At 70.2% G+C, this 115343-nt stretch carries 103 protein-coding genes, 2 tRNA genes and 4 pseudogenes (2 of these 109 only partly in view); 46 read left to right on the forward strand and 63 right to left on the reverse strand.

From position 1 onward, the window contains the following. Both FY549_RS15535 and FY549_RS15540 read left to right on the forward strand, forming a co-directional pair. Positions 1-1391 carry the 3' portion of an alkyl/aryl-sulfatase gene (locus FY549_RS15535; protein ID WP_159463229.1) on the forward strand. It extends 523 nt beyond the left edge of the window, so only the last 1391 of its 1914 coding nucleotides appear in the window; the start codon falls outside the window, past its left edge; the stop codon is at positions 1389-1391. A gap of 112 nt (positions 1392-1503) precedes the next feature. After that, entirely contained in the window at positions 1504-1776 is a 273-nt protein-coding gene (locus tag FY549_RS15540) for a hypothetical protein (RefSeq protein WP_149085777.1), read from the forward strand. Between the two features lie 38 nt (positions 1777-1814). Here the strand turns inward: FY549_RS15540 and FY549_RS15545 are convergent, their stop codons facing one another. The 4 genes from FY549_RS15545 to FY549_RS15560 are packed head-to-tail and all read right to left on the reverse strand — an operon-like array spanning position 1815 to position 5125. Then, a complete protein-coding gene (locus FY549_RS15545) occupies positions 1815-2111 on the reverse strand; it encodes a hypothetical protein (RefSeq protein WP_149085778.1) in 297 nt (98 codons plus the stop codon). Positions 2112-2151: 40 nt separating this feature from the next. Next, a complete protein-coding gene (locus tag FY549_RS15550) occupies positions 2152-3090 on the reverse strand; it encodes a type II secretion system F family protein (RefSeq protein ID WP_149085779.1) in 939 nt (312 codons plus the stop codon). Next, positions 3087-3944, reverse strand: a complete 858-nt coding sequence (locus FY549_RS15555) for a type II secretion system F family protein (RefSeq protein ID WP_149085780.1) — start codon at positions 3942-3944, stop codon at positions 3087-3089. Before FY549_RS15555 ends, FY549_RS15550 begins: the two co-directional genes overlap by 4 nt. After that, positions 3941-5125: a CpaF family protein gene (locus tag FY549_RS15560; protein WP_149085781.1), complete on the reverse strand. Its 1185-nt coding sequence runs from the start codon at positions 5123-5125 to the stop codon at positions 3941-3943. Before FY549_RS15560 ends, FY549_RS15555 begins: the two co-directional genes overlap by 4 nt. 137 nt (positions 5126-5262) lie before the next feature. Between FY549_RS15560 and FY549_RS15565 the strand changes: the two genes are divergently transcribed. The 5 genes from FY549_RS15565 to FY549_RS15585 all read left to right on the forward strand — a co-directional run bounded on the left by FY549_RS15565 (position 5263) and on the right by FY549_RS15585 (position 8450). Continuing rightward, positions 5263-6060, forward strand: coding sequence for a glycosyltransferase family A protein (locus FY549_RS15565; RefSeq protein WP_149085782.1), 798 nt, complete (start codon positions 5263-5265; stop codon positions 6058-6060). Beyond that, a complete protein-coding gene (locus FY549_RS15570) occupies positions 6057-6905 on the forward strand; it encodes an endonuclease/exonuclease/phosphatase family protein (RefSeq protein WP_149085783.1) in 849 nt (282 codons plus the stop codon). Before FY549_RS15565 ends, FY549_RS15570 begins: the two co-directional genes overlap by 4 nt. Next, positions 6902-7516, forward strand: a complete 615-nt coding sequence (locus FY549_RS15575) for a hypothetical protein (RefSeq protein WP_149085784.1) — start codon at positions 6902-6904, stop codon at positions 7514-7516. Before FY549_RS15570 ends, FY549_RS15575 begins: the two co-directional genes overlap by 4 nt. Positions 7517-7525: 9 nt before the next feature. After that, positions 7526-7607, forward strand: a tRNA-Leu gene (locus FY549_RS15580). Positions 7608-7685: 78 nt separating this feature from the next. After that, complete coding sequence (locus tag FY549_RS15585; protein ID WP_149085785.1) at positions 7686-8450, forward strand: DedA family protein; 765 nt, start codon at positions 7686-7688, stop codon at positions 8448-8450. Positions 8451-8462: 12 nt separating this feature from the next. Here FY549_RS15585 and FY549_RS15590 read toward each other — a convergent pair whose 3' ends face one another. Beyond that, positions 8463-9275: a Ku protein gene (locus FY549_RS15590; protein ID WP_149085786.1), complete on the reverse strand. Its 813-nt coding sequence runs from the start codon at positions 9273-9275 to the stop codon at positions 8463-8465. Between the two features lie 57 nt (positions 9276-9332). Between FY549_RS15590 and ligD the strand changes: the two are divergent. After that, positions 9333-11319 (forward strand): annotated as a pseudogene (ligD, locus tag FY549_RS15595) (non-homologous end-joining DNA ligase). Between the two features lie 12 nt (positions 11320-11331). Here the strand turns inward: ligD and FY549_RS15600 are convergent. From FY549_RS15600 to murI, 4 genes are all read right to left on the reverse strand, one after another. Then, entirely contained in the window at positions 11332-12252 is a 921-nt protein-coding gene (locus tag FY549_RS15600; protein WP_149085787.1) for a cation diffusion facilitator family transporter, read from the reverse strand. Between the two features lie 98 nt (positions 12253-12350). Further along, positions 12351-12944 carry an RdgB/HAM1 family non-canonical purine NTP pyrophosphatase gene (rdgB, locus tag FY549_RS15605; RefSeq protein WP_149085788.1) on the reverse strand — a complete coding sequence of 198 codons (594 nt, stop codon included), beginning with the start codon at positions 12942-12944 and terminating at the stop codon, positions 12351-12353. A 2-nt stretch (positions 12945-12946) separates the two neighbouring features. Beyond that, entirely contained in the window at positions 12947-13684 is a 738-nt protein-coding gene (rph, locus tag FY549_RS15610; protein ID WP_149085789.1) for a ribonuclease PH, read from the reverse strand. Between the two features lie 33 nt (positions 13685-13717). Continuing rightward, positions 13718-14554 carry a glutamate racemase gene (gene murI / locus FY549_RS15615; RefSeq protein WP_149085790.1) on the reverse strand — a complete coding sequence of 279 codons (837 nt, stop codon included), beginning with the start codon at positions 14552-14554 and terminating at the stop codon, positions 13718-13720. Between the two features lie 63 nt (positions 14555-14617). On the opposite strand from murI, the gene FY549_RS15620 reads away from it, so the two are divergent. Next, positions 14618-15943 (forward strand): nicotinate phosphoribosyltransferase, encoded by a 1326-nt coding sequence (locus FY549_RS15620; RefSeq protein WP_149085791.1) that lies wholly within the window; start codon positions 14618-14620, stop codon positions 15941-15943. A 19-nt stretch (positions 15944-15962) separates the two neighbouring features. Here the strand turns inward: FY549_RS15620 and FY549_RS15625 are convergent, their stop codons facing one another. From FY549_RS15625 to FY549_RS16965, 3 genes are read right to left on the reverse strand one after another with little or no spacing between them, the layout of a single operon-like run. Next, a complete protein-coding gene (locus FY549_RS15625) occupies positions 15963-16229 on the reverse strand; it encodes a DUF3039 domain-containing protein (RefSeq protein WP_060923586.1) in 267 nt (88 codons plus the stop codon). A 41-nt stretch (positions 16230-16270) separates the two neighbouring features. After that, positions 16271-17836 (reverse strand): hypothetical protein, encoded by a 1566-nt coding sequence (locus tag FY549_RS15630; RefSeq protein WP_149085792.1) that lies wholly within the window; start codon positions 17834-17836, stop codon positions 16271-16273. Next, on the reverse strand, positions 17812-19878 hold the full coding sequence (locus FY549_RS16965) for an ABC transporter ATP-binding protein (RefSeq protein ID WP_374114500.1): 2067 nt from the start codon (positions 19876-19878) through the stop codon (positions 17812-17814). The genes FY549_RS15630 and FY549_RS16965 overlap by 25 nt, the downstream gene beginning before the upstream one ends. Positions 19879-20127: 249 nt before the next feature. Between FY549_RS16965 and FY549_RS15640 the strand changes: the two genes are divergently transcribed. The 4 genes from FY549_RS15640 to FY549_RS15655 all read left to right on the forward strand — a co-directional run bounded on the left by FY549_RS15640 (position 20128) and on the right by FY549_RS15655 (position 23797). Next, positions 20128-20820 (forward strand): NTP transferase domain-containing protein, encoded by a 693-nt coding sequence (locus FY549_RS15640; protein WP_101844760.1) that lies wholly within the window; start codon positions 20128-20130, stop codon positions 20818-20820. Positions 20821-20900: 80 nt separating this feature from the next. Continuing rightward, positions 20901-21887 (forward strand): hypothetical protein, encoded by a 987-nt coding sequence (locus tag FY549_RS15645; protein ID WP_200838763.1) that lies wholly within the window; start codon positions 20901-20903, stop codon positions 21885-21887. Positions 21888-21974: 87 nt separating this feature from the next. Next, a complete protein-coding gene (locus tag FY549_RS15650) occupies positions 21975-23564 on the forward strand; it encodes an acyl-CoA carboxylase subunit beta (RefSeq protein ID WP_200838764.1) in 1590 nt (529 codons plus the stop codon). Continuing rightward, on the forward strand, positions 23561-23797 hold the full coding sequence (locus tag FY549_RS15655) for an acyl-CoA carboxylase subunit epsilon (protein WP_149085794.1): 237 nt from the start codon (positions 23561-23563) through the stop codon (positions 23795-23797). Before FY549_RS15650 ends, FY549_RS15655 begins: the two co-directional genes overlap by 4 nt. Positions 23798-23995: 198 nt before the next feature. Here the strand turns inward: FY549_RS15655 and FY549_RS15660 are convergent, their stop codons facing one another. Genes FY549_RS15660 through FY549_RS15675 form a run of 4 tightly spaced genes read right to left on the reverse strand, consistent with a single transcriptional unit; the run spans position 23996 to position 28187 of the window. Then, the gene (locus tag FY549_RS15660) at positions 23996-25018 is read right to left on the reverse strand and encodes a hypothetical protein (protein WP_149085795.1); all 1023 of its coding nucleotides are present in this window, start codon (positions 25016-25018) and stop codon (positions 23996-23998) included. Then, positions 25015-26250 (reverse strand): ATP-binding protein, encoded by a 1236-nt coding sequence (locus tag FY549_RS15665; RefSeq protein ID WP_149085796.1) that lies wholly within the window; start codon positions 26248-26250, stop codon positions 25015-25017. The genes FY549_RS15660 and FY549_RS15665 overlap by 4 nt, the downstream gene beginning before the upstream one ends. After that, complete coding sequence (locus FY549_RS15670; protein WP_149085797.1) at positions 26240-26899, reverse strand: response regulator; 660 nt, start codon at positions 26897-26899, stop codon at positions 26240-26242. Before FY549_RS15670 ends, FY549_RS15665 begins: the two co-directional genes overlap by 11 nt. Positions 26900-26942: 43 nt before the next feature. Next, a complete protein-coding gene (locus tag FY549_RS15675) occupies positions 26943-28187 on the reverse strand; it encodes a class I SAM-dependent RNA methyltransferase (RefSeq protein ID WP_149085798.1) in 1245 nt (414 codons plus the stop codon). Positions 28188-28210: 23 nt separating this feature from the next. On the opposite strand from FY549_RS15675, the gene FY549_RS15680 reads away from it, so the two are divergent. Continuing rightward, entirely contained in the window at positions 28211-28846 is a 636-nt protein-coding gene (locus FY549_RS15680; RefSeq protein ID WP_149085799.1) for a Maf family protein, read from the forward strand. Positions 28847-28924: 78 nt separating this feature from the next. After that, entirely contained in the window at positions 28925-30691 is a 1767-nt protein-coding gene (locus FY549_RS15685; protein WP_149085800.1) for an acetyl/propionyl/methylcrotonyl-CoA carboxylase subunit alpha, read from the forward strand. 82 nt (positions 30692-30773) lie between these two features. On the opposite strand, the gene FY549_RS15690 is transcribed toward FY549_RS15685, so the two are convergent. Beyond that, positions 30774-32222 carry an NAD(P)H-quinone dehydrogenase gene (locus FY549_RS15690; protein WP_187614885.1) on the reverse strand — a complete coding sequence of 483 codons (1449 nt, stop codon included), beginning with the start codon at positions 32220-32222 and terminating at the stop codon, positions 30774-30776. Positions 32223-32270: 48 nt separating this feature from the next. On the opposite strand from FY549_RS15690, the gene FY549_RS15695 reads away from it, so the two are divergent. Genes FY549_RS15695 through FY549_RS15705 form a run of 3 tightly spaced genes read left to right on the forward strand, consistent with a single transcriptional unit; the run spans position 32271 to position 35037 of the window. Further along, the gene (locus FY549_RS15695; RefSeq protein ID WP_149085802.1) at positions 32271-33104 is read left to right on the forward strand and encodes a purine-nucleoside phosphorylase; all 834 of its coding nucleotides are present in this window, start codon (positions 32271-32273) and stop codon (positions 33102-33104) included. Beyond that, the gene (locus FY549_RS15700) at positions 33101-34771 is read left to right on the forward strand and encodes a phospho-sugar mutase (protein ID WP_149085803.1); all 1671 of its coding nucleotides are present in this window, start codon (positions 33101-33103) and stop codon (positions 34769-34771) included. Before FY549_RS15695 ends, FY549_RS15700 begins: the two co-directional genes overlap by 4 nt. Before the next feature lie 2 nt (positions 34772-34773). Continuing rightward, positions 34774-35037 (forward strand): HPr family phosphocarrier protein, encoded by a 264-nt coding sequence (locus FY549_RS15705; protein WP_149085804.1) that lies wholly within the window; start codon positions 34774-34776, stop codon positions 35035-35037. A 3-nt stretch (positions 35038-35040) separates the two neighbouring features. On the opposite strand, the gene FY549_RS15710 is transcribed toward FY549_RS15705, so the two are convergent. Then, on the reverse strand, positions 35041-36963 hold the full coding sequence (locus FY549_RS15710; protein WP_149085805.1) for a BglG family transcription antiterminator: 1923 nt from the start codon (positions 36961-36963) through the stop codon (positions 35041-35043). A gap of 163 nt (positions 36964-37126) precedes the next feature. On the opposite strand from FY549_RS15710, the gene FY549_RS15715 reads away from it, so the two are divergent. From FY549_RS15715 to FY549_RS15745, 7 genes and pseudogenes are all read left to right on the forward strand, one after another. Further along, positions 37127-37444, forward strand: coding sequence for a PTS sugar transporter subunit IIB (locus FY549_RS15715; protein ID WP_149085806.1), 318 nt, complete (start codon positions 37127-37129; stop codon positions 37442-37444). Further along, the gene (locus FY549_RS15720) at positions 37441-37722 is read left to right on the forward strand and encodes an HPr family phosphocarrier protein (RefSeq protein ID WP_062636567.1); all 282 of its coding nucleotides are present in this window, start codon (positions 37441-37443) and stop codon (positions 37720-37722) included. Before FY549_RS15715 ends, FY549_RS15720 begins: the two co-directional genes overlap by 4 nt. Further along, a pseudogene (gene ptsP / locus FY549_RS15725) lies at positions 37719-39368 on the forward strand (phosphoenolpyruvate--protein phosphotransferase); the annotation flags it as partial. The gene FY549_RS15720 and the pseudogene ptsP, both read left to right, overlap by 4 nt. A 31-nt stretch (positions 39369-39399) precedes the next feature. Next, positions 39400-41025 carry a PTS mannitol transporter subunit IICB gene (locus tag FY549_RS15730; protein ID WP_149085807.1) on the forward strand — a complete coding sequence of 542 codons (1626 nt, stop codon included), beginning with the start codon at positions 39400-39402 and terminating at the stop codon, positions 41023-41025. After that, positions 41022-41456: a PTS sugar transporter subunit IIA gene (locus FY549_RS15735; RefSeq protein WP_149085808.1), complete on the forward strand. Its 435-nt coding sequence runs from the start codon at positions 41022-41024 to the stop codon at positions 41454-41456. The genes FY549_RS15730 and FY549_RS15735 overlap by 4 nt, the downstream gene beginning before the upstream one ends. Further along, the gene (locus FY549_RS15740; RefSeq protein WP_149085809.1) at positions 41453-42607 is read left to right on the forward strand and encodes a mannitol-1-phosphate 5-dehydrogenase; all 1155 of its coding nucleotides are present in this window, start codon (positions 41453-41455) and stop codon (positions 42605-42607) included. The genes FY549_RS15735 and FY549_RS15740 overlap by 4 nt, the downstream gene beginning before the upstream one ends. Positions 42608-42642: 35 nt before the next feature. Further along, positions 42643-43386 carry an alpha/beta hydrolase gene (locus tag FY549_RS15745; RefSeq protein ID WP_149085810.1) on the forward strand — a complete coding sequence of 248 codons (744 nt, stop codon included), beginning with the start codon at positions 42643-42645 and terminating at the stop codon, positions 43384-43386. Here the strand turns inward: FY549_RS15745 and FY549_RS15750 are convergent. The 9 genes and pseudogenes from FY549_RS15750 to FY549_RS15790 all read right to left on the reverse strand — a co-directional run bounded on the left by FY549_RS15750 (position 43383) and on the right by FY549_RS15790 (position 53785). Next, complete coding sequence (locus tag FY549_RS15750) at positions 43383-44252, reverse strand: carbohydrate kinase family protein (protein WP_149085811.1); 870 nt, start codon at positions 44250-44252, stop codon at positions 43383-43385. The two genes, FY549_RS15745 and FY549_RS15750, sit on opposite strands and share 4 nt — an antisense overlap. 64 nt (positions 44253-44316) lie before the next feature. Then, positions 44317-45432, reverse strand: a complete 1116-nt coding sequence (locus FY549_RS15755) for an adenosine deaminase (protein WP_149085812.1) — start codon at positions 45430-45432, stop codon at positions 44317-44319. Between the two features lie 47 nt (positions 45433-45479). Further along, positions 45480-46772 (reverse strand): thymidine phosphorylase, encoded by a 1293-nt coding sequence (locus FY549_RS15760; protein ID WP_149085813.1) that lies wholly within the window; start codon positions 46770-46772, stop codon positions 45480-45482. Then, complete coding sequence (locus FY549_RS15765; RefSeq protein ID WP_136051707.1) at positions 46769-47167, reverse strand: cytidine deaminase; 399 nt, start codon at positions 47165-47167, stop codon at positions 46769-46771. The genes FY549_RS15760 and FY549_RS15765 overlap by 4 nt, the downstream gene beginning before the upstream one ends. Positions 47168-47195: 28 nt before the next feature. Further along, positions 47196-48479, reverse strand: coding sequence for an ABC transporter permease (locus FY549_RS15770; RefSeq protein WP_374114502.1), 1284 nt, complete (start codon positions 48477-48479; stop codon positions 47196-47198). Beyond that, entirely contained in the window at positions 48479-49786 is a 1308-nt protein-coding gene (locus FY549_RS15775) for an ABC transporter permease (RefSeq protein ID WP_149085815.1), read from the reverse strand. Before FY549_RS15775 ends, FY549_RS15770 begins: the two co-directional genes overlap by 1 nt. Then, entirely contained in the window at positions 49783-51297 is a 1515-nt protein-coding gene (locus FY549_RS15780) for an ABC transporter ATP-binding protein (RefSeq protein WP_149085816.1), read from the reverse strand. The genes FY549_RS15775 and FY549_RS15780 overlap by 4 nt, the downstream gene beginning before the upstream one ends. A 105-nt stretch (positions 51298-51402) precedes the next feature. Continuing rightward, positions 51403-52521, reverse strand: coding sequence for a BMP family protein (locus FY549_RS15785; protein ID WP_149085817.1), 1119 nt, complete (start codon positions 52519-52521; stop codon positions 51403-51405). 147 nt (positions 52522-52668) lie between these two features. Then, positions 52669-53785 (reverse strand): annotated as a pseudogene (locus tag FY549_RS15790) (mannose-1-phosphate guanylyltransferase). A 35-nt stretch (positions 53786-53820) separates the two neighbouring features. Here FY549_RS15790 and FY549_RS15795 point away from each other — a divergent pair. The 7 genes from FY549_RS15795 (at position 53821) to FY549_RS15825 (ending at position 60888) form a co-directional block, all read left to right on the forward strand. Then, entirely contained in the window at positions 53821-55077 is a 1257-nt protein-coding gene (locus FY549_RS15795; RefSeq protein WP_149085818.1) for an FG-GAP-like repeat-containing protein, read from the forward strand. A gap of 153 nt (positions 55078-55230) precedes the next feature. Further along, the gene (sdhC, locus tag FY549_RS15800) at positions 55231-55665 is read left to right on the forward strand and encodes a succinate dehydrogenase, cytochrome b556 subunit (protein WP_149085819.1); all 435 of its coding nucleotides are present in this window, start codon (positions 55231-55233) and stop codon (positions 55663-55665) included. Further along, positions 55665-56105, forward strand: coding sequence for a succinate dehydrogenase hydrophobic membrane anchor subunit (locus tag FY549_RS15805; RefSeq protein ID WP_149085820.1), 441 nt, complete (start codon positions 55665-55667; stop codon positions 56103-56105). Before sdhC ends, FY549_RS15805 begins: the two co-directional genes overlap by 1 nt. A gap of 19 nt (positions 56106-56124) precedes the next feature. Next, complete coding sequence (gene sdhA / locus FY549_RS15810) at positions 56125-57951, forward strand: succinate dehydrogenase flavoprotein subunit (protein ID WP_149085821.1); 1827 nt, start codon at positions 56125-56127, stop codon at positions 57949-57951. 2 nt (positions 57952-57953) lie between these two features. Continuing rightward, complete coding sequence (locus FY549_RS15815) at positions 57954-58721, forward strand: succinate dehydrogenase iron-sulfur subunit (protein WP_025105655.1); 768 nt, start codon at positions 57954-57956, stop codon at positions 58719-58721. A 112-nt stretch (positions 58722-58833) separates the two neighbouring features. Next, the gene (locus FY549_RS15820) at positions 58834-60039 is read left to right on the forward strand and encodes a YihY/virulence factor BrkB family protein (protein ID WP_149085822.1); all 1206 of its coding nucleotides are present in this window, start codon (positions 58834-58836) and stop codon (positions 60037-60039) included. A gap of 9 nt (positions 60040-60048) precedes the next feature. Next, a complete protein-coding gene (locus FY549_RS15825) occupies positions 60049-60888 on the forward strand; it encodes an exodeoxyribonuclease III (protein WP_149085823.1) in 840 nt (279 codons plus the stop codon). On the opposite strand, the gene FY549_RS15830 is transcribed toward FY549_RS15825, so the two are convergent. Further along, positions 60882-61547, reverse strand: a complete 666-nt coding sequence (locus tag FY549_RS15830; RefSeq protein ID WP_149085824.1) for a DUF4166 domain-containing protein — start codon at positions 61545-61547, stop codon at positions 60882-60884. The two genes, FY549_RS15825 and FY549_RS15830, sit on opposite strands and share 7 nt — an antisense overlap. A 61-nt stretch (positions 61548-61608) precedes the next feature. On the opposite strand from FY549_RS15830, the gene trpS reads away from it, so the two are divergent. Together trpS and FY549_RS15840 are read left to right on the forward strand one after the other, a co-directional pair. Further along, the gene (gene trpS / locus FY549_RS15835) at positions 61609-62613 is read left to right on the forward strand and encodes a tryptophan--tRNA ligase (protein ID WP_149085825.1); all 1005 of its coding nucleotides are present in this window, start codon (positions 61609-61611) and stop codon (positions 62611-62613) included. Between the two features lie 26 nt (positions 62614-62639). Next, on the forward strand, positions 62640-63281 hold the full coding sequence (locus tag FY549_RS15840) for a hypothetical protein (protein WP_149085826.1): 642 nt from the start codon (positions 62640-62642) through the stop codon (positions 63279-63281). 21 nt (positions 63282-63302) lie between these two features. On the opposite strand, the gene pth is transcribed toward FY549_RS15840, so the two are convergent. Then, positions 63303-63884: an aminoacyl-tRNA hydrolase gene (gene pth / locus FY549_RS15845; RefSeq protein ID WP_149085827.1), complete on the reverse strand. Its 582-nt coding sequence runs from the start codon at positions 63882-63884 to the stop codon at positions 63303-63305. A gap of 96 nt (positions 63885-63980) precedes the next feature. Continuing rightward, complete coding sequence (locus FY549_RS15850) at positions 63981-64601, reverse strand: 50S ribosomal protein L25/general stress protein Ctc (RefSeq protein WP_149085828.1); 621 nt, start codon at positions 64599-64601, stop codon at positions 63981-63983. Positions 64602-64825: 224 nt separating this feature from the next. On the opposite strand from FY549_RS15850, the gene FY549_RS16825 reads away from it, so the two are divergent. Then, entirely contained in the window at positions 64826-64951 is a 126-nt protein-coding gene (locus FY549_RS16825) for a hypothetical protein (protein WP_259614230.1), read from the forward strand. Here the strand turns inward: FY549_RS16825 and FY549_RS15855 are convergent. Together FY549_RS15855 and FY549_RS15860 are read right to left on the reverse strand one after the other, a co-directional pair. Next, positions 64936-65460, reverse strand: a complete 525-nt coding sequence (locus FY549_RS15855; RefSeq protein WP_149085829.1) for a gluconokinase — start codon at positions 65458-65460, stop codon at positions 64936-64938. The genes FY549_RS16825 and FY549_RS15855 overlap by 16 nt on opposite strands. A gap of 17 nt (positions 65461-65477) precedes the next feature. Beyond that, positions 65478-66536 carry a D-2-hydroxyacid dehydrogenase gene (locus FY549_RS15860; RefSeq protein ID WP_149085830.1) on the reverse strand — a complete coding sequence of 353 codons (1059 nt, stop codon included), beginning with the start codon at positions 66534-66536 and terminating at the stop codon, positions 65478-65480. Positions 66537-66699: 163 nt separating this feature from the next. On the opposite strand from FY549_RS15860, the gene gndA reads away from it, so the two are divergent. Next, positions 66700-68154, forward strand: a complete 1455-nt coding sequence (gndA, locus tag FY549_RS15865; RefSeq protein ID WP_149085831.1) for an NADP-dependent phosphogluconate dehydrogenase — start codon at positions 66700-66702, stop codon at positions 68152-68154. Positions 68155-68205: 51 nt separating this feature from the next. Here the strand turns inward: gndA and FY549_RS15870 are convergent, their stop codons facing one another. Next, complete coding sequence (locus FY549_RS15870; RefSeq protein WP_149085832.1) at positions 68206-69453, reverse strand: FAD-binding oxidoreductase; 1248 nt, start codon at positions 69451-69453, stop codon at positions 68206-68208. A 103-nt stretch (positions 69454-69556) separates the two neighbouring features. On the opposite strand from FY549_RS15870, the gene FY549_RS15875 reads away from it, so the two are divergent. Next, on the forward strand, positions 69557-70285 hold the full coding sequence (locus FY549_RS15875; RefSeq protein WP_149085833.1) for a response regulator transcription factor: 729 nt from the start codon (positions 69557-69559) through the stop codon (positions 70283-70285). An 11-nt stretch (positions 70286-70296) separates the two neighbouring features. Beyond that, a complete protein-coding gene (locus FY549_RS15880; protein ID WP_262381021.1) occupies positions 70297-71802 on the forward strand; it encodes a sensor histidine kinase in 1506 nt (501 codons plus the stop codon). Positions 71803-72384: 582 nt separating this feature from the next. Here the strand turns inward: FY549_RS15880 and FY549_RS15885 are convergent. From FY549_RS15885 to FY549_RS15910, 6 genes are all read right to left on the reverse strand, one after another. After that, positions 72385-73959, reverse strand: a complete 1575-nt coding sequence (locus FY549_RS15885; protein ID WP_149085834.1) for an FAD-dependent oxidoreductase — start codon at positions 73957-73959, stop codon at positions 72385-72387. After that, positions 73956-74849 (reverse strand): FAD:protein FMN transferase, encoded by an 894-nt coding sequence (locus FY549_RS15890; protein ID WP_149085835.1) that lies wholly within the window; start codon positions 74847-74849, stop codon positions 73956-73958. Before FY549_RS15890 ends, FY549_RS15885 begins: the two co-directional genes overlap by 4 nt. Before the next feature lie 15 nt (positions 74850-74864). Next, entirely contained in the window at positions 74865-75341 is a 477-nt protein-coding gene (locus FY549_RS15895) for an FMN-binding protein (RefSeq protein WP_149085836.1), read from the reverse strand. Positions 75342-75432: 91 nt separating this feature from the next. Beyond that, complete coding sequence (locus FY549_RS15900; protein ID WP_149085837.1) at positions 75433-76467, reverse strand: ribose-phosphate diphosphokinase; 1035 nt, start codon at positions 76465-76467, stop codon at positions 75433-75435. A 7-nt stretch (positions 76468-76474) separates the two neighbouring features. Continuing rightward, on the reverse strand, positions 76475-77905 hold the full coding sequence (gene glmU, locus FY549_RS15905; RefSeq protein WP_149085838.1) for a bifunctional UDP-N-acetylglucosamine diphosphorylase/glucosamine-1-phosphate N-acetyltransferase GlmU: 1431 nt from the start codon (positions 77903-77905) through the stop codon (positions 76475-76477). Position 77906: 1 nt separating this feature from the next. Beyond that, a tRNA-Gln gene (locus tag FY549_RS15910) sits at positions 77907-77978 on the reverse strand. Positions 77979-78102: 124 nt separating this feature from the next. Between FY549_RS15910 and FY549_RS15915 the strand changes: the two genes are divergently transcribed. Both FY549_RS15915 and FY549_RS15920 read left to right on the forward strand, forming a co-directional pair. After that, a complete protein-coding gene (locus FY549_RS15915; RefSeq protein WP_149085839.1) occupies positions 78103-78612 on the forward strand; it encodes a GNAT family N-acetyltransferase in 510 nt (169 codons plus the stop codon). Continuing rightward, a complete protein-coding gene (locus tag FY549_RS15920; RefSeq protein WP_149085840.1) occupies positions 78609-79103 on the forward strand; it encodes a MarR family winged helix-turn-helix transcriptional regulator in 495 nt (164 codons plus the stop codon). Before FY549_RS15915 ends, FY549_RS15920 begins: the two co-directional genes overlap by 4 nt. A gap of 178 nt (positions 79104-79281) precedes the next feature. On the opposite strand, the gene FY549_RS15925 is transcribed toward FY549_RS15920, so the two are convergent. After that, positions 79282-79752: an RrF2 family transcriptional regulator gene (locus FY549_RS15925; RefSeq protein WP_149085841.1), complete on the reverse strand. Its 471-nt coding sequence runs from the start codon at positions 79750-79752 to the stop codon at positions 79282-79284. A 62-nt stretch (positions 79753-79814) separates the two neighbouring features. Here FY549_RS15925 and FY549_RS15930 point away from each other — a divergent pair, with 62 nt between their 5' ends. Continuing rightward, the gene (locus FY549_RS15930; protein WP_149085842.1) at positions 79815-80564 is read left to right on the forward strand and encodes an SDR family oxidoreductase; all 750 of its coding nucleotides are present in this window, start codon (positions 79815-79817) and stop codon (positions 80562-80564) included. Positions 80565-80923: 359 nt separating this feature from the next. Beyond that, positions 80924-81847 carry a pseudouridine synthase gene (locus tag FY549_RS15935; protein ID WP_149085843.1) on the forward strand — a complete coding sequence of 308 codons (924 nt, stop codon included), beginning with the start codon at positions 80924-80926 and terminating at the stop codon, positions 81845-81847. Positions 81848-81853: 6 nt separating this feature from the next. On the opposite strand, the gene FY549_RS15940 is transcribed toward FY549_RS15935, so the two are convergent. From FY549_RS15940 to FY549_RS15965, 6 genes are all read right to left on the reverse strand, one after another. Continuing rightward, positions 81854-82513 (reverse strand): methionine ABC transporter permease, encoded by a 660-nt coding sequence (locus FY549_RS15940; protein WP_025105629.1) that lies wholly within the window; start codon positions 82511-82513, stop codon positions 81854-81856. After that, positions 82513-83556, reverse strand: a complete 1044-nt coding sequence (locus tag FY549_RS15945; RefSeq protein WP_149085844.1) for a methionine ABC transporter ATP-binding protein — start codon at positions 83554-83556, stop codon at positions 82513-82515. The genes FY549_RS15940 and FY549_RS15945 overlap by 1 nt, the downstream gene beginning before the upstream one ends. Before the next feature lie 105 nt (positions 83557-83661). Then, positions 83662-84564, reverse strand: a complete 903-nt coding sequence (locus tag FY549_RS15950) for a MetQ/NlpA family ABC transporter substrate-binding protein (protein ID WP_149085845.1) — start codon at positions 84562-84564, stop codon at positions 83662-83664. 103 nt (positions 84565-84667) lie between these two features. After that, positions 84668-86440: a Na+/H+ antiporter gene (locus tag FY549_RS15955; RefSeq protein WP_149085846.1), complete on the reverse strand. Its 1773-nt coding sequence runs from the start codon at positions 86438-86440 to the stop codon at positions 84668-84670. Between the two features lie 39 nt (positions 86441-86479). Continuing rightward, complete coding sequence (locus FY549_RS15960) at positions 86480-88324, reverse strand: ABC-F family ATP-binding cassette domain-containing protein (RefSeq protein ID WP_149085847.1); 1845 nt, start codon at positions 88322-88324, stop codon at positions 86480-86482. A gap of 37 nt (positions 88325-88361) precedes the next feature. Continuing rightward, positions 88362-89120 (reverse strand): alpha/beta fold hydrolase, encoded by a 759-nt coding sequence (locus FY549_RS15965; RefSeq protein ID WP_149085848.1) that lies wholly within the window; start codon positions 89118-89120, stop codon positions 88362-88364. A 102-nt stretch (positions 89121-89222) separates the two neighbouring features. Between FY549_RS15965 and FY549_RS15970 the strand changes: the two genes are divergently transcribed. Together FY549_RS15970 and FY549_RS15975 are read left to right on the forward strand one after the other, a co-directional pair. After that, positions 89223-90629, forward strand: coding sequence for an HNH endonuclease signature motif containing protein (locus FY549_RS15970; protein ID WP_149085849.1), 1407 nt, complete (start codon positions 89223-89225; stop codon positions 90627-90629). Between the two features lie 98 nt (positions 90630-90727). After that, positions 90728-91936 carry a Cmx/CmrA family chloramphenicol efflux MFS transporter gene (locus FY549_RS15975; RefSeq protein ID WP_149085850.1) on the forward strand — a complete coding sequence of 403 codons (1209 nt, stop codon included), beginning with the start codon at positions 90728-90730 and terminating at the stop codon, positions 91934-91936. 111 nt (positions 91937-92047) lie between these two features. Here the strand turns inward: FY549_RS15975 and FY549_RS15980 are convergent, their stop codons facing one another. The 7 genes and pseudogenes from FY549_RS15980 to rsmA form a co-directional block, all read right to left on the reverse strand. Beyond that, positions 92048-93169, reverse strand: coding sequence for a sugar-binding protein (locus FY549_RS15980; protein ID WP_149085851.1), 1122 nt, complete (start codon positions 93167-93169; stop codon positions 92048-92050). Positions 93170-93230: 61 nt separating this feature from the next. Beyond that, positions 93231-94604 carry a multiple monosaccharide ABC transporter permease gene (mmsB, locus tag FY549_RS15985; RefSeq protein WP_149085852.1) on the reverse strand — a complete coding sequence of 458 codons (1374 nt, stop codon included), beginning with the start codon at positions 94602-94604 and terminating at the stop codon, positions 93231-93233. Continuing rightward, positions 94601-96082, reverse strand: a pseudogene (gene mmsA, locus FY549_RS15990) (multiple monosaccharide ABC transporter ATP-binding protein); the annotation flags it as partial. The pseudogene mmsA and the gene mmsB, both read right to left, overlap by 4 nt. Positions 96083-96274: 192 nt before the next feature. Further along, positions 96275-97288, reverse strand: coding sequence for a LacI family DNA-binding transcriptional regulator (locus tag FY549_RS15995; RefSeq protein ID WP_149085853.1), 1014 nt, complete (start codon positions 97286-97288; stop codon positions 96275-96277). A 120-nt stretch (positions 97289-97408) separates the two neighbouring features. Beyond that, positions 97409-98341, reverse strand: a complete 933-nt coding sequence (locus FY549_RS16000; RefSeq protein WP_149085854.1) for a 4-(cytidine 5'-diphospho)-2-C-methyl-D-erythritol kinase — start codon at positions 98339-98341, stop codon at positions 97409-97411. Between the two features lie 7 nt (positions 98342-98348). Continuing rightward, entirely contained in the window at positions 98349-99416 is a 1068-nt protein-coding gene (gene mgrA / locus FY549_RS16005) for an L-glyceraldehyde 3-phosphate reductase (RefSeq protein WP_149085855.1), read from the reverse strand. A gap of 9 nt (positions 99417-99425) precedes the next feature. Continuing rightward, the gene (rsmA, locus tag FY549_RS16010; protein WP_149085856.1) at positions 99426-100295 is read right to left on the reverse strand and encodes a 16S rRNA (adenine(1518)-N(6)/adenine(1519)-N(6))-dimethyltransferase RsmA; all 870 of its coding nucleotides are present in this window, start codon (positions 100293-100295) and stop codon (positions 99426-99428) included. 99 nt (positions 100296-100394) lie between these two features. Here rsmA and FY549_RS16015 point away from each other — a divergent pair, with 99 nt between their 5' ends. Next, positions 100395-101681 (forward strand): MFS transporter, encoded by a 1287-nt coding sequence (locus FY549_RS16015; RefSeq protein WP_149085857.1) that lies wholly within the window; start codon positions 100395-100397, stop codon positions 101679-101681. Here the strand turns inward: FY549_RS16015 and FY549_RS16020 are convergent. The 10 genes from FY549_RS16020 to rsmI all read right to left on the reverse strand — a co-directional run bounded on the left by FY549_RS16020 (position 101660) and on the right by rsmI (position 113798). Beyond that, entirely contained in the window at positions 101660-102538 is an 879-nt protein-coding gene (locus FY549_RS16020; RefSeq protein WP_149085858.1) for a TatD family hydrolase, read from the reverse strand. The two genes, FY549_RS16015 and FY549_RS16020, sit on opposite strands and share 22 nt — an antisense overlap. A gap of 19 nt (positions 102539-102557) precedes the next feature. Then, positions 102558-104135, reverse strand: a complete 1578-nt coding sequence (gene metG / locus FY549_RS16025; protein WP_149085859.1) for a methionine--tRNA ligase — start codon at positions 104133-104135, stop codon at positions 102558-102560. 49 nt (positions 104136-104184) lie between these two features. Next, positions 104185-105354, reverse strand: coding sequence for a glycoside hydrolase family 1 protein (locus FY549_RS16030; RefSeq protein ID WP_149085860.1), 1170 nt, complete (start codon positions 105352-105354; stop codon positions 104185-104187). Positions 105355-105395: 41 nt separating this feature from the next. Continuing rightward, entirely contained in the window at positions 105396-107096 is a 1701-nt protein-coding gene (locus tag FY549_RS16035; protein ID WP_149086146.1) for an ABC transporter ATP-binding protein, read from the reverse strand. Positions 107097-107101: 5 nt separating this feature from the next. Beyond that, complete coding sequence (locus tag FY549_RS16040) at positions 107102-108016, reverse strand: ABC transporter permease (RefSeq protein ID WP_149085861.1); 915 nt, start codon at positions 108014-108016, stop codon at positions 107102-107104. Continuing rightward, positions 108013-108993 (reverse strand): ABC transporter permease, encoded by a 981-nt coding sequence (locus FY549_RS16045; protein WP_149085862.1) that lies wholly within the window; start codon positions 108991-108993, stop codon positions 108013-108015. Before FY549_RS16045 ends, FY549_RS16040 begins: the two co-directional genes overlap by 4 nt. Then, the gene (locus tag FY549_RS16050) at positions 108990-110654 is read right to left on the reverse strand and encodes an ABC transporter substrate-binding protein (protein WP_149085863.1); all 1665 of its coding nucleotides are present in this window, start codon (positions 110652-110654) and stop codon (positions 108990-108992) included. Before FY549_RS16050 ends, FY549_RS16045 begins: the two co-directional genes overlap by 4 nt. Before the next feature lie 153 nt (positions 110655-110807). After that, positions 110808-111908: a LacI family DNA-binding transcriptional regulator gene (locus tag FY549_RS16055; RefSeq protein ID WP_149085864.1), complete on the reverse strand. Its 1101-nt coding sequence runs from the start codon at positions 111906-111908 to the stop codon at positions 110808-110810. Positions 111909-112179: 271 nt separating this feature from the next. After that, the gene (locus FY549_RS16060) at positions 112180-112806 is read right to left on the reverse strand and encodes a class I SAM-dependent methyltransferase (protein ID WP_200838831.1); all 627 of its coding nucleotides are present in this window, start codon (positions 112804-112806) and stop codon (positions 112180-112182) included. A 170-nt stretch (positions 112807-112976) separates the two neighbouring features. Then, positions 112977-113798 (reverse strand): 16S rRNA (cytidine(1402)-2'-O)-methyltransferase, encoded by an 822-nt coding sequence (gene rsmI / locus FY549_RS16065; RefSeq protein WP_149085865.1) that lies wholly within the window; start codon positions 113796-113798, stop codon positions 112977-112979. Positions 113799-113895: 97 nt separating this feature from the next. Between rsmI and FY549_RS16070 the strand changes: the two genes are divergently transcribed. After that, positions 113896-115343: the 5' portion of a dolichyl-phosphate-mannose--protein mannosyltransferase gene (locus FY549_RS16070; protein WP_149085866.1), read on the forward strand. 106 nt of this gene lie beyond the right edge of the window; the window shows 1448 of its 1554 coding nt (coding positions 1-1448); the start codon lies at positions 113896-113898; its stop codon lies beyond the right edge, outside the window.

Raw genomic sequence — 115343 nt, forward strand, 5'->3', positions numbered from 1 at the left:
GGGCCGTCACGGTCATCGCCCCCGAGGGCTTCCTCGCCGAAGCGGTGTCCGAGAACGTCTACGCCGGCAACGCGATGAGCCGACGCGCCATCTACCAGTACGGAACCGCACTCCGCCCCGGCCCGACGGGGCAGGTGGACACCGGGCTGGCCAACGCTCTCGCGCACTCCGGGTCTTCCACCCTCGTCCCCCCGACCGACACCGTTTCGGCGACAGGCGAGACGCGGGTCGTCGACGGGGTGCGCATGGTGTTCCAGATGGCGCCAGGAACGGAGGCGCCCTCCGAGTTCCTCATCCACTTCCCCGACCACCGCGCCCTCTGCGCGGCCGAGGACGCCACGCCGACCCTTCACAACCTGCTGACGCTCCGCGGCGCCCAGGTCAGGGACGCGGTCACGTGGTGGAAGACCCTCAACGACACCATCGGGCTCTTCAGCGCCGAGACCGATGTCGTGTTCGCCCAGCACGGCTGGCCACGCTGGGGCACGGACGACGTGACCGAGTATCTCGAGAATCAGCGCGACCTCTACAAGTACATCCACGACCAGTCGCTGCGACTGGCGAACCACGGCCTCACGATGACGGAGATCGCCGAGCAGCTCGAACTGCCGGAGTCGTTGAGCATGCAGTGGTACAACCGCGGCTACTACGGAACCGTCAACCACAATTCCAAGGCCGTCTACCAGCGCTACATCGGCTGGTACGACGGCAACCCCGCGCGGCTGCACGCCCTGCCCCCGGAGCAGGCCGGCGCGAAATACGTCGAGTTCATGGGCGGCGCCGATGCCGTGGTCGAGAAGGCGCAGGCGGCATTCGAGAACGGCGAGTACCGGTGGGTCGCCGAGGTGGTCGGCCACGTCGTCTTCGCCCAGCCGGACCACGCTGCGGCGCGTGCACTGCAGGCAGACGCCTTCGAGCAGCTCGGCTACCAGTGTGAGAACCCGACGTGGCGCAACGCGTATCTGATGGGGGCCCAGGAATTGCGTCAGGGGGTGAAGGACCTCGGCGCCGTCCGGCTCGTCACCCTCGACGTGATGCGATCGATGACGCCGGAGATGATCTTCGACTACATGGGTATCAAGCTCAACGGACCGGAGGCCGCCGGGCACCGCGCCTCGATCGCCTGGACCGTCTCCTCGGGCGATGCCGCGCAGGAGTACCTCCTCGAGCTGCGCAACGGGTGCCTGATCTACACCGCGCGCTCCGGCGCAGCAGACGCCCATGTCGAATCCGACACGCTCGCGCTCGCCTCGATCGTGTTCGGAACACTGTCCGTCGACGACGCCGTCCGCGACGGCAGCCTCACGATCAGCGGCGACCGCACCGCACTGGAGAACCTCCTCGGGCTGCTGGACGACTTCTCGTTCTGGTTCCCCATCGTCGAACCCTGAAGTCCTCGCGGCATGCTCTCCCCGGGGCCGAGCATGCCGCGAGGTCTACCCCGCTCGCGCCGATCGTGCAACCCCGGCTCCGACGGGCGCGGCGGGGGATACCCTGGCACGCATGCGACCGGGATCTGAGGGGGAGATGCGGGCTCGTGCGGAGATCGACGGCCTGACCTACCTGCTGCCGCCCGGTACCGATATCGATGACCTGCGAGGGCGGATCGAAGCCGCCGCACGCACGGAGCCCACGTTCGTGTCGTTCGCGACTTCGGACGGCATCGCGAGCGTTCTCGTGCATCCCACGTCGCGGGTCTTCGTCTTCCAGGTGAGGGCGTCCGATCAGGAGAACCTCGCGTCTGATCTCGGCAGCCTGCCCGACTGGGACATCTGACTCCCCCGCGACTCCCTGCGCGGGACCGGATACGCCCCTCAAGACAGGAAGTCGTCGAGCAGGAGTTCTCCCCGCGCGTTCAGCCTTTCCATCATGTGACTCACGCGGGCGGGGTCGATCGGCGGCGGCGGCTCCGCATCGAACTCCAACACCAGCGGGATCGCCGGGTGCATCCAGGCCGAGAGACGGCCTGGCGACTTCTTTCCCGACGGCCACGTCATCATGAAGCTCTCCTGCCGGCGAAGCTTGGTGGAGATCACGATCTTCAGATGTGCCAGCAGCGTGTCATCGACCGGAATCGGCGGACGAGAGCTGTTGTATTCGAGGCTTCCCATAGACAAAAGGTAATCCCCCGCCGGGGTACTCACTGACCACTCACCCGATCCCCAGGCGCAGGATGAACAATCCGGGGTAGATCGCGAACACCACCGAGAGCGGCAGGATGAGGAAGACCAGCGGGAGGAGCATCACGATCTCCTTCCGTCCCGCCTGCTCGATCAGCGTCCGCTTGGCCTCCTCTCTCGTGTCCTCCGCTTGCGCACGCAGCACGGCCGCGAGGGGCGCTCCGTGTTCGAGCGCGGCGACGATCTGATCCACCGCGCGCGTCAGTCCGGGAAGCTCCAGCCGGCCGGCCATGTCGATCAGGGCATCGGCCAGCGAAGACCCGGTCCCCACCTCGAGGACCACTCGACGCAGCTCGGTCGTGAGTTCGCCTGACCCCACACCCGCGACCCTCTTCACGGCATCGAGGAAACCCTCGCCGGCGGAGAGACAGAGCACCAGGAACTCCAGTGTCGTCGGAAGCTCGTCCGCGAGGCGCATCTTGCGCGCCCGGATCCGCGCCGACACGTGCATCTCGCAGACGACGGCGGCGGTCGCACCGGAGAGGAGCGGGATGGCCCCGGCCGGAACCGACCACCGTCCGACGAGAACGAGGACGATGACGGCGAGCGCTCCGCCCACGACCCCGCCGAGCGCCCAGGCGAGCTGCCGTCCTCGGAAGGCGATGGGGTCGAGCGATGATCCCGCCTGCGCGAGGCGCCGCCGCAGACCCTCAGTGCCGCCGACGAGACGGTCGATCGCCTGGGCGCCGCGGACACCGAGGCGGTACCGGCCGGCGGGCTGTGCTCCCGGGCGGGGAAGGGCCTCACGCGGCAGCAGGTCATCATCAACGACATCGCGCACGTACGGCGCGACCCGCAGGACGAGCGGAGCAGCACGCCAGCGGGGCACAGTGGCGAGCAGGGCGAGCATGCCCGTCGCGAAGGCTCCGCCGAGCAGCACGGCCACGGCGAGCGCGGACAACCCGCTCATCCGAACCACCGCCGCGGCTCGGGCAGCCTGCCGATGCGGATCATGATGCGGAACGCGAGGACCGAGACGAGCGCGCCGACGCCGATCACGGCGACACCCTCCGGGGTGCCGTACGCCTTGGCACCCTCCGGGCGCAGCACCAGCAGGACGAGGATGACCCACGGCGCCACGGCCCCGAGGACCGCCGCACCGCGGATCCACGACTGCCGCGCCTCGACCTCGCCCCGGAGCGCCGCGTCGGCCCGGACGGAGGAGGAGAGGGCTCTCAGGACAGCGATGAGCTCCGTTCCGCCGACCTGGCGCGCCATCCGGAGCGTCTCGACGATCCGGTCCCCCAACGGGTCTGCGAGGAGGTCCTTCAGCCGGTCGAGACTGGCGTCGAACCGTCCGCTGCTCCGCAGGTCTCGCGCGAACACCGCGAACGCGGGGCGCAGCGGCGGCGGAGCCGACTCCGCGAGTGTGGCCAGCGCGTCCGGCAGCGACAGCCCGACGCGGATGGCGGCGATCAAGAGGTCGCAGACATCGGGCCAGAGCTGCCGGCGCAGACGTCGCAGCCTCAGCCGGCGGCCCCGCAGGAATGCGATGGGCGCCGTTCCTCCCGCGCCTCCCGCGAGGGCCGCGAGGACGGTGCTCCCGGTGACGAGCCAAGCGACCGAGGCCGCGGCCAGGGCGGCACCGGCCACGCCCAGGAGGAGGGCGCGGGCCGAGAGCCCGGGGAATCCCGCTTCCCCGGCCAAGCGGAGCAGGCGTCCGCGGTGCGCCACGGACCCGGACCGCTCCCCGGCAGGCCAGAGCCACGGAGACAGCGTCAAGAGGAGGCCGGCGGCGAGCGTCGCACCGAGCAGGATCGTCATGCGACGGCCTCCGCGGCGGCCGGGGCGCGTCGCCGGAAATCTTGTCCACCCGGGGCCGTGAAGACCGGTCTGCTGAGCACCCGCCCTCCGACGACTTCTCCGGTCGGGGCGACGACCTCCGCGACGTATCGTCGACCCGCCGCATCGCGGGCGCAGTGGACGACGAGATCGACGGACGACGCCAGGGCCGGGGCGACGAAGTCACGGTCGATGTTCCTTCCGCCGAGCAGCGGCAGCAGGCACAGCTTGTCGAGCGCCTCCGCAGCGGAGTTCGCATGGACCGTGCACGCACCTGGGACGCCGGTGTTGAGCGCGAGCAGGAGGTCCAGAGCCTCCGCGTCGCGCACCTCCCCCACCACGAGGCGGTCGGGACGCATCCGCAGGGCCTCCTTCACCAGCCGCCGCAGGGTGATCTCCCCCGTGCCCTCGAGGCTGGGCTGACGCCCCTGCAGGGCGACGACATCCGGCCCGTCGACGGCGAGCTCGAACGTCTCCTCCACCGTGATGATGCGCTGCTCGGCCGCGCACGAGGCGAGCAGAGCGCCGAGCATCGTCGTCTTCCCCGCGTGGGTGGCCCCGGAGACGATCACGGAGGCGCCCTCCCGCATCGCTTGTCCCAGGGCGCCTGCGGTCTCGGGCGGAAGAGCTCCCTGCGCCGTGAGGGCGTCGAGGGAGCGATGCCCCGGCAGGAACTTCCGGATGTTCACCGCCCAGGCCCCACGAACGACATCGGCGATCGCGACGTGCAGGCGAGAACCGTCCGGCAGCGAGGCGTCGACGAAGGGCTGCGCGATATCCACGCGCCGCCCCGTCGACTGCAGCATGCGCTCGACGAGATCCCGGACCGTCACCTCGTCCAGCCGCAGGACCGTGCGCTCCGCCACTCCACCCCGCGCCGCGTGCACGGCCCCGTCGCCGTTGACCCACACCTCCTCGATGCCCGGGTCGTCGAGGAAGGGCTGCAGAGGACCGAACCCGCTCACCGCCGCGAGCACATCCCGCACGCATGCCGCCTCGTCCTCCACGAGTTCGCCTCCCCGCGCGAGAGCCCGATCGTCGTGACGCCGCACTTCCGCCCGCGTGACGGCCCGGGCGCGGGCGGGATCCCTCGTGGGGTCCACCCCCTCGGCGCGCAGACGGCGCCGCACGACGTCGGCGATGATCGAGGCGGGCTGCTCCATCCGGGCATCCTTGCAACGATCAGGTTTCCCGGGGCGAAGTTATCCACAGCGGTACCGAGTCGCGCAGCCGCTGTCAACCGGTACGTCCCCCGTCGTGGCGCTCCCTAGGCTGAGGATCAGACCTGCGAGGAGACGATGTGCATCGCGCCACACCAGCCGCCCCTGAACCGACCCTGAGCGTGGTCATCCCGGTCAAGGACGACGCGGCGGAGCTGCGGCGGTGCCTCCGGGCCCTGGCGCGGCAGACGCTCCCGCCCGACGAGATCATCGTGGTGGACAACGCCTCGACCGACGACTCGGCCGTCGTGGCCGCGCAGCACGGCACGCGGGTCGTGCGGTGCGAGACCCCGGGCATCCCCGCGGCGAGCGCGACCGGGTACGACGCGGCGACGGGCGACGTGATCCTGCGGCTCGATGCCGACGGCGTACCGGGGCCCCGGTGGATCGAGACGATGGCGGCCGCGTGTGCACGGGATCCGCGGGTCGGAGCGTGGACCGGTGGCGCGCACTTCATCGACGGGCCCCACCTCCTGCGGCGGCCCCTCGCGGCCGCGTATCTCCTCTCCTACGTCGTCGTGTGCGGCTCCGCCCTCGGCCACGCGCCGCTGTTCGGATCGAACCTCGCCCTCCGCCGCTCGACCTGGATCGCGGTGCGCGACCGTGTACACCGCGACGACACCGAGCTGCATGACGACCTCGACCTCGCGTTCCATGTGGGCGAGCGGCATCGCATCCGCTGGATCCTGCACGCCGACATGGGCATCTCCATGCGCCCGTTCGGCAGCGGCCGCTCCTTCGCCCGGCGGAGCTGGATCGGCGTACGCACCGTCCTCGTGCACTGGCCGCAGGACTTCCCTCCCGTGCGCTGGGTGCGGCTCGCGCTGCGCCGGGTGCTCCACGGCCTGGGCGTGCCCGCGCCGGGAGCACGGCGATGACCGCGCCGCTGCTCGGAGCGCCGTCCGCCACCGAGCTGCACGTCATGACCCTGAACATCCGCCGCGATCTCGGCGCGCTCGCCTGGCCACGCGCCGACCGCTGGGAGGTCCGCCGCCCGCGGCTCCGCGCTCTCCTGCACGCCGAGCAGCCGCAGGTGCTCGGCGTGCAGGAGGCCCTGCCCGCGCAGGCCACCGCTGTCTCCGCCGCGCTCGGCCCCTCGTTCCGCCGCGTCGGCCACGGCCGTCTCCCCGGACCGCGCGGCGAGGGCTGCCCGCTGTTCTACGACGCCGACCGGCTGGAGCTGCGTGACTGGCGCCAGGTGGCGCTCTCCCGCACTCCTGACCGCCCCGGTTCCCGCTCCTGGCTGAGCGTCGCGCCGCGGGTGGCGGTCGAGGCGTTCTTCCACGATCGGCGCACCGGCGCCGCCGTCACCGTGCTGAACACCCACTTCGACGCGTTCTCCCCGTGGGCGCGACGGCGTCAGGCGCTGGCCGTGCGTGACATCGCCGCGGCGGCCGAGTCAGCCGTCATCCTTCTCGGGGATTTCAACGCCCCCGCGGGGAGCGCCCCCTGGCGCGCCCTGGAGACCTGCGGTGTCCTCCGCGACTCGTGGACGGCCGCCGTATCCCGCCGCACGCCCTCCTGGGGCACGTTCGCCGGGTACCGGCCGCCCCGGCGCGGGCGGCGCATCGACGGCATCCTCGTCTCCCCCGGACTGACCGTGCGCCGAGTGGGTGTCGACGCCCGCCAGTATGGAGGAGGCTGGCCGTCGGATCATCTCCCCGTGCAGGCGCTGATCGACCTCGCCCCCGCCGCCTTCACCCAGCCCGAGGAGACCGCATGAAAGAGGATTTCCTCCGCCCCCCGCGCTCGATCGCGGAGTACGCCGCCGATGCGGTCCGGGTGATCGGCATCCTCAGCGTGCTCGTCGCGGCGATCTGGTCGACGCCGACCGACGCGGGCATCCTCGCCCTCGCCCTGCCCGCCCTCATGCTCCCCCGCGTCCTCGGCATGCGCGGCGGCATGGATCTCGCCATCGGCGGGATCGTGCTCGTCGCCGCGGCGAGCAACGTGTTCGACCTGTACCGCACGCTTACCGGGTGGGACCTCGTCGTGCACTTCCTCTGCACGGGAGCCATCGCCGCCACCGGCTACCTCGTGCTCTCCCGCCTCGGCATCGTCGCCGCGCAGGGGTCCTCGATGTTCCGCCCGCGGATCCCGATCGTCCTCTGCACGGTGCTCGGACTCGCAGCCAGTGCCGTCTGGGAGATGATCGAGTGGGCAGGGCGCACCTTCGTCACCGCCGAGATCTTCGTCACCTACGAGGACACCATCGGCGACATGGCGATGGGCGGACTCGGCGCTCTCGCGGCGGGTGTCCTCGTCGCCGTCACCCGGCTGGAGCGTCGGCGGGACGATCCCCAGGGTGCAACGGGGCGCGGGTCAGTAGACTGAACCCACCGCGCGGGAGTGGTGGAATTGGCAGACACGCAGGATTTAGGTTCCTGTGCCCCAGGGCGTGTGGGTTCAAGTCCCACCTTCCGCACGACGGGTGCTCCGGCGCCCGCCTCGCTCCACCGCCGACACCTCACGACCGACGGGAATCCCGCCAGTGCTCGAAAGCATGCTGCACGCCCCCACCGCGCTCATCCCGTGGCTCGACCCGCAGACGATCATCGGGGCGGCGGGGCCGTGGGCCCTCCTGGTGGTCTGCTTCATCATCTTCGCCGAGACCGGGTTGCTCGTCGGCTTCCTCCTGCCCGGTGACACGCTGCTCATCATCGCCGGCCTGTTGACCCACACGAGCAATGTCTTCGGCGTCAACATCTGGGTGGTCTCGCTGCTCATCGCTCTCTCCGCGTTCATCGGTGGAGAGGTCGGTTACCTCATCGGGCACAAGGGCGGTCCCGCGGTGTTCGAGCGCAAGGAGTCCGGCCTCTTCAGCCGCAAGAACGTCGAGCGCACCAACGCCTTCTTCGAGCGCTTCGGCGGTCTCACCGTGATCCTCGCGCGATTCGTCCCGATCGTGCGCACGTTCGCTCCGGTCGCCGCGGGTGTGGGCCACATGCCGTGGCGGCGCTACTCGCTCTACAACTTCATCGGCGCGATGATCTGGGGCTTCGGTCTCACGATGGTCGGCTATCTCATCGCCTACATCCCGTGGATCCGTCACCTCGTCGTCGAGTACATCGACGTCATCCTGCTGATCGCCGTCGGCGGTACCGCGATCGTCACCCTGTGGCACTACCTCGCCGAGCGTCACAAGGCGAAGAAGGCCGCCGCCGCGGGCGAAGACGTCGTGACCGATGCCGACGAGGCGGAGGAACTCGTCCTCGATGCCGAGGTCTTCGACCGTGCTCCCGACCTGGACGGCGACGGGAAGCACTGACCCCCTCCCGGATCAGCCCGCGTTCTTGGAGCGCTTCTCCTTCGAGCGGGCGACGCTCGCGCGCAGCGCCTCCATCAGGTCGATGACCTCACCGCCGTCGGCCCCCTTCTCGGCGTCGCCGCCGAAGGTCTCCGCGACGTCGAACGTCTCGCCGGCCTCGATCTTGGCATCGATGAGCGTGCGGAGCTCCTTCTGGTACTCGTCGACGAACTCTTCGGGATCGAAGTCCGCCGAGTAGCTGTCGACGAGGGAGGAGGAGAGCTCCAGCTCCTTCTTCGAGATCCGCACGTCCTCGTCGAGGGACGGGAACTCGGCCTCGCGCACTTCGTCCGACCAGAGCAGCGTCTGCAGCACGAGCACCTTGCCGCGCACCCGCAGCGCGGCGAGCCTGGTCTTCTGGCGCAACGTGAACCGCACGATCGCGGTACGGTCGGTCTGCTCCAGGGTCTTGCGCAGCAGGACGTACGCCTTGGGCGACTTGGAGTCGGGTTCCAGATAGTACGGCTTGTCGAGGGTGAGCGGATCGACCTGCTCGGAGGGCACGAACTCCACGACGTCGATCTCACGGCTCTTCTCCGCCGGCAGCGCGGCGAGGTCGTCTTTCGTGAGCACGACGGTCTGTCCGTCGTCGACGTACGCGCGATCGATGTCGGAGTACGCCACCGTCTCACCGCACACCTCGCACGTGCGCTGGTACCGGATCCGGCCGCCATCCTTGTCGTGGACCTGATGCAGCGGCACGTCGTGGTCCTCGGTCGCGGAATACACCTTGACCGGCACGTTCACCAGCCCGAACGTCAGGGCGCCCTTCCAGATCGTCCTCATCGCACCAGTAGACACCAGCCCCACCCGTCACGGCCACCCCTTGACTACGCTGGCTCCATGGTGGGAGAGGCGCAGGTCGTACAGGTCGACGGCCGACGGCTGCGCGTGACCAACCTCGACAAGGTCGTCTACCCGGAGACGGGCACGACCAAGGGCGAGGTGATCGCCTACTACACCGCCATCGCGCCGCTGCTCCTCCCGCTCCTCGACGGGCGCCCCGTCACCCGCAAGCGCTGGGTCGAGGGTGTCGGTACGGCGACCGCCCCCGAGGACGCGTTCTTCGCGAAGCAGCTCGAGCCGGGCGCCCCGGACTGGATCCCGCGACAGGACATCCAGCACTCCGACGGGCCCAAGGCCTACCCCCTGGTGGAGGACGTGCCCACCCTCGTCTGGCTGGCCCAGGTCGCGGCGATCGAGCTGCACGTCCCGCAGTGGCGCTTCACCCCCGAAGGCCTGCCCGGCCGCCCCGACCGCCTCGTGCTCGACCTCGACCCCGGCCCCGGCGCGGACCTCGCCCAGTGCGCCCAGGTCGCGCGCATCGCCCGGACCCTGCTCACCGGCATGGGGCTGGACCCATTCCCCGTCACGAGCGGCAGCAAGGGCATCCATCTCTACGCGGCCCTGCCCGGCGAGCAGACCAGCGACGAGGTCTCCGCGGTGGTCAAGGAACTGGCGCGCATCATCGAGAACGACCACCCCGATCTCGCCACGAGCGTCATGTCGAAGTCCGTCCGCGGCGGGAAGGTGTTCCTCGACTGGAGCCAGAACAACGGCAAGAAGACGACGATCTCCCCCTACTCGTTGCGGGGTCGCTCCCGACCGGGTGTCGCCGCTCCCCGCACGTGGGAGGAGCTCGACGACCCCGCTCTCGCGCACCTGGAGCTGGACGAGGTGCTCGCGCGAGCGGCCTCCGGGTTCGACCCGCTGTCGACGCTGCGCCCCGATGCTCCGGCCCGGCCGGCGGCTCTGCGCCCCTCGTCGCCGCCGACCGCGCCTGCGATCCGTGCCGCGAACGCGTCGAGCGCCCGCCGCCCCCGTCCTCTGGCGGAGCCGGCACCGGCACCCGCCGGGACCACGCTCCCCTCCCTCGCCCCGATGCTCGCCGAGAACGGCACCCCCGCGATCGCCCGCTCCCCTGAGTTCACCGTCGTGGGTGGAGGTGAAGTGGGACGGCATCCGCGCGATCGGGACCTGGCGCGACGGGCAGATGTCCCTGCATGCCCGCCGCGGGACCGACATCACCGCCCGCTATCCCGAGCTCACGGCAGACGGCGCCCCTTTCTTCCCGGTGGACGAGGCGATCGTGGACGGGGAGATCGTCGCCTTCGACAGGGCCGCTCGACCGAGCTTCTCCCTGCTCCAGAACCGGATGCACCTGACCAGGCCACGGGAGATCGAGCGGGAGGTCGTACGCACACCCGTCGTGTACATGCTGTTCGACCTGCTCCGGCTCGACGGCCACGACCTCACCGCGATGCCGCTGCGCGAGCGCCGCACGTTGCTGGGCGACATCGTGGCGGGAATCGATGCTCCCATCCAGGTGCCGCCCGTGTTCGACGACGTCGACGCCGCGCTGGCGGCGAGCGAGGAGTTCGGGCTCGAAGGCGTGGTGGTGAAAGACCCCGCCTCCCGGTACCGCCCCGGCCAGCGCTCACCCTCCTGGCTCAAGCTCAAGAACACGCACATGCAGGAGGCCGTGATCGTCGGCATCCGCCCCGGCAAGGGCGAGCGCGAGGGCACGCTGGGCTCTCTCCTCCTCGCCGTGCCCGAGGACGGCGGCCTCCGCTACATCGGCCGAGTGGGCACCGGGTTCACCGACCGGATCCTGCGCGATCTCCTGGCCCGGCTGGAGCCACTGCGGGTGCAGCGCGCTCCCCTCGACGGCGTCCCACGGCCCGACGCAGCCGATGCGCTGTGGGTGCGCCCCGAACTCGTGGGCGAGGTGGAGTTCGCGAACTGGACGCCGGACGGCATCCTCCGGCACGCCCGCTGGAGAGGGCTGCGCCCGGACAAGGCCGTCGACGAGATCACCGTCGAGGCGTGAGCGGCACGCCGCTCAGGCGTGGTGCGGTTCGCAGTCGCTCTGCTCGGCCGGCTCGATCTGGAACGTCGAGTGCGCGACATCGAAATGATCCGCGAGACACGCCTGCATCTCCGCCAGCAGCGCCGCGGAGCGCCCGTCGGCCAGCAGGTCCGGCCGCACGCTGACATGTGCCGTGAACACGGGGGCGCCGCGGGTGAGCTGCCATACGTGCACATCGTGGACCCCGACGACGCCGTCGTAGCCGAGCAGATGGGTGCGGATCTCGCCGACGGCCATGCCCTTCGGCGCCGACTCGGCGAGCACGGAGAACACCTCCTTGAGCAGCACGAAGGCGCGCGGCAGGATCATCGCCGCGATGAACAGCGAAGCGAGCGCGTCGGCGGGCATCCACCCGGTCACGAGGATCACGCCGGCCGCGATGATGACCATGAGCGAGCCGAGCAGGTCGCCCATCACCTCGAGGTAGGCACCGCGCACGTTGAGGTTCGTGCGCTGGGCGCGACTGAGCAGCCACATCGAGACCGCGTTGGCGAGGAGACCGACGACCGCCACGACGAGCATGAGTCCGCCGGCGACCTCGATCTCCGCGGGGTTCAGCAGCCGCTGGACGCCCTGCACGGCCACCACGGTGGCGAGGGCGATGAGGATGACGGCGTTGATGAGCGCGCCGAACACCTCGGCTCGCTGATAGCCGAACGTCCGGCGGTCATCAGCCGGACGCGCTGCCACCGTGGCGGCGATGAGCGCGATCACCAGCGCCGAGGAATCGGTGAACATGTGGGCGGCGTCTGCGAGCAGCGCCAGCGAACCGGTCAGGAGAGCCCCGACGACCTGCACGATCATCACCGTGGCCGTGAGGGTCAGGGAGATCGCGAGCAGGCGTCGGCTGCTCGCCGAACGAAGGCCGCCGGGCGCGGGCGCGTGATCGTGCATGCCCCCAGGCTAGCCCGACGGCAGACGCGGAAAGGCCGTGTCCGCCTAGTCGGGAACAGTAACGATTCTCAGCTTCAGCAGGGGTTCTTGCGCGCCGATCAGAGGGCGGCGAGCAGCGGCACCAGCGCCGTGAACGCACGGGCGCGGTGCGACTGCGCCTGCTTCTCCTCCGCGGTGAACTCCCCCACCGTGCGCTCCGCACCGTCCGGCTGACCGTCCGGGATGAAGATCGGGTCGTAGCCGAAGCCCCCGGCTCCCGAGGCTTGATGCGCGAGCCGTCCTGGCCAGATGCCCTCCACGACGTGCTCGCGGCCGTCCGGCAGCACGAGGGCGATGGTCGACGTGAAGTGCGCGGCGCGATGCGGATCGGCGATGTCGCGCAGCTGGTCGAGGAGCAGCTCCAGGTTCGCCGCCGCGTCCTTCTTCTGCCCCGCCCAGTACGCGGAGAACACCCCGGGCGATCCGCCGAGCACGTCCACACAGATGCCGGAGTCGTCGGCGAGCGCGGCGAGCCCGGTGTGCGCGGCGGCTGCACGCGCTTTGAGGAGGGCGTTCTCGGCGAACGTCACTCCGTCCTCGACCGGCTCGGGTCCGTCGTACCCGACGACCTCCAGGTCGGGCCGCGTCCGCTGGACGATCTGCTGGAACTCCGCGACCTTGTGCGGGTTGTGGGTCGCCAGGACGACGCGCATGCTCAGGCTCCCGCCAGGGCGGCGAGCTGCCGCTCCTTCAGCTCCGCGCAGCCGGCGACGCCGAGGTCGAGGAGCGCGTCGAGCTCACGCTTGTCGAACGGCGCACCCTCCGCCGTGCCCTGCACCTCGACGAACAGGCCACGGCCCGTCACGACGACGTTCATGTCGGTCTCGGCGCGGACGTCCTCGACGTAGGCGAGGTCGAGCATCGGTTCCCCGTCGACGATGCCGACCGAGACCGCGGAGACGGAGTCGAGCAGCGGTGTCGAGTTCTTGCCGATGAACTTCTTGTCCCGGCCCCACTCGATCGCGTCCGCGAGCGCGACGTAGGCGCCGGTGATGGCCGCGGTGCGGGTGCCGCCGTCGGCCTGGAGCACGTCGCAGTCGATGACGATGGTGTTCTCGCCGAGCGCCTTGGTGTCGACGACGGCGCGCAGCGCCCTGCCGATGAGACGGGAGATCTCGTGCGTGCGGCCGCCGATGCGACCCTTCACGCTCTCCCGATCGTTGCGGCTGTTCGTCGCCCGCGGGAGCATGGCGTACTCCGCCGTGACCCAGCCCTTGCCCTTGCCGGTGAGCCACCGAGGCACGCCGTTCGTGAACGAGGCGGTGCTCAGCACCTTCGTCCCGCCGAAGCTGATGAGAGCGGAGCCCTCGGCCTGCGCGCTCCAGCCGCGCTCGATGGTGATCTCACGGAGCTGCGAGGCGGAACGGCCGTCGGCGCGGACGATGTCGGTCATGGGCTTCTCTCGGTCGGGGATGGAGCGACGCGCTCAGCGTGCGTCGAGGGCGGAATCGGGAAGCGTGATGACGCCGGTCTGGACGAGCTGCACGTCGCGCACCTCGCGCCCCATGAGCCGGTTCGCGAGGGCTGTGAAGTCGTCGGCGGAGTCCCCCGTGGCCTCGTAGACGTAGGTCGCGGTGGCGTCCGCGGACGCGAGCAGGTCCCCCCGCACGAGTTGACGGTACACGTCACCCGCCGTCTCGTCGTCGCTGGAGACCAGGGTCACCCCCTCCCCCATCACGTAGCTGATCGCGCCGCGGAGGAACGGGTAGTGCGTGCAACCGAGGACCAGCGTGTCCACCTCGGCGTCCCGCAACGGGGCGAGGTACTCCTCCGCGACGGCGAGCACCTCGGGCGTGCCGGTGACGCCCGCCTCGACGAACTCGACGAACCGGGGGCAAGCGGCCGTGAACACCTCCAGCCGCTCGTTGACCTCGAGCATGTCCTGATAGGCGCGGGAACCGATGGTGCCGACGGTGCCGATCACGCCGACGCGGCCGTTCCGCGTCGTCGAGACCGCGCGTCGCACAGCCGGTCCGATCACCTCCACCACCGGCACGTCGTAGCGTTCGCGCGCGTCGCGCAGCATCGCCGCGGAGGCTGTGTTGCACGCGATCACGAGCATCTTGACGCCCTGATCGACCAGGGTGTCGAGGACTTCGAGCGCGTAGCGCCGCACGTCCGCGATGGGCTTGGGCCCGTATGGCGAGTGGGCGGTGTCGCCGATGTAGACGAACGATTCGCGGGGCAGCTGGGCGCGGATGGCCCTGGCCACCGTGAGCCCGCCGACACCGGAGTCGAAGATCCCGATGGGCGCGTCGTTCATGACTCCCCAGCCTACCCGCGTGCGCGGTGCCTCGCGCATCACGCCGCTCACTAAGCTGAGCGCATGACCACGTCGACGGCGCTGCTCACCGACCGTTACGAGCTCACGATGCTCGCCGCCTCGCTCCGGGACGGCACCGCGTCCCGTCCGAGTGTCTTCGAGCTCTTCTCCCGGCGCCTGTCCGGCGGGCGTCGCTTCGGCGTCGTCGCGGGCACCGGACGCCTGCTCGGACTGCTCCGCGACTTCCGCTTCGGCGACGACGAGCTCCGGTTCCTCCGCGACCAGCACATCGTCGACGCCGAGACTCTCGCCTCCCTCGAGGGCTACCGCTTCACCGGCACCATCCGCGGCTACCACGAGGGCGAGCTCTATTTCCCCGGGTCCCCGATCCTGACTGTCGAGGGCTCGTTCGCAGACGCCGTGGTCCTGGAGACCCTGGCGCTGAGCGTGCTCAACCACGACTCCGCGGTCGCCACCGCCGCCGCCCGCATGAGCATCGCGGCCGGTGAGCGCCCGCTCGCCGAGATGGGGTCCCGGCGAGCGGCGGAGCGCTCCGCGGTCGCCGCCGCGAGGGCGGCCTACATCGCCGGATTCGGCGCCACGAGCAACCTCGAGGCCGGCCGGGCGTGGGGCATCCCGACCATGGGCACCGCGGCGCACTCGTGGACGCTGCTGCACGACAGCGAGGAGGATGCCTTCCGCGCTCAGGTGGCGAGCATGGGCGTGGACACGACCCTCCTCGTGGACACGTACGACATCCGGACCGGTGTCGACACCGCGATCCGCGTGGCCGGAACGGGGCTCGGCGGCGTCCGCATCGACTCCGGTGACCTGCCGATCGTGGCCGCCGAGGTGCGCGCGCAGCTGGACGAGCTCGGCGCGACCGAGACCCGGATCACGGTCACGAGCGATCTGGACGAGTACGCGATCGCCGCCCTCGCCGCGTCGCCCGTGGACGCGTACGGCGTCGGCACCTCGGTCGTCACCGGTTCGGGCTACCCGACGGCCAGCATGGTCTACAAGCTCGTCGCCCGGCAGGATGCCGACGGTGGCTGGGCCGGCGTCGCGAAGGCCTCCGCCGACAAGGCCTCCTTCGGCGGCCGCAAGGCCGCGTTCCGCACCCTCAGCGAAGGCGTGGCCGCGGCCGAGACCGTCGTCGTCTCCGACGGCTTCGAGGCACTGGACACCCCGGCCGAACACCCGGAGGGACGCCCGCTCCAGGTGACGCTCGTCGAGGGCGGCGAGATCGACACCGCCCACGAGGGGGCCGCAGGGACGGCAGCCGCCCGCGCGCACCACCTGCGCGTTCGAGAGGAGCTCCCGGTGCGCGCGTTGGCGCTCAGCAAGTCGGATCCGGCGATCCCGACGGTCTACGTCGAGGCGAACTGAGTCCGCCGGTGGACGGACGTCAGCCCACCATCGACTCGTAGATCTCCTTGCAGGTCGGGCAGATCGGGAACTTCTCCGGATCACGGCCCGGCGTCCACTTCTTGCCGCAGAGAGCGCGGACGGGCTTGCCCGTGATCGCCGACTCGAGGATCTTGTCCTTCTTGACGTAGTGCGAGAAGCGCTCGTGGTCGCCCGGTTCGATGTTCTCCTCGCGGAGAAGTTCTTCCAGTTCGCGATCAAGCGTTGCCACGCCGCCCTGATCGGGGCTGTCCAGCGGAGTACTCATCCCGTGATTCTAGCCGCGTCCACGCATCGGCGGGGCGGGCGTCACGCCGTCTCGACGAACTCCATCAGGCGTTCACCGCTGCGCTCGAAGATGCGGCCCCCGAGCACCGCTCCCCCGATGAAGACGATCATCCCCGTGACGACGCCGACCCAGAACGTGGCGGGCGCGTAACCGGCGTCGGAGGCGAGGCTCGCCGCGAACAGCCACATCGTCGGGAGGCTCAGCACGATCGCGCCAAGGAACGCCGCCGCGGGTCCGTAGATGCCGCGCGAAGTGGGGCGCTGGGGCTGCTGGAACGGGCTGTCGCCCGGCCGGGAGACGGCGTAGGGCGCGACGACGGACACCACGCTGGAGATGCCGAGTGCGGAGAACAGCAGACTCGCCCCGAGCCCGACGAGCGGGAGCAGGTGGATCCAGCGCCCGGCGAGCAGCAGGGAGAGGGGGACGGCGATCGCCAGGACGGGGACGGCGACGAGCAGGACAGGGACGAGGCGTCCGAGTCGGTCGGGGAGACCGCGGACTCCGCTCGCGACGTGGGTCCACAGTGCCGTCGAGTCGTAGGCGACGTCGTTATGGGGCAGCCAGCCGAAGAAGAGGGCCATGACGGGCACGGGCACGAGGGCGGCGATCTCGACCGGGACGCCCGCGACGATCAGCGGGAACACGGTCAGCACCCCCGCCACCGGAACGACGATGATGTTCATGATGTACCGACGGTCCCGCAGCCAGTACACGAGGCTCCGCGCCGCGATCGCCCCGAAGGCGTTGGAGGGCAGCAGTGCGAACCACCCCAGTCCGCTGCGCTCGCGCGCGGCGATCGGGCGCTCCGTCGTGGTGAGCAGCCGCCGCACGAACCACGCCCAAGCCCACCACAGCAGCGCCAGGGTCGCGACCGCCACGAGGCCGCTGATCCAGGCCGCGGCCGTCTCGCCTTCGGCCGCCGCGAACATCGCGGCCGGCGACGCGGCGAGCGGGGTGAACCCGATCACGCTGGTGAGGGTCGCCAACGAGGGTGGCACCTCCCCGTCCCAGCGCAGCGACCCGAGGAAGACGGCCACGGGGAAGGCGATGACGATCAGGGCGAGGGCGAACAGGGCGGTGAGTTCGCGGGAGCGGCGCTCCGGGAGGAGCAGAGCGTTGATCGCCATCCCGATCCGTGACAGGAGCACGGTGGTCAGCAGTCCCGCGATGGCGAGCAGCACGGCCAGCGGCCAGGGCGCGCCGACGCCGATCGCCACGCTCGCCACGCTCACGTAGACGGCGAGGAGTGCGAGGCTCGGCACACTCACGAGCGATGCGATCGCGAGCACCCAGGGCATCTTCCGCTCGTCGACGCCGAACACCGCGAAGCGACGGGGGTCGAGCTGGTCGACCGCCCCCACGAGGAGCGGCCCCACGAGGAAGCCGAGCAGGACCGCGGCGCCACCGAGGACGGTCACGGCGCTGGAGACGGGGACCGGCGCGTCGGCGAGGCTGAGCACCGCGACGCAGACGACCACGGCGACCGCCACGACGGCGCCGAAGGAGAGCACGGTCCGCACCCGGTGTTCTCCGCGCAGGGCGCCCAGGAGGAGCGCGAACCTCAGTCGGAGAACGTGTGCAGCCACTCGAGCCCCTCCACCTCTCCGCTGGACCCGGCGAGCTCCACGAAGCGCGACTCGAGCGTCTGGCCTGCGCGCACCTCGTCGATCGTGCCCTCGGCGAGGACCTCGCCGTTCACGATGATCGCCACGCGGGAGCACACCCGTTCGACGAGGTCCATGCCATGGCTCGACAGGATCACGGTGCCTCCGTGCGAGACGTAGGCGCGGAGGATGTCGAGGATGACCGCGGACGACACCGGGTCGACGGACTCGAACGGCTCGTCGAGGACGAGCACACGCGGAGAGTGGATCATCGCGCCGGCGAGCATGATCTTCTTCGTCATGCCGGCCGAGTAGTCGGAGACCACCCGGTTGAGCGCGTCGCCCAGATCGAAGGCACGCGCGAGGTCGGCGGTGCGCTTCTCGATGACGTCGGCGGGGAGCCCGCGCAGCAGTCCGTAGTAGTAGAGGAGCTGGCGGCCGGTCAGCCGGTCGAAGGTGCGCAGCCGATCGGGCAGGACGCCCATCACCCGTTTCGCCGCGAGCGGATCGCTCGCCTGGTCGATGCCGCAGATCAGGACGCTTCCTTCGTCGGCACGGAGGAGACCCGCGACGATCGACAGTGTCGTCGTCTTGCCTGCCCCGTTCGGCCCGACGATGCCGTAGAAGGAGGCGGCGGGCACGGTGAGGTCGATGCCGTCCACCGCGCGGTTCTCACCGAACTGCTTCACGAGACCGCGGATCCGGATAGCCTCGGTGGCCGATCCTTCCGCCTGCTCCTCGTCGGCGCTCCCCGGGGGCTCCTCGGCGGTCACCGGCTCGACGACCTCGACGACCTCGACCTCCGCGGCGCGGCCGTCCTCCGGTGCAGGCTCATCCGTGACCGGCAGCGCGGTGTCCGTGGCCGCGACCGCAGGCTCCGCCGCAGCAGGCTCCTCGATCAGAGTCGCCGTCTCAGTGGTTCCACTATCGGGTGTCGCCGGCTCGACGGAGGCGGCGTCGGCCTCGACGGCCTCTGCGGACGCGGTGTGTTCCTGCGGCGATCCGGACTCCTCCGGCGCCGTCTCCACCGCGCGTGCCTCCGCGGCCGTGGCCTCGACGACCGGGGCTTCCGCGGCCTCGGCTTCCGCGGCCTCGGCTTCCGCGGCCTCGGCTTCCGCGGCCTCGGCTTCCGCGGCCTGAGCCTCCGCCGCCTTCGCTGCAGCCGCCTTCGCCGCAGCCGCCTTTGCCGCGGCGCTCTTGGCGGCAGTCGTCTTGGCCGTCGTCTTGGCCGCCGACGCCTTCGCGGCGGCGGTCTTGGCCGCGGCGGCCTTGGTCGCAGCCGTCTTCGCCGCCGACGCCTTGGCGGCCGCCGTGCTCGCCGTCTTGGTGGCCGCGGCAGACGGACGCCTCGAGCCCGCGGTACGCGCGGCGGTGTTCTTCACCGCCGCCGCACGGGCGGCAGACGCCGTCCGAGCTGTGGCCGGGGCCGTCATGGGATCGACGCTCGCCGCAGGCGTGGGCTCGACCACGACCTCGGCCGTGGGCGCGGCCTTCTCGGCCGCCGCCTTGGTCGGTGCGGGCCTCGCCGTCCGCGCCGCGGTCGACTTCTTCGCCGTGGCGGAGGTCGTCGACGTGGAGGACTTCGCCGCGGTCGATTTCGGGGCCGAGGACCGCGCTCCGGCGGTCTTCGCTGCCGTGGTCTTCGCTCCCGTGGTCTTGGCGGCGGTCGACTCGGCGGCTGTGATCTTCGCTGCCGTGGTCTTCGCTGCCGTCGACTTGGCGGCTGTGGTCTTCGCTCCGGTCGACTTGGCGGCCGTGGTCTTCGCGCCCGTGGTCTTCGCTGCGGTCGATCTCGCGGCGCCGGGCTTCGCCGCGCCGGACGTCCGAGACGTCGACGTCGGCGTAGTGGTCTTCGGGGCGGCGGGCTTCTTCGCAGCCGGCTTGTCGGCCGAGGTGGCCTTCTTCGCGGCGGCGGAGGCCGAGGCAGGTCTCTTGGCGGCCGGTTTCCGAGCCGGGGCAGAGGCATCGGTCGGAGTCTCGGCTCCCTCTGCCTGGGCGGTACGGTCATCAGGGGAGGAAGTCACCGTCCTACGGTACCAACGGGTGGCTGAGAGCCAAGGCCCCACGCGACAATCCGCAATCCGAACCCCTTCTCGCCCGGAAGCGCAAGGGGGTTGTCGTGCCTGAACGTTGCGTGTGTACTCGATCACGAAATGGCAACGGGGGACGCCTGGCCCCGGGGTTCCCAGGCGGAATCGCTAGCATGACATTCGGCACGACGAAGTGTCTGGTCGGTGAACCGACCGTGAACACATCTTCCATTAGGAGCACTCGTGACTCTTCAGACCGTCATCCTCGCAGCCGGCATGGGCTCTCGGCTCGGCCGCGCGCTGCCCAAGCCGCTCACGGAGCTCAGCGACGGCCGCACGATCATGGGCCAGCAGCACGACAACATCCGCGCCGCCTTCGGCTCGGACGCACGCATCACCACGGTGGTGGGCTACCGCGCCGAGACGATCATCGAGGCCTTCCCCTCCGTGAACTACGTCCACAACGACCGCTACGACGAGACCAACACGTCGAAGAGCCTGCTGCGTGCCCTGAGCGCCACGGGGAAGAGCGGTGTCCTGTGGATGAACGGCGACGTCGTCTTCGACCCCATGATCCTGGGCCGCGCGGCGGCATACATCGAGCGCGACCAGTCGTTCGTGACCGTCAACACCGCCAAGGTCAGCGATGAAGAGGTGAAGTACACCGTCACCGCCGAGGGCTTCATCAAGGAGCTGTCGAAGTCGGTCAAGGGCGGTCTCGGCGAGGCGGTCGGCATCAACTACATCTCCTCCGGCTTCAAGAAGGCCTTCATGCGCCAGCTGCAGCGCGTCGAGGACCAGGACTACTTCGAGCGCGGTCTCGAGCTGGCGATCGCCGAGGACGGACTGCTGCTCGAGCCGATGGACGTCTCCGACCTGTACGCGGTCGAGGTCGACTTCGCGGAAGACCTGGAGCGCGCGAACCTCTTCGTGTGATCTGCGTGTCCGAGAGCCCCCCTCCCTTCAGGGACGGGGGCTCTCGGTGTTTTCGCGGACGGGTTCCCTAGGATCGGCGCATGGCCCCCCAGGTGCACAAGATCCACTCCCTCCCCGACGACTCCCCGTGGGACAAGGGCGTGCCGCCGGTCGGATCCCCCGAACACCCGATGATGGTGCGGGGCCTGGATCGCGTGCTGTCGATCCAGCGCCCGCTGGTGCTTGCCCACATCCGCAGCATCCGGCTCCGCAATCCGCACGCCACGCCCGCCGAGATCATCCGCATCCTCGAGCGGCGGTACCTTGCGGCCGTCACGACCGGAGGGGCTGCCGTCGGTGCGACGGCCGTCGTCCCCGGCATCGGCACGGGTATCACGCTCGCCCTCTCTGGGGTCGAGACGGTGGGCTTCGTGGAATCCACCGCTCTCTTCGCCCAGTCGGTCGCCGAGGTGCACGGCATCGCGGTGGGCAATCCGGACCGCGCTCGCGCGCTCGTGATGACGCTCATGCTCGGCAAGGAAGGCGTCGATCTCGTCGGGCAGCTCGCCAAGCAGGTCGCGGGCCGCGGCACCAGCCGCTCGGCATACTGGGGCGAGCTGGTGACGAAGTCGCTGCCGCGCGCGGCCGTCGGACCGCTCGTGGACCAGCTCAAGGGGATGTTCGTGAAGCAGTTCGCCGCGAAGGGCGGGGCCTCGTTCCTCGGCAAGGCCATGCCGTTCGGCATCGGCGCCGCGATCGGCGGAGCGGGCAACCACATCCTCGGCCGTCGCGTGCTCACCACCTCGCATCGTGCGTTCGGAGCTGCGCCGCTCACCCTTCCTGCCGAACTGGAGCCGGTGCCCGGAGCCGAGAAGATGGAGCTGCGGATGCTGCGAGGAGCACGTTATGCCGGCAACGCGGTCGCCGGCGCCGCGGGCACTGTCGCCCGTGGCGCAGGATGGGTGGGCAACCGGGTCGGGGAGCTCACCGGGCGTCGCCGCGGTCGGCCGGGGGAGATCGACGGTGTCGCCGGTTTCGGAGACCACGACCTGCCGTCGCACCCCGGGGCCGATACGACCTCGGCGTGACGGGCCACGGACCTCACCAAAGGATCCGCCGCCCCGTTGTGCCGATCATCCAACGGACGGCGCGAACCCGGCGCTAGGGTGGAATCCGTGACGGACAAGCCCGACCCCTTTACCACCGCCGGCAAGATCGCGGACCTGCGCGCTCGCTACACCGAAGCCGTCGTCGACGCCGAAGCGAAGGCGAAGGAGAAGCAGCACGCCAAGGGCAAGATGACCGCCCGCGAGCGCATCGAACTCCTCGTCGACCCCGGAAGCTTCGTCGAGTTCGACGAGTATGTGCGCCACCGCACCACCGCCTTCGGGATGGACCGTTCTCGACCCTACGGCGACTCGGTCGTCACCGGCGTCGGGACCATCCACGGCCGCACCGTGGCCGTGTATTCGCAGGACTTCTCCACGTTCGGCGGGTCGCTGGGCGAGGTGGCCGGCGAGAAGATCGTCAAGATCATGGAGTTCGCGCTGGCCGGAGGCATGCCCTGCATCGGGATCCTCGACTCCGGTGGGGCACGCATCCAGGAGGGCGTCGTCGCGCTCGGCAAGTACGGCGAGATCTTCCGTCTGAACACCCGCGCCTCCGGCGTGATCCCGCAGATCTCGATCATCATGGGCCCGGCCGCCGGTGGCGCCGTCTACTCCCCCGCCCTCACCGACTTCGTCATCATGGTCGACAAGACCAGCCAGATGTTCGTCACCGGCCCCGACGTCATCAAGACGGTCACCGGCGAAGACGTCGGGATGGAGGAGCTCGGTGGCGCGTACACGCACAACACGCGCTCCGGTGTCGCGCATTACCTCGCCGAGGACGAGGACGACGCGATCGACTACGCCCGCACGCTCCTCGGCTTCCTGCCGGACAACAACATGGCGGAGCTGCCCTCCTACGAGAGCGCGTTCGCGTTCGAGACCACGGACGCCGACCGCACCCTCAACACGGTCGTCCCGGACTCGCCGAACCAGCCGTACGACATCCACACCGTGATCGAGCACGTCGTCGACGACGGCGACTTCCTCGAGGTGCAGCCGCTGTTCGCCCCGAACATCGTCATCGGCTTCGGTCGCATCGAAGGCCGCTCGGTCGGCATCATCGCCAACCAGCCCTCGCAGATGGCCGGCACGCTCAACATCGAGGCGGGTGAGAAGGCCAGCCGCTTCGTGCGCTTCTGCGACGCCTTCTCCATCCCCATCGTCACGCTCGTCGACGTGCCCGGCTACCTTCCCGGCACCGACCAGGAGTGGACCGGTGTCATCCGTCGTGGCGCCAAGCTCCTCTATGCGTACGCAGAGGCCACGGTGCCGCTCGTGACCGTCATCCTGCGCAAGGCGTACGGTGGCGCGTACATCGTGATGGGGTCCAAGCAGCTCGGCGCCGACGTCAACCTCGCCTGGCCGACGGCCGAGATCGCCGTCATGGGCGGTCAGGGTGCGGTCAACATCCTGTACCGCGGCGAGATCCGCAAGGCGGAGGAGGCCGGCGAAGACGTCGCCGCCGTCCGCACGCGCCTGGCGAACGAATACACCTACAACGTGGCGTCCCCCTTCCTGGCGGCGGAGCGCGGTGAGCTCGACGGCATCATCGAGCCGGCGAACACACGGGTGGCGATCGCGAAGGCCCTGCGGGCCCTGCGGGGGAAGCGCGCCGAGCTGCCCCCGAAGAAGCACGGGAACATCCCGCTGTGAGCGGTCAGGACCCCGCGGCGGAAGCGCCAGAGCCGCTGCTGCTCGAGATCACCCGCGGCTCTGCCAGCGAAGAGGAGCTCGCTGCCCTCATCGCGGTCCTCGGTGACGCGTACGCCGGCGAACAGGCCGAAGCCACGGTCGATGAGCCGCCGGTCTCGGCCTGGACGCTCACGCAGCGCCCGCTGCGTCGCCCGCTCCGCCGTGACATCCCCTGGGGGCGCTTCGCCGGCTGAACCACGCCGCGGAGATTTTGTCCCCCAAAATACCTACAGACAACCGTGGCACGACCCCGCAGACTAAAGGGGACGCTTCGCGTTCGGCTGGTCTCTCTGTCCCAGGGTAGACAGACGCTGATCGGCCACCAGCGGACGGTTTTCGGGTAACTGTCCGCACGGCGAGGGGCAGGCGGATTCGCCGCCCCTCGCCCACTCTTACTTCCGCGCCTCCGAGGGCGTCTCGCGCCGCTCCCTCGCGATCTCGTGCCAGAGGTCCACGGAGTCGTCGTCCGACGCGCGCAGCCCGGAACGGCCGACCACCGTCACCGCGACGAGTGGGTCCCTGGCGGATCGGATGATGATGCGTCCGGTCCCGGCGCTGCGGAGCACGGCCGCGAGCTCGTCGCGGATCTCCCTCCGCCTGGCCTCGTCCACCCCATCCAGCCCGCCCTCGTCGAACACCGTCACCGAGGCGCCGTGGCGTCGCGCGACGTCGATGGCATTGCGCACGTCGTCGTTCAGGAGGTCCGCACCACGGAGCTCGTCCCGGAGGCGCCCTTCCGCGAGCCTCGCCTCCAAGCGCTCCTCCTCGTCGAGCATTCCCCGCGACGCCACCACCCTGCCGAGGACAGGACCGGCCACCGCAAGGGCGAACTGGGTGCGCAGCCGACGTTCGCGCTGCCGGACCCGCTGCGTCGCGTGCCAGGCCGACACGGCCTGCTGGATCTCCGACAACCGCTCCGTGTCGCGGACGGCACGGTCCCAGAACATCACCAGCAGTTGCGCGACCGCCACCCACATGATCGAGCCCACCACACCCAGGTTCATCGCCACCCCCGTGCCGAGGGCGAGCGAGGCGGCGAGGACGAGAACGGCGAGCGTCGTCCAGCCGACGGCCGGGCGGCGCCGGACCACGCAGACGACGCCGAGCAGTCCGAGCGCGCCGATGTACCAGGTGGCGAAGGGCGCCGTGCGATCGCTCGGCTCCAACGAAAGCGTCACGAGCACCGGGATGACGACGCTCGCGGCGAGGGCGAGGAGCGCCGACCACAGCGGCATCCGCACGGTCGCAGGACTCCCGAGGATCGCGATGTTCACCACGAGGAGATAGACCGCGATGGCGACCACCATCAGCAGCGGTGCTGTCGGCTGCTCGATCCACCAGATGCCGCGCGCGACGAAGTACAGGGCGAATCCCACGGCGAGCGAGGTCGCGACGCTGCGCACGGTCCGATTCATGAGCGCTCCCAGCCCAGGGTCACGACGGTGCCGTCCGCGTCCGAGGAGATCTGCGCCGTCCCCGCCACACCGGCCATCCGCGCGAGGATCGACGCGCGGATGCCGAGACGGTCCGGCCCGATCGCCTCGACGTCGAATCCCGGCCCGGTGTCCGAGACGACGACGGCGATGCCTTCATCCCCGTGTCCGACGACCAGGATGTGCAGACCGCGGCCGTGCGCGTGCGCCACGGCGTTGCCGATCGCCTGGCGGGCGGCGAGGACGAGCGCCCTCGCCGCTCGCCCCGGGATCATGCCGCTGCCGCCGCGTTCCTCCACGATCGCGTCCGCGCCGAGCTCGGAGAGCGCCCGACGCAGCTCCACGACGATCTGTGCGGCACCCACCGGCTCATCGCTGCCCTCCTCCGCCACCGCGGCCTCGGTGTTCGCGAGCCGGGTCAGTGCCTCCCTGGCCATCGCGACGGCGAGCTCCCGGGCCCGTTCTCCGTCCGCGCGCTCGGCCGCGATGAGCGCCGCCAGCACGCTGTCGTGCATGAGCGCCGACATGGCCACCCGCTCCTCTTCTGCGGCCGCCGCGGCAGCCGCGGTCGCGTACGACGCCACGGCCATGCCGCGCGCCTCGTCGACCCCCGCCGCGACCGAACGGAACATCCAGCCCAACGAGACGATCACGACGCCGAGGATCAGCGTGAAGGAGACGTCGAATGCCGTCGTCACCCAGAACTCCCGGGAGAACCCGCCCTGCACCAGGCGCACGTATCCGTAGACGAAGGGCACCCCCACGGCCCAGGCGAACTGCAACCGGACGGGGAAGGCGAGCATCGCCGCCACCACACCCACGTTCACGAGGAAGAAGATCCAGGGCTGCTCGCCCGCCACCTTGTCCGTGGGGTCCACGACGACGGGCCATGCCGCGAGCGCGAGGACGTAGACGACCGCAAACGCGCCTGAGGCGAGGCGCACAGCGCGCCCCACCAGGCAGGCGATCAGCATCCAGGCCAGCGGCACGAACACGGCGACGAGCATCGCGATGTGCGGTACATCCGCCCGGGACAGCGTCTGCACGGCCGCGATCAGGGCCTGTGCGCCGAGCACGGCGGACCCCAGTGCGACCACGATCGCGAGGATGCGCTCCATCCGCTTGCCGGTGAACCGCTCGAAGCCGTTCTCCGCGCTGCCGGGAGACGGGATCTTGCTCCAGGCGTCGCGGACGCTCAGCGGCTCAGCGGGCACTCGGCGCCCCGTCGGCCGTCACGATGCCGTCCTCCAACGCGCGCCGCAGCAGGTCCACCTTGGTGGGCGCCGGCCGGCCGACCTCGACGTACTTCACCCGGATGCGGGTGATGTTCTCCTTCGCCGTGGAGTAGGCGACGCCCAGGCGCTCGGCCACGGCCTTCAGCGGCAGACCCGTCGCGTAGAGGCGCAGCACCTCTCGCTCACGGATGGACAGCTGGGCGTCGGCGAACGCGCGGTCGCCGTCGACCGCGCTCGCCCATTCGACGTTGTTCAACGCCTCACCCTGGGCCACCGTGCGGATGGCGTCGAGCACGTCGTCGAGGGCCGACGACTTGCTGACGACACCGGCCGCACCCGCCGCCAGGGCCTCCCGGACCGCTGCGGGCCGGTCGGCGACGCTGTGGATCACGACGCTGGCGCCATCGGCGACGAGGGACACGACGTTCTCTGTCACCGTCGTCCCGTCTCCCAGCGTCAGGTCGAGGACGACCACGTCCGCCGGCGAGGCCCCCGTCGAGGACCGCCACACGAGGTAGGAGCCGACCGTGCTCCCGGTGAACACGACGGTCTGCCCGTCCCTGGCACACGCGGCCTCAAGGCCGAGGCGGACGGACTCGTGGTCGTCGATGAGGGCGACGGTGCTCATGCCCACAGCCTAGTGAGTCGCGGACCGGGGACCGGGAATGCGCTCACCGGGTGAGCAGGGCGACGACCTCGAAGTGGTGCGAGTGCGGGAACAGGTCGAAGCCTCGGAGCGCGTCCACGCGCCACCCCAGGCCGCGGAAGGTGCCGAGATCACGCGCGAGGGCGACGGGGTCGCAGGCGACGTAGGCGATCGCGGACGGAGCCAGCGCATGCACGCCCTCCACGACCACCCGACCGGCGCCGGAACGGGGCGGGTCGAGCACGACGGCCCCCGTCGCGCCCCCGCCGCGCGGCTGCTGCAGGAAACGGTCGACGCGGGCGGTCACGGCGGTCACCTCGAGCGGAGCGAGGTTCGCGACGGCGTGCTGCGTCGCGCGGCGGCTGGACTCGACGGTGACCACGTCGGTGCCGCCGAGATCCGCGAGCGTCCGGGCGAAGAGCCCGACGCCGCCGTACAGGTCGTAGTGCGTCGCGTCCGGCTCCACGTGACCGTCGAGCAGCCCGTACACGGCGCCGTCGAGCACCGAGGCGGCACGGGGGTGCACCTGCCAGAAGCCTCCTGCGTCGACGTCGAATGTGCGGTCGCCGACGCGCTCCTGCACCACCTCGGGCTTCGGCCGAGAGCGGCGGTCCCTGGAGGCCCGGCGTTCCGCCTCAGGGTGCCGGAGGATGCGCACGCGGCCGTCGGCCGGCTCCACGAGCTCGATGCGTCCGGCCTTCTCGCCCTGCAGGGCCAGGGCGGCCTCGGCGATCGCGGGGCGGGCGAGCGGGTAGGTCGACACCGGAACGACGCGGTGACTGCGGGCGGCGAAGGGGCCGATCCGCCCGGCATCGTCGACGTGCAGCGTCACCCGGGTGCGCCACCCCGTCCCGTCGCCGGACTCCACGGCCTCGATCTCCGGCGCGTCGAGGCCGGGGCCGGCGAAGCGGTCCAACGCCTCCGAGAGAACCTGTCGCTTGAGCACGCGCTGGTGGTCGAGCGCGATGTGCCCGAGGTCGGCGCCGCCGGGCCGCTGGGCGGGGTCGTGCGCGACGTCCGCTTCCGGCCAGATGTGCGGCCGGCGATGCGGGGAGGCGTCGAGGACCTCGATCGTCTCGGCGCGCCAGAAGCTCCGGGTGTCGGGCTCCCCCGTGCCGGCGGACGGTTCCAGGAGCCGGGCCCGGACGCGCTCACCCGGGATCGCGTCGGAGACGAAGACCACGCGTCCTTCGTGACGGGCGACGAAGGTGCCTCCGTGGGCGATGCCGGTGATGTCGAGATCGAGCACGTCGGCTGCGGAGGAAGTCATCCTTCGAGGATACGGTGGTCTCCATGCGCGTCTGCCTTGCCTCCACCTCCCCCGCCCGGCTCATGCTGCTGCGTCAGGCCGGCATCGAACCCCTCACGCTGTCGCCGGAGGTGGACGAGGACGCCCTGGCCGCCGCGGCGGAGGAACGCATGGGTCCCCTCGCCCCCGCCGATCTGGTGCTGCTGCTCGCGCGCGCCAAGGCCGCCGCCGTCGCCGAACGACTGGCCGCCGACAGCGCGTTCGACGGCGTCGTCATCGGCGGCGACTCGATGTTCGCGCTCGGGGACCGGGTGTACGGCAAGCCCTACACGCCCGAGGAGGCCACGCGCCGCTGGCGGGAGATGCGCGGCGCAACGGGCGTGCTGCACTCCGGCCACTCCGTGTTCCGCGTCTCTCCCGGCGCTGACCCTGTCGAGGCGACCGCGGTGGCGGAGGCCGCCGTGACGTTCGCCGAGGACATCAGCGAGGACGAGATCGCCGCCTACGTGGCGTCAGGGGAGCCGCTGCACGTCGCCGGGGCGTTCACCCTCGACAGCCTCGGCGGCGCCTTCATCACCCGGGTCGAGGGCGATCCCTCCACCGTGGTGGGCATGTCACTGTCCACCGTGCGCCGTCTCACCGCCGACCTCGGGGTGCGATGGACGGATCTGTGGTCGTAGACTCCCCTCCACGTTTTTCCCTCTTTCTTGTCGAGAGTCGTCAAAAGTATCGGGATGCTACTCGCTAGGCTGACAAGCATGCCTGAAATCGCGAAGGTGCTCGTCGCCAACCGCGGCGAGATCGCCGTCCGCATCGTCCGTGCCGCTCGTGACTCCGGGATCGCCTCGGTCGCCGTCTACGCCGACCAGGACAGGGACGCCCTGCACGTCCGCCTGGCAGACGAGGCGTACGCGCTCGGTGGTGCGACCAGCGCCGAGACCTACCTCCAGATCGAGAAGATCCTCTCCGTCGCCCGCCGCGCCGGGGCCGATGCCGTCCACCCCGGCTACGGGTTCCTCGCCGAGAACGCCGAGTTCGCGCGCGCCGTGATCGGCGCAGGCCTGACCTGGATCGGCCCCTCCCCGGAGGCCATCGAGGCCCTCGGCGACAAGGTCACCGCCCGCCACGTGGCCGAGAAGGTCGGCGCGCCCCTCGCGCCCGGCACCCCCGGCCCCGTCTCCGGCGCCGACGAGGTCGTCGCCTTCGCGAAGGAGTACGGCCTGCCGATCGCCATCAAGGCGGCCTACGGCGGCGGCGGACGCGGCCTCAAGGTCGCCCGCGAGCTCGACGAGGTCGAGGAGCTCTTCGAGTCCGCGACCCGCGAGGCGGTCGCCGCCTTCGGCCGCGGCGAGTGCTTCGTCGAGAAGTACCTCGACAAGCCCCGGCACGTCGAGACCCAGTGCCTCGCCGACGCCGAGGGCAACGTCGTCATCATCTCGACGCGCGACTGCTCTCTGCAGCGGCGGCACCAGAAGCTCGTGGAGGAGGCTCCGGCACCGTTCCTGACGCCCGAGCAGAACGAGAAGCTCTACTCGGCCTCGAAGGCCATCCTCAAGGAGGTCGGCTACGTCGGCGCCGGCACCTGCGAGTTCCTCATCGGCGCCGACGGCACCGTCTCCTTCCTCGAGGTGAACACCCGACTGCAGGTGGAGCACCCGGTGTCCGAGGAGGTCACCGGCATCGACCTCGTCCGCGAGCAGTTCCGCATCGCAGCGGGCGGCACGATCGACTACGACGACCCCCAGCCGCAGGGACACTCGATCGAGTTCCGGATCAACGGCGAGGACCCGGGTCGCGGGTTCCTCCCCCAGCCCGGACCGATCCACGTCTTCAAGACCTTCGGCGGTCCCGGCATCCGCCTCGATTCCGGTGTCACCGCCGGCGACGCGGTCTCCGGGGCGTTCGACTCGCTGCTCGCGAAGATCATCGTCACGGGCAAGGACCGCGCCGAGGCTCTGGAACGGTCCCGCCGCGCCCTCGACGAGTTCGAGGTCGCCGGTCTGCCCACCGTCATCCCCTTCCACCGCAAGGTCGTCCGCGACCCCGCGTTCACGGCCGAGGACGGGACCTTCGGCGTCTACACGCGCTGGATCGAGACGGAGTTCGACAACGACATCCCCGCCTGGGACGGCGAGCTCGAGACTCCGGCTCCGGCGAGCAGCCGGCACACGGTCGTCGTCGAGGTCGGCGGGAAGCGGCTCGAGGTCAGCCTCCCCGATCGTGTCGCCGTCGCCCCGGGCACCACCGGCCGTCCCGCGGCCGTCCCGCCGTCGCGCCGCAGTCACGCCACCGTCGCCAACGCCGGAGCGTCCGGAGACGCGGTGAAGTCGCCCATGCAGGCCACGGTCGTCAAAGTCGCCGTCGAGGAGGGGCAGCAGGTCGTCAAGGGCGACCTCGTCGTCGTCCTCGAGGCCATGAAGATGGAGCAGCCGCTGCAGGCACACAAGGACGGCGTCGTCGGCAACATCAACGCCGACACGGGGGCCACGGTGTCCGCCGGCCACCAGCTCCTCACGATCTCCTGAGCCGAGACCCCGCTCAATCGCCGAGACCCCGGGCTGCAGACGTCTGCAGCCCGGGGTCTCGGCGTGAAACCGGGGTCTCGGGTCAGGAGATGTTGACGAGGTGCATCGCGCGGCTCGCGTCGGTGATGCTGCTCGACAGCGAGGGGTATGCCGCGAACACACGGGAGACCTGATCGACGGTGAGGCGACGCTCCACCGCGATCGCGATCGGGTAGATGAGCTCCGAGGCCTTGGGCGCCACGATGACGCCGCCGATGACGGTGCCGGAGCCCTTACGGGCGATGAGCTTGACGAAGCCGTCCTTGATACCCATCATCTTCGCCCGCGGGTTCGCGGCGAGCGGGAGCTTGTAGACCATGCCGTCGGCGAGGCCGTCCTCCACGTCCTTCACGCCGTACCCGACCGTCGCGATCTCCGGGGCGGTGAAGATGTTCGACGTGATCTTGATGAGCTCGAGCGGGATGACGATGTCGCCCAGCGCGTGGAACACCGCCGTGCGGCCCTGCATCGAGGCCACCGAGGCCAGCGGGAAGAAGTTCGTGCAGTCTCCGACCGCGTAGACGTTCGGTACCGAAGTGCGTGCGACGCGGTTCACCCGGACGTGGCCCGAGTCGTCGAGCTCGACGCCGGCCTCCTCCAGCCCGATGCCGGCCGTGTTCGGGACGGACCCGACCGCCATGAGGCAGTGGCTGCCCTCGACCGTGCGTCCGTCCGACAGGGTCACGGTGACGCCGTCTCCGGTGACCTCGACCTTCTCGGCCCGCGACTTGGACAGCACCTGCATGCCACCGCGCTTGAACACCTTCTCCAGCACGCGCGCGGCATCCTGGTCCTCGCCGGGGAGCACCTGCTCGCGGCTCGAGACGAGCGTGACCTTCGCGCCGAGGTTCATATAGGCCGAAGCGAACTCGGCCCCCGTGACGCCGGAGCCGACGACGATCAGGTGCTCGGGCAGCGCCTTCATGTCGTAGAGCTGCGTCCACGTGAGGATGCGCTTGCCATCGGGCTTGGCGGAGTCCAGCTCCCGCGGCGAGGCGCCGACCGCGACGACGATGGTGTCGGCCTCGACGCGGTCGAAGTCGGTGCCGCGCTCCCCCGTCGAGACGACGATGGCGTTCGGACCCTCCAGGCGGCCGTGCCCGGACAGGATCCGGACGCCCGCGTCGAGGAGCGTCGTGCGCATGTCCTCGGACTGCTGACCGGCCAGCGCCACGAGCCGCTTGTTCACGGCGGCGAGGTTGATGGCGATCTCCGGCTTGAGCGGCTTGCCGTTGTCGCCCTTGGCGTAGAAGTTCACGCCGAGGTCGCTGGCCTCGGAGATCGCGACCGCGGCGTCCGCGGTCGCGATGAGGCTCTTCGAGGGCACCACGTCGGTGAGCACGGCAGACCCGCCGACACCGACGCGCTCGACGAGGGTGACCTCCGCTCCGAGCTGGGCCGCCGCCAGGGCCGCCTCGTAACCGCCGGGTCCGCCGCCGAGGACGGCGACGCGCTGAGTGCGCTCGAAAGTGGTGGAAGACATGCTCTCCATTCTTCCGCAATCCTGGCACCCGAGCCTGCCACTTCCTAGAGTGGATCCATGCCTGAAACCCACAGCAACCCCCTCGACGACCCCGCCGCGAACCCGTTCGAGGTCGCAGCCGAAGCCGCCGCCGACATCGCGCGGCTGACCGGCGTCGAGAAGCACGACATCGCCCTCACGCTCGGCAGCGGCTGGGGCAAGGCCGCCGACCTCATCGGCGAGACCGTCGCGAGTGTCCCCGCGACCGAGGTGACCGGGTTCTCGAAGCCCGCACTGGAGGGCCACGTCGGCACGCTGCGCAGCATCCGGACCCCCGGCGGGAAGAACGTCCTCGTCATCGGCGCCCGCACGCACTACTACGAGAACCACGGCGTGCGCCGGGTCGTGCACAGCGTCCGCACGGCCGCGGCGACCGGCGCCTCGATCATGGTCCTCACCAACGGAGCCGGCGGCATCCGGGAGACGTGGAAGCCCGGGCAGCCCGTGCTGATCAGCGACCACATCAACCTCACCGCGGACTCCCCGCTCGAAGGCGCGACCTTCATCGACCTCACCGACCTGTACGCGACGCGCCTGCGCGACATCGCCCGGACGGTCGACCCCACCCTCGACGAAGGCGTCTACACCCAATTCCGCGGGCCGCACTACGAGACCCCGGCCGAGGTGCAGATGGCGAAGCACATCGGTGGCCACATCGTCGGCATGTCCACGGCGCTCGAGGCGATCGCCGCGCGCGAGGCCGGCATGGAGGTGCTCGGTTTCTCGCTCATCACGAACCTGGCCGCGGGCATCCAGCAGACGCCGCTCAGTCATGCCGAGGTCATCGAGGCCGGACGCGAAGCGGAGCCCGTGATCTCCGCCCTCCTGGCGAGGGTGGTCGAGGCCCTGTGAGCGAGGAGCGGCTCGCCCAGGCCCGCGCCTGGCTGCGGCAGGATCCGGACCCGCAGACCCGCGACGAGCTTGCGGGCATCGTCACGCGCGCCGCGTCCGGCGACGAGGCGGCCGCGGCGGAGCTCGACGACCGCTTCGGCAGCCGGCTCGCGTTCGGGACGGCCGGACTCCGGGGCGCGCTGGGCGCGGGGAGCAACCGCATGAACCGGGTGCTCGTCTCCCACGCCGCGGCCGGCTTCGCCGCCTACCTGCGCGAGCGCGGCGGAAACGCGGCACCCACGGTGGTCATCGGCTACGACGGCCGCCGCAACTCCCGCGTGTTCGCTCAGGACTCCGCCGAGCTGTTCGCCGGCGCGGGACTGCGCGCGATCCTGCTCCCCCGCCTGCTGCCGACGCCCGTGCTGGCCTTCGCCGTGCGGCACCTCGGCGCGGACGCGGGCGTCATGGTGACCGCGAGCCACAACCCGCCGGACGACAACGGCTACAAGGTGTACCTCGGCGGTGCCGACGCGGGCTCGCAGATCGTCGCTCCGGCGGACGCCGAGATCGCGGCCCACATCCAGCGCGTCGCGGACACCGGGGACGTGCGGGCACTGCCGCGCTCCTCCGACTACGAGACCGCCGGCGACGACCTCGTCCAGGCCTACGTCGCCGCCACCGCAGCGGTCGCCCCCGCCCCTGCCGCGGCCCGCCGCCTGCGCTGGGTGTACACCGCGATGCACGGTGTCGGCTGGGAGACGTTCGCCCGCATCCTCGACGCCGCCGGCTACCCCCGGCCGGTCGTCGTCGACGAGCAGCTCCACCCCGACGCGACATTCCGCACGGTGTCCTTCCCCAACCCGGAGGAGCCAGGGGCCATGGACCTCGCGTTCGCGACGGCCAGGAGGGCGAAGGCGGACTTCATCCTCGCGAACGACCCGGACGCCGACCGCCTCGCCGTCGCGATCCCTGACGACACCGCCGCGGAGGGCTGGCGACGGCTGACCGGCAATGAGGTCGGCCTGCTGCTCGGCGCCCGCGCCGCGCGGGCCGCAGCCGGCACCCCCGGGGCCTCCCTCGCCTGCTCGCTGGTCTCCTCCCCCGGGCTCGGCGCCATCGCCGCGCACCACGGTCTGGACTTCCACGAGACGCTCACGGGCTTCAAGTGGATCTCGCGGGCGCCGGGGCTCGTCTTCGGCTTCGAGGAGGCTCTGGGCTACCTCGTCAACCCCGACACCGTTCGCGACAAGGACGGCGTCTCGGCCGCGGTCGCCGTGCTCGGACTGGCCGCAGAGGCGCAGGAGCGCGGGGCCACCCTCGCCGACCTCGTCCGCGAGGTCGGCGACACGTACGGGCACTTCGCGAGCGCCCAGGTGTCGGTGCGCGTGGCCGACCTGTCGCTCATCGGCACGGTGATGCTGTCGCTGCGCTCCCTCCCGCCGACGCAGATCGGGGGGCGCTCGATCGCGTCGGCCGAGGATCTGCTGCAGAGCGCCCAGGGACAGCCTTCCGGGGATGTGTTGCGGTACCGGCTCTCGGATGGCTCCCGGGTGATCGTGCGTCCGAGCGGCACGGAGCCGAAACTCAAGGTCTACATCGACGCCACGGCCGATTCCACCGAGGGGGCCGCAGCCGCGGTCACCGAGCTCGAGGCCGGCGTCCGCGTCCTGCTGGACGAACGCTCCTGACCATGCCCGTTCGCCACGTCGTCGTCAGTGCCCACAACGGCGTGCACGCGCGGCCGGTCGCGGAGCTCGTGCGCCTCGCGCAGGCACACGAGCTCCCGGTCACGCTGCGCACCTCAGACGGCACGACGGTGGATCTGCGCAGCGTGCTCGCGGTGATGGATCTCGCGCTCGCCCCCGGAGATGCCGTGATCCTGGAGACCGCCCCCTCCCCGACCTCCGAACGCGTCCTCACGCAGCTCGCCCTGGTACTCGCGCCGGACGCCTGAGCCTCAGCCGTCGATCACGGCGACGAGCTCGTCGAGGAAGCCCTCGAACGTCGTGCCGCGGCGGACGATGCGCTGCACGCTCTCGCGTTCGCTGAACACCTCGACGAGCTGCTCGAACACGGTCTGGAAGGCAGCGCGGTCGCTCTCGCTGAAGGCGGCGAGCGCGACCACCTGCACGCGGGCGTCCCCCCACGCCGCGGATCCGTCCGCCACCCCGAGCGCGATGGCCGTCCGGGTCGCGGTCATCTGCAGCGCGTGCGGGACGGCGAGGGCGTCGGTGAACGCCGTGGAGGACATGCGCTCGCGCACGATCGTGTTCTCCACGTAGTCGTCCCCGATCAGCCCCGCCCGGACGAGCGGCGCGCCGAGACGCCGGATGATGGCCTCCTCGCCGTCGTCCGGCAGCGGGTGCACATACGCCTCCGGATGGAAGTAGCGCGCGAGTTCCTCCCGGAGCCGCGTGAGCCTCCGGCCGCGGCGCAGGCGAGCAGCCGCCTGCTGGATGCGATCGACGTCCGCGTCGGTGAGGAACGGCTGGATGCGGACGAAACGATCCCCGGAGGCACCGGGTTCGATCGTGCTCAGCACGAGGTCCGTGTCGAACGAGGCCCAGTCCGGATCGACGTTCGTGACGACGCTCGTGACCTCGATCGCGGAGCCCAGGGAGCGATCGACGCTGGAGCGCAGCAGTTCGTGCAGTTCGTAGTAGCCGGGGCACACGATGGTCGCCGTGAGGATGGACTCCGCCTTGCGGCTCCGCTCCAGCCGTCCGCCGACGTGCATGGCGATGTAGGCGATCTCGTCGTCGTGGATCGGGGTGCCCAGCCGGTCGTGCAGGCCGCTGGCGATGGACACGGCGACCTCGAAGATCATCGGATAGGTGGTCTTCAGGGACCGCGTCAGCGGGTTCCGTGTGAGGGCGCTCTCCTCGGCCCGGCGCAGGAGGTTCTGCACATGCAGGGCGAGCCGCAGCACGAACGTCTCGTCGACCAGATCGACACGGTAGTCCTCGGCAGCCCTGGCGATCTCCGCGCGCACGGCCGCCTCCACGTCCGGGGCGACGCCGCTGCGCGCGAGCTCCCTCGTGGCCTCTCCGCCCGGCGCCACGATCCGCGTGAGGACCAGGGAGGCGAGGTGCCCGCTGTCGCCCTCACCCAGCACGACGGCGAAATGCTCGGCCGCGAGACGCGCGATGACCGCCCCCACGCGCGGAACCTCGGGTCGGGCCCCGGACGGCGGCGCGTCGAGGGCGCGACCGGCGGCGACCCGCTCGGCGGCGATCGCGATGTGCAGCAGGACGTCGGCGATCGCGAGCTCGTTGACGTAGTAGCCGAGCTCTCCGAGCTCGCGCACCAGGGCGGACTTGAAGGGGCCGACGGCGTGCGCGTCGACGGCCGTGCCGGAGAGGGCCCGCCGGAAGATCTCCGGATGGAAGGACGCGTCGTCCATCTCGTCGTGGGCGAGCCGGCTGAGCAGCCGCCGTTGTGCGGCTTCGTCGCCACGAAGCCGCACGCGTTCGCGCGCCCGCTCCAGGGTCAGGTCGGTGCCGTCGAGGAGCCCGCGCACGCGCACGAGGTCGGCCTCCAGCGTCGCTTCACTCACGTGCAGGGCGTCAGCGGTGTCGAAGACGTCGATCCCCTCCGCTTCGTCCAGCAGCAGCCGGACGAGGGCGTGCAGCCGTTCCCGGGGAGCGGAGTCGCCGCCCTGGCGAACGCGCAGTGCGCCGCGCGCTCCGGGGCCCGCCCGATAGCCCGCGGGGCCGGACTCGACGACCGCAGCGCCCGGGGTGCGGGCGTTCAGCGCCGCGACGTAGGAGCGGATGCTGCGCGGTGTCACGCCGAGCAGATCGGCCAGGGTGCCCGCGGTCGCCCAGCCCTCCTCGCGCAGCAGCGCGGCGAGGAGCTGGTCCTGACGCTGGCGCGACATGATCCCTCCGTGTTCCCGTGCTGACGGCACTGTCCGACTGCTCTCCATGATGACAGCCCTCGACGACCACGGCGCGGCGAGGATGGTTCCGCAGGGGCGGAAGAGAACGTGTTGGTGCCGTTGAGGCCCCCTTTCCCAGACTGTTCTCAGGAAGGTGGCATCGATGAGGATTCTCGTGGTCTGCGGCGCCGGTGCGTCGAGCACGTTCGTCGCCCAGCGCCTGCGTACCGCCGCGGCGGCGTCCGGCCTCGACTGGGCTGCGGATGCCGGGGTCGAGAGCACCGTCGCCCTCGGGGGGCACGACCTCGTCCTCGTCGGGCCGCATCTGCGCGACCGGCTCGACGCCATCCGCGGCCTGACCGGTGCGCCGGTCGCCGTTCTGCCCGACGACGTCTTCACCGACCGCGAGGGCGGTCGCACCCTCCTGCTCGCCCAGTCGATCCTCGCCGCGGCCGGCGAGGCCCCGAAAGGAACACCATGACCGCCACCCGCACCGTCCGCATCGGCTCCTCGCACGGCCTGCACGCTCGCCCCGCGAAGATCTTCGCGCAGGCCGCGAAGGACTCCGGTCTCGCCGTCACGATCGCGAAGGACTCCGGCAAGCCCGTCAACGCGGCGAGCATCCTCGGAGTCATCGCGCTGGCGATCGAGCACGGCGACTACGTGACTCTCACGGCCGACGGCGACGGTGCCGAGGGCGTCCTGGACACGCTCACGGAGCTGTTGACGACGGACCACGACCAGGACGCGGCCGGATGAGCGAGCTCCGAGGAGTGGGGATCGGTCTCGGCGTCGCGCAGGGACCCGTCGTCCGCATGACCGAGGCGCTTCCCGCGCCGGAGAACGTCCCGAGCACCGCGGGCGCCGAGGCCGAGCGCGCACGGGTCCGCGAAGCGGTCGCCGTCGTCGCGCAGGAACTGACGCAGCGCGGCGAGGCCGCGGGCGGCGCCGCACGGGAGGTGCTGGAGGCGCAGGCGATGATCGCCGAGGACCCCACGCTGCAGGATGAGGTCGACACGAGGATCGATGCCGGCGCGACCGCGGAATGGGCGGTACACGACGCCTTCGCCGGCTTCCGGGCCACCCTCGAGGCCGTGGGCGGCTACCTCGGCGAGCGCGCCGCCGACCTCGACGACATCGCGCAGCGGGTGCTCGCCCGCCTGCAGGGGGTCGACGCCCCCGGCGTGCCCGATCCCGGACACCCCTTCGTGCTCGTGGCACGCGACCTCGCTCCCGCCGACACGGCTCTGCTCAACCTCGACCGGGTGCTCGCCCTCGTCACCACCGACGGCGGACCCACCTCCCACACGGCGATCCTCGCCAGGGAGAAGGGCATCGTCGCCGTGGTCGGCGTCGGCGGGGGGCACGCGCTGACGACCGGGGACACGGTGATCGTCGACGCCGCCGCCGGCGTCGTCACGCAGGAGCCGACGGAGGAGGAGCGCGCCCGTGCCGCCGAACGTGCGGCGGCCCGCCGGGTGGCCGACGACGCGCCGCTCTCTCCCGGCGCCCTCGCCGACGGCACGCCGGTCGCGCTGCTCGCGAACCTCGGGAAGCCGGCAGACGCCGCCGACGCGGTCGCGCGCGGGGCGGAGGGCGTCGGGCTCTTCCGCACCGAGTTCCTGTTCCTCTCCGCGACTCAGGCGCCCACGGTGGCCCAGCAACGAGAGGCATACCGCGAACTCCTGGAGGCGTTCCCGGGCAAGAAGGTCGTCGTGCGCATGCTCGACGCGGGAGCCGACAAGCCGCTGGCCTTCCTCAACGACGCCCACGAGGAGAACCCCGCCCTGGGACTGCGCGGCCTCAGGGCGCTCCGCGCGAGCGAGGACATCCTCCGGGAGCAGCTCACCGCCCTCGCCGAGGCCGACGCCGCGACCTCCGCCGACCTCTGGGTCATGGCGCCGATGGTCGCCACGGTCGAGGAGACCGCCTACTTCACCGGTCTCGCTCGCGAGTACGGGCTGAAGACGGCCGGTGTCATGGTCGAGGTCCCCTCCAGCGCGCTGCTCGCCGACCGTGTGCTCGCGCACGCCGACTTCGCGTCGATCGGCACGAACGATCTCACGCAGTACACGATGGCCGCCGACCGCCTGCTCGGTTCGGTCGCCTCGTTCCAGGACCCGTGGCACCCCGCGGTGCTCCGCCTGGTGCGCGAGGTCGGTGAGGCCGGCGCCCGCCTCGGCAAGCCGGTGGGCATCTGCGGCGAGGCCGCGGCCGATCCCCTGCTCGCCGTCGTGCTCGTGGGACTCGGCGCCACCAGCCTCTCCATGGCGCCGTCCGCCCTCGCCGATGTCCGCCAGGCGCTCGCCGCACGCACCCCCGCCGACGCCGTCCGCCTCGCCGAAGCCGCGCTGGCCGCGGACGACGCCCCCTCCGCCCGCACCGCCGCGGCGACCCTCGCCGCGGCCCTTCCCCTCACCAGAAAGAGACCACATCATGACGACGACGTCACCCGCCGCCACCAGACCCGGTGGCCTCCGCGTGGGCGTGCAGCGCTTCGGCACGTTCCTCTCCGGCATGATCATGCCGAACATCGCGGCCTTCATCGCCTGGGGCTTCATCACGATGCTCTTCATCCCCGACGGCTTCTTCGGCGCGAGGAGTCCGTTCGGATGGCACTGGGCCGGCGTCGCCGAGATCATCGGCGGCGGCGGCGACTCGGCCGTCATCGGCTGGCAGGGCGCCATGACCGCCGTGGCCGAGGGCGACGGCGGGAACATCCTCGCCTACGTCGGCCTCGTCGGCCCGATGGTGACCTATCTCCTCCCCCTGCTCATCGCCAACACCGCCGGCCGGCTGGTCTACGGCGAGCGTGGCGGTGTGGTGGCCACGATCGCCACCGTCGGCGTGATCGTCGGCACGAACATCCCGATGTTCCTCGGAGCCATGATCATGGGTCCGATCGCCGCCTGGCTCACGAAGCAGATGGACCGTCTGTGGGACGGCAAGATCCGTCCGGGCTTCGAGATGCTCGTGAACAACTTCTCGGCGGGAATTCTCGGGATGATCCTCGCGATCGTCGGCTTCTTCGCCTTCGGACCCGTCATCCTCGGCGTCAGCACCGCCCTGGGTGCCGCGGTCGACTGGCTCGTCACCCTGAACCTCCTGCCGCTGGTGTCGATCATCGTCGAGCCGGCGAAGGTGCTGTTCCTCAACAACGCCATCAACCACGGTGTCTTCACGCCCCTCGGCATCGAGCAGGCCACTGAGACCGGCAAGTCGATCCTGTTCCTCATCGAGGCGAACCCCGGACCCGGAATCGGTCTGCTGCTGGCGTTCAGCTTCTTCGGCGTCGGGGCGGCCAAGGCCTCGGCGCCGGGAGCGGCGATCATCCAGTTCTTCGGCGGCATCCACGAGATCTACTTCCCCTACGCACTGAGCAAGCCGGCCACGATCCTCGCGCTCATCGCGGGGGGCGCGACCGGCGTCACGACGAACATGGTCCTCGGCGGTGGCCTGGCCTTCCCGGCGGCCCCCGGCAGCATCATCGCCGTGACCGCCGCGGCCATCGGCCCCGGCGTCGCGAACCTCCTGGTCGTGTACCTGTCGGTCATCCTGGCCGCCACCGTCACGTTCCTGCTCACGGCCGTGATCCTGCGCTCCTCCCGCAAGCGGGACCTCGAGGCCGAGAGCGACAGCTTCGGGGCGGCGATCGCGCAGACCGAGGCCAACAAGGGCAAGTCCTCCGCCGCGATGGACGCGCTCCGCTCCTCCACCGGCACGGCAGCCGCCCCGACCGAGACGGCCACCACCGTCGTCGACCGACCGATCTCGACGATCGTGTTCGCCTGCGACGCCGGCATGGGCTCGTCGGCCATGGGCGCGAGCGTCCTGCGCAACAAGATCAAGAAGGCCGGCATCGAGGGCGTCACCGTCACGAACGCCGCGATCGCCAACCTCGACGGTACCGCCGACGTGGTCGTCACGCAGCAGCAGCTCACCGACCGGGCCACGGCGAAGTCGCCGAACTCGGTGCACGTCTCGGTGGACAACTTCATGAACTCGCCGAAGTACGACGAGGTCGTCGAGATGGTCAAGGAACAGCGAAAGGACGAAGAATGAGCGTTCTCACTGCCGAGCAGGTCCGCATCCACCCCGGAGGGGCGACGCGGGACGACGCACTCCAGGAGGCGACGGACATCCTCGTCGCCGCCGGCGCGGTGACCCCGGCATACGTCGACGCGATGCGTCAGCGCGAGGAGACCGTGTCGACGTACATGGGCAACGGGCTGGCCATCCCCCACGGCACGAACGACGCGAAGGACGCCATCCTGGCGTCCGCCCTGTCCGTTGTCCGCTACGACGGCGGCGTCGACTGGGACGGCGAGCGGGCGACCTTCGTGATCGGCATCGCGGGCGTCGGCGACGAGCACCTGGACATCCTGTCCAGGATCGCGATCCTGTTCTCCGAGGAGGACGACGTCGCCCGGCTGGCGGCGGCGACCACGCCGGACGAGCTTTTCGCCCTGCTCTCGGAGGTGAACGAGGGATGAAGGCGGTCCACTTCGGGGCGGGCAACATCGGGCGCGGCTTCGTCGGCCTGCTCCTGCACGAGGGCGGATACGAGGTCGTCTTCTCCGACGTCGCCGATGCTCTGGTGGAGGCGATCGAGCGGGCGGACTCGTACGCCGTGCACGAAGCCGGCCCCGGAGGGACCGACCACGTCGTCACCGGGTTCCGTGCGGTGAACAGCCGCACGGACCCGGCCGCGGTGGCGGAGGAGGTGGCGACGGCCGACGTCGTCACGACGGCCGTCGGCCCGACCGTGCTGCGGTTCGTCGCCCCGTCCATCGTCGCCGGCCTCGCGCTGCGCTCCCCGACGGCCCCGGCGCTGCAGGTCATGGCGTGCGAGAACGCCATCGGGGCGACCGACCAGCTCCGCCAGGAGATCGTCGCCGCGGCCGGTGCGGACGCCGACACCCTGCTGTCTCGTGCGGTGTTCGCGAACACCGCCGTGGACCGGATCGTCCCGGCGCAGCCCGAGGGCAGCGGCATCGACGTCACGGTGGAGCCGTACTTCGAGTGGGCGATCGAGGCCCGACCCTTCGGCAGCGCCCCGCCGCACATCCCCGGTGCCCACTTCGTGGACGACCTCGCGCCGTACATCGAGCGCAAGCTCTTCACGGTGAACACGGGTCACGCCGCGACCGCGTACTTCGGCGCCCGCAACGGCGTCGAGCGTATCTCCGACGCGCTCGCCGACGAGGCCATAGCCGCACAGGTCTCCGCCGCTCTGGAGGAGACGTCCGCGGTGCTGGTCGCCGAACACGGGCTCGACCCCGTGGACCTCGCAGAGTACCGCGCGACCATCCTGGAACGATTCCGCAACCCCGCGCTGGTCGACACCGTGCAGCGCGTCGGTCGTCAGCCTCTGCGGAAGATCTCCCGCCACGAGCGCTTCATCGGCCCGGCCGCGATGGCCGCAGAGCACGGACTGTCGACGACAGCGCTGGTGGCGGCCGTCGCCGCAGCACTCGAGTTCGATGACGCCGCGGACGAGCAGTCGATCGAGCTGCAGACCCTGCTGCGCGCCGAGGACGCTGCCGCCTTCACGACCCGCACGACCGGCCTCGATCCCGAGCACCCGCTCTTCCCGGCCATCCGCGACGCGGTGACCCTCCGTCAAGCGGCGCTGTCCGGCTGAGGGAGAGCAGCACGGCGGGGAGTAGCGTTGCTGCTGTGCAGAAGAAGTCCCGCCGCATCGTGAAGAGAGTCCTGTGGGCGGTGGCGATCGTCGTCCTCCTCGCCGTCGGCGGGATCCTCGCCTGGAGCCAGATCGGCGTCATGGCCGCGGAACCCGAGCCACTCGCCGCCGTCCGCGACAACCCCGAGATCACGGTGACCGACGCCGACGAAGGCATCGTCCTCGAGCCTGCGGACGGCGGCTCCGACCGGGGGCTCGTGTTCATCCCCGGTGCGAAGGTCGACCCCTGGGCGTACGCATCGATCCTGCAGGGACTCGCGGAGGAGGGCACCACGGTCGTCATCACGCGGCCCTGGCTCAACCTCGCGTTCTTCGACCCGCGCGGCCTCGCAGCCTTCACGAGCGCCGCACCCGACGTCGACGTCTGGGCCGTGGGCGGCCATTCCCTCGGCGGTGTGCGCGCCTGCCAGCTCGCCCCGGATGGCGAAGCCCTGGTGCTCTTCGCCTCCTACTGCGCGACGGACCTCTCCGGTTCCGGTCTCCCGGTGCTCAGCGTGTCCGGCAGCGAGGATGGCCTCTCCACACCCGAGAAGATCGCCGACGCCCGCCGCGAACTCCCCGCGGACGCCGAGTTCGTCGAGATCGACGGCGCGGCGCACGCCTCGTTCGGCGACTACGGACCGCAAGCCGGCGACGGCACCCCGACGATCGACGACGACGAGATGCACGCCGAGATCACCGACGTCGTGGGGAGTTTCCTGCAGCAGGTCGCGCCCTAGCCCGCCGTCGGAGTCCCGAGCACCGGATCGAGCAACGGATGCAGGTGCCGGGTGCCCAGAATACCCGCAGCCGCCCGTGCGCCCGCCGTGAGCGCTGTCACGAGGTCCGTGCCGCGGAGCCGCGCGTCGAGGACTCCGGCGAGGAATGCGTCGCCCGCGCCGTTCGTGTCGACGACGGTGGTCGGCACCGCGGGAACGCGCAGCTCGGCGCCGTCGGCGGTCACGGCGACCGCCCCCTCCGCGCCGAGGGTACAGACGGCGAACTCCGCGCCGTCCGCGACGGCCGCCCGGAGGAACTCCACCGGAGCGCCCAGTCGATCCGCGTTGCAGAAGACCGCCCCCGCCCCGGCCAGGAACGGCCGGTGGTACGCGTCCACACCGTCATAGTCGTGCACGTCGACCCACAACGGCGTCCCGCTCGCCGCCGCGAGCGGCAGCAGCCGCCGCGGCTCGGCGGCCAGGTCGAGCACGACCGCGTCGGCAGCCGCCATCTTCGCCGCGTGCATGGCGTCGTCCGTCCCCGTCGTCTCCGCGGGCGTGGAGAGATACAACGACACCCGCGCGCCGCCTGCCGTCATCAGGTTGAGGTGACGCTCGGTGACCCCGTCCGTCCACCGGGCAGCCACACCGGCCGCCCGCAGCGCCGCGCGGATGCGCCGGCCGTCGTCGTCCTCCCCCGTGATCGCGTGCAGGACGACGGACCGGCCCAGCCCGGTCAGGCTCAGTGCCTTCCCCGCGCTGGTCCCGCCCACCGACTCCCAGCTCGCCTGCGCGAACTGCATATGGGGAACCGGCTCGGGCAGCCGGTCGAGCAGGACCATACGGTTCCATGACGCGGGACCGGCGAGGAAGACGGAGGCGGGCATACCCCCATCCTCCCCGCGCCGCGTCGCGTCGGCGCCGTGCCGCCGGCCCGTGTCGGACGCCGGCTCAGGCGTCGAAGCCCTCGGCGATCATCTCCACCAGCTCCTCGCGCTCCTCGACGGGGAGGAAGGCCGCAGCCGCGGCGTTGAACTGGAAGGCCTCGAGGTCGTCGAGGTCGTACTCGAACGTCTGCACGAGCAGGGCCAGCTCCCGGGTGAGCGACGTGGAGCTCATGGTGCGGTTGTCCACGTTGACCGTCACGGCGAAGCCGAGCTGGTAGAGCAGGTCGAACGGGTGATCGGCGAGCGTCTGCCCCCACGCGGCGACCGCGCCGGTCTGCAGGTTCGAGGACGGCGACAGCTCGAGCGGGATCTCGCGGTCCCGCACCCAGCGGGCCAGGTCGCCGAAGCGCACCTGCACCTCGTCGCCCTCCTGCGTGACGACCTCGAGGTCCTCCGCGATCCGCACGCCGTGTCCGAGCCGGAGCGCACGCCCGTCGAGCAGCGCCGAGCGGATCGAGTCCAGTCCCGCCGCCTCCCCCGCATGCACCGTCACCGGGAAGAAGTTCTCGGCGAGGTAGTCGAAGGCGGCGCGGTGGTCCGACGGTGGGAAGCCGTCCTCGGGCCCGGCGATGTCGAAGCCCACGGCGCCCCGCCCGCGGTAGTCCACGGCGAGTTCGGCGATCTCCCGAGCGCGGGCGGTGTGCCGCATCGCGGTGAGGAGCTGACCGACACGGATGCTGTGCCCGCCCCGGTCCGCGGCGTCCTCGCCCTCCTCGATCCCCTGCTGCACGGCCTCGACGGCGTCCTCCAGCGAGAGCCCGCCGCCCTGGTGCTGTTCCGGTGCCCAGCGCACCTCGCCGTAGATGACTCCGTCGGCGGCGAGATCCTGGACGAATTCGCGCGCGACGCGGGTCAGCCCCTCACGCGTCTGCATGACCGCGGTCGTGAGCTCGAAGGTCTTCAGGTACTCGACCAGCGACCCCGAGTCGCTCTTCTTCGAGAACCAGGAGCCGAGCGCCGCCGGGTCGGAGGCCGGGAGTTCGAGACCGATCGCGTCGGCGAGCTCGATGATCGTGGCCGGGCGCACTGCGCCGTCCAGGTGGTCGTGCAGTGACACCTTCGGCAGGCTCCGCAGGGAGGCCCCCTGGATGGCGACGTCGCCGTTCGCATCGATCGACATGGGAATCCTCTCGGTCGCTGATGTTCGTCCAGGCTATCGCCCGGCCCTCACGCCGTGATGCGCTCGCGGACGATCGGCCCGCCGACGGGAGCCTCGTCGCCGATCTCCCAGGCGCCTTCGAGCGCCTCGACCGCTCGGGGGAACCGCGCCTCGTCGGCCGCCGAGAGCGTGAACAGCGGCTGTCCCGCCGACACGCGGTCGCCCGGCTTCGCGTGCAGGTCGATCCCCGCCTCGAAGATCACCGGGTCTTCGGCCCGAGCGCGTCCGGCGCCCAGACGCCACGCGGCGATGCCGAAGGGGAGCGCGTCCATCCGTGTCACGACACCGTCGACGGGCGCGGTCACGACGTGGGTCTCCTGCGCGACGGGGAGCGCCGCGTCGGGGTCGCCGTCCTGAGCCCGGATCATCGCCTTCCAGGTGTCCATGGCGCGTCCGTCGTCCAGCGCCGCCTCCACGTCCGCGTCGGGCTGGCCGGCCAGGGAGAGCATCTCCCTGGCGAGCGCGACGGTCAGCTCCCGCACGTCGGCGGGTCCGCCGCCGGCGAGGATCTCGACCGACTCGCGGACCTCGTTGGCGTTGCCGATCGCGCGCCCCAGGGGGACGTTCATATCCGTCAGCAGGGCCGTGGTGGCGACGCCCGAGTCCGTGCCGAGCGCGACCATCGTGCGGGCGAGCTCGCGGGCGCGGTCGATGTCCTGCATGAAGGCGCCGGAGCCGAACTTCACGTCGAGGACGAGAGCGTCGGTCCCCTCGGCGATCTTCTTCGACATGATGCTGGAGGCGATCAGCGGGATGGCCTCGACGGTGCCCGTCACGTCGCGGAGCGCATAGAGCTTCTTGTCGGCGGGGGCGAGGCCCGACCCCGCGGCGCAGATCACGGCCCCGACGTCGCCCTGCATCTGCGCGAACATCTCCTCGTTGCTGAGCGCCGCGCGCCAGCCGGGGATGGACTCCAGCTTGTCGAGCGTGCCGCCGGTGTGGCCGAGGCCGCGGCCGCTGAGCTGCGGTACCGCCACGCCGAACGAGGCCACCAGAGGCGCGAGCGGCAGGGTGATCTTGTCGCCGACGCCGCCCGTGGAGTGCTTGTCCACGGTCTTCTTGCCGAGGGTCGCGAAGCTCATCCGCTCCCCCGACGCGATCATCGCGTCGGTGAGGACGCGGATCTCGTCGCGCTCCATGCCGCGCTGGAAGATCGCCATCGCGAAGGAGGCCATCTGCGCGTCAGACACGTAGCCGCGCGTATAGGCGTCCACCATCCAGCGCAGGGCCGGCTCGGGCACGACGCCCCCGTCGCGCTTGGCTCGGATCACATCGACCGCGTCGAACGGCTCCACGGTCATCGTGCTTCCTCCAGGTCGCGCGGCCCGAACGCGTCGGGCAGCACCTCGTCGATCGTGCGGATGCCGGAGACGGTCTCCAGCAGCATGCCGGGTACGGCGTGCTCGAACAGCAACTGCCGGCACCGGCCGCAGGGCATGATCGTCTCGCCGTCGTTGTTCACGCACACGAAGGCGACGAGCTGGCCGCCGCCGGACATGAACAGGTCGCCCACGAGCGCGCACTCCGCGCACAGCGTGACGCCGTACGAGGCGTTCTCGACGTTGCAGCCGGCGACGATCCGCCCGTCGCTGACGAGAGCCGCCGCCCCCACGCGGTAGCGCGAGTACGGCGCGTACGCCTTCGTCATGGCATCCGCGGCGACCTGGCGCAGCTCATCCCAGTCGATGTCCGTCATGGTGGTGCTTCCTTCTTCCCTGCGAGTTCTACGACTTGACGTACGGCTTGCCGCTGGCGGCGGGACCCCGGATCTGTCCGGCGAAGCCGGCGACCGCGAGCAGCGTGACCACGTACGGGAGCATGAGCATGAACTCGCCGGGGATCGGCGTCTTGAGGATGGACAGCAGGTTCTGGAGGTTCGTCGCGAACCCGAAGAGCAGGGCGGCGAGGGTCGCGCGGATCGGATCCCAGCGTCCGAAGATCACGGCGGCGAGGGCGATGAAGCCGAGGCCCGCGGTCATCTCCTTGCCGAACTGCGGAACCGAGACCAGGGTGAAGTACGCGCCGCCGATGCCGGCGATCGCGCCCGCGAGCAGCACGTTCCAGAACCTCGTCGGGTTGACGCGGATGCCCACCGTGTCCGCCGCCTGCGGGTGCTCGCCCACGGCGCGCAGCCGGAGACCCCACTTCGTGCGGTAGAGGCCCCACGCGACGACCGCGACGGTGATGAACATGAGGTACACGATGAACGTCTGGTTGAACAGCACGGGGCCGATGATCGGGATGTCGCTCAGCACCGGGATCTCGATACGGGAGAAGCGCTCGGGGGTGTTGAGCTCGCCCTCGTTCGGCGCGAGCAGTGCGCCGTACAGGAAGCCCGTGAGCCCTGTTACGAGCACGTTGAGCACGACACCGACGATCACCTGCTCGACGAGATACTTGATCGCGAAGGCCGCCAGCACGCTCGCGACGAGCACACCACCGATCATCGCACCGATCAGACCGACGAACGGGTTCCCCGTGATGCTGGACAGCAGCGCGGCCGAGAACGCGCCGAGGAGCAGCTGCCCCTCGATCGCGACGTTGACCACGCCGGCGCGTTCGCCGATGACGCCGCCGAGCGCGCCGAAGACCAGGGGCACCGACAGCGAGACGGCTCCGAAGAGCAGGCTCGTGACGGGCACGAGACCGCCCGCTGCGGCCCAGACGAGGAACGCGAACACCGCGAGCACGCCGTAGGTCACGATGAGCCAGATCGACGGAGCACGGTACGTCCAGGCCCGGAGGAACGCTCCGACCGTGAGGACGACGAGCACGGCGAAGACGACCCAGAAGGTCGGCGCGGTGGGCAGCCCCACGTCGGGGAGCTCGAACGCGGACGTGCGGTCGCCGAGGCGGAACGTGCTGGTGCCGCTGCGCGGCACGGCGAGGAAGAGCACCGCCAGCAGCGCGGTGACGACCGCGAGGCTGATCGGCGCCTTGAGGCGGCGCTCCCGGACGGTGGCGAGCTGCACCGTGCCGTCGGCGGCTTCGGTCTGCACGAGCGACATCATGCCGTCACCGCCTTCTTCGCGGCCTTGGCTCTCGCCTTGGCGGCCTTCTCTGCGTCGGACTTGGGGAGGAAGAACACCGTGCGCAGCAGCGGCGGAGCAGCGATGAACAGCACGACGAGCGACTGCACCACGAGCACGATGTCGACGGGGATGTCCTGCGCCTGCATCGAGAACGATCCCGCCTTGAGTGCCCCGAAGAGGATGCCGGCGGCGAACGTTCCCCAGGCACGGCTCCGGCCGAGCAGGGCGACCGTGATGGCGTCGAAGCCGATGCCCGCGTCGATGGTCTCCGTGACGCCCGTGGTGACCGCGCCCTGGAGCTGGTTCATGCCGGCGAGGCCGGCGAGGCCGCCCGCGAAGAGCATCGCGTACACGTACACGCGCTTGACGCTGATGCCCGCGGCGCGGGCCGCGTGCGGGTTCTCCCCCACGGCGCGCATGCGCATCCCGAGCGAAGAGCGCTCGATGAGCCACCACACGAACAGCGTCGCGATGACCACGATGACGAAGCCGAGGTCCAGCAGCGGGAACTGCGGGCCGAGCAGGGTCGGGAACTGCGCGCTCTCCGGCGTGGCCGAGCCGAGCGCCTGGTTCGTCCCCGGCTTCTGCAGCAGCCCGGGCGTCCGGATCATCCACAGCAGCAGGTAGTACGCGATGTAGTTGAGCATGATCGTGAGGATCACCTCGTGTGCGCCCGTCCGCGCCTTGATGAGACCGGCGATGCCACCCCAGAGCGCGCCGCCGGCGATGCCGGCGAGCAGGGTCACGGGGAGGTGGAACCAGATCGGCAGGTCGAGGCTGAACGTCAGCAGGGCCGCGATCGCGACGCCCACGAGCATCTGACCGCGGGCACCGATGTTGAACAGGCCGACGCGGAAGGCGAGCGCGACTCCGAGCCCTGCGGCGATCAGCGGAGCCGCGAAGCCCAGCGTGTTCGTGAGCGGCCGGATCTGCGCGGCGAAGTCGGCGCCGCGGGCGTTGAAGATCGCGCCGCGGAACAGCGCCTCGTAGCCGTTGTAGACCGCGTTCCAGGCCGCGGCGAACGTGTCGCTCGGCTTGTTGAAGAAGTACCCGGAGGCCTCCTGCACGTCCTCGTTGGTGAACGCGATGAGGATGCCGCCGACGATGAGCGCGAGGACGATCGCCAGGACGGTCGTCACCGCGCTCCCGCGGAGGATCTCCTTGAGGACGACGTTGCCGCGCGGGGGCGGAGGAACCTCGTCCGCCAGGCCCGTGCTGGGCGGCAGCTGCTCGGGAGGCAGCCCCTTCGTGACGTCTCCTGCACCGGGTGTCGCACCGCTCACGCGGTCACCTCCGCATCGGCCGCTCCGGCCATCATGAGTCCGAGAGTCTCCCGGGGCGTGTCACCGGGGACGATGCCGACAATGGTGCCGCGGTACATGACCGCGATCCGGTCGGCGAGGGCGGCGACCTCGTCGAGCTCGGTCGAGACGACGATCACGGGGATGCCCGCATCCCGCGTCTCGATGATGCGCTTGTGGATGAACTCGATCGAGCCCACGTCGACCCCTCGGGTCGGCTGGGCCGCCACGAAGAGCCGCAACTCGCGGCTCATCTCGCGCGCGATCACGACCTTCTGCTGGTTGCCTCCGGAGAGTGTTCCCGCGGCGGTGTACGGCCCCTGGGTCCGGATGTCGTACTCCGCGATGCGCTCCTTGGCGAAGGCCTCCAGCGCGCCGCGGCGCAGCGTGCCCACGCGGCTGAAGGCGGGGTCGTCCGAGCGGTCGAGGATGAGGTTCTCGGCGACGGAGAAGCCGGCGACGAGGCCGTCTTCCGTGCGATCCTCCGGGACGAACCCGACACCGGCGTCGAGGATCCCCCGGACGCTCTTGCCCACGAGCTCGGTGCCGTCGAGGACGATGTTCCCCTCGACTCGGGCCGCGAGGCCGACGATGGCCTCCACCAGCTCGGTCTGTCCGTTGCCCTGGACACCGGCGATGGCGAGCACCTCACCGGGACGCACCGTGAAGTCGACATCGTCGACGACGATGGCGCCGGTCGGCGTGAGCACGCGGAGGTTCCGGACTTCCAGACCACCCTCGCCGAGGCGCGGGACCTCCTTGTGGACGGTCAGCTCGACGGCGCGGCCGACCATGAGCGAGGCGAGCTCGGCGTTGGTGGCGGTCGGCGAGGCCTCCCCCACGACACGGCCCAGCCGCACGATCGTGATGCGGTCGGCGACCTCGCGCACCTCGCGCAGCTTGTGCGTGATGAACACGATGGCTGTGCCCTCGTCGCGGAGCTGGCGCATGATGGCCATGAGCTCGTCGGTCTCCTGCGGCGTCAGCACCGCGGTCGGCTCGTCGAAGACGAGGACCTTCGCGTCACGGGAGAGCGCCTTGATGATCTCGACCCGCTGCTGCACGCCGACCGGCAGGTCGCCGACGACCGCGTCCGGGTCGATGTCGAACCCGAATCGGGCGGCGACCGCGCGCACATGCTCGCGCGCCTTCGCGATGTCGAGCGTGCCGAGGCCCTTGGTCTGCTCGTGACCGAGCATGACGTTCTCCGCCACCGTGAACACGGGCACCAGCATGAAGTGCTGATGCACCATGCCGATGCCGGCGGCCATCGCGTCGCCCGGGCCGCGGAAGTGCTGCACGACGTCGTCGAGGAGGATCTCGCCCTCGTCGGCCTGATACAGGCCGTAGAGCACGTTCATCAGCGTCGACTTGCCCGCGCCGTTCTCGCCGAGAAGCGCATGGATCTGACCGGGCTCGACCACGAGATCGATGTGGTCGTTCGCCACGAGGCTGCCGAATCGCTTGGTGATGCCGCGAAGTTCGAGCTTCATATCTGCACCTTATCCAGAAGAGTCACCGAGGAGAATCGTCGCCGCCCACAGTGCGGGGCGAGTGGCAGCCTGCGCCACTCGCCCCGTGCTGGGTACGGCTCCGACTCAGCGGGTGGGAGAGTTCTCGGACTCCACCGTGATGTCGCCGGAGATGATCTGCTCCTGCAGAGCGGACAGCTCGTCCATGAGGCCCTCGGGCAGGTCAGCCTCGAAGTCGCCGAAGCCGGAGAGCTTGACGCCCTCGTTCTCGAGCGTGCCGATGTAGGGCTCCGGGTCGAACTCACCGGCGGCGGCCGCGAGCGTCGCGTCGCGGACGGCCACGTCGATGGCCTTCATGATGGAGACGAGCGTGATGTCGGCGACGCTGGGGTCGGCGACGGCGAGGTCGCTGTCGACACCGAGCATCAGCGTGTCCTTGCCGCTGTCGTTGATCGCCGCTGCGGCGCTCTGGTAGACCGGGCCTCCGACGGGAAGGATGACGTCGACACCCTGGTCGAGCACGCCCTGGGCGGTCTGCTTGGCCGTGTCGTTGGCGTCGAAGCCGCCCGTGAAGGAGCCCTTCTGGGTGGCGGCGTCCCAACCGAAGACCTGGACGTCGGCCGACTTGTCCTCGTTGTACTTCTCGACACCGAGCTGGTAGCCGTCCATGAAGACGGCGACCGACGGGATCTGCATTCCGCCGAAGGTGCCGACCTTGTTCACGCCGGCCTCTGCGGACCAGGCGGCCGCGGCGTAGCCGCCGAGGTAGGCCGCCTGAGCGGTGTCGAAGACGAGGGGCTTGATGTTCGGCGCGTCGGTGGTGCCGTCGAAGTCGTTGTCGGCCCAGTCGTCGATGATCGCGTAGTCGATCTCGGGGTTCGCGAGCGCGGACTCGACCGTGGCAGCGGACAGCTTGAAGCCGACCGAGACGATGAGCGAGCAGCCCTCGGACACGGCGGTCTCGAGGTTCGGCGCGTAGTCGTTGTCGTTGGCGGACTCGAACTCCAGCGGCTTGATGCCGAGCTCGTCGGCGGCGCTGTCCATGCCCTCCTTGGCCGACTGGTTGAACGACTTGTCGTTCCAGCCGCCCGCGTCGGAGATGAGGCAGGGCTTGAAGTCGGAGTCGACGGGGGCGGATCCGCCCTCGGACTCCTCGGTCGGCGCCTGACCGCAGCCGGCAAGAGCGAAGACGACACCGGCGGCGACCGTCGCGCCGAGCAGCTTCTTGGTGGTGGAGATGGTCACGGATGCCTCCCTCAACGAACCCGCGGCCATCGCGGATCGATCAAAGTTACCTACTGTTTCGACGTTCGTGCACGTCGGCTCCGGGCGCCCGGGCCAATGGTTACAAAGCTGAAATCAACCCTGCCGATGAGCACGTCACGCTGCTCATCAGAGCACATCGCCCTGTCCGTTGAGTTTCAGCGACTCGACGACGCCCTTCACGCGCTGGGCGTTCTCGACCGTCGTGACCAGGAGGGCGTCGGGGGTGTCCACCACGACGATGTCCTGCACCCCGACGAGGCTGATCACGCGGGTGGTCTGGCTGACGAGGATGCCGCTGGCCGCGTCAGTGAGCACCCGGGCGCGGGGTCCGAGGACCGCGAGGTCGTTCTTGCGGCCGTTCGTGATGAGCTTCGTCAGCGACGCGAAGTCCCCGACGTCGTCCCAATCGAAGTGACCGGGCACCACGGCGAGACGACCGCGCCGCGCCGCCGGCTCCCGCGACGGCGTAGTCGATCGCGATCTTCTTCAGCCGCGGCCAGATGCGGTCCACGGCGGGACCGCGGAGGTCGCGGTCGTCCCACGCCTCGGCGAGCTCGAGCAGACCGGCGTGCAGGGCGGGCTCGTTCGCGGCGAGCTCGTCGAGCAGGACACTGGCCTTCGCGATGAACATGCCGGCGTTCCAGAGGTAGGTCCGCTCGGCCAGGTACGCCCTGGCCGTCTCCAGGTCCGGCTTCTCGACGAAGCTCTCGACGAGAGCCGCCTCCCTGGCGCGCTCCACGACGAGCTCCGGGCCCTTCTTGATGTAGCCGAAGCCCACCGCCGGTTCCGTCGGCGCGATGCCGATCGTGCAGATGTACCCCTCCCTGGCGACCTCGACGGCGTCGCGCACCGCGAACTCGAAGACCCGCGTACCGCGGATCACGTGGTCGGCGCTGAAGGAGCCGACGATCACGTCGGGGTTGCGGCGATGCAGCACGGCAGCGGCCAGCCCGATAGCGGCGGCCGACTCGCGCGGTTCGGACTCCAGGAAGACGTTGAGGTCGGCGATGCCGGGAAGCTCGGCCTCCACGGCCGCACGGTGGGCACGACCCGTGACGACCGCGATCCGATCCGGCCCGGCGAGGGGCTCCAGCCGGTCCCAGGTGTCCCGCAGCAGCGAATGGCCCGACCCGGTCAGGTCGTGCAGGAACTTCGGGGCGTCCGCCCGGGACAGCGGCCACAGCCGACTGCCGATGCCACCGGCGGGGATGACCGCGTAGAAGTCTTCGATCGGCTCGCTCATGCAGGCCAGCGTACCGGCGGCGCTATCGTCGACCCATGAGCCGGCCCCCCAGACCCCTCTCCTCCCGTGCCCGCCGCCTCGCCGCCGCTGTCGTCGCCGGCGTCCTGGCCGTCCTCGTCCTCACCCCCACGGCCGCCACCGCCGCCGGGGGCGCCGCAGGGGATGTGTTCGCGCGCACGAACGCGCAACGGACGGCCGCCGGGCTCCCCGCGCTGGTCTCCGACCCCGGCCTGGATGCGGCGGCCGCCGAGTGGGCCAGGCAGCTGGCGTCCTCATGCACGTTCGAGCACAGCTCCTCGTCCTGGCGCAGTACGCGTATCGCTGCCTTCGGCTGGACCGCGAGCGGCGAGAACATCGCGGCGGGTCAACCGGATGCCGCCGCCGTGGTCTCGAGCTGGATGGCGTCTCCCGGCCACAAGGCCAACATCCTCGATCGCCGCTACACCGGGCTCGGCGTCGGTCATGCGACCGGCTCCTGCTACCGCACGTACTGGGTCCAGATCTTCGGGGTCGGCTCTCCCGTGCGGACCCTGCCGGGCGGTGCCGGCGACCTGAACGGCGATCGATCCGCCGATCTGCTGGCCCGAACCGCCTCCGGCGACCTCCGGCTGTACCCCGGCCCCGGCACCGCGCGATTCGGAGCGACGAGCACCGTGATCCCTGGTTGGGGCAGCCGTCCCTTCACGCCCCTCGGCGACTTCACCGGGGACAAGGTCCCGGACATCGCACGCACCGAGGCGGACGGGCGGCTGATGCTCTTCGCCGGCAACGGCCGTGGCGGATTGGGTGCTCCGGTTGCGATCGGATCCGGCTGGTCACGCTTCAGCCAGCTCATCGGCGGGATGGACTTCGACGGCGACCGACTCGCCGACGTCATCGCACGGACACCCGCCGGGGAACTCCTCCTCTACAGGGGCAACGGGCGCGGCGGCTGGCTCTCCGGCGGCACGCGCATCGGCTCAGGCTGGCAGACCTTCACGGCGGTCTTCTCGGCCGGCGACTTCACCGGAGACTCCCGGAGCGACCTCATCGGCCGTCGGAGCGACGGCACGCTGTGGCTGTACGCGACCACGGGCAAGGGCTCGTGGGCGACGGGGCGACAGATCGGGAAGGGGTGGGGATCCTTCACCGCACTCGCCGGCGCGGGGGACTTCGACGGGAACGGCACCCAGGACATCTTCGCCACGAACGCCTCCGGCGCGCTCCTCCTGTACGGCGGCACCGGGCGCGGCGGATTCCTCCCCCCGCGGACCGTGGGAAGCGGCTGGAACGGCATCGCGCAGCTCGGCTGACGTCGGGCGCCCGACTTAGGGTCCCCTTCGTCGCCCGGGGCGTTCTCACAGGAATAGGATGGAGACCGATCGGGCGTGCCTGACCCTCCTCCAGGCCAGATGTGGACGAAGCAGCGCACGCGACCGAAACACATCGATCCAGGGAGGACGACCGTGTCCACAAGCGCTCGCTTGACACCGTCGATTTCGGAAACCACGTCCAAGACCCCCCGCGGCACCCTCTATCGGGGTCGCGAAGGCATGTGGTCGTGGGTGCTGCACCGCATCACCGGAGTCGCCATCTTCTTCTTCCTGTTGGTGCACGTGCTCGACACGGCGCTGATCAGGGTGTCGCCGGAGGCGTACGACGCGGTCATCGGCACATACAAGAACCCGGTCATGGCGGTCGGCGAGGTCGTGCTCGTCGCCGGCATCGTGTTCCACGCCATGAACGGTCTTCGCATCATCGCCGTCGACTTCTGGTCGAAGGGCGCCAAGTACCAGCGCCAGCTCTTCTGGGGCGTGCTGCTCGTGTGGGGCATCATCATGGCCGGCTTCGTCCCGCGCCACCTGATGCTCGCGTTCGCCGGCTTCGGAGGAGGACACTGATGAGCGCGCAGACCGTCGCCGCTCCCGCCCGTCGTCAGCGCGGCATCAACCTCGAGAAGTGGGGCTGGGTCTTCATGCGCGTCTCGGGCGTCGTGCTCGTCGTGCTGATCTTCGGCCATCTCTTCGTGAACCTGATGGTCGGCGAGGGGATCCATGCTCTCGACTTCGCGTTCATCGCCGGCAAGTTCGCGACGCCGTTCTGGCAGTGGTGGGACGTGCTGATGCTCTGGCTCGCCCTCATCCACGGCGCCAACGGCATGCGGACGATCGTGAACGACTACGTGACCAACCCCACCGCGCGCAAGGCGCTCGTCTGGGCCCTCGGCCTGGCCGCCGGCCTGCTCATCCTCCTCGGCACCCTGGTCGTCTTCACCTTCGACCCGTGCCTGGGTGTGACCGAGTCGAGCACGCTGTGGGAGACCTGCCAGGCGCAGGGCTAGAAGAAGAGGCAAACGAGAAGTGACTACCCAGACGCAGGATTCCGTCGTCCGCGACGGCGTGCATTACCACCAGTTCGACATCGTCATCGTCGGCGCCGGAGGCGCCGGCATGCGGGCGGCCATCGAGGCCGGCCCCGGCGCGAAGACCGCGGTGATCTCCAAGCTCTACCCGACGCGGTCGCACACCGGTGCCGCGCAGGGCGGCATGGCGGCGGCCCTCGCGAACGTCGAGGAGGACTCCTGGGAGTGGCACACCTTCGACACCGTCAAGGGCGGCGACTACCTCGTCGACCAGGACGCGGCGGAGATCCTCGCGAAGGAGGCGATCGACGCGGTCATCGACCTCGAGAACATGGGGCTCCCGTTCAACCGCACCCCCGAGGGCAAGATCGACCAGCGTCGGTTCGGCGGTCACACGGCCGAGCACGGCAAGACCCCGGTCCGCCGTGCCTGCTACGCCGCCGACCGCACGGGTCACATGATCCTGCAGACGCTTTTCCAGAACTGCGTCAAGCTCGGGATCAACTTCTTCAACGAGTTCTACGTCCTCGACCTCATCACGGTGAAGGACGACGCGGGCCGGACCCAGATCGCGGGTGTCGTCGCCTACGACCTCGCCACCGGTGAGCTGCACGTGTTCCAGTCGAAGGCCGTGATCTTCGCGACCGGCGGCTTCGGCAAGATCTTCAAGACGACCTCCAACGCGCACACCCTCACGGGCGATGGCGTCGGCATCGTCTGGCGCAAGGGCCTCCCGCTTGAGGATCTCGAGTTCTTCCAGTTCCACCCGACCGGCCTCGCCGGACTCGGCATCCTCCTCACCGAGGGCGCACGAGGCGAGGGCGCCATCCTCCGCAACGCCTCGGGCGAACGGTTCATGGAACGGTACGCCCCCACCATCAAGGACCTCGCGCCCCGCGACATCGTCGCGCGCTGCATGGTCCAGGAGGTCGCGGAAGGCCGCGGCGCCGGTCCCCACAAGGACTACGTGCTGCTGGACTGCACGCACCTGGGCGCCGAGGTGCTCGAGACCAAGCTCCCCGACATCACCGAGTTCGCCCGCACGTACCTGGGCGTCGACCCGGTCGTCGAGCCGGTCCCGGTCATGCCCACCGCGCACTACGCCATGGGCGGCATCCCCACGAACAACAACGGCGAGGTGCTCGCGGACAACGACACGATCGTCCCCGGCCTCTACGCCGCCGGCGAGTGCGCGTGCGTCTCGGTCCACGGCGCGAACCGCCTCGGCACCAACTCGCTGCTCGACATCAACGTGTTCGGCAAGCGCTCGGGTCGCAACGCGGTGGAGTACGTCAAGACGGCCGAGTTCGTCCCGCTGCCGGAGAACCCCGCCGGCTTCGTCTCCGGCATGCTCGAGGGCCTGCGCAACAACCAGGGCACGGAGCGGATCGCCGTGCTGCGCAAGACGCTGCAGGACGAGATGGACAAGGGCGCCCAGGTGTTCCGCACCCACGAGTCGCTGCAGCACGTCCTCGGCGTGATCGCGGAACTCCGCGAGCGTTACAAGAACGTGCACGTCGACGACAAGGGCCACCGGTTCAACACCGACCTGCTCGAGGCCGTCGAGCTCGGCTTCCTGCTCGACATCGCCGAGGTCGTCGTCTACGCCGCGCAGAACCGGGAGGAGAGCCGTGGCGGCCACATGCGCGACGACTTCCCGAAGCGCGACGACGAGAACTACATGAAGCACACCATGGCCTACCTCACGGGCGACCCGCACTCCTCCGACCCGAGCGACCACATCAAGCTCGACTGGAAGCCGGTCGTCTTCACCAAGAACGACAAGGGCGAGTTGAACTACCCGCCGATGGAGAGGAAGTACTGAGCATGTCGAACGCCATCGCCGAAGCGCCGGCCGAGACGACCGAAGACACCGGGATCCAGTCCTTCATCGTCACCTTCAACATCCGTCGCTTCGACCCCGAGGTCGACGCCGAGCCGCACTGGGTCGACTACGACGTGGAGCTCTACTCCACCGACCGTGTGCTCGATGCGCTGCACAAGATCAAGTGGGAGGTCGACGGATCGCTGACCTTCCGCCGCTCCTGCGCCCACGGCATCTGCGGCTCCGACGCCATGCGCATCAACGGCCGCAACCGCCTGGCCTGCAAGACGCTGATCAAGGACCTCGACATCTCGAAGCCGATCTACGTCGAGGCGATCAAGGGTCTGCCGCTGGAGAAGGACCTCGTCGTCGACATGGAGCCCTTCTTCGCCTCGTACCGCGAGGTGCAGCCGTTCCTCGTCGCGAACTCGGTGCCGGAGAAGGGCAAGGAGCGCACCCAGTCCATCGCCGACCGCGAGATCTTCGACGACACCACCAAGTGCATCCTCTGCGCGGCGTGCACCTCGTCGTGCCCCGTGTTCTGGACCGACGGCCAGTACTTCGGCCCGGCCGCCATCGTCAACGCGCACCGCTTCATCTTCGACTCGCGCGACGACAACGCCGCAGTGCGCCTCGACATCCTCAACGACAAGGAGGGCGTCTGGCGCTGCCGCACGACCTTCAACTGCTCCGAGGCCTGCCCGCGCGGCATCGAGGTCACCAAGGCCATCGCCGAGGTCAAGCAGGCGGTCCTCCGCGGCCGTCCCTGACGTCGACACAGGCATCAACGCGAGAACAGGCGGTCCCGGGCGGGACCGCCTGTTCTCGCGTTAGCGCCTGGTGTCGCGAAGGGGCACGATCCGTCTTGGGTAGGGTGGGGGCGTGTCAGAGCCCGGTTCGGCGGCCGACGGTCGCCTCGATGCCGCCGTCGAGCGCGCGACCGCTCTCACCCGGCGCACCCTGGGCCTCTTCCCCGTGCGGGTGTGGCGGCACTTCCTGCAGCACAACGGCTTCCTGCTGGCGGCGGGCGTGAGCTATCAGGCGCTCTTCGCCATCTTCGCCGCGATCTACCTCGCCTTCGCGATCGCCGGTCTGTGGCTGGGCGGCAGCGAGGACGCCGTGAACGGGCTCATCGGGATCATCAACAACTACATCCCCAACCTCATCCTGGACGAGGGCGGCGTCTTCACCCCGGCGCAGGTGCAGGAGATCGCCTCGAACACCACCGGCGTCCTCGGGGTCACCGGACTCATCGCCCTCGGCACGGTGATCTGGACCGCGATCGGCTGGGTGACCTTCTCGCGCCGGGCTGTGCGCGACATCTTCGGCCTCGAGCCCGACCGCCGCAGCTACCTGGTCCTCAAAGCGCGCGACCTCCTCGCCGCCCTGATCTTCGGTGTCTCGCTCATCGTCGGCTCCGCGCTCAGTTCGGCCAGCGCAGCGGTGCTGAGCTGGGTGCTCTCGCTGCTCGGTTGGGACGCCGGCTCCGACGGCCTCAACCTCGGCATCCGCATCGGCACGGTGCTCGTGTCGTTCGTCCTGTTGACCGGTGCGCTGGCGGCGATGGTGCGCTTCCTGACGGGCACGTCGCTTCATTGGGGGACGATCTGGCCCGGAGCGGTCCTCGGAGGCGCCGCCATGACGGTCCTCCAGTTCGGAGTGGGTTTCCTTCTGAGCTACACGCCGTCGAACCCCCTGCTGGCGACCTTCGCGATCTTCGTGGGACTCCTGCTGTGGTTCCGCGTGAACGGCGTGGTGATGCTCGTCGCCGCCTCCTGGATCGCCGTCGCCGCCCAGGATCGCGACCTCCCGCTGCTGCTGCCCACCGATGCGGAACGGAGGGCTGCCGAGCACGCCACACTTCTCTCGGCGGCCCGGATCCGCCTCCGCGATGCCGAACGTGCCCGTGATGCAGCCCCCTGGTACCGGCGCTGGTCCGCGGGCCACGCCGTCCAGGAGGCGCAGCACGAGGTCGCCACGCTCGAGGCCTCCGCTCCCCCGCCCGTTCCCCCCTCCTCTCCGCTCGCCCAACGCCTGCTCGCGGAGCTCGAACACCGCCGGACCCGTGATGTCGGCGGTGCTGGTTAGGCTGGAGGAATGCCTCACCTGCGTATCGCCTCGGTCAATGTCAACGGGATCCGGGCGGCGGCCCGCAACGGGATGAGCACCTGGCTGGACGCCGCCGACATCGACATCCTCACCCTGCAGGAGGTGCGGGGGCAGGACGAGCACATCGAGGCCGCGCTGCCCGGCTGGGCCTTCGTCCATGACGAGGCCACGGCGAAGGGTCGCGCCGGTGTCGCGATCGCGAGTCGCATCCCCGCTCTCGCCTCGCGGGTCGACTTCGGTCCGGAGGACTTCGACGCCAAGGGCCGCTGGATCGAGGCGGACTTCCTCATCGGAGACCGTCCGCTCACGGTCGTGAGTGCGTACGTACACTCGGGCGAAGCCGACACACCGAAGCAGGACGAGAAATGGAAGTTCCTCGACGCGTTCGAGGCGCGGCTCGCGAGCCTCAACACCGACGGCGCCCTCGCGCTCGTCACCGGCGACCTCAACGTCGGACATCGGGAACTCGACATCAAGAACTGGCGGGGCAACCGGACCAAGGCCGGCTTCCTGCCCCGCGAGCGGGCGTACTTCGACCGCTTCCTCGGGGAGGCCGGAGCACCGATCACCGGCGTCGACGGCACGGTCGGCACGGGCCTGGGCTGGGTGGATGTGGGCCGTCGCTTCCACGGCGAGGTGGAGGGGCCCTACACGTGGTGGTCCATGCGAGGGAAGGCGTTCGACAACGACTCGGGGTGGCGCATCGACTATCACCTGGCCACGCCCGCCCTGGCCGAGCGCGTCCAGGCGTACCACGTCGCTCGGGCGGCCGCCTACGACCAGCGCTGGAGCGACCACGCGCCGGTCGTCGTCGATTACACCTACTGACCCGGTTCCGGCCGCTCCGAGGGCGCCGGCTCCGACTCCCGGTACCATCCGCGGTACTCCAGCACGGTGCCGAGCACCGGATTCACGGCGCGCATGTCGATCGTGCGGCGACGCTGCTCCGCATCCCAGCCGTCGACGAGATCCACCCGGACACCGAGCGGGCCGGGGAGAGCGAATCGGCGCCCGAACAGCCGCAGGGCGACGCGCACCGTGCGCATGCGCAGGAATCCTTCCTCGGTCACGCTGCACTCCTCGATGAGCTCCACGCGGCCGCGCGCGCCGAGGAGGTTCCGGACGAGGCCGGGTCGCACGCTGACCGTGAGCCGGTCCACGACCCTCGCGGTACGCGCCGGGAACAGGAACTCACGCGTCGAGTCGAGGGTCGCGCGCCCGCTCGACGAACGCCCTGAGATCGTGCGAAGGACGAACGGCACCTGTGTTCCCCGCGTCGGCACCAGCAGACCCGGTCCGACGACGGGGCGTGCGAGCGACGCCCACCGACCGAACCGGCTCCCTGCGACGGCGAAGACTCCTTCCGCGTGCCCCGCGGCGGCCGGAGCGCGATACTGCGCGAGGATCTCCGGATGCAGGCGCTCCGCGTCAGGGCCGAGGGCGTCGAGGAAGACCCGTCCGCGCACGGGCGGCGTCGTCGCAGTCATGTCGTCAGCGTAGGGGATCCCGGCGCGCGAGCCGCACGCGGCGGGCGCATAGGATTGTCGGGTGAACAAGCCTCGTCTCTACTCCGGAATGCAGCCCTCCGCCGACTCCCTCCAGATCGGCAACTACATCGGCGCGCTCCTGCAGTGGCGAGACCTCCAGAGCTCCTACGACGCCTTCTTCTCGGTCGTCGATCTCCACGCGCTCACGGTCGCCCAGAACCCGGACGAGCTGCGCGAGAAGACCCGCCGCACCGCGGCCCAGTACATCGCCGCGGGCATCGAGCCTTCGCAGTCCACGCTCTACGTGCAGTCGCACGTCCGCGCGCACGCGGAGCTCGCGTGGATCCTCAGCACCATCACCGGCTTCGGCGAAGCAGGACGGATGACCCAGTTCAAGGACAAGTCCGCCCGCTACGGCACCGATGCCACGAGCGTGGGGCTCTTCACCTACCCGGTGCTGATGGCCGCCGACATCCTCCTGTACCAGACCGACGTCGTGCCGGTCGGCGACGATCAGAAGCAGCACGTCGAGCTCACGCGCGACCTCGCAGAGCGCTTCAACTCCCGCTTCGGCGAGACGTTCACCGTGCCCGTGCCGGTCATCCAGAAGGAGACCGCGCGCATCTACGACCTGCAGAACCCGACGGCGAAGATGTCGAAGTCGGCCGAGAGTGACGCGGGCGTGCTGTGGATGCTCGACGACCCCGCGAAGTCGGCGAAGAAGATCATGCGAGCGGTGACCGACAACGAGGGCTCGGTGCGCTTCGACCGCGAGAACAAGCCCGGGGTCTCGAACCTCCTCACCATCTACGCGGCGTTGACCGGGCGTCAGATCCCCGCGATCGAGGACGAGTACGCCGGCCGCGGCTACGGAGACTTCAAGAAGGGCCTCGCGGAGGTCGTCGTGGCGGAGTTCGACCCGGTACGGACCCGTGCCCTCGAACTCCTCGACGATCCCGCGGAGCTGGATCGGATCCTCGCGGAGAACGCCGCCCGCGCCGACGCCGTCGCCGACCGGACCCTGTCGGACGTGTACGACCGCGTCGGGCTGCTGCGCCGGGTGTGAGCCGCGGCCGCCCCTAGGATGACATCGTGACCGATCCGCAGCTGCCCCCGCCGCCCGGCGCCGCGCCTGCCGTCCCTCCGACGGCCTCGATCCCGCAGGAGTCGGCGCCCGGAGCGGTCCCGCCGCCCGCGTATCCGTCGGCACCCCCTGCCGCGCCGACACCGTACCCACCCGCCGGTGGATACGGACAGCCGACGCCCCCTGCCGCACCTCCGGGGGCGTACCAGGTGCCTGTGGGCGGCTACGCGACACCGTCCGGCACGTACACCGCACCGGACGCCGCGCCGAAGCCCTCGAGCTTCCTCGGTCTGCTCGCCCTCGGCCTCTCGATCCTCGCGGCCGTCGTCGTGCCGATCATCGGCGGGGTCAGCGCCTTCGAGATCGGCCAGCGGATCCCGCAGGGCATCAGCAGCTCCACGGGCGACCTCGGGTTCCTGTCCCCCGCGCGTGACCAGGTGCTGTGGGCGGAGCTGTCGTTCTGGGCCGGGACGGTCCTCGGTATCGCCGCCATCGTGCTCGGCATCATCGCCATCCGCAAGCGACAGGGGCGCGGGGCGGGGATCGCCGCCCTCGTGGTCGCCGTGCTCGGCGCAGTCATCTTCGTCGTCGCCGTGTTCACGGCTTTCGCCATCGGCGGGGCGGCCGGATACGCCAGCTTCACCGCCTGAGGCCCGCCGCAGGAGGCAGACTCAGCGCGGCGCGTGGTGCTTCTGCTGCGCCGCGAGCAACCCTTCGTCGACGAGGAGCTCGACGGCATCGGCCGCGTCGCCCACGAGGAGGGGCAGGTTCGCGCGCTCGTCCTTGCCGAACGGGGAGAGCACCCAGTCCGCGGGATCCTGCCGGCCCACCGGCCGGCCGATGCCGACGCGCACCCGGGGAAAGTCCGGGCTCGTGAGCGCCCTCGCGATGTCGCGGACGCCGTTGTGGCCTCCGTGGCCTCCCCCGGTCTTCAGCTTGACCGTGTCGAACGGGATGTCGAGCTCATCGTGCACGACGATCACGTGGTCGAGCGGGACGGAGTAGAACCGGGCGAGGGCGGCGACGGGCGTGCCCGAGACGTTCATGAACGTGTTCGGCTTCGCGAGGACGAGCTTATCTGCGCCGGGACGCAGCCAGGTCTCGACGACCCGCGCACCGCCTTTGTGCTCCCGGAAGCTCTCGCCCCGCCGCGTGGCGAGCTCGTCGACGACCATCTGGCCGATGTTGTGGCGGGTCGCCTCGTAGCGGGGTCCCGGGTTGCCGAGACCGACCACGAGCCAGGTCGCTGCCATTCCTCGTCCTCTCTCGCCGGGGCCGTCGCCTCGGTCAGGATACGACGGAGGGGACGCGATCGGATCGCGTCCCCTCCGTGATGAAGCAGGCGGAGATCACTCCGCGGCGGCCTCCTCGGACGCCTCGGCGGACTCGCCTTCGGCGGACTCGCCCTCGGCCTCCTCGTCCTCGACCGCAGCGGCCGGGACGGAGATGGCGACCACGAGGACCTCACCGTCGGTGAGCAGCGTCGAGCCCTTCGGCAGCGTGACGTCGGCGGCGGTGATGTGCGCGCCCTCCTCGAGACCCTCGACCGAGACCTCGATGTTCTCGGGGATGTGCGTGGCCTCGGCCTCGACCTGGATGGTCGTGGCGTCGAGGTTGACGATGGTGCCGGGGGCCGGCTCACCGGTCACGACGACGGGCACGTCGATGGCGACCTTCTCGCCCTTCTTCACGACCAGGAGGTCGATGTGCTCGACGATCTGGTGCACCGGGTCCTTCTGCACGTCCTTGACGAGCGCGAGCTGGGAGGTGCCCTCGATGTCGAGGTCGAGCAGCGCGTTGGCGCGGCGGATGATCAGCGAGACCTGGTGGCCGGGCAGCGCGACGTGCACGGGCTCGGTGCCGTGGCCGTAGATGACCGCGGGGATCTTGCCGGCGGCGCGCAGGCGACGGGCGAAGCCCTTGCCGAAGCTGCTGCGCAGCTCGGCGTGGACCGTGGTGTCTTCAGACATGGGGTTCTCCTTCGGGCACGCAGCGAAGGCGCCGCGCGGTGGTCTTGGAATTGTGGACTCGAACGCGGACGCGTGAGGAAAGCCACCGGGCTTGCTTCGCCGCGTCGATCACGGACGTCCGCGCACGCGCAGAAGCGTCCCTCGCCGAGGTACGCCTCCATGGTACCGGATCACCCGATAGGCTGAAGACACCGGTCCCCTCTGCAGAAACTCGGAGTACCCCCATGCTCGACGGCGCCTTCCTCTCCCACGTCATCCTCTGGCTGATCGGCGCCATGTCCGTGTGCGCGGCCGTCGCCACGGGCGCCGCGCTGTTCTCCCTCGGTCGCTCGGGCTACCGCAAGGACTGAGGCGTCCCCGGTGTTCCTGCCGCCGCGGTGAGCGCGTGCTGAATGGCCGCCACCTCCTGCGCCAGCGAGAGGGACGCCTCGACGCGGATCCCCCGCTCGTCGGGAGCCAGGGGCTCCAGCGCCTCCAGTTGCGAGTCCATGAGCGTCGCCGGCATGAAGTGATCGGCGCGTCCGCCTAGTCGCCGGGCGAGCGTGTCTCTGTCCAGCACGAGCTCAGCGAAGGTGGCGTCGGGAGCCTCCTTCCGGATCGCGTCCCGATAGCGCCTTCGGAGCGCGGAGCAGGCGACGACGATCCGCCCCTCCCCGGCCAGGGTACGGCCGACCACTCGCAACCACGGCATCCGGTCCGCGTCGTCGAGAGGGATCCCCGCCGCCATCTTCTCCACGTTGGTCAGCGGATGCAGGTCGTCCCCGTCCACGAAGCGGGCACCGAGCGCCTCCGCCAGTGCCGCGCCCACCGTCGACTTGCCGGAGCCGCTCGGCCCCATCACGACGACGCGCTCGCTCATGCCCACTGCATCCCGTCTCAGTAGAACTCGACCGTGTCGACCACCGCACGCAGCTCCCGCCCGTCGAGCAGCCGGGTCGCGTTGTCGGCGAACCTCCGCGCGATGCGCTCCTCCTCCTTCGAGCTGAGCGCCGCCGTGTGCGGGCTCACAAGGACGCGGGTGTGCGTCCAGAGCGGCGAGTCGGCGGGCAGCGGCTCCTGCTCGAAGACGTCCAGCCCGGCGAAGCCGACACGGCCGTCGTCGAGCGCGGCGAGAAGCGCCGTCTCGTCGACGACGCTGCCGCGTCCGACGTTGGTGAGGATGACCCCGGGCTTCACGGCGCGGAGGACCTCCTCGCCGATGAGATGCCTGGTCTGATCCGTGCCCGGCAGCGTGACGACGATCGCGTCGACCTCGCCCACCGCGTCCACGAGCTCGTCGAGCGCGATGAGACGGTCGACACCGTCGACCGCGCGGCCGGAGCGGCTGGTCCCCCATACCCGGGCACCGAGAGCATGGAAACGGCGAGCGCACTCCGCGCCGATGCCGCCGAGTCCGACGACGAGCACGGTCAGCTCGTCGACCTGGCGCATCTCCCAGCGGTCGGGCCAGGTGCGCTCCCGCTGGTCACCGAGCAGGCGCGGGAGGTCCTTCGCCCCGGCGAGCACCGCGAAGAGCGCGAACTCGGCCAGCGTTCCGCCGTGGACGCCCGCGCTGGTGGTGAAGACGATCCGGTCGAGGTCGGCGCGGTCGAGCCCCGCCGCCTTGACGGTGCTGCCGCCCCCGGCCGCCGTGGTCATGACCCACCGCAGTGCCGGGTTTGCGGACACCGTCCGCGCCAGCGCCCGGGGGTCGACGTCGGGGATACCGAAGAGCACATCGGCGGAGTCGACGAGATCGTCGAACGCGCGCTGCTGCTCCGGGGTCCGGCTGAAGTCCGGGTCCCCCGACCAGTCGGCAGGGCCGCGCATGGGGGGCACGAGCGCCGCATCGTGGACCACCTCGAGCCGCGGCTCGAGCTCTTCGATGAGCCCGCACAGTTCCTCCGCCAACGGCACCGCCACGACGGCGCGGACCTTCTTCTCGGACTCCGTCACGACCGACTCCCTTCAGCTCCCGTGCTCCCCTCAGCGTAGAGGTCTCGAGCGTCTCGGCCACCCGGCACCGCGGACGATGACGGGGTTGCGTCACGGGTGCGCCTCGATCGACCGCACAGCGATACGCTGAAGACAACCCTTCTTCACGATCGAGGAGCCTTCCGTGCCCGAAGCATCAGCGAACATCGGAGTCGTCGGACTCGCCGTCATGGGGTCGAACCTCGCCCGCAACCTCGCGAGCCGCGAGGGCAACACCGTGGCGATCTTCAACCGCAGCTACGAGAAGACGCAGACCCTCCTCGACGAGCATCCCGAGGCGGGCTTCATCCCGGCGAAGACCTACCAGGAATTCGCCGATTCGCTGCAGAAGCCGCGTACCGCGATCATCATGGTCAAGGCCGGTGCGCCGACCGATGCCGTGATCGACTCCCTCGTCGAGGTCTTCGAGCCGGGCGACATCATCGTCGACGGCGGCAACGCCTACTTCCCGGACACCATCCGCCGCGAGAAGGCGGTGCGCGAGACCGGCATCAACTTCGTCGGCGCCGGCATCTCCGGCGGCGAGGAAGGCGCCCTGACCGGACCGTCGATCATGCCGGGCGGATCGGACGAGTCCTGGGTCACGCTCGGACCGATCCTGAAGTCCATCGCCGCCGTCGCCGAGGGCGAACCCTGCGTGACCCACGTCGGTCACGACGGCGCCGGCCACTTCGTCAAGATGGTGCACAACGGCATCGAGTACGCCGACATGCAGCTCATCGCCGAGGCCTACGACCTGATCCGCCGTGGCACCGGGAAGTCGCCCGCGGAGATCGCCGAGATCTTCGCCGAGTGGAACCGCGGCGAGCTGGAGTCGTACCTGATCGAGATCACGGCCGAGGTGCTGCGCCAGGTCGACGCCGAGACCGGCAAGCCACTGGTCGACGTCATCCTCGACCAGGCCGGCGCCAAGGGCACCGGTGCCTGGACCGTGCAGACCGCTCTCTCGCTCGGCGTCCCCGTCTCCGGCATCGCCGAGGCGACGTTCGCCCGGTCCCTCTCCTCGCATCCCGAGCAGCGTGCGGTCGCCGCGGCGCTCCCCGGCCCGGACGAGGAGTTCACGGTCCCCGCCGACGAGGTCGAGGCATTCGTCGAGGACGTGCGGCTGGCGCTCTACGCCTCCAAGATCGTCGCCTACTCGCAGGGCTTCGACGAGATCCGTGCCGGCGCCTCCGAGTACGGCTGGAACATCGACCTCGGCGCCATCTCGAAGATCTGGCGCGGCGGCTGCATCATCCGAGCGCAGTTCCTCAACCGGATCGCCGACGCCTACGCCGAGACCCCCGACCTGCCCGTGCTGATGACGGCGCCGTACTTCGCCGAGGCGCTCACCCGCGGCCAGGCCGCCTGGCGCCGCGTCGTGGTCACCGCCGGTCAGTCCGGTATTCCGGCGCCCGCGTTCTCGTCGTCGCTGTCGTACTACGACGGCATCCGCGCCGACCGTCTCCCGGCCGCACTCGTCCAGGGTCAGCGCGACTTCTTCGGCGCGCACACCTACAAGCGCATCGACAAGGAGGGCACCTTCCACACCCTGTGGTCCGGTGACCGCTCCGAGATCGAAGCCGAAGACACGCACTGACCTCGGGTCTTCGAAGGGCCGGACACCGCACGGTGTCCGGCCCTTCTCGCGTCAGACGGCGATGTTGTGGTTCCGACGGAAGGCGTTGCGCGGATCCCACTGCGCCTTCAGCGCGCGCAGCCGCTCGTAGGCCGCCTCGTCGTACATGTCCGGCACCGTGTCCGGGCGCTCGGCATCGACGAAGTTGCTGTACTCGGCGAGGCGCCCCGCGACGATGCGCTCGGCGTCGCTCGCCGCCTTCGCACGCGCCGCGTCGTCGAGCATGCCCGGAACGTCGAACGCTCCCGCCATCACGAACCAGGTCGCGGAGCGCGCGGGGAACGCGGTCTCCTCCTGCGCGACGTCGCCGAAAGCCCCGCCGAGCGAACGCAGGAAGATCACCGAGGCCGGGAAGTCGCGCCGAAACGCGATGAGGCGATCGATGAGCTCGTCGTCGAGGTCGGCCACGAGGCCGTTGCCACCGATGAACCCGGGAGGCGCTGGCGCGTCTCCCTCCGGCTGCGGCATCTCCATCAGGATGTCTCGATACGCGGGCTCCGTGATCGTGGTCGTCACGCCGTCGAGAGCGGAGATCGGGGCGAGCTCGACGCGCAGTGCCTCGGGGTCCGGCGCCGCCCACACCGCGGTCAGACGGGCACCCGCCGGTGCACTCGGGTCCATGGGCGGCACGTCCATGTAGGTGACCGTGAGTTCCCGCGGGGCATCGCGGAGGAGCTCCCGCACGGTGCGGAGCACCGCCGTGGCATCGCCGTCGACGACGGCTTCGGCGAGCGCGATGCCGGGCAGGCGGTGGGCCTCGAAGTCGAACCGGGTGACGACGCCGAAGTTGCCGCCGCCGCCGCGCAGCGCCCAGAACAGCTCGGGATGCTGCGTGGCGGACACCTCGACGACCTCTCCCGACGCGGTCACGACCTGGGCACCGACGAGCTGATCCGCGGCGAGACCCCAGGCCCGCACCATCCAGCCGATGCCCCCGCCGAGGGTGAGACCGCCGACGCCCACGCTCGCCGTGTCGCCGGAGCTGAGCGCGAGACCATGAGCGGCGAGGGTTCTCGCGACGTCACCCCACACCGCGCCGCCGCCGATACGCACGGTGGTGTCATCGACCTCGATCGACGAGAGCTCCCCGAGTTCGAGCCGCAGACCGGGAGCGGGGGCGTGCGACCAGGGGCCGTGACCGCCGGAGACGACGGTCAGGGGGACCGCCTCCTGTGCGGCGGCGCGGACAAGCGCAGCGACCTCGGAGACGGTGGAGGGACGGTGGACGGAGGGTTGTGCGGATTCGACGTTGTCGACCATGAGCACACGGTAGACCCCGACTCGGACATTGGGGAGCCCCGTTCTCAGAGAACGCATAGCGCGTTCCATAGAAATCACATAGGAGATTCCGCAGAATGGAGTCATGACCAGCGACCTGCCCGAACTGCGCCGCCCGGACGGCTCCCCTCTGCGCATCCTCGCCGTGGACGACGAGCAGATGCTCACCGACCTGCTCGCCATGGCCCTGCGCATGGAGGGCTGGGAGGTGCGCACCGCTTCCTCCGGCCTCGAGGCGATCCAGGTCGCGAAGGAGTTCGAGCCCGATGCCCTCGTGCTCGACATCATGATGCCGGACCTCGACGGGATGGCCGTGCTCAAGCGCCTCCGCGACGCCGGCAACCTCGTTCCCGTCCTCTTCCTCACCGCGAAGGATGCGGTGGGCGACCGGGTCGCCGGGCTCACCGCCGGCGGCGACGACTATGTGACCAAGCCGTTCAGCCTGGAGGAGGTCATCGCCCGTCTGCGCGCGATCATCCGGCGCACCGGGCACGCCAGCGCCGACGACGGGCAGTCGATCCTCCGTGTCGCCGACCTCACGCTCAACGAGGACAGCCATGAGGTCGTCCGCGACGGCGTGGAGATCGAACTGACCGCGACCGAGTTCGAGCTGCTGCGCTATCTCATGCGCAACGAACGCCGGGTGCTGTCGAAGGCGCAGATCCTCGACAGGGTCTGGAGCTACGACTTCGGCGGCAAGTCGTCCGTCGTCGAGCTCTACATCTCGTACCTCCGCAAGAAGATCGACGCCGGCCGCACTCCTCTCCTGCACACCGTGCGCGGCGTCGGCTACATGATCAAGGCCCCGCAGTGAGCGGAGCGGCGATGGCGCGACGGCCCATGAGCCTGCAGACCCGGCTGATGACCGCCGTGATCGGGTTCGTGTCGCTGATCCTCGTCATCGTCGCCGTCATCACCAGTGCCACGCTCGGCAGCACCCTGGAGCAGCAGCTCGACGACGAGGTGAAAGGCTATGCGATCACCATCCGGGACCAGTTGGTGTCACGCTCCACCCCTTCGGAGGCGACGGCGGAGAACATCCTCTACGGCCGCGACGTCAAAGTCCCCGGTCTGCTGTTCTCCGTCGCGAGTCCGGTCGTCGGCCCGACGGGCCTCGTCTTCGACGATAACCGCGAGGACCTCACCAGCTCGTCGCGCACCCTCACCTCCGAGCAGCTGCAGCAGCTCTACGGCACGGTGGCCCTCGGGACGCCGGCCACGGTCTCCTTCGATGGACTGGGTTCGTACCGCATCGTCGCGACGACCGCGAGCAACGGCGTCGTCGTCGTCACCGGGCTCCCCCGCGACGACATCCAGAATCAGCTCACCCAGCTGCTCACCGTCATCCTGCTCGCGACGGCCGGCGGGCTGATCCTCCTCGCCCTCACCACGGCCGTCACGATTCGCGTCGGACTGCGACCGCTGCGGGCGGTGGCGGCGACCGCGACGCGCGTCGCCAACCAGCAGCTCGACCGCGGCGAGGTCAGCATCACGGAGCGTGTGCCGGCGAGCGAAGCCGACCCCCGCACGGAGACCGGGCTCGTCGGGGCCGCGCTCAACAAGCTGCTCGACCACGTCGACTCCTCCCTCGCCGCCCGGCAGAAGAACGAGGAGCAGATGCGGAGGTTCGTCGCGGATGCGAGCCATGAGCTGCGCACCCCCCTGGCCTCGATCCGCGGATACTCCGAGCTGTCGCTGCGCGCCTTGCGGCAGGCCCCCGAGGCAACGCGGGAAGATCAGGTCGTCGAGGGCACCACGTCGTCGTTGGAACGCATCCAGGCGCAGTCGCTGCGGATGACGCGCCTCGTGGAGGATCTCCTTCTCCTGGCACGACTGGACGAGGGCCGGGAGCTGATCTACGGCACGGTCGATCTCGCCCAGCTCGCGCTCGAAGGACTCTCGGACGCTCGGCCGACCGCCGCCGATCATCACTGGAACATCGAGGTGCCGGACGAGCCGGTGACCGTCGTCGGCGATGCGGGGCGGCTGCACCAGGTCGTGGCGAACCTGCTGGCCAACGCCCGCACGCACACCCCCGCGGGGACGACGGTCACACTCAGCGTGGCGCGGGAGGGTGATGACGCCGTGCTCCGCGTGCATGACGACGGTCCGGGGATCGACCCTGCTCTCCGCGACGAGCTCTTCGCCCGGTTCGCCCGGGGGGACAGCTCTCGCGCTCGGCAGACCGGCGGCACGGGGCTCGGGCTCGCGATCGTCAAGGCCATCGTGGAGGGTCATCACGGCCGCATCTCTGTCGACAGCGAGCCCGGCGACACGACCTTCACCGTCCGGCTGCCGTTGACTCCTCCCGGCGACCCCTCCGACGCCTGATCCCGGGACCTTCGCACTCCCTCCGCCCCGTGCACATCTGCACGACCCGACCTCTTCCGCACGACGAATCCGTCCATCCCCTCGTGCAGACGTCCCGAGGTCGTGCAGCTGTGTTGTCCGGCCGGCGTCCGAGGTCGAGACGGGCACTTTCTCACCGGCACGACCCGACCTCGTCCGCACCGAGGATCCGTCCATCCCCTCGTGCAGACATCCCGAGGTCGTGCAGGTGTTATCCGGCCGGCGTTCGAGTCGGGACGGGCACTTTCTCACAGGCACGACCCGACCTCATCCGCACGATGGATCCGTCCATCCGGTCGTGCACCCGTGCCCCGATCGTGCAGGTGTCCCCGGTCGTACCCCCGTGCCCCGGTCGTGCACCCGTGCCCCGGTCGTGCACCCGTGCCCCGGTCGTGCACCCGTGCCCCGGTCGTGCACCCGTCCCCCCGGCCGCGGCCCTGTCATGACCAGGTCTCCTGCACGACCCGGGGGCGGATGCACGACGAGACGGCGGAGACCGTCGTGCCGGTGTCGCGGGGTCGTGCAGGCGTCGCGTAGCCCCCGGACGCGGAACCGGAGGCAGGGTCAGTAGCCGGCGAAGGCGTCCGTCGTGAGTGACCGGGCCTTCTGCAGCGCGGGGGCGAGGTCGGCGATGAGCCGCGGCGGCCCGGAGATGAAGGCGTGCCGCGCGGAGAGGTCCCCGACGGCGTGCTCCAGGGTCTCCGCGTCCAGACGCGCTCCCTGGGCCCAGGTCCAGTGCGGGGGAAGGTCGGCGGGCTCGTCCGGTGTGAACACGACCGCGCGCACTCCCGTCGCGGCGAGCTCATCGCGGAAGGCGAGCTCCCGTGCCGAGGACGCCACATAGACGAGCACGATGTCGCGCCGCTCCCCCGTCGCCTGAAGCTGCCGGAGCTGCGACACGAAAGGGGTCACGCCGATGCCCGCTGCCACCATGAGGACCGGTTGCTCGCCGCGCGGCAGGATGAAGTCGCCCCAGGTTCCGGTGACCGCGAACGTCGCACCGGGCTCGGCTGCCGCGAGAGCCCGCTTGTAGCTCGACGGGTGCTGCTGGTCGCCGTTCTTGTACGCGATGCGAAGGGTCGGAAGGTCGGCCGGAGCGGACACGATGCTGAACTCGCGGCGCGTCCCCCGCGCGTCAGGCCGCCGATGCGGGACATCGAGCTCGAGGTACTGCCCGGGGAGGAACCGCACGCGGCCCTTCGCCCGGAAGGTGAGCTCCTGGGCCGTCGGCGTCACGGAGGTGCGGCGCTCCAGGACGAGGCGCACGGACCCGCGGAGCGCGAATGCGAAGGCCACGAGGTTGCCGATGAGGAGCGCGCGCTCCTGCCCGAGTGTGAAGAGACCGGCCACGGAGATCGGCCACCCCGCGAGCACGCCGACCACGACCGCGACCACGAGCTGCTGCCGACGCCTCGGCGGGAGGGTGAGCGGCTCGGACAGCATGAACGCGCCGAGGAAGAGGAAGGGGGACTGCAGCACCGCGAAGGACAGCGCCGTCGGGAGGTCGAAGGAGACGTCGAACTGCACGGCCTGGACGGCCTGCCGCGCGATCGAGGTCGCCACGGCGACCGCGAGGAAGAGGAGCACGACGCCGACCTTCTCCGTGCGCCAGAGCACCGCCAGGCCGAGAACGACGACCGGGATCGCGAGCACGGGAGTGCCGACCCACCACGACGACGACGTGCCGAGCCAGCTGAACGCGCCGAACGCTCCGAGGATCGACACCACCGCGGCACCGAATGCGGCCGGGTTGAAGATGTGGCGGCCACGCCACGCGATGAGGTACTTGGACGCGCTCGCCACCGCCCCGGCGAGCGCGAGGCCGACGAGGGCCGACGGCTCGACGCCAGGGCGCAGCACGAACAGGAGGATGAGCGCGGTGACGAGCGACGACTCCACCCGCCACGGAAGCCGGAGAAGGCGTTGGGCGAGCGCGTCCACCGCGGAGATGACGAGCGCGAGTACGGCGAAGGATGCCAGCAGCTCGGTCGGCGTCGGCGCGACGATCACCCCGAACAGGGACAGGACGAGGGCGATGAGAGCGAGCGCCGCCAGGGCGAACAACACCAGGCGGTACATCGAGAGGGAGCCGAGCACGGCGAGGACGCGCTGGCGGGCGGCGGCGAAGGCGGTGGTCACGGTGTCAGGTCTCCCCCGGGTCCGGCGGCTCCGGCTGCGGCCGCGATGAAGAGTTCGGCGGGGCAACCGGGCGAGCGCTGCACCCGCCCGTCGGTGGTCATGCGCACCCACTCGGCACCCCAGCGGGCGGCGAGCTCCGGACCGCCGTCGAAGAACAGGGCGGTGGCCACGGCGTCGGCCGTCATCGCGTCCGGCGCGAGGGCCCACGTCGCCGCCCAGGTACGGACGGGCCGTCCCGTCCGGGCGTCGAGCACGTGGTGGAGGCCGTCGCCCCAGGCTCGGCGGTTGACGGCGGATGCGCACAGCGCGCCGTCGTGGAGCTCCACGACTCCGATCGCCTTGCGCGCATCGTAGGGGTGCTCGAGGGCGATGCGCACGGTGCCGCCACGCGCGCGGATGTCGCCGCCGGCGTCGACGACGACATCCCCGGGGACATCGGCCAGCGCGGCCATCACGCGGTCGACCAGACGTCCCTTGCCGACGGCGCCGACGTCGAGGAGCGCCGGGGCGACCGCCTCGACGGCATCGTCCGACCACGCCAGTCGCTCGGTCCAGGAGGCCGGAGCGGGGCGGGGATCGCCAGTCTGCAGCGAGTACGCAGCGTCGTACCCGAGCGCGGCGAGGCTGTCGGCGACCAGCGGGTTCACCGCTCCGGCTGTCGCGGCGTCGAGCTCGCGATACACGTCGAGCATGGGCCGCACGTCCGGGGACGACAGCCGCCCGCCGGCACGCCCCAGGCGCGACACGTCGGAGTCGTCGCGGAACCGCGACCACGCCCGATCGAACCGCTCGATCTCCGCCGTCACCGCTGCCCGGACGTGATCCGCGAGCGGCACGTCGGTCTCGATCTCCCACCCGGTGCCGATCGCCTCGAATCGCCAGCCCGCCATGACGACGCCTCGCGCCTAAGCGGCGGCCTGCTCCTTGATGGCCTCCACCGCGTCGTTGAAACCGCCGCTCGTGAGCGAGGAGCCGGCGACGCGGCTGACGTTCAGCTCGTCGATCGGCTTTCCCACGACCTCGTCGGCGATCCCGTCGATGAACTCGCCCTGGTACCGCTCGGTCTCCGGCGCCTTGGGGTCGCCGGTCACCTCGACCTCGGTCACGACGCCGTCGGCGAGGGTGAGTGTGACGGTGATCTCCTCCACCGTCTCCGGCGTCTGGTACGAGCCGTCGGCGGTGTACGTGCCGTCGGTGTAGGTGCCGGAGGCGTCGCCGCCGCTCGACGACGAGGACGAGGACGACCCCGCCGTCTCATCGGCACCGTTCGAGGTGTCGGCGGCGTCTCCGGTCGACGAGCACCCGGCGAGGATGAAGAGTCCTGCGACCCCGAGAAGGGCGGAGCCCGTGCGGACAGAGGTCGGAACGGTCGTGCGGATCATGGGTCCTCCCGGTGCGTCGTCGGTCGACTCTTCCGTCGATGACTCGACCGTAAGCACCGCGGCTATGCGCGGGCTGTGTCGTCCCGATGAGTTACGCGTCCCCGCCGAACATGCTCGTGACGGATCCGTCCTCGAAGACCTCGTGGATCGCGCGAGCCAGCAGCGGCGCGATCGGGAGCACCGTCAACGTCTCCCAACGGCGCGAGGCCGAGAGCGGGATGGTGTCGGTGACGACGACCTCGTCGATCGCCGCGTCCTGCAGGCGCTCCGACGCCGGATCGCTGAAGATGGCGTGGGTCGCGGCCACGATCACGCGGCGCGCACCGTTCGCCTTGAGCGCCTGAGCGGCTTTCACGATGGTGCCGCCGGTGTCGATCATGTCGTCGACGAGGAGGCAGGTGCGGCCCTCGACGGTACCGACGATCTCGTGCACCGAGACCTGGTTGGCGACCTTCGGGTCGCGACGCTTGTGGATGATCGCGAGCGGCGCGCCGAGGCTGTCGGACCAGGTGTCCGCCACCCGGACGCGCCCCATGTCCGGCGACACCACCGTGAGGATCTCGCGGTCCTCGGGCGTCAACGTGCGCTCGAAGTGCTCCAGGAGCACCGGCTTGGCGAACAGGTGGTCGACGGGCCCGTCGAAGAAGCCCTGGATCTGCGCGGCGTGCAGATCGACGCTCATGACGCGGTCGGCGCCGGCGGTCTTCAGCAGGTCCGCGACGAGCCGCGCACTGATCGGCTCACGCCCCCGGCCCTTCTTGTCCTGACGCGAATACGGATAGTACGGGGCGACGACGGTGATGCGCTTGGCCGAGGCGCGCTTGGCGGCATCGATCATGATGAGCGTCTCCATGAGCCACTCGTTCACCGGCTCGCCGAAGGTCTGGACGAGGAAGAGGTCGACCCCGCGGATCGAGACCTCGAAGCGCGCGTAGATCTCACCGGAGGCGAAGGTACGGTGCTCGACCGGGGCGATCTCGGTGCCGAGTGAGGCGGCGACCGCGGCGGTGAGCTCGGGATGCGAACGTCCACCGGCGACGACGAGCCGCTTCTTGGTCTTCGCGATGATGCCGGGGGCCACCCCGTTGTCGCGATCCAGGTCGACCGTCTTCTTCTTCCGGGCCATGCTCCGCCTATTCCGCTGAATTCTCCCGGGCAGCGGCATCCGCCGCTCCCGTGCCTGCTCTGTTCTTCTCGACCCACCCCTCGACGTTGCGCTGGGGGGCGACGCTCATGGCCAGGGCACCGGCCGGGACGTCCTTGCGGACGACGGCGCCGGCGCCGGTCTTCGCACCAGCTCCCAGCCTAACGGGCGCGACCAGCACCGTGTGCGAGCCCGTGTGCACCTCGTCGCCGATCTCGGTACGGTGCTTGTTGACGTCGTCGTAGTTGGCAGTGATCGTGCTCGCGCCGAGGTTCACCCCGCGCCCGATCGTCGCATCGCCGACGTAGGAGAGGTGCGGGACCTTGCTGCCCTCGCCGATCTCGGCGTTCTTCGTCTCGACGTAGGCGCCGATCTTCCCCTTCGCGCCCAGGACGGTGCCGGCGCGGAGGTAGGAGAACGGGCCGACGGTCGCCTCGGCGCCGATCACGGCCAGCGTCGCGTCCGTGCGGCGCACGACGGCGTCCTCGCCGACCTCGCAGTCGACGAGCGTGGTGTCCGGGCCGATGGTCGCGCCGGCGGCGATCGTCGTCGCGCGCAGGATCTGCGTGTTCGGCAGGATCGTGACATCGGGAGCGAGGGTCGCGTCATCATCGATCCACGTGGTCGCGGGGTCGACGATCGTGACGCCCTCGAGCTGCCAGCGACGCACGATGCGGGCGTTCAGGCGACGGCCGACCTCGGCGAGCTGGGCTCGGTCGTTGACGCCGAACGTGACCTCGACGTCGGCGACGATCGACGCGGCGACCCGGTCGCCGTCGCGGCGGACGAGGCCGGGGACATCGGTGAGGTACATCTCGCCCTGGGCGTTGTCCACGCCGAGACGGGGCAGGTAGGTCCGCAGCGTGGACGCGCGGAAGACGTACATGCCCGCGTTGATCTCACTGACCGCGGCCTCCTCCTCCGTCGCGTCTTTCTGCTCGACGATGCGGTCGACGTCGCCGTCCGCATCGCGGATGACCCGGCCGTAGCCCGTGGGGTCGTCGACGCGGGCGGTCATGAGGGTCGCCGGGGCTCCGGAGGCCCGGTGCTCGGCGAGGAAGGCGGAGAGCGTGTCCGCGTCGGCCAGCGGGCAGTCGCCCGAGAGCACGAGGATGTCGCCGTCGAAGTCGGCGGGGAGAGCATCGACGGCCACCTGGACGGCGCGGCCGGTACCCGGCACGTCGTCCTGATCGACGAAGACCGCATCCGGGTAGTCCTCGCGCAGTGCGGTGACGACCTTGTCGCGCTCGTGCCGCACGACGACCTCGATGTGCGCCGGCTGCAGTCGGGTCGCGGTCGTCAGCACGTGTCCGACCAGAGGCCGCCCGCTGATCGGGTGCAGAACCTTCGGCAGGCGCGACTTCATGCGGGTGCCCTGGCCGGCGGCGAGGACGATGATGGCGAGGTTGTTCCCAGTCATGCTCCGCCGCCAGGACTCGAACCTAGACCTCACAGCTCCAAAGGCTGTCGTGCTGCCATTACACCACGGCGGACCGCGGCACCCCCGGGGGGACCGCCCGATAAGTCTGCCACGTCCGCGCGGGTGTTCCTGTGTGGACGGCCCCCGCGCGGCGCTCCCGTCATCCGCCGGAAACACCGCTCTGGGATCCTGATGCCATGAACATCGCGATCCATCGGGTCACCGTCGCCAGCCCCGAGATGGCGGACTTCGTCGGCGCACACCACGCCGAGATGCAGGGCACCGCTCCGCCGGAGAGCCAGCACGCCCTCACGCTCGACCGGCTGCTCACTCCGCGCGTCCGCTTCTTCACGGGAGTCGTCGAGGGACGGATCGCCGCGACGGGAGCGCTCGCGGTCGTCGAGGAGGGGCACGAGGAGCTCAAGTCGATGCGCACGGACCCGGCGCTCCGCGGGCGCGGGTTCGGACGGGCGATGCTGGACCACCTTCTCGACGATGCGGCCGGGCGCGGCGTCCGGCGGGTCTCGCTGGAGACAGGACGCGACCCCTTCTTCGCTCCCGCCCGGGCGATGTACGCCGCGGCCGGGTTCCGGGAGGGTCCGCCGTTCGGCACCTACCTCCCCGATCCGCACAGCGCGTTCCTGACGACGCTCCTTCCCGCGTCGTCCGAGGCCACGACACGATCCCACGCGATAATGAACGGATGAGCGAGGCGGATGAGGTCGACCGGATCGTCGGGGCATGGAACACCCAGCGCCCTGACCTCGACTTCTCTCCGCTCGAGGTGCTGTCCCGGATGGACCGTCTCTCCCGGCACCTGGACCGCGCCCGCCGTGAGGTGTTCCGCCGCAGCGACCTGGAGCCGTGGGAGTGGGATGTCCTCTCGGCGCTCCGCCGAGCGGGGTCGCCGTTCCAGCTCTCGCCGAAGCAGCTCCTCCAGCAGACCCTCGTGTCGAGCGGCACTATGACCAACCGCATCGACCGCCTGGTCGGCCGTCGCTTCGTGCGCCGAGAAGCGGATCCGGCGGACGGCCGCAGCGTGCTCGTGACTCTGACCGACGACGGCCGGGTCCGGGTGGACGCCGCGATCACCCGACTCGTCGACGCCGAGGCCGACCTGCTGCGCGCTCTCTCCCGCTCCGACCGGGACCGGCTGGCCGCGCTGCTGCGCAAACTGAGCCTCAGTTTCGACACCTGAACCCGGGCCGGTGGGGTCCCGTGCGGTCGGGTCCCGCTCCACGTGTCCCGCTCCACGTGTTCCGCCTGCACGATCCGAGCACGGGTGCCGGGCGACAGCCGCCACACGGTCGTGCAACCGGACCCGCGTCGCGCAACCGTCGCGGCGGAGGTCCCGCGACGTCCGGCACACGTGCGGGTCAGAGGCCGAGGAGGAGACGCCGGTTCTTGGCCGGGACGGTGTCGGGGAGCGTGCCGACGACCTCCGCGATCGACACCGACTCCAGAGAAGTCCGCCAGGCCTCGTGGGCACGGCGCATCACGACCGCGAGCCCGCACGGCGCGGTGCAGTCCTCCGGACGGGCGGCTCCCCGTCCCTGTTGACGGAGTTCGCGGCAGATGTAGGGATCGGCGGCGCCGTCGACCGCGGTGACGAGATCGAGGATGCTGATGCTCTCGGGCTCCCTGGCCAGGCGGAAGCCGCCGCGTGGACCGGTGCTCCCGGTGAGGATGCCGGCTCGGACGAGCTTGGCGAGCTGCTTCGACAGGTACGGCCCCGGCACGCCGAAGTGCTCGGCGAGCTGCGCGCCGGACACCGTCGACCCCGCGGGGAGCTGAGCGATCACCGCGACGGTGTGCAGCACCCACTCGGAGGTCTCGGGGAGTTTCACTTGCCCATCGTATCCGGGCACCCTATTGTGGACACACAATATCCATGATTGAAGGAGCGGGCATGCGCATCGCGGTCGCAGGAGGAACGGGACGGATCGGGCGACTGGTCATCGACGAGGCACGGCGTCGGGGGCACGACCCGCTGTCGCTCAGCCGCAGCCAGGGCGTCGATCTGACCGCGGGCGAAGGCCTCGCGACCCTGCTGCGCGGCGTGGAGGCGATCGTCGACGCGACGAACCCCCCGGTATCCGACGTCGCCGAGGCGGAGCGCGTGTTCGGGACGGTCAGCCGCACCCTGCTCGCTGCCGGCGCCCAGGCCGGGGTCCGCCATCACGTGGCTCTCTCGATCGCGGCGCTCGACCGCGTGCGCGGCAACCCCCACTACGCGGGCAAGCGTGCCCAGGAGCGAGAGGTCACGCGCGGCGCGGTGCCGTTCACCATCGTGCGGGCGACGCAGTTCCACGACTTCCCTGCGATGATCGCCGAGTGGAGCATCGAGGACGGCGAAGGCATCGTGCCCCCTCTGCTGCTGCAGCCCATCGCCCCCGCGGACGTGGCCATCGCCCTCGTCGACGCGGCGGAGTCGCCGGCACTCGGCGGCTCGTTCGACGTCGCCGGCCCCCGCACGGAGGACGCCGTCGACATGGCCCGCCGCACTCTCGGGGCCTGGGGACGTGACCTTCCGCTGCGCGCCGCGTGGCGGGGTGCCGCACTCGGCGTCGAGTTCGCGGGTGAGGTACTGCTCCCCGGCGACGACGCGCGCATCGCGCCGACGACCTTCGACGACTGGCTCGCCGGCGAAACCCGCTGACACCGGATCCGGTCCCCCGATCTGGCGTGGGCCCCCGGCCGGTCCCCTCCGGTCCGGATGCACGACCAGTGTCCGGTCGTGGGACGAGAACCTCGGATTGATCGTGCAGGCGCAACCGGATCGTGCAACCGCCGACAGCGGCCTTGTCTCCGGTCCGGGTTCCCTCCGGTTCGGATGCACGACCAGGGTCCGGTTGTGGGACGAGAACCTCGGAATGATCGTGTAGGCGCGGCCGGATCGTGCAACCGCCGACAGGGCCGTGCAGGTGCGGCCACGACCCACGGACCCCGCCCGAGCGGGTCGCCTAGGCTGGGAACACCCGGTCGCGGCCCCGCGACCCCTGCTCCGAAGGCCGAGACATGGGCATGCCCTCCCCGCTCCCCGTGCGCGACGGCGTCGGGGCGACCCGGCTGCACGTACCCCTGACGGGCGCGTGGCCCACGGTCGCGGCCTACATGGTGGAACGGTTCTTCCACCTGGATCCGGAGCGGCTGCTCGTGCGCTTCGACCGCGGGGAGATCGTCGCACGCGACGGCAGGCCCCTCTCCCGGGACACGCCTCTGGGCGCCGAGGAGTTCGTCTGGTACTACCGCGAGCCTCCGATCGAGAAGGAGATCCCGTTCACCGAGGAGATCCTGCACCAGGACGAGCACCTGGTGGTCGTCGACAAACCGCACTTCCTCCCCACCACTCCGGGCGGCAAGTATCTCCAGAACTCCGCGCTCGTGCGGCTGCGCAATCGCCTCGACAACCCGGATCTCACGCCGATACACCGGCTGGACCGGGCCACGGCGGGACTGCTGATGTTCTCCGCCCGCCCGTCCACCCGCGGCGCCTACCAGCTGCTGTTCGAGGACCGCCGTGTGGAGAAGGTGTACGAGGCGGTCTCCGCGCGCCCGGCGGACTGGGATCCGTCGCGCTTCCCGCTCGTCTACCGCAACCGCATCGAGAAGCTCCGCGGTCAGGTGTGCGTGCAGGTGGATGAGGACGGCGAGCCGAACTCCGAGACGCTCATCGAGGTCATCGCCGCCGACGACCGCGTCGTGCACACCCTCCTCCGTCCGCACAGCGGGAAGATGCACCAGCTCCGTGTGCACCTTGCCGCCCTCGGCCTCGGCATCCTCCACGACGGCTTCTACCCCGTGCTGCAGCCGGAGCGCCCGGACGACTTCACCCGCCCGCTCCAGCTCCTCGCCCGCGAGCTCCGGTTCACCGATCCGCTGAGCGGACAGGAGCGCTCGTTCACCACGCGCCGGAGCCTGCAGGAGGCCCCGGCACGCTGATGGGCCTCAGCGGCGCATGACCTTCCGGGCGAGCCGGGTACCGAGGAGCTGCACGAGGTGGACGAACACCACGATGAGGATGATCGCCGCCCACATCACGAGCGGCTCGAACTGCCGGAAACCGTAGATCTGCGCGAAGGCCCCGAGCCCGCCGCCGCCGATGAGTCCGGCCATGGCGGTCATGTCGATGAGCGCGACGACGATGAAGGTGTAACCGAGGATGAGGGGGCCGAGCGACTCGGGGATCGCGACGGTGAAGAGGATCCGCCAAGGCCCGGCGCCCATCGCCCGCGCCGCCTCGATCACGCCCGGCGACACGGAGACGAGATGCTGCTCGACGATGCGGCCGATCGCGAACGCCGCCGCGAGACCGATGATGAAGGCTCCGGCGGTGGTGCCGATGCCGCTGCCGACGACCAGGCGCGCGAACGGCTGCGCCACCGCCATGAAGATGACGAACGGGATCGGACGGAAAAAGTTCACCACGAAGTTGATGAGCCCGGAGACGACGCGGTTCGGCATCAGTCCACCGGGGCGCGTCACGTACAGCAGGACGCCCACCGCCAGCCCGAGGATCCCACCGAGCACGAGCGCGAACGACGTCATGTACAGGGTCTCGAGCGCGGCCTGCCAGAACTCCGGCCACAGTTCGTTCAACCGATCCATCAGCGCGCCTCCTCTCCGGCGATCACCGTGACGTCGACACGCTCCGCGATATGCGCCAGGGCCCTGTCGATCGCCGCGCGGTCACCACGGATGGCCAGCGTGAGGTGGCCGAAGGCGCGACCCCGGATGTCGTTGATCCCGCCGTAGACGAGCTCGAAGTCGAGACCCGCCGAGGCGAGGTCGAGGAACACCTGGGCCTGCGACGAGTCGCCGTCGCGGAACGACAGGGTCACCAGGCGTCCGGTATGCCGGTCCCGCAGCACCGCCAGTTCCGACGGCGAGGGCACCCCCTTCACCACCGTGCCGACGAACCGCTGGGACGCGGGATTCCGCGGGGCGGAGAAGACATCGAAGACGTCGCCCTGCTCGATGACCCGCCCGTTCTCCATGACGGCGACGCGGGTGGCAATGGTCTGGATCACATCCATCTCGTGGGTGATGACGACGATCGTGACACCTTGCTCCTCGTTCACACGCTTGAGCAGGTCGAGGACCTCGTGCGTGGTCTGCGGATCGAGCGCGCTCGTCGCTTCATCCGCAAGGAGGATGGCGGGCTTGGTGGCGAGCGCGCGGGCGATCCCGACGCGCTGCTTCTGTCCACCGGACAGCTGCTCGGGGTAGGCCTTCGCCTTGTCGGAGAGCCCCACGAACGACAGCAACTCGGCGACGCGCGCCTCGATGTCCGGCTTCGACCACCCGGCGAGCTTGAGCGGATAGGCGATGTTGGCCTTGACGCTGCGTGACGAGAACAGGTTGAACTGCTGGAAGATCATCCCGATCCCGCCGCGCACGGCGCGCAGCTCGCTCTCCTTGAGCGCCGTGATGTCGACGCCGTCCACCGTGATGGTGCCGCGGGTGGCGGGCTCGAGCGCGTTGATGAGACGCACGAGCGTCGACTTCCCCGCACCGGAGTATCCGATGATGCCGAAGACATCGCCCTTGTCGATGGAGAGGGTGACGTCGTCGACGGCGACGATCTCACGATCGCCCTGGCTGCGGGAGGGATAGGTCTTGGAGACGTTCGTCAGGGTGACGATCGGCATGTGGTGCTCCGGTCTGGTTCTCGGGAAACGGAGAATCGGGCGGCGCACGAAGCGCCACCCGATTCTCCCTCATCGAACAGGGGGCGGATCACACCCCGGCGTTCGTCACTTCTCTTCGGCGTCCTTCTGGACCTTCTCCAGCGAGGCCACGAGGTCCTCGACCGGGGTACGCAGCGCCACCGCGGTGTCGCCCGAGGACTCGAGCAGGCCCGCCTGCACATCCTCGTTCGTCTGGAAGATCTCGACGAGCTTCTGGTACGTCTCGTTGTCCGCGTCCTCCGCACGCGCGGCGAAGATGTTGACGTATGGGAGGGCGTTCGGGTCCTCCGGGTCGTCCTGCGCGATCGCGTCGTCGAACGTCAGTCCGGCGTCCTCGACGAAGTCGTTGTTGATGATCGCAGCCGCGACGTCCGGGAGCGAGGTCGGGATGAGCGCACCCTCGAGGGCCGTCACCTTCACCTTCGACTTGTCCGCGTCGATGTCGGCGAGGTCGGAGTACGGCGTGCCTCCGCTCTTGAGCTCGAGCAGGCCCGCCTGCTGCAGCACGTTGAGCGCGCGCGCCTGGTTCGAGGCGTCGTCGGGAACCGCGACCGTGTCGCCCTTCTTGATGTCGTCGACGTCGTCGTACTTCGTCGAGTACAGGCCGAGCGGGTAGATCGCGGTCGAGCCGATGGGCGTGAGGTCGGAGCCCGAGGCGTTGTTGTACTCCGCGAGGTACACGATGTGCTGGAACTGGTTGAGGTCGATCTCCCCCTCGGTCAGCGCCGGGTTCGGCTGCTCGTAGGACCCGAAGTCGACGAGCTCGACCGTGATGCCCTCGTCGGCGGCGGCCTCGACGAAGGGCGCCCACTGCGCGTCCCCCTTCCCGACGACACCGATCTTGACGGTCTCGTTCTCGGAACCGCCGTCGCCGGAGCCCGCGTCGGACGAGGTAGCGCACCCGGCAAGGGCGACAAACAGCGGGACCGCGGCGAGCGCGGCGAGGGCAGAGGTGGTGCGGCGGGACATGATGAGGGGTTCCTTCCTGGCGGGACTCGACAACGTTAGGCAGGAGGCCGCGTTGTCGCGGAATCGGGATGTCACACGGCGTCACAGCCGCGCGGGAAGTGGGTCAGTCGAGCTCTTCGATGCCCTGCAGCCGCACCTGTTCGAGGTCGAGACGGGCGGAGATGCGGCGCACGACCATGTCGTCCACGGTGCCCGCGCCGCGGAGCCCGAGCAGCACCTCGCGCTTGCGGTCGAGCAGCGCCAGCTTGAGGCGGGTGTGCTCCTCGTGCCGCACGAGCGGCGAGCGCTGGGCGAGGTCGACGTCGGCGGACGTCGCGATCATCTGCAGCGTCGTGCCGTCCGTCGCCTCGGGGTCGGGGGCGGTCCCTGCCGACACGGCGATGTCGCCCGCTCCGTCGTCGCCGCGCGTCTCTCCCCCGGTCCCGTACGGGTCCGGCTGGCCGAGCATCTCGTCCAGAGCGTCGGCCTCCGCGTCGATGCGCGCCTGTTCGCGCGCGAGCGTCCGCGCGTTCGCGAACTCCAACGCCTGGTAGCCCTCGGCGCGGACACGGTCGCGCACCTCCTGACCGATGCCGTGTTCGGCCGCGAGGTCGTCGAGTGCGGCCAGGGCGGCTCCCGAGATCGCACGCTCGGCGAGCTCGTACTCCTCGTCCTCGGCGTGATCGACGGGGAACCGCGCCCAGCGCACGAGCGCCGGCAGGAGGGGCGCCTGGACGAGGAGGCTGAGCAGGATCACCCCGGCGGTGACGAAGACGATCTCGTCGCGACCGCCCACGACGCTTCCTTCGGAGACACCCGCCGGCACGGAGAGCGCGATCGCGAGGGACACGGCGCCGCGCATGCCGGCGACCGTGGAGACGAGACGCGCCCGGGACCGGGCGCCACGCGGGGGGCGTTCCGCGGGACGGCGCTGGAAGAGGGCGTTGAGCAGTTGGAACACGTACCGCACCGCGAACAGCGTCACCCAGACGGCGAGCGTGACGAGCACCAGGCGGCCGATCGCGGCGGCGGAGATCTCATGCGCGACGAACTGCACCTCGAGGCCGATGAGCACGAACAGCGCCCCGTTGAGGAGGAAGACACCGAACGGCCAGGCGGCGTCGGCCTGGCGGCGCGAGGCCGCCGTCGTCACGCGCGGCGAGACCCAGGCGACGATGAGCCCGGCGACGACCACGGCGAGCACGCCGGACGCGTGGACCAGTTCGGCGACCAGGAACGCCGAGAACGGCACGAGCAGCAGCGTGACATTGATCACGATGGTCGAGGACATCCGTCGGAGCAGCAGTGTGGCCAGGGACGCGACGGCGATGCCTGCAGCGATCCCGCCCACGTACGACACCAACACGTCCCACGTGACCGAGAGCGGCGTCACCTGGCCGCCCAGGGCGAGCGACACCGCGATGGCGTAGAGAACGAGCGCGGTGCCGTCGTTGGTCAGACTCTCCGCCTTCAGCTTCATGAACATCCGGCGCGGCAGCAGCCGTCCGAGGGCGGCGACGGCCGTGGCATCGGGCGGCGCGACCGCGGCACCCAGGATGAGCGCGATCTCCCAGGGCATGCCGAACAGCACCCCGATGCCGGCAACCGCGAACGCGGAGGCGACGACGAGGAGGGTGCTCATCGGCACGATGTAGCGGAAGTCACGGCGGATCGACCGCAGCGACGTGGTGAGACTCTCCCAGAACAGCATCACCGGGAGGAACAGCAGCAGGACCGTCTCCGGCGGCAGCTGGACCTCGCGCAACGGCGGGATGAACCCCAACAGCAGGCCGAGGATGACGAGGACGAGGGGCAGCGCGAGACGCACGCGCGGGGCGATCAGGGTTCCGACGAGGATCGTGAGTCCGAGCAGGACGGTTACTTCAAGGCCTTCCATCGCTACTCCCAACAGTCGTGGGAGAAGGATATTCCTCCGTCAGCCGATCTGCTCCGTGAGTTCGAACCAGCGCAGCTCCAGCTCCTCGATTTCGGCCTCCTGCGCCGTGATCGCCTTCATCCGCTCGCCGAGGCCCTCGTAGTCGGACTGGTCGTGGTCGGCGAGGGCGTGCTTGGCTGTGTCGACCTGCTGCGTGAGCTTCTGGATGCGCCGTTCCAGGGCGGCCGCCTCCTTCTGCGCCGCGCGAAGAGCCGCGCCGTCGAGACCGCCCGCTGCGGGGGCCGACGCCGCCGTCGAGGTCGCCGGGACACTCTCGACGCGCTGCCGCAGACGAAGGTACTCGTCGACGCCGCCGGGGAGATGCCGCAGGCGCCCCGCGCCGTCCGGACCGGGAAGGATTGCGTACTGCTGATCCGTCACCCGCTCCAGGAAGTACCGGTCGTGGCTCACGACGAGGAGCGTGCCCGACCAGGAGTCGAGGAGGTCCTCGATCGCGGCGAGCATGTCGGTGTCCATGTCGTTCGTGGGCTCGTCGAGGATGAGCACGTTCGGCTGGTCGAGCAGCACGAGCAGCAGTTGCAGCCGACGCTGCTGGCCACCGGAGAGGTCCTTCACCGGAGTCGAGAGCTGGGCGGACGAGAATCCGAGCCGCTCGAGCAGCTGCCCGGGGGTGAGGTCCTGCGCCTTCGACCCCGCACCGAGCGTGTACGAGGTGCGCAGACCGGAGATGACCACGCGCACGGGGTCGTTCCAGTGCGGGAGGAGTTCGTCGAGGCGCTGCGTGAGCGTGCGCACCTGCACGGTCTTGCCCCGCTTGATCCGGCCCTCCGTCGGCTCGATCGTGCCGGAGATGAGCCCGAGGAGGGTCGACTTCCCGGCACCGTTCACGCCGAGGATGCCCGTGCGCTCGCCCGGGGCGATCCGCCACTCCACGTCTTTCAGCACGGTCTTCCCGCCGGCCCCTGAGCCTGCCTGGCCCCCTGAGCCTGTCGAAGGGTACGTGACCCCCACATCGAGCAGATCGACGACGTCCTTGCCGAGCCGGGAGACGGCGAGGGACTGCAGCGAGACCTTGTCCCGGATCTCCGGCACGTCGGCGATGAGCTCGTTGGCGGCGTCGATGCGGAACTTCGGCTTGCTCGTGCGGGCCGGGGCGCCGCGGCGCAGCCAGGCGAGCTCCTTGCGCGCGAGGTTCTGCCGCTTCGCCTCGGTCGCCGCAGCCATCCGGTCGCGCTCCACCCGTTGCAGGATGTAGGCCGCGTAGCCGCCCTCGAAGGGCTCGACGATGCGATCGTGCACCTCCCACGTCTCGGTGCAGATCTCGTCGAGAAACCACCGGTCGTGAGTCACGACGAGGAGAGCGCCGGCGTTCGCGGGCCAGCGCTTCTTGAGGTGCCCGGCGAGCCACGTGATCGCCTCGACGTCGAGGTGGTTCGTCGGCTCATCGAGAGCGATGACGTCCCAGTCGCCGGCGAGCAGCTTCGCGAGCGATACACGGCGGCGCTGACCGCCGGAGAGGGAGCCGATCTGCGCGTCCCACGGCAGGTCGGTCAGCAGCCCCTCGATCACATCGCGCACCCGGGCGTCGCCTGCCCACTCGTGCTCGGCCATGTCTCCGACGACGGCGGCACCGATCGTGATGTCGTCGGGGAGTGTGTCGGCCTGGTCGAGTACGCCGATGCGGGTGCCGCCGCGAACCGTCACCCGCCCCGAGTCCGGTTCCTTCGTTCCGGCGAGCATGCCGAGGAGGCTCGACTTGCCGTCGCCGTTGCGGCCGACGATGCCGATGCGGTCGCCCTCCTCGATGCCGAGGGTCACGGCGTCGAAGACGACGCGGGTCGGGTATTCGAGGTGCAGGGCTTCGGCCCCGAGAAGATGTGCCATGTCCTCTCCAGGGTAGCCGCGCCGGACGGTCGCCCGGTCAGACGAGGGACGGGGCGAAGAGTTCCGGTAGTGCGGCGGTGAAGACCTCGAAGTGGCTGTACCAGACGGTGTGGGCGGCGCCGGGGATGCTGCGCACCGTCACCCCGCCATGCTCGAACCGCCGGGCATCTTCGTCGGTGACCCAGGCGCTGGGCTCCGCGCGGACGACGATGGAGCCGGGCGCGGCGGTCCAATGGCCGTCGGCACCGCAGGAGACCGAGGCCGCCGTCGGCGGGTCGAACCGCTCGGCCGCCCGCGCCTCGACCGTGGCGTCATCCATCGAGTAGAACGGGCGCAGGCGGCGGAGCTCAACCGGCGACATCCGTGCGCGGCGGTCGTGCTCGTACTGCGACACGAGGGCAGCACGATCGTTGTGGCCCTGGAGGGCGAGCGGCGCGTCGACGTAGACCGCGAGGCCGGGGTCGAGGCGGGGAGCGGCGGCGGCGAGCACCGTGGCCCCGAACGAGTGCCCGACGGCGACGGCGAGCGGGGCGTGGTCCTCGGTGACGCGGGCCGCTTCCGTGGTGCGGCGGTGCCGCGCGAGGGTCTCGACGACGGCGTCGGCCGCCGTCTCGATCGTGAGCTCCGGATCACGCGGCGAGAGGCCGTGGCCGGGCAGATCGAGCGCGAGGACGCGGAAGCCGCGCTCCACGAGCAGCGGGACCACACGGTGCCAGCTCTCGGCGGACCCCATCATGCCGTGCAGCAGCACGGCGACGCGGTCGCCCTCCCCGGCTTCGATGACGTTCAGGAGCACGGAGCCAGTCAACCACGGTCGTTATCCTTTCGTGATACGACTTTCGGCCAGATTCCTTCGAAGCTTCGTTCGAATGTCGGTGGTCGGTGCTGGACTGACGTCATGCCCGCACTGCTCGATGCGACCGACTCCCAGATGGCGACGCTCGCCGATCTGGTGGCGGGGCTGGAAGCGGCGGAGAAGACACTGAGCAGCATGCACGCGGCTCGCGACGGGCTTCTCGCGATGGCGGGGCGCCTTGCGGTGGAGATCGCCCGCCAGGCCCGGCATCCGGACGGCGGCGACATGGCGATCCGCACGGTCGCCGCGGAGATCGGAGCGGCACAGCGGGTCAGCGACCGCACGATCGAGCGGCGGATGTCCCATGCCTCCTGGCTGGTCGAGCGGTTCCCCGCCGTCTGGGAGGCCCAGGGCGCCGGGCGGATCAGCGCCGCACACGCGCGGCTGATCGTGGCGGCGGGTGCTCATCTCGATGACCCGGACGACCGCTCGCGCTTCGCGACGGAGGCGATCGAGGTGGCCGCTGCGGAGTCTCCGAACCGGATACGCCGACTCGTGCGCCGACTGGCCGATCGCTTCCAGGAACGCTCGCTCGTCGAGCGACACCGCGACGCCAGGGAGCTGCGCCGGGTTTGGGTGACCGATCTGGATGACGGCATGGCTGAGCTCGGTGCGCGTGGACCGGCTGCCCTCGTGCACGGCATGTACGACCGGCTCTCCCAGATGGCGCATGCCGTGCGGGAGGAGAACGCGCGGGCTCGTCGTCGGGAGACGGAGGAGAGCGCCCTCGACGATAGGACCGTGGATCAGCTCCGCGCCGATCTGCTGACCGACCTCGTCCTGACGGGCGCTCCGGCCGGGCACGACACGGAAGAAGGACTGCTCTCGGAGCTTCGGGCGCGCGTCGAGGTCACGGTGCCGGTGCTGACGCTGATGCACGGCGAGCGGAAGGAGGCAGCGGACGGCACCCCGATCCTCCCCGCGGAGCTGGACGGGGTGATCCCGATCGACCCGGTCACGGCTCGCCGACTGGCCGGCGCGGCGAGCGGCTGGGATCGGGTGCTCACCCATCCGATCAGCGGCGCACTGCTGGCCGTCGACCGATACCGCCCGGGCGAGGGTCTCCGCCGGCATCTGCGGGCCCGCGATCAACGATGCCGCTTCCCCGGCTGCGGCCTCACGCCGCGGAAGTGCGACCTCGACCACAATCACGACGCGGCGCTCGGCGGAGAGACCGTGCACGACGACCTCGCGACCTTTTGCCGCCGGCATCACATGCTCAAGCACCACTCCCCCTGGCACGTCAAGCAGGGGCCAGGCGGTGTTCTGGAATGGACGAGCCCCACCGGCCGGACCTCCATCGACCGACCGCCGCCTCCGCACACCGTGACCTTCGCGCAAGAACCCTCCTGGTCTCCCACCGACAGCCCTAGAGTGGAGGGCATGTCGAGCCCCGAATCAGACAGGTCGGGGGCTGCCGGTCACACCGTCAGCCCCGTGAACCACTGATCCCTTCGTTCGCCCTTTCGGCGGACACGCGCCGGTGACCCGGGCGCTGACCGTGGTGACGAGAAGCACACCTCTCCCCTCTCACCTCGGAGCACTCGATGCCTTTCCCTCTCTATGCCCTTGCCCTGGCGGTCTTCGTCATGGGCACCTCGGAGTTCATGCTCGCGGGACTCGTCCCCGCGATCTCGCATGAGCTCGACGTCCCGGTCGGTTCGGCCGGCCTCCTCACCTCCGCCTTCGCCGTCGGCATGGTCATCGGCGCGCCCGCCATGGCCGCGTTCGCGCGCGGCTGGCCACTGCGACGCACGCTCGTCGGCTGCCTCGCGCTCTTCGCCGTGTGCCATGTCGTCGGCGCGATGACCTCCGTGTTCGAGCTCCTGCTCGCCACGCGGGTGCTCAGCGCCCTCGCGAATGCGGGCTTCCTCGCCGTCGCCCTGCGCACGGCGACCCTCCTCGTCCCCCGCGAGCGCACGGGGCGGGCGCTCGCGGTGCTGCTCTCCGGGACGACCATCGCGACGATCACCGGCGTCCCTGCGGGTGCCGTCCTCGGCAGCGCGCTGAGCTGGCGGGCGACGTTCGCCGCGGTGGCACTGCTCTGTCTCCCCGCGCTGGTCGGAATCCTCCGCGGCGTGCCGAAGACGATCCAGCACACGAGGCTCGGCGCGACCACGTCGCCGCCCGTGACGGCGCCCACCCCGGCACCGTTCCTCCGAAACACTCCGTCCCTGCGTACCGAGCTCGCGCTCCTGGGGACACCCCGCCTCGCCCTCGCGATGACCCTGGCGGCCCTGGTGAACGCGGGGACGTTCGCGGTCTTCACCTTCCTCGCGCCGATCGTCACCGAGATCGCCGGTCTCCCCCGAGCTGCGGTCCCCCTCGCCCTGGTCCTGTTCGGTCTCGGCTCGTTTCTCGGTGTGACCATCGCGGGTCGATTCTCCGATCATCACACCGGGTCGCTGCTCGCGGTCGGCGCGCCGCTGCTCCTGGGCGGCTGGATCCTCCTCGCGGCGGTCGCATGCCAGCCCGTCGCGCTGCTGATCCTCGTCTTCGTGCAGGGCACGCTCTCGTTCGGCGTCGGGAGCACCCTGGTCGCCCTCGTGCTCTCCACCGCCGCCGGCGCCCCGACCATGGGAGGGTCGTACGCGACGGCTGCACTGAACCTCGGCGCCGTGATCGGACCGGCGTGCGCCGCGTGGACGCTCGCGAACGGCGCGGACCCCCTCTCCCCCGTCACGGTCGCCGCCGCCCTGACGACGACGGCCCTCGCCCTCGGTCTGATGACACGACGCCTCCGCTCCGTGAGCTGACGGCAGGAGGCGGCCGAGCCCTGACAACGGCGACGAGCCGCCCGGACCCGAAGGTCCGGACGGCTCGTCGTGTCGGACGTCCGCGGGGGACGCGGACGGTCTCGCTTCTTCTTACTCGTACGACTTCACGATCTCGAGGAGGCTTGGGACGTTGGCGTAGGCCTCGGCCGCGTTCTCCTTCGTCACGATGATCGGGTCGAGCAGGTAGGACGGGACGATCTTCTCGCCGTTGTCGTACTGCTCGGTGTCGTTCACGTCGACCTCCTCGCCCTTCTGGAGCTGGCCGACCATCTTGATCGACTGCTCGACGAGGAGCGTGGTGTCCTTGTTGATCGTGGAGTACTGGACGCCCTCCATGATCGACTTCACCGACTCGACCTCGGAGTCCTGACCCGTGACGACCGGGACCGGCTTGCCGGCCTGCTGCACCGAGGTGATGATGGCGCGGGCGAGCGTGTCGTTGGGCGAGAGTACGCCGTCCAGGACCGTGTCGCCGCTGTACGAGCCGGTGAGCAGCGTGTCCATGCGGTTCTGCGCGTTCTCCGCCAGCCACCCCTCGGTCGCGGTCTGGGCGATCTCGGTCTGGCCCGACACGACCTTCAGCGTCCCGTCGTCGATCTTCGGCTGCAGCACATCCATGGCGCCGTCGAAGAACACCGCGGAGTTGGCGTCGTCCGGCGAGCCCGAGAAGAGCTCGATGTTGTACGGCGCCTCGTGACCCGCGCGCTCGGCGAGCCCGTCGAGGAGCGCCTGACCCTGAAGCTGACCGACCTTGAAGTTGTCGAAGGCGACGTAGTAGTCGACGGCCTCGGTGTTCTCGATCAGACGGTCGTACGCGATGACGTAGGCGCCGGCATCCTTGGCGGCCTGCACCTGCGTGGCGAGCTGCTTGCCGTCCTTCGCGCCGATGATGATGACCTTGGCGCCGTTCGACACCATGGCCTGGATCTGGTTCTGCTGCTCCGCGACCGTGTTGCTGGCCGGCGCGTACTGCACGTCGGCCTTGAACCCGGCCTCCTCCAGCCCGTCGGTGAACAGCTTGCCCGCGAGGACCCAGTTCTCACTGGTCTTGTCGGGCAGGGCGACACCGATCGTGGCGTCGGCGGCGAAGCCCGAGGACTCCTCCTCGCCCGAGCCCGAGCCGGTGTCCCCGCCCCGCTGCGAGGAGCAGCCGGTGAGGGCGAAAGCGCCTGCGACGACAAGCGCTGTCGCCGACAGAAGAATCTTCTTCATGTGATCTCTTTCTCTGTGGTGTGCGTGGGCCGCGTCGCCTCTGCGGTGCGCGACTCGACCCTTACTTTCCGCGCGTCTCCTCGACGGCGGGGGCTTCGTACTTCTGGCTGGTGGGGTAGTTGGCCTTGGTCGGATCGAACGTGTCGGTCATGGGGTCCTGCTTGCGGCCGAAGCGGCGCGTGAGGAAGCCGATGATCGACGGCCGACCCTGCTGCTTGTTCCACACGTCGATACCGACCGCGAAGAGGAGCACGAGACCCTTGATCATGGCGACGACGTCGGCACCCTGGCCGAGCAGGGCGAGGCCGTTGTTGAGGAACGCCATGACGAGACCACCGATGATCGAGCCGATCACGGTGCCGATACCGCCGGACACCGCCGCGCCGCCGATGAACACCGAGGCGATCGCGTCGAGTTCCCAGCCGGTGCCGTCGTTCGGGCCGGAAGCCTGGGAGCGGGCGACGAAGATCATGCCGGCGAGAGCGGCGAGGACCGACATGTTCATCATGACGAAGAAGTCGACCCAGCGGTCCTTCACGCCCGACAGTCGCGCGGCCTGACGGTTGCCGCCGACCGCGTAGATGTGGCGACCGAAGACCGTGTTGCTCGTGATGAACGAGTAGATGATGACGAGGGCGAGCAGGATGAGGCCGGGAACAGGGAAGCTCGTGCCGGGGCGACCGGTGGCGAACATCCAGCCGGCGGCGAGGACCACGATCGACAGCAGCGTCACCTTCACGGCGCTCACCCACACGGGTGCGCTCTCCGAGCCCATCTTGTGCTGCACACGACGCGTGCGGATCTCCCAGAAGACCAGCCAGGCCACGCCGAGCAGCGCCAGGATCATGGTCGGCACGTTGAAGGGCAGCGGCAGCGCGATCTCCGGCAGGTAGCCGGTGCCGATGTACTGGAAGCCCTTGGGCACGGGAATGGTCTGCGCATCACCGATGAACTGCTGCGCGCCGCGGAAGAACAGCATGCCCGCCAGCGTCACGATGAATGCCGGCACTCCGACGTAGGCCACCCAGAATCCCTGCCAGGCGCCGACCAGCACGCCGACCCCGAGTCCGAGGAGGATCGCCAGCGGCCAGGCGAGCTGCCAGTCCGCCATCGACTTCGCCACGATGATCCCAGTGAACGCCGCCACCGAGCCCACAGACAGGTCGATGTGCCCCATGATGATGACCATCACCATGCCGATCGCCAGGATCAGGATGAACGAGTACTGGTTGATGACGTTGATCAGGTTCCCCGGCGTGAGCGTGGCACCCGCCGGGTTCCGCAGCACCGTCAGGATCTCGAACAGCAGGATGATGACGATCAGGCTGCCGAGGATGCCGAACTGGCGGAGCGTGGAGGTGCCGCCGCCCCCGAACATCTTCGTGATGTCCTTGAAGTGGAAGCCGCGCTTCGCGGTGGTCGAGTCGGTGGTCATGCGGTTGCTTTCTGGGTCGCGGAGGTCATGCTGCGCATGAGGTCCTCGGGGGTCGCCTGGTCGGCCGGGATGCAGTCGGTGACCCGGCCTTCGAACACGGTGTAGATGCGGTCGGAGATGCCGAGGAGCTCGGGCAGCTCACTGGAGATGACGATCACGCCCTTGCCCTGCGCGGCGAGCTCGTTGATGATCGCGTAGATCTCGTACTTGGCCCCGACGTCGATGCCGCGGGTGGGCTCGTCGAGGATCAGCAGATCGGGGTCGGTGAACATCCATTTCGCCAGCACGACCTTCTGCTGGTTGCCGCCGGACAGCTTGCCGACGCCCTCCTCGACCGAAGGGGTCTTGATGCGCAGCGCCTTGCGATAGCGCTCCGCCACCGAGAACTCCTCGCGGGAGTCGACGACGCCGTTGTGCGCGATCTTGGAGAGCTTCGCCGCGACGATGGACCGCTTGATGGTGTCGAGCAGGTTGAGCCCGAGCACCTTGCGGTCCTCGCTCACGTACGCGAGCCCGTGCTTGATCGCGGCTGCCACGTCGGGGAGCTCGATCTCCTGGCCGTCCTTGACGAGGGTGCCGGAGAGGAACGTGCCGTAGGAGCGGCCGAAGATGCTCATCGCCAGCTCGGTGCGGCCGGCGCCCATGAGGCCGGCGATGCCGACCACCTCGCCACGCCGGACGTTGATGTTCGACCCCTTCACGACCATGCGCTCCGGCACGGTGGGGTGCTGCACCCACCAGTCCTTGACCTCGAAGAAGACCTCGCCGATCTCGGGCGTGCGGTCGGGGTAGCGACTCTCCAGCGATCGGCCGACCATGCCGCGGATGATGCGGTCCTCATTGATCTCCCCGCGGGAGATGTCCAGCGTCTCGACCGTGCGACCGTCGCGGATGATCGTGATCTCGTCGGCGATCTGCTCGATCTCGTTGAGCTTGTGGCTGATCATGATCGACGCGATCCCCTTGGCCTTGAGGCCCAGGATCAGGTCGAGGAGGTGCTGCGAGTCGTTCTCGTTGAGCGCCGCGGTGGGCTCGTCGAGGATGAGCAGCTTGACGTCCTTGTTGAGTGCCTTGGCGATCTCGATGAGCTGCTGCTTGCCGACGCCGAGCGTCTTGATCGGCACATCGGGGTCTTCGTCCAGGCCGACGCGGGCGAGCAGCTCGATCGTGCGCTCCTTCTGCGCCTGCCAGTCGATGCGCCCGAAGCGACGGATCTCGTTGCCCAGGAAGATGTTCTCCGTGACGGAGAGCTCCGGGATGAGGGCGAGCTCCTGATGGATGATGACGATGCCGGCCTGCTCGCTGGCCGCGATGTCCCTGAAGCGCTGCTCTTCGCCGTACAGGAGGATCTCGCCGTCGTAGGTGCCGTACGGGTACACCCCCGAGAGGACCTTCATCAGCGTCGACTTCCCGGCACCGTTCTCGCCGCAGATCGCATGGATCTCGCCGGCACGGACGGTGATCGAGACGTCGGCGAGCGCCTTGACTCCGGGGAACTCCTTGGTGATGCGGCGCATCTCCAGGATCGGGCCTGACACGGTCGGCAACGTTGCTGTGGTGCTCACGGATCTTCCTCGCGACGTGCGGTCACCTTCGATGTGACCGTTCACATCGGTATATCGTCGTCTTCCGCGGGAGCGGTGTCAAGTCCGCGGCGTGTTTTCGTGTCGCTACCGTGATGCAGCGGATTCGCGAGCCCGCACGAGAGTCTGCAGCGGACCGAAGGCGGGGGTCTTCTCCCCACGGATCTCGGCGAGGAGGATCCGGACGGCGCGCCGCCCGAGCTCGGGGAAGTCCTGATGCACGGTGCTCAGCGTCGGTGCCACGTGCGCCGCGACCGGGATGTCGTCGAAGCCGATCACGCTCACATCGTGCGGGACGCGCACACCGGCGTCCCGGAAGCCGTGCAGGAGTCCGATCGCCATGAGGTCGTTCGCCGCGAACACCGCCGTGAAATCGCGCCGGAGGGAGAGTTCCTTGCCCGCGAAGTATCCGAAGTCCGCGGTCCAGTCACCACGGATCGGGGGGAACGTCGGCAGATCGGCGTCGCGGAGGGCGTCGAGATACCCACGCATCCGGGACTCCGCCTCGATCCAGTCCTGCGGTCCGGCGAGATGGAGGATGTCACTGTGCCCCAGGGCGATCAGGTGCTCCGTCGCCGCCTTCGCGCCTGCGACCTGGTCCGCCGACAGGCTCACGCCGTCGGATCCGGACGCCGTCTGCAGGGTGACGAACGGCATCGTGACGTTCATGCCGCGCAGGACATGGAAGACGCGAACCTGCGGCGCGAGCACCACGATGCCGTCGACCTGCTCGCGTTCGAGCTGCCGCACGGCATTGCCGATCGCCTCCGGGGTGGTCGCTGGGAGGTTGAGCGTGGAGACCGAGTAGCCCTCCTCCCGCGCCGCATCCTCGATCCCCGCGATGGAGGACGTCGGCCCGAACTCGCCGATCGTCGCGGAGAGGATCCCGAGCATGTTCGACTTGCTCGTCACGAGCGCCCGCGCCGCGAGGTTGGGTCGGTAGTCGAGCACGGCGATCGCGTCGAGCACCTTCGCTTTGGTCTCGGGGCGGATGCTCGGATGGTCGTTGAGCACGCGGGAGACCGTCTGGTGTGAGACGCCGGCGAGGCGGGCGACGTCCCGGATGCTCGGCATGCGGGCACGCTCGGAGGACGTGGACATCCAGCCTCCTCGCGTGTGCACGGTCACATGACTACTTCATTATGTCTGCCATGAGCCGCGGGATGCACCTCGACCGCGCGCACGCTCCTCGCCAGTCGACCGCGAGGGAATCGGGCGGGTTCAGCCGATGATGCGGGCTCCCGGCACGGCGCCGTGCACGTGCAACGGATCGAGACCGTCCTCGCGGAGCGCCGTCTGCGCCGCCTGCGCGGACTCGGGATCGGCGCAGAGGAGGGCCACGGTCGGCCCCGACCCGGACACGAGACCGTGCAGCGCACCGGCCGAGACCCCGCGTTCGATGGTCTGCGCCAGATCCGGTCGCAGGTCGAGCGCGGCCGCCTGGAGGTCGTTGTGGAGCGCGTCGGCAAGCTGCCAGGCGTCTCCGGTGCGCAGCGCCTGCAGCACCGGGATCGGCACGTCGAGGGACAGCGGCGGGTCGTCGGCGAGCGCCCCCTCGTCCTCCCGGAGCTCGTCGAGCCGGGCGTAGACGGCGGGCGTGGACAGCCCCTCGTCGCTCGTCACGAGAAGCCAGTCGAAACGGCCGCGGGCGAGAGCCGGGTTCAGCTGATCCCCGCGGCCGGTGCCGACGGCCGTGCCGCCATGCAGCGCGAAGGGGACATCGGCACCGAGCCGCGCGGCGAGGTCGTGCAACCGCGCGGCCGAGAGTCCCGTACCCCACAGCGCGTCGCAGGCGACCAGGGCCGCCGCCGCGTCCGCCGAGCCGCCACCCATACCACCGGCCACCGGAACGCTCTTGCGGATCTGCAACGCGACGCCGCCGCGGTGATCGGTCGCCGTGGCCAGCAGTTTGGCCGCCCGCATCGCGAGGTTCCGGTCGTCGAGCGGGACCGAGCCGTCGTCCTCCACCCCCGACACGGTGATCGAGAAGTCGTCGGCCTCCCGGGCGATCACGTCCTCGTAGAGCGACACCGCTTGGAAGACCGTCGCGAGCGCGTGGTAGCCGTCGTCGTGGCGCCCGCCGACGCCGAGGTAGACGTTGATCTTCCCCGGCGCGCGCACGTGCACGGACCCGGAGGACGCGGCGAGGCTCATGGCAGGGTCACAGGTCCGACGAGGTCGCCCACAGGTTCACGTCGATGGCGCCGGCGAGCTCGTCGATGCGGCGGAGCTCCTCGTCGGTGAAGGCGGGACCGTCGAGGGCGGCGAGGTTCTCGTCGAGCTGCTTCGTGCGCGACGCGCCGATGAGCGCCGAGGCGACGACCGGTGTGCGCAGAGTCCACTGCAGTGCGAGCTGCGCGAGCGACTGCCCCCGGCCCTGCGCGACCTCGTTCAGCGCACGGAGCGTCTCGACCGCTTCGTCGGTCAGCTTGCCCTTCGGCAGCGAGCCGCGCTGCTGCGCGCGCTCGGCCGTGCCGTCGCCGAGGTACTTGTCGGTGAGGAGGCCCTGGGCGAGCGGGGTGAAGGCGATGGCGCCGAGACCCGACTCCTCCAGCGTCTGCGTGAGGCCGTCCTCGATCCAGCGGTTGAGGATCGAGTACGCCGGCTGGTGGATGACGAGCGGCGTTCCCAGCTCCTTCGCCACGGCGACGGCCTCGGCCGTGCGCTCCGCGCTGTACGAGGAGATGCCGACGTACAGCGCCTTGCCCTGGCGGACCAGGGTGTCCAGAGCGCCGACCGTCTCGGCGATCGGGGTGACCGGGTCGACGCGGTGCGAGTAGAAGATGTCGACGTAGTCCAGCCCCATGCGGGTGAGGGACTGCTCGGCGCTCGCGAGGATGTACTTCCGGCTCGCGTAGTCGCCGTACGGTCCGGGCCACATGTCCCAGCCGGCCTTGGACGAGATGATCAGCTCGTCGCGGTACGGCCGCAGGTCCTCCGCGAAGATGCGGCCGAAGTTCTTCTCGGCCGAGCCATAGGGCGGGCCGTAGTTGTTCGCGAGGTCGAAGTGCGTGATCCCGTGGTCGAACGCGTGGCGAAGGAGCGCGCGCTGATTGTCGAGAGGGATGTTGTCGCCGAAGTTCCACCAGAGCCCGAGCGAGATCGGCGGCAGATAGAGGCCGGAGGAACCGACCTGACGGTAGGCGAACCGTCCGTAGCGGCCCTCGTCGGCAGCGTACGGGCGGTGCAGCTCGGGGACATCGGGGCGGAAGCGGGGGGAGTCGGTCACCGTGCCAGATTAGCCGCTGACGCCGGATCCCTCGATCGCCGTTGCGTGGTGGGCGATCCGCTGGTAGTCATCGACCGTGAGGTCCTCGCCGCGGGCGGTCGGCGCGACCCCGGCGGCGGTCAGCACCTCCGTCGCCGCGGCGGAGCTGCCGAAGACCCCGGACAAGGCCTGCCGCAGCATCTTGCGGCGCTGGTTGAAGGCCGCATCGACGATCGCGAAGGTGCGGCGACGCTCCTCGTCCGAGCCGCGCTCCCCCTCGGAGCGGTCGAATCCCACGAGGAGGCTGTCCACGTTCGGCACCGGCCAGAACACCTGTCGCGAGACGTTCCCGGTGAGCTTCCACTCGCCGTACCAGGCAGCCTTGACGCTGGGCGAGCCGTAGATCTTCGACCCCGGCTTCGCGGCCAGGCGCTCGGCCACCTCGGCCTGTACCATCACGACGCCGCGCTGCAGGTACGGGAACGTCTCGAGGAGATGCAGCAGGACCGGCACGGACACGTTGTACGGCAGGTTCGCGACGAGCACCGTCGGTTCCCCTGGCAGCTCGGTCACGCGGAGGGCGTCGGCGTCGACCACCGTCAGCATCCCCTCCGGCACGCCGTGCTCCGCGGCGGTCCGCGGCAGGCGAGCGGCGAGGCGGTGGTCGATCTCGACCGCGGTGACCGCGGCGCCCGCCTCGAGGATCGCCAGCGTCAGGGATCCGAGTCCGGGGCCGACCTCGACCACCCGCTCCCCCGGCTGCACGCGGGCGGCCTGGACGATCTTGCGGACGGTGTTGGCGTCGACGACGAAGTTCTGCCCGAGCTTCTTGGTGGGGGTGACTTCGAGCTCGGCGGCCAGGCGGCGGATCTCGGTGGCCCCGAGCAACGTGACGGTCATGGTCCCATTCTCCCGGATGACGGAGGTTCTCCGGAGCGGGGGGGCGGGATCCTGGGCGGGTTCCTCGGCGATGTCTGCGATCATCGCTATCCTTCGGGGATGCCCTCCCTCGGTGAACTGATCGCTCCGCGGCGCCTGGGCAGGGACTTCCGCTGGCTGCTCGCGTCGTCGTGGACGAGCAACGTCGGCGACGGCGTGGCCTTGGCCGCCGCTCCCCTGCTCATCGCGTCATTGACGTCGTCGCCCATCCTCGTGGCGGCCGGAGCCATCCTCCAGTTCCTGCCCTGGCTGCTGTTCGGGCTGCACGCCGGGGCCATCGCCGACCGGTTCGACCGCCGTCGACTCGTCATGACCGCCAACGCGGCGCGGGCCGTGGTCCTCGCGGCGCTCTGCGTCTTCCTCGTGACCGGCACCGCCAACATCGGGATCGTGCTGGCCGTGGCGTTCCTCTACGGCACGGCGGAGGTGTTCGTCGACACGGCAGGGAGCACGCTGCTGCCCATGCTCGTGAAACCGGCCGACCTGGGCATCGGGAACGCGCGGCTGCAGGCGGGCTACCTCGTCGCGAACCAGTTCGCCGGTCCGCCGCTGGGAGCGTTCCTCTTCGCCGCCGGGAGCGCGTGGCCGTTCCTCGTCGAGGTGCTGTGCGTGACGCTCGCGATCGTCCTGGTCTCCCGGATGGCGCGCACCCCCGTCCCGCCGCGGGACGTCGACACCCATCCGCCGGTGCACACCGACATCGCGGAGGGTCTGCGCTGGCTGTGGCGCAACCCGCCGGTGCGCATGCTCGTGCTCATCATCCTCGTCTTCAACGTGACCTGGGCCGCCCCCTGGGGTGTGCTCGTGCTCTACGCCACCGAGCACCTGCAGATGGGGCCGGTGGGCTACGGCGCCCTCACCACCGCCTCCGCGGCGGGCGGGATCCTCGCGACGCTGAGCTTCGGGTGGCTGGAGCGGCACGTGTCCTTCGCGACCCTGATGCGCGTCGTCCTCTCGCTGGAGGTGCTCATGCACCTCGCGTTCGCCCTGACCACCACGGGCGCGGTCGCCCTCGTCATCATGTTCTTCTTCGGCGCGTATGCCTTCGTGTGGGGCACGATCTCCACGACCGTCCGGCAGCGTCTCGTCCCGGCCGCGCTCCAGGGGCGCGTGGCTTCGGTCAACATGGTCGGGGTCTTCGGTGGCATGGTCGTCGGTCAGGCCCTCGGCGGCGTCATCGCACAGACCTGGGGATTGACGGCCCCCTGGTGGTTCGCATTCGGCGGGGCGGCGATCACGCTGCTGCTCGTGTGGAAGCCGATCTCCCATATCGTCAGCGCGAAGCCGGTCGCCGAGACGGGGCCGGAGGACGTCGAGCCGGAGGATCAGTCGGCGAACGAGCCGTAGACCCGCAGCGTGTTCTCGGCGAGCTGCGCGGAGAGCTCGTCCACATCCAGGTCGAGCTCCGCGGCCAGGAAGCGCACGGTGATCGGCACGAGGTAAGGCGCGTTCGGCCGGCCCCGCAACGGCACCGGCGTGAGGAACGGCGCATCCGTCTCCACGAGGAGACGGTCGAGCGGCGTGACCTTGAGGGCATCCCGCAGGTTCTGCGCGTTCTTGAACGTCACGTTCCCGGCGAAGGACAGGTAGTACCCGGCGTCCGCGCACACGCGGGCCATCGCGTCGTCGCCCGAAAAGCAGTGGAACACGGTGCGTTCGGGAGCGCCGACCCGCGTCAGCGTCTCCACCACCGCGTCATGTGCATCCCGGTCGTGGATCTGCATCGCGACGCCGTGCTTCTTGGCGAGGGCGATGTGCGCCTCGAACGAGGCGAACTGCGGACCGCGGCGCTCCGGCTCGGTGCGGAAGAAGTCGAGTCCCGTCTCGCCGATGGCCCGAGTGCGCGGATGGGCGGCGAGTTCGTCGATCACCGCGAGGGCTTCGTCGAGGCGGCCCTCCTCGGCGTAGGTCGGAGCGTCGTTCGGGTGGATGGCCACGGCGGCGAGGACGCGGGGGTCGGAGGCGGCGGCCTCCACCGCCCAGCGGGACGACTCGATGTCGCCGGACGCCTGAACGACGCCCGCGATGCCGACCGCCTCGGCCCGGTCGAGCTGGGTCTTGAGCGACAAGGGCTGCTCACCATCAGCGATCTCGAGATGCGCGTGGTTGTCGTACACGGGCACCGCGAGCGGCTCCGGGGCCGCCGGATACGTCCGGTCCTTGCGCCCGTCGCCCGAGCGTTCGCGCACGTAGGTCTCCGCCATGCTGTCCCGCCCCCGGATATCAGGCCGTGGACTCCACGCGCGGGAACAGCGGCGCGAGGCCGTTGACGCTCGTGCCCGGCTTCAGCAGGCCCCAGGCTCCCGCCTCGCGGATGGGCTGGTCCTGCAGACGACCGAGGGTCTCCGCGGCACCGAGCGCGATCCACAGCTTCTCGGTGGACTGCGGCATGACCGGCGACAGCAGCACGGCGAGCGCGCGCAGGCCCTCGGCGCACGTGTAGAGCACGGTGCCCAGGCGCTCTCGCTGGTCCTCGTCGCGGGCGAGCGCCCACGGCTCGTTCTCCGTGATGTACCCGTTCAGCGCGTCGACGATGGTCCAGATCGCGGAGATCGCCTCATCGATGCGGAACTGGCCGATCGCGGCGTCCGCCTTCGTCGCGGCGTCCGCGACGATCTTCTGGATCGCGAGGTCAGCGTCCGTGTACCCGGCCGCCGGCGGCACGACGCCCTCGAAGTACTTCTCGATCATCGCGGTCGTGCGAGAGGCGAGGTTGCCGAAGCCGTTCGCGAGCTCGGCCTGATAGCGGGCGGAGAGGTCCTCCCAGGAGAACGAGCCGTCCTGACCGAACGCGATCGCGGACAGGAAGTAGAAGCGGTAGGCGTCGGAGCCGAAGACGTCGGTGATCTCGGTCGGCGCGATGCCGGTGAGCTTCGACTTCGACATCTTCTCGCCGCCGACCAGCAGCCAGCCGTGCGCGAACACACCCTTCGGCACGTCGAGCCCCGCCGCCATCAGCAGCGCAGGCCAGATGACGGCGTGGAAGCGGAGGATGTCCTTGCCGACGACGTGGTAGGCGGGCCAGCGGCGCGCGAACGTCTCCTCGTCGGAGCCGTAGCCGACGGCCGTTGCGTAGTTGAGCAGCGCGTCGACCCACACGTAGATGACGTGCGACTCGTCCCACGGCAGCGGGATGCCCCAGTCGAAGGTCGAGCGGGAGATCGAGAGGTCCTTGAGACCCTGGCTCACGAACGACACGACCTCGTTGCGCGCCGAGTCAGGGCGCACGAAGTCGGGCTCGGTCTTGTAGAGCTCGAGCAGGCGGTCCTGGAACTCGCTGAGCTTGAAGAAGTAGTTCTTCTCCTGCAGCAGCTCCAGCGGCTTGGAGTGGATGGCGCAGACCTTCAGCCCCTCGAAAGGCCCCGTGCCGTCGACGATCTCGGACTCCGGCTTGAACTCCTCGCAGCCCACACAGTAGAGCGCCTCGTACTCGCCCGCGTAGATGTACCCGCGGTCGTAGAGCCGCTGGAAGAACGTCTGCACGTTGGTCTCGTGCCGCTCCTGCGTGGTCCGGATGAAGTCGTCGTTCGCGACGTCGAGGGTCTTGAGCAGCGGGAACCAGCTCTCGCTGACGAGCTTGTCGACCCACTCCTGCGGGGTGACGCCGTTCGCGGCCGCCGCCCGCAGCATCTTCTGACCGTGCTCGTCCGTGCCGGTGAGCATCCAGGTGTCGTCGCCCGCCTGGCGGTGCCACCGTGCGAGGGTGTCGACGGCCACCGTCGTGTACCCGTGACCGATGTGGGGCACATCAGAGGGGTAGTAGATGGGCGTGGTGATGTAGAAGGAGTCGCCAGCGGGCATGGGGACAATTCTAGGTGCCCCCATGCCCGTGGTTACGCCGCGCGGCCCGTCAGAGGCCATTGCGGCGGGCGACCTCGCCGAGCCAGGCCAGCGAGGGCTTCGGGAACCGCTCGAAGGTCTCGTGGTCGAAGCCGATGAGACCGAAGGTCGGCCGGAAGCCACTCGCCCATTCGTAGTTGTCCAGCGCGCTCCAGTGCTGGTAGGCGCGGACCTCGATGCCGTCGCTGATGGCGCGATGCAGCCCCTCCAGCGCTCCCTGCGTGTAGGCGATGCGCCGGGTGTCGTCGGCCGTCGCGATGCCGTTCTCCGTGACGAGCACCGGAACACCGCCGCTGCGCTCCCACGCGCTGCGCACGCCCAGCTCGAGGGCCTCGGGGAAGAACTCCCAGCCGGTAAGCGTCGTCTCCACATCCGGCGACACGGGAAGCGGTCCTTCCGGGCCGATGAAGGTGCGGGTATAGGCCTGCACGCCGACGAAGTCGTCGCCGGCGGACTGCTCCAGGTACCAGTGGTCGCGCGGGTCGCCGTACGCGGCGAGCATCTCGTCCGCGCCGGGCTCGCCGGTGGAGTGGAACGCCTGGGTCGCGATCGTCCAGCCCGCCTGTACGCCCGGTACCGTGTGCAGGATCTCGGACGCGCGCCGGTGGGCCGTCAGCAGGGTGTCCGCGACGCCGAGGTCCGGGTTCGGCAGGCCGTAGGCGACGAGGTTCGCCGCGTCCTCTCCCCCGGCGAGCATCGCCGCGATGTTCGGCTCGTTGATCGTGCACACGTAGCGCACGCCGTCGAGGATCGGCAGCACGGTCTCGACGTAGCGGGAGAACAGGTCGACCGCGTCGTCCGCACGCCAGAAGCCGTCCTTCTGGAACCACTGCGGCACCGTGAAGTGCATGAGGGTGACCGTCGGGTCCAGCCCGTTCTCCCTGGCGGTGTCGATCATGCGGCGATAGTGGTCGAGCATCGCCCGGGAGATGAAGCCGCGTTCGGGCTCGATCCGCGCCCACTCGACCGAGAAGCGGTAGGAGTTCAGCCCCGCCTCGGCGAGCAGGCGCATGTCCTCCGGGTAGCGGTGGAAGTGGTCGGCGGCGTCACCGGAGGGCTCGACCATGGGCGAGTCGGGGGCGTGTTCCATCGCCCACCAGTTGCTCGTGGTGTTGTTGCCCTCCACCTGATGGGCGGCGGTCGCGGCGCCCCAGAGGAAGCCGTCGGGGAATGCGAGCACGGATGCGCTCCTCTCTCTTTCTTGCAGTCGTTCGGCGCGCGTCAGCGGGCGCGGGCCGGGTTCGGCACGGCGTCGAGGAGCTCGACCGTGTACGGGTCCTCCGGATGCTGCAGCACCTGGGAGGTCTCGCCCCGCTCGACGACGCGGCCGCTGTTGAGCACGAGGATGTTCTCGGTGACCAGACGCGCGCTCAGTAGATCGTGGGTGATGTAGAGCATGCTGATGCCCCACCGTTCGCGAAGGTCCTCCAGCAGCGCGAGCACACCGGCGCGGAGCGAGACGTCGAGCATCGACACCGGCTCGTCCGCGATGAGCACCTGCGGGTCGCTCGCGAGCGCCCTGGCGATCACCACGCGCTGCCGCTGCCCGCCGGAGAGCTGGTGCGGCAGCTTGGCCGCGAACTGCTCGACGGGCGTCAGACCCACCGTCTCCAGCAGCTCGAGGACGCGGGCCCTGGCCTCGGCACCGCGCAGCCGCGTGTAGTTCACGACCGGGCGGGTGAGGGCGTATTCGACGGTGTGCAGCGGGTTCAGGGCCGCATACGGGTCCTGGAACACCATCTGCACGTCCTTGCGGAGGTCGCGGAGTCCGCGCCGCTTCAAGGACGCGACGTCGGTGTCGCCGAAGCGGATGCTTCCGGAGGTCGGCTTCTCGACCCCGGTGAGCATCTTCGCGATGGTCGACTTGCCCGAGCCGGAGGCGCCGACCAAGGCCAGCGCCTCTCCCGGCTCGAGGCGGAAGGACACGTCGTCGACCGCGACGACGGGGTCCTGACCGCGGCGCGGTGCCGGATAGCGCTTGGTCACGCGGTCCACGACGATCGCGGCATCGGCCCGGCGGGCGTCCCGCGGCGACACGGTCGGCAGGGTCTCGGTGACGTCCGTGCGGCTGCGGCCCTCCCGACGCCGAGTGCCGAGGTCGACGAACCCGGGGATCTCGATCTTCTCGGCCCGCGGGTCGGCGTAGTGGCTGAGCAGCATCCGGGTGTACTCGTCCTGCGGACGGTGCAGGATGTCCTGGCTCGGCGCGTCCTCCACGATGCGCCCCTCGTGCATCACCATCACCCGGTCGGTCGCCTCGAGGACGATGCCCAGGTCGTGGCTGATGAGGATCGCGGTGAAGTGCTCCGACCGCTGCAGCTCCTGGATCGTGTCCATGACCGCGTGCTGGACGAGCACGTCGAGGGCTGTGGTGGGCTCGTCGAACACCATCAGCTGGGGTTCGAGCGAGAGGGCGAGGGCGATCGAGGCGCGCTGTCGCATGCCGCCGGACAGCTCCCCGGGATACCGGTCGAGCACCTGCGGCTTCAACCCCACTTTGCCGACGAGCTCGCGTGCGCGGGCCTGGCGATGCTCCGCCGGCACGTGGCCGTGCGCGGCGAAGATGTCACGGAAGTGGTTGCCCACCGTGCGCACCGGGTTGAGGGCGTTCATGCCGGACTGCAGCACCATCGCGAAGCCGCCCTGCCGCTGGCGCCGCAGCTCTTCCGCGTCGAGCTCGCGGATGTCGCGGCCGTCGAACAGGATGCGTCCGCCGCTGATGCGAGCCGGCGGCTTCTGCAGCCGCGTGAGCGCGAAGCCCAACGTGGACTTACCTGAGCCGGACTCGCCGACGAGCCCGACGAACTCGCCGCGCCGGAGCGCGAACGACACGTCGCGCACGGCCGGCACCGGCTCCTGCCCCGGGGAGGCGTACTCCACGGACAGCGACTGGACGTCGAGGAGGATGTCGTCGTGCTCCATGGCGCTCATCGGCCCTTCCCTTCGCGGAGGCGCGGATTGGAGATGCCGTCCACGCCGAAGTTGATGAGTGTGAGGCTGAGCGCGAGCAGCGCGATGCACAGACCGGGCGCGAACAACAGCAACCACTGGCCCGTGAGCAGGGAGTTCGAGTTCTGCGCCCAGTAGAGCATCGTGCCCCAGGAGACGATGCTCGAGTCGCCGAGACCGAGGAACTCCAGGCCCGCCTCGGCGAGGATCGCCGCCGTCGCCGCCCCGAAGAGGGTGCCGGCGATGATCGAGGTCATGTTCGGCAGGATCTCGCGGAAGACGATGCGAGCCCTGCTGTCGCCGGAGAACTGGGCCGAGGTGACGAAGTCGTTGCCACGGAGGGATTGGGTCTGGCTGCGCAGCACGCGCGCACCCCAGGCCCAACCGGTCACGACGATCACGGCGATGATCATGAGGATGCCGCCGTTCTGCAGGTAGGCGGCGATCACGATCATCAGCGGCAGACCGGGGATCACGAGGAAGAGGTTCACGATGAATCCGACGACCTCGCCCGCGAAGCCGCGCATGTACCCCCAGCTCAGACCGATCAGCACGGCCACGATCGTGGAGAGGAGCCCGGCCGCGAATCCCACGAGCAGGCTGACCTGCGCGCCGTAGATGAGCTGGCTGAGCACGTCCTCCCCCGCGGCGGTCGTGCCGAGCCAGTGCTCCCACGAAGCGTCGGCATTGCGCGGGAATCCGTTCTCCTTCGGTCCGTACGGGGCCAGGAGCGGGGCGAACACGGCGACGAGCACGAAGAACGCGAGGAGGCAGAGGCCGATGCGGGCCTTGCCGTTCGACCACAGGGTGCCGACCATACGGCCGAAGGCGCGCCAGGGGCTGGGTGCCGCGATGCGGTCGGTGGGGACTTTGACGTTCATGGTGGTAGTCATCGGCGAGTCCTCGGGTCGAGAACCCCGTAGAGGATGTCCACGAGGAAGTTGGCGATGAGCACGCTCACGGTGATCATCAGGAAGAGCGCCTGCATGAGCGGGTAGTCCTGCCCGATCACGGCGTTGAACAGCAGGTAGCCGATGCCGGGGTAGCCGAACACCTGCTCGACGAGGATGGAACCGCCCACCACGCCGCCGAGCGTGAGCCCAAAGCCGGTGAGGTTGGGCAGGATCGCGTTGCGGGCGGCGTAGCGGAGCGCGATGGTGCGGCCGCGGAGGCCGTTCGCCTCGCCGAAGGTGATGTAGTCCTCGCCGAGAGTGTTGATCATCGCGTTGCGCATGCCGATGATCCAGCCGCCGAGCGAGGTGAGCAGGATCGTCAGGGCCGGGAGGAACGCGTGCCGGACGAGGTCGACGATGAAGTCCCAGGTGAACCCCGGGGTGGTCGTCGCCGAGTAGGCGCCGGTGGTCGGGAACCAGTGCAGCACGTAGCCGAGGAAGAACAGCAGCAGCAGCGCCGTCCAGAAGTACGGGAACGTGCTGAGGAACGACCCGGTCAGCGTGGGTAGCGAGTCCAGCCAGGTCCCGCGTCGCCACGCGGCCATCACTCCGATCAGCGTGCCGATGACGAACGCGAGGATCGTGACGATCCCGACGAGACCGAGCGTGTACGGCAGCGCGGTGGAGACCATGCTCGACACGGTCTGCGGATAGAACGTGTACGAGACGCCGAAGTCGAGCCTCACGACCTGGCCGAGGTACGCCACGTACTGGTCCCACACCGAGCCGGTCGGCACGCCGAGCTGCGCTTCGATCGCGGCACGGGTGGCGTCCGAGACCGGGCCGTTCTGGGAGAGCTTGGCGATCGCGGCGTCGGCGGGCGAGCCGGGCATCAGTCGCGGGAGGAAGAAGTTCAGGGTGATCGCCGCCCACAGGGTGAGCAGGAACAGGCCGATCTTCTGGAGGACGTACTTCACCGGTCTCCCCCGTCCGCTCGTTTCAGGTGCGTGAAGATCATCAGCGGTGCCGAATCGTAGTTCTGCGGGATCATGTACGGATCGTCCGCGGAGGGCCAGCCGGTGAACTTCGCGTCGTTGAACAGGCCCCAGATCCCGCCGTAGTACATGCCGATCACCGGCATCTCCTCATAGACGATGCTCTGCAGCTCGTGCACGATCTCGGTCTGCCGCTCGGGGTCGATGGTCGCCCGGTACTCCTCCAGGAGGGCGTCGGCCTCCGCAGAACGGTAGCGCTGGAAGTTGTTGGTCGTGACCTCCCCCGCCGGCACGTAGAAGTCGCTGGAGAGCAGGCTGTTGTACGCCTGGTAGACGTCACCGTTGCCCATGCCGCCGATGGCCATCTCGAAGTCGCCGGTGCCGATCGCGCTCTGGTAGCCCGCGGGCTGCGGGAGCTTGAGCGACACCTTGACCCCGACGTCCGCGAGCTGGCGCTGCACGGTCTGGGCCGCGCGGGTCCAGTCCGAGAACCCGTTGGCGGTGGTCAGCGAGAAGGCGAGCTGCTTCCCGTCCTGGCCGACGAGCTGGTCGCCCTGGAGCGTGTAGCCCGACTCGGCGAACGCCGCGAGCGCGGCGTCGCGGTCCTGCGCGAGCATGCCCTGATCCGGGATCTCCGGGTCGAGGTACTGCTCCTGGTTGGGCAGGATGAGCCCGGTCTGCCCGGCGGGTTCCATGTACCCCTCCGAGGCGGTCTCCGCGATCTCCTCCCGGTCGAGCGCGAGGGCGATCCCGCGGCGGACGTTCACGTCGTCGAACGGGGCGACCTCGAGATTCGGCACGAGCGAGATGACGCCGCCCGGCGGGAACCACCAGGTGTTGTCGGGACTCGCCGCGCCCCACGTGCCCTCGACGTCGGAGATGAACGAGTACGCCCAGTCGTAGCCGCGGGTCACGGTGTCGAGCTGGGTGTTCGTGGCGGGCAGGATGATGTGCTCGATCTCGATCTTGTCCGCTTGCCAGTAGTCCGGGTTGCGGTCCATCGAATACTGCTGGTCGTTGTAGTTGCCGAGCACGAACGGGCCGCTGCCGACCGGCTCCTCGTTCCGCCAGGTGGCCGGGTCCTTCACGTCGGCCCACAGGTGCTCGGGGACGATCATGGTCTGCCCGATGATCGAGAGCGACGGGGCGTCCTCCCCCTGCAGGTGGAAGATCACATCGTCGCCCTCGACCTCGATGCGGTCGATGTGCTGCCACGCGCCCTTGATGTCGAGCGAGGGCTCGTCCTTGATGAGCTGGAACGTGAAGGCGACGTCCTCCGGCGTGAGGGCTTCGCCGTCGCTCCATTCCACGTCATCGCGGACCGTCATGACGATCGTGCGGGCGTCGGGCTGCGTCCATGCGGAGGCCAGCCAGGGTGTGAGCTCGCCATCGAGCGGATTCACGAGGATGAGCGGCTCGTAGATCCACCGGGAAGCCGTCCGGGTGTTCGTGAGGTAGGGGTTGAAGTTCTGCGTGAAGAACGGATTGCCCTTGTCGGCGTTGATGAGCATCGTGTCGTCGCCGATCGACGGGTCGGGCTGCGAACTGATCTGGATGCTGCAGCCGCTGAGCGCGACCGCTGCCGCCGCGAGCCCCACGACGGCGGCGCGGCGCCAGCGTCGGAAGGTGTGCGTCTCTGCCACTGGATGACCTCATGTCGTCTCTGTCATGAAGGGCGCCCCGGGGAGTGGGGAGTCCTGCCGGCCGGAGCCGTCCCTCGATTGTAAGCGCATACATTTTCAGTCGGCAACCCCCGCGCCGTGCGGTCCCCGTCTCGGGCGGCGGACCGTCGCCGCTCAGGACGGGCGGGTGGAGCTCTGCCGGAGCAGGATCTGGAGAGGGAGGCGCGTGGTGCGCGGCGGAGCCTCCGGCTGCTCCAGTCGGCGGGCCAGAACCTGCACGGCGGCGCGTCCCAGGTCGATCATCGGCTGACGGATCGTGGTCAACGGCGGCGAGGCCAGGGTCGCGGCCTCGATGCCGTCGAACCCGGTGACGAGCACGTCGTCCGGCACCCGCACCCCGGCACTGCGGAACACGTCCATGGCGCCGAGCGCCATCTGGTCATTGGCGGCGATCAGCGCGGCGGGCACCCCCTGGCGAGCGAGCTCCTCCCCTGCCCGACGCCCGGAGGCTCTCGTGAAGTCGCCCCGCAGCACGCGCACCGCTGCCCGATCACGACCCGCCGCGGCGAGCGCGGTCGACACACCGTCCCACCGCTGCTCCGCGTCTGGCGAGTCGGCCGGCCCGGCGAGGAAGACGATCTCCCCGTCCCCGACCTGCGACAGCACATGGCGGGTGAGCTCCCCCATCGCCTCGGCGTTGCTCACCGTGACATGGTCGTAGGCATCGCCCCGCGACGGTCCGGACAGCACGACCACCGGGATGCGCCGCCCCAGTCGGGCGAGCACCTCGTCCGGCACGCTGCGCGCGAGCACCATGAGCCCGTCCACCCGGCCGGCCATGTCGCGGACGGTCGAGCGATCGGGGTCGTCGCGACCGACACCCACCATGAGCACGAAGCCTTGCTTCCACGCCTCCAGCTCGGCGCCGCGGAGGACCTCGTCGAGGAACAGCATCGAGGAGTGTCCCGTCCCCGCCTCGTCCTCCTCGGACACCACGGTGAACGGCGGGCGGGCTGCGGCCGACAGCACGTCGAGCGGCGGAGCGTCCTCCGCTGCGTCGAAGCCGGGGAAGTACAGCCCGAGCACTCCCGTCCGGCGCTCGGCGAGCCCCCGGGCGCTGCCGCTCGGGACGTAGCCCAGCGCGGAGACCGCGTCGAGCACCCGCTCGCGGGTCACCGGACGGACGGCCTCCGGCGAGCGCAGCACGCGCGACACGGTCGCGATCGATACGCCGGCGCGGGCGGCGACGTCGTACACGGTCGCGGCCTTGCTCACGGGCGGCTCCTTTCGGTCGCGGTTCTGGTTCTGGCCCGGGTTCTGGTTCTGGTTCTGGGCCTGGTTCTCGTTCGGGACCTGGTTCTGGTCCCGGTCCTGGTCCTGGTCCTGGTCCTGTCAGCGTAGGACAGTCTCCCCAGACTCCCGTTCCCCCTATCCCTCCCCTTGCCCCCTTCCCCTCCCGCGTGCGGGCGCAGATTCACGTCGGTATCGCAGAGAGCTCGCAGGATCCTGCGACACGGTGCGGATCTGCGACCGCGCGGGCGGCGGGTCAGGAGCGACGGGCGCGGAGAGCACCGTGAGGGCGGGAGCTGATCTCGCCCGGCTCGCGCTCGCGGGTCTCGGACCACTGCAGCTCGAGGCCGGCAGCGGCCAGGAGCGGAGACAGGGCCTCCGCGGTCCAGAAATACGCAGGAGCGACGGCATGGGCGAAGGCGACGCGAGGCTCGCCGACGAAGTAGCCGAGGAGCAGATCGCCGCCGGGAGCAAGGACCCGCGCGAACTCGCCGAGCACCTCCGGGAGCTCGACCGGAGGCGTGTGGATCACGGAGTACCACGCGAGGACACCGCCGACGGTGCCCGATGCGTGCGGCAGCGTACGGAATGAGCCGTGGTGGAAGCGGAGGTGCGGATACGTCGCCCTCGCCCCATCGATGAAAGCGACGGAGAGGTCGATCCCCTCGACCTCGTGCCGGGTCCCGAGCCCCACACCGCCGTCCCCGTGGAGGAAGGCCGTCCAATGACCGGGACCGCATCCCGCGTCGAGCAGCCGCCCCGGGGTCTCGTCTCGCCACCGTCGGATGAGTTCCCGGTCGCGTGGATCCATCTGGCCCAGGGCGCCCGCGACCTCCCGGTACTCCGCGGCCCTCTCGTCGTAGGCCCGCGCGACGGAACCCACGCTGGCCGGACGTCGCGGATCCGGGCCCCCGTCGCAGCCCTCCCCGGAATCCCTGCGACCCGAGTGCGAATCAGCGACGGAACCCGTCCCGGCCAGACGTCGCAGATCCGGGCCCCCGTCGCAGCCCTCCCCGGGACCCCTGCGACCCGAGTGCGAATCCGCGACGGAGGTCATCGCGACCGGGCGGCCAGGGCGGCTTGATAGAGGTCCCGGGAGGACAAGCCCGTCTGGGCCGCGACCTCGGAAGCCGCATCCTTCAGCCGGGTGCCGTCCGCGACGAGGGCCTGCACCTGGGCCAGGGCGTCCTCCGGGGAGGCCTCCCGCCGCGGCGCCCCCTCGACGACCACCACGATCTCGCCCTTGACCCCGTCCGCGGCCCAGGCGGCGAGATCGGATGCGGTGCCGCGACGGACCTCCTCGTACAGCTTCGTGAGCTCCCGGCACACGGCGATCCGGCGATCCGCACCGAAGGCGGCCCCCATGTCGGTCAGGGTCGTCGCCAGGCGCGAGGGCGACTCGAAGAACACCATCGTGCGGGGCTCGGCGGCGAGGGCGGAGAGGGTCGCTCGGCGCTCCCCCGGCTTCCGCGGAAGGAACCCCTCGAACGTGAAGCGGTCCGTCGGCAGTCCCGAGATCGCGAGGGCCATGAGCACTGCGCTGGGGCCCGGGATCGCCGTCACCGTGACCCCCTGCGCCACGGCCTCGGCGACGAGACCGTATCCGGGGTCGCTCACGGTCGGCATTCCCGCATCGCTGAGGACCACGAGGTCGGTGTCCGCGGCGAGCGCGGCGAGCTCGCCCGCCTTCTGCTTCTCGTTGTGGTCGTGCAACGCGATCAGGCGCGGCCGATTCTCGATCTTCAGGGCCTGCAACAGTCGCTGCGTGGTGCGGGTGTCCTCCGCGACGACGATCTCCGCGTTCTCCAGCACCTCCACGAGACGCCGCGACGCATCGCCGAGGTTTCCGATCGGGGTCGCGGCGAGGATGATCACCCGCCCAGCTTAGGCGTGGGCCCGGAGCGGGAGCGTCGAGGCGGGATGGGAGCCGGCGCACCGGGAGCGCAACGCCGAGTGTGTCTAGGCTGGAGCGGTGACCGCGCCCGAGCCCCTGCTGCCCGCTCCCGAGGAGCGGCTCACACGCTACGGACGGCTGCGCGACCGCGTCCTGCACGATCCGGACTGGGGTCGGGCGATCGGCTGGCTGGCCCCGTTGCTGGTCACCGCCCTCGCGGCCGTGCTGCGGCTGGCCAACGTCGGCCATCCGCACCAGCTCGCCTTCGACGAGACGTACTACGTCAAGGACGCCTGGTCGCTCTGGACCCTCGGCTACGAGGGGGTGTGGGGCGAGAACGCGAACGATGCCTTCGTCACCCTGCAGGAGCTTCCGCTGACGAACAAGGGCGCGTTCATCGTGCACCCGCCGCTCGGGAAGTGGCTCATCGCGCTGGGCATGGCCATCGGCGGCCCGGACAACAGCGCCGGCTGGCGTCTCGCGACCGCCCTGCTCGGGGCGGCCTCGGTGCTGCTGGTCTACCTGATCGCCCGCCGCCTGACGGGCTCGGTCGTGGCGGCGACCGTAGCGGGCACGCTGCTCGCGATCGACGGCCTCAGCATCGTCATGAGCCGGATAGCCCTGCTCGACGGCATCCTCACGTTCTTCGTGCTGCTCGGCGTGCTGTTCGTCCTGGTCGATCGCCAGCGCACGATTCCCCTGCTCGAGCGCCGGAATCCCTCTGACGAACACCCTCTCTGGGGACCGATCCTGTGGCGCCGTCCCTGGCTCGTCGCCGCCGGCCTCGCGCTCGGGGCGGCCGCGGCGGTGAAGTGGTCGGGGCTCTACGTCCTCGCCGGCTTCGGCCTCTACGTCGTCATCACCGACGCCCTCGCCCGACGACGCGGCGGGGTCGTCGTCTGGCCCGCCTCCGCGGTGTTCCGCCAGGGTCCGGTGTCCTTCGTCCTCCTCGTCCTCCCCGCGCTCGCGGTCTACCTCGCGAGCTGGACCGGGTGGCTGGTGACGGCGAACGGCTACGACCGCGGGAGCGATCCGAACCCTCTCGTCGCCCTGTGGAACTATCACCAGGCGATGCTCGGTTTCCACGTGGGTCTCACCCGCGGGCACCCGTACGCGAGCCCGGCATGGGAGTGGCCCTTCCTGCTCCGCCCGACAGCGGTGTGGGTCGACAGCGACCCCACCGGCTGCGGCGTCGACCACTGCATCGGCGTGATCTCGGCCGTCCCCAACCCGCTCATCTGGTACGGCGGCGTCGCGGCCAGCGTCTACCTGCTCTTCCGCCTCGTCCGCGGCTGGATCACGCGACAGCCCGTCGGCCCGGCCCTCAGCCTGCCACTCGTGGGACTCGCGGTGACCTACCTGCCCTGGCTGATGTTCCCGGAGCGCACGATCTTCCAGTTCTACACCGTGGTGATGATGCCGTTCCTCGTGCTCGCCCTCACGGTCACGCTGCGGATCATCGCCGGACGCCGGGAGGATCCGCTCCCGCGCCGTCAGTCCGGCGAGCGGACGGTGCTGATCTTCCT

The sequence above is a fragment of the Microbacterium sp. 1S1 genome (genome assembly GCF_008271365.1).
Classification (GTDB): domain Bacteria; phylum Actinomycetota; class Actinomycetes; order Actinomycetales; family Microbacteriaceae; genus Microbacterium.

Bases quoted from the DNA above. Each gene is read 5' to 3' on its own strand.
- FY549_RS15540 (WP_149085777.1), top strand. From the start codon at position 1,504: ATGCGACCGGGATCTGAGGGGGAGATGCGGGCTCGTGCGGAGATCGAC.
- FY549_RS15545 (WP_149085778.1), bottom strand. From the start codon at position 2,111: ATGGGAAGCCTCGAATACAACAGCTCTCGTCCGCCGATTCCGGTCGAT.
- FY549_RS15550 (WP_149085779.1), bottom strand. From the start codon at position 3,090: ATGAGCGGGTTGTCCGCGCTCGCCGTGGCCGTGCTGCTCGGCGGAGCC.
- FY549_RS15555 (WP_149085780.1), bottom strand. From the start codon at position 3,944: ATGACGATCCTGCTCGGTGCGACGCTCGCCGCCGGCCTCCTCTTGACG.
- FY549_RS15560 (WP_149085781.1), bottom strand. From the start codon at position 5,125: ATGGAGCAGCCCGCCTCGATCATCGCCGACGTCGTGCGGCGCCGTCTG.
- FY549_RS15570 (WP_149085783.1), top strand. From the start codon at position 6,057: ATGACCGCGCCGCTGCTCGGAGCGCCGTCCGCCACCGAGCTGCACGTC.
- FY549_RS15575 (WP_149085784.1), top strand. From the start codon at position 6,902: ATGAAAGAGGATTTCCTCCGCCCCCCGCGCTCGATCGCGGAGTACGCC.
- FY549_RS15585 (WP_149085785.1), top strand. From the start codon at position 7,686: ATGCTGCACGCCCCCACCGCGCTCATCCCGTGGCTCGACCCGCAGACG.
- FY549_RS15590 (WP_149085786.1), bottom strand. From the start codon at position 9,275: ATGAGGACGATCTGGAAGGGCGCCCTGACGTTCGGGCTGGTGAACGTG.
- FY549_RS15600 (WP_149085787.1), bottom strand. From the start codon at position 12,252: ATGCACGATCACGCGCCCGCGCCCGGCGGCCTTCGTTCGGCGAGCAGC.
- rdgB (WP_149085788.1), bottom strand. From the start codon at position 12,944: ATGCGCGTCGTCCTGGCGACCCACAACCCGCACAAGGTCGCGGAGTTC.
- rph (WP_149085789.1), bottom strand. From the start codon at position 13,684: ATGACCGACATCGTCCGCGCCGACGGCCGTTCCGCCTCGCAGCTCCGT.
- murI (WP_149085790.1), bottom strand. From the start codon at position 14,554: ATGAACGACGCGCCCATCGGGATCTTCGACTCCGGTGTCGGCGGGCTC.
- FY549_RS15620 (WP_149085791.1), top strand. From the start codon at position 14,618: ATGACCACGTCGACGGCGCTGCTCACCGACCGTTACGAGCTCACGATG.
- FY549_RS15625 (WP_060923586.1), bottom strand. From the start codon at position 16,229: ATGAGTACTCCGCTGGACAGCCCCGATCAGGGCGGCGTGGCAACGCTT.
- FY549_RS15645 (WP_200838763.1), top strand. From the start codon at position 20,901: ATGGCCCCCCAGGTGCACAAGATCCACTCCCTCCCCGACGACTCCCCG.
- FY549_RS15660 (WP_149085795.1), bottom strand. From the start codon at position 25,018: ATGAATCGGACCGTGCGCAGCGTCGCGACCTCGCTCGCCGTGGGATTC.
- FY549_RS15670 (WP_149085797.1), bottom strand. From the start codon at position 26,899: ATGAGCACCGTCGCCCTCATCGACGACCACGAGTCCGTCCGCCTCGGC.
- FY549_RS15675 (WP_149085798.1), bottom strand. From the start codon at position 28,187: ATGACTTCCTCCGCAGCCGACGTGCTCGATCTCGACATCACCGGCATC.
- FY549_RS15680 (WP_149085799.1), top strand. From the start codon at position 28,211: ATGCGCGTCTGCCTTGCCTCCACCTCCCCCGCCCGGCTCATGCTGCTG.
- FY549_RS15685 (WP_149085800.1), top strand. From the start codon at position 28,925: ATGCCTGAAATCGCGAAGGTGCTCGTCGCCAACCGCGGCGAGATCGCC.
- FY549_RS15690 (WP_187614885.1), bottom strand. From the start codon at position 32,222: ATGGAGAGCATGTCTTCCACCACTTTCGAGCGCACTCAGCGCGTCGCC.
- FY549_RS15695 (WP_149085802.1), top strand. From the start codon at position 32,271: ATGCCTGAAACCCACAGCAACCCCCTCGACGACCCCGCCGCGAACCCG.
- FY549_RS15705 (WP_149085804.1), top strand. From the start codon at position 34,774: ATGCCCGTTCGCCACGTCGTCGTCAGTGCCCACAACGGCGTGCACGCG.
- FY549_RS15710 (WP_149085805.1), bottom strand. From the start codon at position 36,963: ATGTCGCGCCAGCGTCAGGACCAGCTCCTCGCCGCGCTGCTGCGCGAG.
- FY549_RS15715 (WP_149085806.1), top strand. From the start codon at position 37,127: ATGAGGATTCTCGTGGTCTGCGGCGCCGGTGCGTCGAGCACGTTCGTC.
- FY549_RS15720 (WP_062636567.1), top strand. From the start codon at position 37,441: ATGACCGCCACCCGCACCGTCCGCATCGGCTCCTCGCACGGCCTGCAC.
- FY549_RS15730 (WP_149085807.1), top strand. From the start codon at position 39,400: ATGACGACGACGTCACCCGCCGCCACCAGACCCGGTGGCCTCCGCGTG.
- FY549_RS15735 (WP_149085808.1), top strand. From the start codon at position 41,022: ATGAGCGTTCTCACTGCCGAGCAGGTCCGCATCCACCCCGGAGGGGCG.
- FY549_RS15740 (WP_149085809.1), top strand. From the start codon at position 41,453: ATGAAGGCGGTCCACTTCGGGGCGGGCAACATCGGGCGCGGCTTCGTC.
- FY549_RS15750 (WP_149085811.1), bottom strand. From the start codon at position 44,252: ATGCCCGCCTCCGTCTTCCTCGCCGGTCCCGCGTCATGGAACCGTATG.
- FY549_RS15755 (WP_149085812.1), bottom strand. From the start codon at position 45,432: ATGTCGATCGATGCGAACGGCGACGTCGCCATCCAGGGGGCCTCCCTG.
- FY549_RS15760 (WP_149085813.1), bottom strand. From the start codon at position 46,772: ATGACCGTGGAGCCGTTCGACGCGGTCGATGTGATCCGAGCCAAGCGC.
- FY549_RS15765 (WP_136051707.1), bottom strand. From the start codon at position 47,167: ATGACGGACATCGACTGGGATGAGCTGCGCCAGGTCGCCGCGGATGCC.
- FY549_RS15770 (WP_374114502.1), bottom strand. From the start codon at position 48,479: ATGTCGCTCGTGCAGACCGAAGCCGCCGACGGCACGGTGCAGCTCGCC.
- FY549_RS15780 (WP_149085816.1), bottom strand. From the start codon at position 51,297: ATGAAGCTCGAACTTCGCGGCATCACCAAGCGATTCGGCAGCCTCGTG.
- FY549_RS15795 (WP_149085818.1), top strand. From the start codon at position 53,821: ATGAGCCGGCCCCCCAGACCCCTCTCCTCCCGTGCCCGCCGCCTCGCC.
- FY549_RS15805 (WP_149085820.1), top strand. From the start codon at position 55,665: ATGAGCGCGCAGACCGTCGCCGCTCCCGCCCGTCGTCAGCGCGGCATC.
- FY549_RS15815 (WP_025105655.1), top strand. From the start codon at position 57,954: ATGTCGAACGCCATCGCCGAAGCGCCGGCCGAGACGACCGAAGACACC.
- FY549_RS15825 (WP_149085823.1), top strand. From the start codon at position 60,049: ATGCCTCACCTGCGTATCGCCTCGGTCAATGTCAACGGGATCCGGGCG.
- FY549_RS15830 (WP_149085824.1), bottom strand. From the start codon at position 61,547: ATGACTGCGACGACGCCGCCCGTGCGCGGACGGGTCTTCCTCGACGCC.
- pth (WP_149085827.1), bottom strand. From the start codon at position 63,884: ATGGCAGCGACCTGGCTCGTGGTCGGTCTCGGCAACCCGGGACCCCGC.
- FY549_RS15850 (WP_149085828.1), bottom strand. From the start codon at position 64,601: ATGTCTGAAGACACCACGGTCCACGCCGAGCTGCGCAGCAGCTTCGGC.
- FY549_RS16825 (WP_259614230.1), top strand. From the start codon at position 64,826: ATGCTCGACGGCGCCTTCCTCTCCCACGTCATCCTCTGGCTGATCGGC.
- FY549_RS15855 (WP_149085829.1), bottom strand. From the start codon at position 65,460: ATGAGCGAGCGCGTCGTCGTGATGGGGCCGAGCGGCTCCGGCAAGTCG.
- FY549_RS15870 (WP_149085832.1), bottom strand. From the start codon at position 69,453: ATGGTCGACAACGTCGAATCCGCACAACCCTCCGTCCACCGTCCCTCC.
- FY549_RS15875 (WP_149085833.1), top strand. From the start codon at position 69,557: ATGACCAGCGACCTGCCCGAACTGCGCCGCCCGGACGGCTCCCCTCTG.
- FY549_RS15880 (WP_262381021.1), top strand. From the start codon at position 70,297: ATGGCGCGACGGCCCATGAGCCTGCAGACCCGGCTGATGACCGCCGTG.
- FY549_RS15890 (WP_149085835.1), bottom strand. From the start codon at position 74,849: ATGGCGGGCTGGCGATTCGAGGCGATCGGCACCGGGTGGGAGATCGAG.
- FY549_RS15895 (WP_149085836.1), bottom strand. From the start codon at position 75,341: ATGATCCGCACGACCGTTCCGACCTCTGTCCGCACGGGCTCCGCCCTT.
- FY549_RS15900 (WP_149085837.1), bottom strand. From the start codon at position 76,467: ATGGCCCGGAAGAAGAAGACGGTCGACCTGGATCGCGACAACGGGGTG.
- glmU (WP_149085838.1), bottom strand. From the start codon at position 77,905: ATGACTGGGAACAACCTCGCCATCATCGTCCTCGCCGCCGGCCAGGGC.
- FY549_RS15915 (WP_149085839.1), top strand. From the start codon at position 78,103: ATGAACATCGCGATCCATCGGGTCACCGTCGCCAGCCCCGAGATGGCG.
- FY549_RS15920 (WP_149085840.1), top strand. From the start codon at position 78,609: ATGAGCGAGGCGGATGAGGTCGACCGGATCGTCGGGGCATGGAACACC.
- FY549_RS15930 (WP_149085842.1), top strand. From the start codon at position 79,815: ATGCGCATCGCGGTCGCAGGAGGAACGGGACGGATCGGGCGACTGGTC.
- FY549_RS15935 (WP_149085843.1), top strand. From the start codon at position 80,924: ATGGGCATGCCCTCCCCGCTCCCCGTGCGCGACGGCGTCGGGGCGACC.
- FY549_RS15940 (WP_025105629.1), bottom strand. From the start codon at position 82,513: ATGGATCGGTTGAACGAACTGTGGCCGGAGTTCTGGCAGGCCGCGCTC.
- FY549_RS15945 (WP_149085844.1), bottom strand. From the start codon at position 83,556: ATGCCGATCGTCACCCTGACGAACGTCTCCAAGACCTATCCCTCCCGC.
- FY549_RS15950 (WP_149085845.1), bottom strand. From the start codon at position 84,564: ATGTCCCGCCGCACCACCTCTGCCCTCGCCGCGCTCGCCGCGGTCCCG.
- FY549_RS15955 (WP_149085846.1), bottom strand. From the start codon at position 86,440: ATGGAAGGCCTTGAAGTAACCGTCCTGCTCGGACTCACGATCCTCGTC.
- FY549_RS15960 (WP_149085847.1), bottom strand. From the start codon at position 88,324: ATGGCACATCTTCTCGGGGCCGAAGCCCTGCACCTCGAATACCCGACC.
- FY549_RS15970 (WP_149085849.1), top strand. From the start codon at position 89,223: ATGCCCGCACTGCTCGATGCGACCGACTCCCAGATGGCGACGCTCGCC.
- FY549_RS15975 (WP_149085850.1), top strand. From the start codon at position 90,728: ATGCCTTTCCCTCTCTATGCCCTTGCCCTGGCGGTCTTCGTCATGGGC.
- FY549_RS15980 (WP_149085851.1), bottom strand. From the start codon at position 93,169: ATGAAGAAGATTCTTCTGTCGGCGACAGCGCTTGTCGTCGCAGGCGCT.
- mmsB (WP_149085852.1), bottom strand. From the start codon at position 94,604: ATGACCACCGACTCGACCACCGCGAAGCGCGGCTTCCACTTCAAGGAC.
- FY549_RS15995 (WP_149085853.1), bottom strand. From the start codon at position 97,288: ATGTCCACGTCCTCCGAGCGTGCCCGCATGCCGAGCATCCGGGACGTC.
- FY549_RS16000 (WP_149085854.1), bottom strand. From the start codon at position 98,341: ATGAGCCTCGCCGCGTCCTCCGGGTCCGTGCACGTGCGCGCGCCGGGG.
- rsmA (WP_149085856.1), bottom strand. From the start codon at position 100,295: ATGACCGTCACGTTGCTCGGGGCCACCGAGATCCGCCGCCTGGCCGCC.
- FY549_RS16015 (WP_149085857.1), top strand. From the start codon at position 100,395: ATGCCCTCCCTCGGTGAACTGATCGCTCCGCGGCGCCTGGGCAGGGAC.
- FY549_RS16020 (WP_149085858.1), bottom strand. From the start codon at position 102,538: ATGGCGGAGACCTACGTGCGCGAACGCTCGGGCGACGGGCGCAAGGAC.
- metG (WP_149085859.1), bottom strand. From the start codon at position 104,135: ATGCCCGCTGGCGACTCCTTCTACATCACCACGCCCATCTACTACCCC.
- FY549_RS16035 (WP_149086146.1), bottom strand. From the start codon at position 107,096: ATGGAGCACGACGACATCCTCCTCGACGTCCAGTCGCTGTCCGTGGAG.
- FY549_RS16040 (WP_149085861.1), bottom strand. From the start codon at position 108,016: ATGACTACCACCATGAACGTCAAAGTCCCCACCGACCGCATCGCGGCA.